At 56.8% G+C, this 100,340-nt stretch carries 108 protein-coding genes; 39 read left to right on the top strand and 69 right to left on the bottom strand.

The window, feature by feature from the left end:
• From ACR0L9_RS18960 to ACR0L9_RS18950, 3 genes are all read right to left on the bottom strand, one after another.
• Window positions 1–280: VOC family protein (locus ACR0L9_RS18960; RefSeq protein ID WP_480896406.1), on the bottom strand; the 280-nt coding region annotated here is incomplete at its 3' end.
• Complete coding sequence (locus ACR0L9_RS18955; RefSeq protein ID WP_480896405.1) at window positions 280–1,293, bottom strand: zinc-binding alcohol dehydrogenase family protein; 1,014 nt, start codon at window positions 1,291–1,293, stop codon at window positions 280–282. The genes ACR0L9_RS18960 and ACR0L9_RS18955, both read right to left, overlap by 1 nt.
• A gap of 26 nt (window positions 1,294–1,319) precedes the next feature.
• Complete coding sequence (locus ACR0L9_RS18950; protein WP_480615277.1) at window positions 1,320–1,610, bottom strand: putative quinol monooxygenase; 291 nt, start codon at window positions 1,608–1,610, stop codon at window positions 1,320–1,322.
• 104 nt (window positions 1,611–1,714) lie between these two features.
• Between ACR0L9_RS18950 and ACR0L9_RS18945 the strand changes: the two genes are divergently transcribed.
• Window positions 1,715–2,602 carry a LysR family transcriptional regulator gene (locus ACR0L9_RS18945; protein ID WP_480615275.1) on the top strand — a complete coding sequence of 296 codons (888 nt, stop codon included), beginning with the start codon at window positions 1,715–1,717 and terminating at the stop codon, window positions 2,600–2,602.
• A gap of 32 nt (window positions 2,603–2,634) precedes the next feature.
• On the opposite strand, the gene ACR0L9_RS18940 is transcribed toward ACR0L9_RS18945, so the two are convergent.
• From ACR0L9_RS18940 to ACR0L9_RS18925, 4 genes are all read right to left on the bottom strand, one after another.
• Window positions 2,635–3,540 (bottom strand): haloalkane dehalogenase, encoded by a 906-nt coding sequence (locus ACR0L9_RS18940; RefSeq protein WP_170626252.1) that lies wholly within the window; start codon window positions 3,538–3,540, stop codon window positions 2,635–2,637.
• Window positions 3,541–3,769: 229 nt separating this feature from the next.
• Window positions 3,770–5,659, bottom strand: coding sequence for an SLC13 family permease (locus ACR0L9_RS18935; RefSeq protein ID WP_480896404.1), 1,890 nt, complete (start codon window positions 5,657–5,659; stop codon window positions 3,770–3,772).
• Between the two features lie 606 nt (window positions 5,660–6,265).
• Window positions 6,266–8,683: a DNA topoisomerase (ATP-hydrolyzing) subunit B gene (gene gyrB / locus ACR0L9_RS18930; protein ID WP_170395385.1), complete on the bottom strand. Its 2,418-nt coding sequence runs from the start codon at window positions 8,681–8,683 to the stop codon at window positions 6,266–6,268.
• Window positions 8,684–8,785: 102 nt separating this feature from the next.
• Window positions 8,786–9,358 carry a TetR/AcrR family transcriptional regulator gene (locus ACR0L9_RS18925; RefSeq protein WP_170647231.1) on the bottom strand — a complete coding sequence of 191 codons (573 nt, stop codon included), beginning with the start codon at window positions 9,356–9,358 and terminating at the stop codon, window positions 8,786–8,788.
• Between the two features lie 99 nt (window positions 9,359–9,457).
• Here ACR0L9_RS18925 and ACR0L9_RS18920 point away from each other — a divergent pair, with 99 nt between their 5' ends.
• Window positions 9,458–10,024 (top strand): carboxymuconolactone decarboxylase family protein, encoded by a 567-nt coding sequence (locus ACR0L9_RS18920; protein ID WP_170423365.1) that lies wholly within the window; start codon window positions 9,458–9,460, stop codon window positions 10,022–10,024.
• Here ACR0L9_RS18920 and recF read toward each other — a convergent pair.
• The 6 genes from recF to mutM all read right to left on the bottom strand — a co-directional run bounded on the left by recF (window position 10,021) and on the right by mutM (window position 16,616).
• The gene (recF, locus tag ACR0L9_RS18915) at window positions 10,021–11,118 is read right to left on the bottom strand and encodes a DNA replication/repair protein RecF (protein WP_170515653.1); all 1,098 of its coding nucleotides are present in this window, start codon (window positions 11,116–11,118) and stop codon (window positions 10,021–10,023) included. The genes ACR0L9_RS18920 and recF overlap by 4 nt on opposite strands.
• A 39-nt stretch (window positions 11,119–11,157) precedes the next feature.
• On the bottom strand, window positions 11,158–12,279 hold the full coding sequence (gene dnaN / locus ACR0L9_RS18910; RefSeq protein ID WP_170818510.1) for a DNA polymerase III subunit beta: 1,122 nt from the start codon (window positions 12,277–12,279) through the stop codon (window positions 11,158–11,160).
• Between the two features lie 225 nt (window positions 12,280–12,504).
• Entirely contained in the window at window positions 12,505–13,887 is a 1,383-nt protein-coding gene (gene dnaA, locus ACR0L9_RS18905; RefSeq protein WP_170408656.1) for a chromosomal replication initiator protein DnaA, read from the bottom strand.
• 543 nt (window positions 13,888–14,430) lie between these two features.
• Window positions 14,431–14,694: a 30S ribosomal protein S20 gene (gene rpsT / locus ACR0L9_RS18900; protein WP_010442545.1), complete on the bottom strand. Its 264-nt coding sequence runs from the start codon at window positions 14,692–14,694 to the stop codon at window positions 14,431–14,433.
• Between the two features lie 227 nt (window positions 14,695–14,921).
• Window positions 14,922–15,698: an enoyl-CoA hydratase gene (locus tag ACR0L9_RS18895; protein ID WP_170395375.1), complete on the bottom strand. Its 777-nt coding sequence runs from the start codon at window positions 15,696–15,698 to the stop codon at window positions 14,922–14,924.
• Between the two features lie 66 nt (window positions 15,699–15,764).
• Window positions 15,765–16,616, bottom strand: a complete 852-nt coding sequence (mutM, locus tag ACR0L9_RS18890) for a bifunctional DNA-formamidopyrimidine glycosylase/DNA-(apurinic or apyrimidinic site) lyase (protein ID WP_170736802.1) — start codon at window positions 16,614–16,616, stop codon at window positions 15,765–15,767.
• Window positions 16,617–16,702: 86 nt separating this feature from the next.
• Here mutM and ubiE point away from each other — a divergent pair, with 86 nt between their 5' ends.
• A complete protein-coding gene (gene ubiE, locus ACR0L9_RS18885) occupies window positions 16,703–17,455 on the top strand; it encodes a bifunctional demethylmenaquinone methyltransferase/2-methoxy-6-polyprenyl-1,4-benzoquinol methylase UbiE (RefSeq protein ID WP_170408658.1) in 753 nt (250 codons plus the stop codon).
• A complete protein-coding gene (gene ubiB, locus ACR0L9_RS18880; RefSeq protein ID WP_480896403.1) occupies window positions 17,456–18,985 on the top strand; it encodes a 2-polyprenylphenol 6-hydroxylase in 1,530 nt (509 codons plus the stop codon).
• Window positions 18,986–19,081: 96 nt separating this feature from the next.
• On the opposite strand, the gene ACR0L9_RS18875 is transcribed toward ubiB, so the two are convergent.
• Entirely contained in the window at window positions 19,082–20,257 is a 1,176-nt protein-coding gene (locus tag ACR0L9_RS18875) for an acetyl-CoA C-acyltransferase family protein (protein WP_170567535.1), read from the bottom strand.
• Between the two features lie 112 nt (window positions 20,258–20,369).
• Here ACR0L9_RS18875 and ACR0L9_RS18870 point away from each other — a divergent pair, with 112 nt between their 5' ends.
• The 5 genes from ACR0L9_RS18870 (at window position 20,370) to ACR0L9_RS18850 (ending at window position 25,043) form a co-directional block, all read left to right on the top strand.
• On the top strand, window positions 20,370–20,933 hold the full coding sequence (locus tag ACR0L9_RS18870) for a helix-turn-helix domain-containing protein (RefSeq protein ID WP_170395365.1): 564 nt from the start codon (window positions 20,370–20,372) through the stop codon (window positions 20,931–20,933).
• Window positions 20,934–21,042: 109 nt separating this feature from the next.
• A complete protein-coding gene (locus ACR0L9_RS18865) occupies window positions 21,043–22,227 on the top strand; it encodes a glycine C-acetyltransferase (RefSeq protein ID WP_170818508.1) in 1,185 nt (394 codons plus the stop codon).
• 14 nt (window positions 22,228–22,241) lie between these two features.
• The gene (gene tdh, locus ACR0L9_RS18860) at window positions 22,242–23,270 is read left to right on the top strand and encodes an L-threonine 3-dehydrogenase (RefSeq protein WP_170818669.1); all 1,029 of its coding nucleotides are present in this window, start codon (window positions 22,242–22,244) and stop codon (window positions 23,268–23,270) included.
• A 63-nt stretch (window positions 23,271–23,333) separates the two neighbouring features.
• Window positions 23,334–24,209: a tryptophan 2,3-dioxygenase gene (locus ACR0L9_RS18855; protein ID WP_170396070.1), complete on the top strand. Its 876-nt coding sequence runs from the start codon at window positions 23,334–23,336 to the stop codon at window positions 24,207–24,209.
• Between the two features lie 3 nt (window positions 24,210–24,212).
• On the top strand, window positions 24,213–25,043 hold the full coding sequence (locus ACR0L9_RS18850) for an alpha/beta hydrolase (RefSeq protein ID WP_480896402.1): 831 nt from the start codon (window positions 24,213–24,215) through the stop codon (window positions 25,041–25,043).
• Window positions 25,044–25,102: 59 nt separating this feature from the next.
• Here ACR0L9_RS18850 and infB read toward each other — a convergent pair whose 3' ends face one another.
• The 6 genes from infB to pip form a co-directional block, all read right to left on the bottom strand.
• Window positions 25,103–27,577, bottom strand: a complete 2,475-nt coding sequence (gene infB, locus ACR0L9_RS18845; RefSeq protein WP_170395359.1) for a translation initiation factor IF-2 — start codon at window positions 27,575–27,577, stop codon at window positions 25,103–25,105.
• A gap of 8 nt (window positions 27,578–27,585) precedes the next feature.
• Entirely contained in the window at window positions 27,586–28,209 is a 624-nt protein-coding gene (locus ACR0L9_RS18840) for an RNA-binding protein (RefSeq protein ID WP_170395356.1), read from the bottom strand.
• Window positions 28,210–28,231: 22 nt separating this feature from the next.
• Window positions 28,232–29,845: a transcription termination factor NusA gene (nusA, locus tag ACR0L9_RS18835; protein WP_170423355.1), complete on the bottom strand. Its 1,614-nt coding sequence runs from the start codon at window positions 29,843–29,845 to the stop codon at window positions 28,232–28,234.
• Complete coding sequence (gene rimP / locus ACR0L9_RS18830) at window positions 29,845–30,435, bottom strand: ribosome maturation factor RimP (protein ID WP_480896401.1); 591 nt, start codon at window positions 30,433–30,435, stop codon at window positions 29,845–29,847. The genes nusA and rimP overlap by 1 nt, the downstream gene beginning before the upstream one ends.
• Window positions 30,436–30,595: 160 nt before the next feature.
• Window positions 30,596–31,408 (bottom strand): ABC transporter substrate-binding protein, encoded by an 813-nt coding sequence (locus tag ACR0L9_RS18825; protein ID WP_480896400.1) that lies wholly within the window; start codon window positions 31,406–31,408, stop codon window positions 30,596–30,598.
• A complete protein-coding gene (gene pip / locus ACR0L9_RS18820) occupies window positions 31,405–32,382 on the bottom strand; it encodes a prolyl aminopeptidase (RefSeq protein ID WP_480896399.1) in 978 nt (325 codons plus the stop codon). The genes ACR0L9_RS18825 and pip overlap by 4 nt, the downstream gene beginning before the upstream one ends.
• A 48-nt stretch (window positions 32,383–32,430) precedes the next feature.
• Between pip and ubiG the strand changes: the two genes are divergently transcribed.
• Window positions 32,431–33,177 carry a bifunctional 2-polyprenyl-6-hydroxyphenol methylase/3-demethylubiquinol 3-O-methyltransferase UbiG gene (gene ubiG, locus ACR0L9_RS18815; RefSeq protein ID WP_480896398.1) on the top strand — a complete coding sequence of 249 codons (747 nt, stop codon included), beginning with the start codon at window positions 32,431–32,433 and terminating at the stop codon, window positions 33,175–33,177.
• A 381-nt stretch (window positions 33,178–33,558) separates the two neighbouring features.
• Here the strand turns inward: ubiG and ACR0L9_RS18810 are convergent, their stop codons facing one another.
• The 5 genes from ACR0L9_RS18810 to ACR0L9_RS18790 are packed head-to-tail and all read right to left on the bottom strand — an operon-like array spanning window position 33,559 to window position 36,278.
• Complete coding sequence (locus tag ACR0L9_RS18810; protein ID WP_170636520.1) at window positions 33,559–33,897, bottom strand: hypothetical protein; 339 nt, start codon at window positions 33,895–33,897, stop codon at window positions 33,559–33,561.
• A gap of 36 nt (window positions 33,898–33,933) precedes the next feature.
• Window positions 33,934–34,374 carry a MarR family winged helix-turn-helix transcriptional regulator gene (locus tag ACR0L9_RS18805; protein WP_170395340.1) on the bottom strand — a complete coding sequence of 147 codons (441 nt, stop codon included), beginning with the start codon at window positions 34,372–34,374 and terminating at the stop codon, window positions 33,934–33,936.
• A gap of 14 nt (window positions 34,375–34,388) precedes the next feature.
• Complete coding sequence (locus tag ACR0L9_RS18800) at window positions 34,389–35,219, bottom strand: carbon-nitrogen hydrolase family protein (RefSeq protein ID WP_480896397.1); 831 nt, start codon at window positions 35,217–35,219, stop codon at window positions 34,389–34,391.
• Window positions 35,219–35,476: a glutaredoxin 3 gene (gene grxC, locus ACR0L9_RS18795; RefSeq protein ID WP_170395334.1), complete on the bottom strand. Its 258-nt coding sequence runs from the start codon at window positions 35,474–35,476 to the stop codon at window positions 35,219–35,221. The genes ACR0L9_RS18800 and grxC overlap by 1 nt, the downstream gene beginning before the upstream one ends.
• Window positions 35,477–35,513: 37 nt before the next feature.
• Window positions 35,514–36,278: a double zinc ribbon domain-containing protein gene (locus ACR0L9_RS18790; RefSeq protein WP_480896396.1), complete on the bottom strand. Its 765-nt coding sequence runs from the start codon at window positions 36,276–36,278 to the stop codon at window positions 35,514–35,516.
• Here ACR0L9_RS18790 and ACR0L9_RS18785 point away from each other — a divergent pair.
• Window positions 36,259–37,089 carry a methyltransferase domain-containing protein gene (locus ACR0L9_RS18785; RefSeq protein WP_480896395.1) on the top strand — a complete coding sequence of 277 codons (831 nt, stop codon included), beginning with the start codon at window positions 36,259–36,261 and terminating at the stop codon, window positions 37,087–37,089. The genes ACR0L9_RS18790 and ACR0L9_RS18785 overlap by 20 nt on opposite strands.
• Window positions 37,090–37,144: 55 nt before the next feature.
• A complete protein-coding gene (gene hemH / locus ACR0L9_RS18780) occupies window positions 37,145–38,194 on the top strand; it encodes a ferrochelatase (protein ID WP_170408671.1) in 1,050 nt (349 codons plus the stop codon).
• 76 nt (window positions 38,195–38,270) lie between these two features.
• Here hemH and ACR0L9_RS18775 read toward each other — a convergent pair whose 3' ends face one another.
• Both ACR0L9_RS18775 and ACR0L9_RS18770 read right to left on the bottom strand, forming a co-directional pair.
• Window positions 38,271–38,453: a hypothetical protein gene (locus ACR0L9_RS18775; RefSeq protein WP_010442520.1), complete on the bottom strand. Its 183-nt coding sequence runs from the start codon at window positions 38,451–38,453 to the stop codon at window positions 38,271–38,273.
• A gap of 139 nt (window positions 38,454–38,592) precedes the next feature.
• On the bottom strand, window positions 38,593–39,192 hold the full coding sequence (locus ACR0L9_RS18770; RefSeq protein ID WP_170395325.1) for a L,D-transpeptidase: 600 nt from the start codon (window positions 39,190–39,192) through the stop codon (window positions 38,593–38,595).
• A gap of 169 nt (window positions 39,193–39,361) precedes the next feature.
• Here ACR0L9_RS18770 and dalA point away from each other — a divergent pair, with 169 nt between their 5' ends.
• Window positions 39,362–39,877 (top strand): divisome-associated lipoprotein DalA, encoded by a 516-nt coding sequence (gene dalA / locus ACR0L9_RS18765; protein WP_255611997.1) that lies wholly within the window; start codon window positions 39,362–39,364, stop codon window positions 39,875–39,877.
• 71 nt (window positions 39,878–39,948) lie between these two features.
• Here the strand turns inward: dalA and ACR0L9_RS18760 are convergent, their stop codons facing one another.
• From ACR0L9_RS18760 to ACR0L9_RS18730, 7 genes are all read right to left on the bottom strand, one after another.
• Window positions 39,949–40,413, bottom strand: coding sequence for a PTS sugar transporter subunit IIA (locus ACR0L9_RS18760; protein ID WP_170395318.1), 465 nt, complete (start codon window positions 40,411–40,413; stop codon window positions 39,949–39,951).
• 59 nt (window positions 40,414–40,472) lie between these two features.
• Window positions 40,473–41,036: a ribosome hibernation-promoting factor, HPF/YfiA family gene (gene hpf / locus ACR0L9_RS18755; RefSeq protein WP_039541074.1), complete on the bottom strand. Its 564-nt coding sequence runs from the start codon at window positions 41,034–41,036 to the stop codon at window positions 40,473–40,475.
• A gap of 252 nt (window positions 41,037–41,288) precedes the next feature.
• Window positions 41,289–42,047, bottom strand: coding sequence for an LPS export ABC transporter ATP-binding protein (lptB, locus tag ACR0L9_RS18750; RefSeq protein WP_170395315.1), 759 nt, complete (start codon window positions 42,045–42,047; stop codon window positions 41,289–41,291).
• Window positions 42,047–42,538, bottom strand: a complete 492-nt coding sequence (locus ACR0L9_RS18745) for an LptA/OstA family protein (protein WP_480896394.1) — start codon at window positions 42,536–42,538, stop codon at window positions 42,047–42,049. Before ACR0L9_RS18745 ends, lptB begins: the two co-directional genes overlap by 1 nt.
• A 3-nt stretch (window positions 42,539–42,541) precedes the next feature.
• Window positions 42,542–43,150 (bottom strand): LPS export ABC transporter periplasmic protein LptC, encoded by a 609-nt coding sequence (locus ACR0L9_RS18740; protein ID WP_170408672.1) that lies wholly within the window; start codon window positions 43,148–43,150, stop codon window positions 42,542–42,544.
• A gap of 4 nt (window positions 43,151–43,154) precedes the next feature.
• Window positions 43,155–44,117: a KpsF/GutQ family sugar-phosphate isomerase gene (locus tag ACR0L9_RS18735; RefSeq protein WP_170395309.1), complete on the bottom strand. Its 963-nt coding sequence runs from the start codon at window positions 44,115–44,117 to the stop codon at window positions 43,155–43,157.
• Complete coding sequence (locus ACR0L9_RS18730) at window positions 44,114–44,728, bottom strand: ribonuclease D (RefSeq protein ID WP_480707575.1); 615 nt, start codon at window positions 44,726–44,728, stop codon at window positions 44,114–44,116. Before ACR0L9_RS18730 ends, ACR0L9_RS18735 begins: the two co-directional genes overlap by 4 nt.
• Before the next feature lie 143 nt (window positions 44,729–44,871).
• Here ACR0L9_RS18730 and ACR0L9_RS18725 point away from each other — a divergent pair, with 143 nt between their 5' ends.
• From ACR0L9_RS18725 to ACR0L9_RS18695, 7 genes are all read left to right on the top strand, one after another.
• A complete protein-coding gene (locus ACR0L9_RS18725) occupies window positions 44,872–46,191 on the top strand; it encodes an MFS transporter (protein ID WP_480896393.1) in 1,320 nt (439 codons plus the stop codon).
• Between the two features lie 56 nt (window positions 46,192–46,247).
• A complete protein-coding gene (locus ACR0L9_RS18720; RefSeq protein ID WP_480896392.1) occupies window positions 46,248–46,676 on the top strand; it encodes an Lrp/AsnC family transcriptional regulator in 429 nt (142 codons plus the stop codon).
• Window positions 46,677–46,748: 72 nt separating this feature from the next.
• Window positions 46,749–47,417, top strand: coding sequence for a transglycosylase SLT domain-containing protein (locus tag ACR0L9_RS18715; RefSeq protein WP_480868075.1), 669 nt, complete (start codon window positions 46,749–46,751; stop codon window positions 47,415–47,417).
• A gap of 9 nt (window positions 47,418–47,426) precedes the next feature.
• On the top strand, window positions 47,427–49,514 hold the full coding sequence (gene flhA, locus ACR0L9_RS18710; protein ID WP_170515397.1) for a flagellar biosynthesis protein FlhA: 2,088 nt from the start codon (window positions 47,427–47,429) through the stop codon (window positions 49,512–49,514).
• Complete coding sequence (locus tag ACR0L9_RS18705) at window positions 49,511–50,284, top strand: flagellar biosynthetic protein FliR (RefSeq protein ID WP_480896390.1); 774 nt, start codon at window positions 49,511–49,513, stop codon at window positions 50,282–50,284. Before flhA ends, ACR0L9_RS18705 begins: the two co-directional genes overlap by 4 nt.
• Window positions 50,281–51,366 (top strand): flagellar type III secretion system protein FlhB, encoded by a 1,086-nt coding sequence (gene flhB, locus ACR0L9_RS18700; RefSeq protein ID WP_480896389.1) that lies wholly within the window; start codon window positions 50,281–50,283, stop codon window positions 51,364–51,366. Before ACR0L9_RS18705 ends, flhB begins: the two co-directional genes overlap by 4 nt.
• Before the next feature lie 23 nt (window positions 51,367–51,389).
• A complete protein-coding gene (locus tag ACR0L9_RS18695) occupies window positions 51,390–51,749 on the top strand; it encodes a hypothetical protein (protein ID WP_480736710.1) in 360 nt (119 codons plus the stop codon).
• Between the two features lie 11 nt (window positions 51,750–51,760).
• On the opposite strand, the gene ACR0L9_RS18690 is transcribed toward ACR0L9_RS18695, so the two are convergent.
• Genes ACR0L9_RS18690 through ACR0L9_RS18650 form a run of 9 tightly spaced genes read right to left on the bottom strand, consistent with a single transcriptional unit; the run spans window position 51,761 to window position 56,291 of the window.
• Window positions 51,761–52,255, bottom strand: coding sequence for a flagellar basal body-associated FliL family protein (locus tag ACR0L9_RS18690; protein WP_170423323.1), 495 nt, complete (start codon window positions 52,253–52,255; stop codon window positions 51,761–51,763).
• Between the two features lie 11 nt (window positions 52,256–52,266).
• Window positions 52,267–52,998, bottom strand: a complete 732-nt coding sequence (gene flgH / locus ACR0L9_RS18685) for a flagellar basal body L-ring protein FlgH (protein ID WP_170567549.1) — start codon at window positions 52,996–52,998, stop codon at window positions 52,267–52,269.
• Window positions 52,998–53,411 carry a flagellar basal body P-ring formation chaperone FlgA gene (gene flgA, locus ACR0L9_RS18680; protein ID WP_480896388.1) on the bottom strand — a complete coding sequence of 138 codons (414 nt, stop codon included), beginning with the start codon at window positions 53,409–53,411 and terminating at the stop codon, window positions 52,998–53,000. The genes flgH and flgA overlap by 1 nt, the downstream gene beginning before the upstream one ends.
• Entirely contained in the window at window positions 53,411–54,196 is a 786-nt protein-coding gene (gene flgG, locus ACR0L9_RS18675) for a flagellar basal-body rod protein FlgG (RefSeq protein WP_480896387.1), read from the bottom strand. Before flgG ends, flgA begins: the two co-directional genes overlap by 1 nt.
• Window positions 54,197–54,217: 21 nt before the next feature.
• Window positions 54,218–54,928, bottom strand: coding sequence for a flagellar hook-basal body complex protein (locus ACR0L9_RS18670; RefSeq protein ID WP_480896386.1), 711 nt, complete (start codon window positions 54,926–54,928; stop codon window positions 54,218–54,220).
• A complete protein-coding gene (locus ACR0L9_RS18665; RefSeq protein WP_170395271.1) occupies window positions 54,928–55,200 on the bottom strand; it encodes a flagellar biosynthetic protein FliQ in 273 nt (90 codons plus the stop codon). The genes ACR0L9_RS18670 and ACR0L9_RS18665 overlap by 1 nt, the downstream gene beginning before the upstream one ends.
• A gap of 3 nt (window positions 55,201–55,203) precedes the next feature.
• Window positions 55,204–55,494, bottom strand: coding sequence for a flagellar hook-basal body complex protein FliE (gene fliE / locus ACR0L9_RS18660; protein ID WP_170734158.1), 291 nt, complete (start codon window positions 55,492–55,494; stop codon window positions 55,204–55,206).
• A 12-nt stretch (window positions 55,495–55,506) separates the two neighbouring features.
• Window positions 55,507–55,893 (bottom strand): flagellar basal body rod protein FlgC, encoded by a 387-nt coding sequence (gene flgC / locus ACR0L9_RS18655; RefSeq protein WP_170597151.1) that lies wholly within the window; start codon window positions 55,891–55,893, stop codon window positions 55,507–55,509.
• 11 nt (window positions 55,894–55,904) lie between these two features.
• Window positions 55,905–56,291, bottom strand: a complete 387-nt coding sequence (locus tag ACR0L9_RS18650) for a FlgB family protein (protein WP_170567490.1) — start codon at window positions 56,289–56,291, stop codon at window positions 55,905–55,907.
• Window positions 56,292–56,398: 107 nt separating this feature from the next.
• Here ACR0L9_RS18650 and ACR0L9_RS18645 point away from each other — a divergent pair, with 107 nt between their 5' ends.
• The 6 genes from ACR0L9_RS18645 to ACR0L9_RS18620 all read left to right on the top strand — a co-directional run bounded on the left by ACR0L9_RS18645 (window position 56,399) and on the right by ACR0L9_RS18620 (window position 63,627).
• Window positions 56,399–57,724, top strand: coding sequence for a FliI/YscN family ATPase (locus ACR0L9_RS18645; protein WP_480896407.1), 1,326 nt, complete (start codon window positions 56,399–56,401; stop codon window positions 57,722–57,724).
• Window positions 57,725–57,807: 83 nt separating this feature from the next.
• Window positions 57,808–58,647: a flagellar motor protein MotB gene (locus tag ACR0L9_RS18640; RefSeq protein WP_480736704.1), complete on the top strand. Its 840-nt coding sequence runs from the start codon at window positions 57,808–57,810 to the stop codon at window positions 58,645–58,647.
• 98 nt (window positions 58,648–58,745) lie between these two features.
• Entirely contained in the window at window positions 58,746–60,041 is a 1,296-nt protein-coding gene (locus tag ACR0L9_RS18635) for a flagellar hook protein FlgE (RefSeq protein WP_255611994.1), read from the top strand.
• 33 nt (window positions 60,042–60,074) lie between these two features.
• Entirely contained in the window at window positions 60,075–61,526 is a 1,452-nt protein-coding gene (gene flgK / locus ACR0L9_RS18630) for a flagellar hook-associated protein FlgK (RefSeq protein ID WP_480763268.1), read from the top strand.
• Window positions 61,527–61,528: 2 nt separating this feature from the next.
• The gene (locus tag ACR0L9_RS18625) at window positions 61,529–62,536 is read left to right on the top strand and encodes a flagellin (protein ID WP_480896385.1); all 1,008 of its coding nucleotides are present in this window, start codon (window positions 61,529–61,531) and stop codon (window positions 62,534–62,536) included.
• Window positions 62,533–63,627 (top strand): flagellar basal body P-ring protein FlgI, encoded by a 1,095-nt coding sequence (locus ACR0L9_RS18620; RefSeq protein ID WP_170515447.1) that lies wholly within the window; start codon window positions 62,533–62,535, stop codon window positions 63,625–63,627. The genes ACR0L9_RS18625 and ACR0L9_RS18620 overlap by 4 nt, the downstream gene beginning before the upstream one ends.
• 38 nt (window positions 63,628–63,665) lie before the next feature.
• Here ACR0L9_RS18620 and ACR0L9_RS18615 read toward each other — a convergent pair whose 3' ends face one another.
• From ACR0L9_RS18615 to ACR0L9_RS18545, 15 genes are all read right to left on the bottom strand, one after another.
• Window positions 63,666–64,310: a DUF1523 family protein gene (locus tag ACR0L9_RS18615; protein WP_170395244.1), complete on the bottom strand. Its 645-nt coding sequence runs from the start codon at window positions 64,308–64,310 to the stop codon at window positions 63,666–63,668.
• Between the two features lie 10 nt (window positions 64,311–64,320).
• Window positions 64,321–64,587, bottom strand: a complete 267-nt coding sequence (locus ACR0L9_RS18610) for a hypothetical protein (protein ID WP_170395242.1) — start codon at window positions 64,585–64,587, stop codon at window positions 64,321–64,323.
• Window position 64,588: 1 nt separating this feature from the next.
• Window positions 64,589–65,926 carry a DUF6638 family protein gene (locus ACR0L9_RS18605; RefSeq protein ID WP_480896384.1) on the bottom strand — a complete coding sequence of 446 codons (1,338 nt, stop codon included), beginning with the start codon at window positions 65,924–65,926 and terminating at the stop codon, window positions 64,589–64,591.
• Window positions 65,923–66,627, bottom strand: coding sequence for a hypothetical protein (locus tag ACR0L9_RS18600; protein ID WP_170818484.1), 705 nt, complete (start codon window positions 66,625–66,627; stop codon window positions 65,923–65,925). The genes ACR0L9_RS18605 and ACR0L9_RS18600 overlap by 4 nt, the downstream gene beginning before the upstream one ends.
• A 56-nt stretch (window positions 66,628–66,683) precedes the next feature.
• On the bottom strand, window positions 66,684–68,615 hold the full coding sequence (locus tag ACR0L9_RS18595) for an AAA family ATPase (protein WP_480896383.1): 1,932 nt from the start codon (window positions 68,613–68,615) through the stop codon (window positions 66,684–66,686).
• A 55-nt stretch (window positions 68,616–68,670) separates the two neighbouring features.
• Window positions 68,671–69,795, bottom strand: coding sequence for a hypothetical protein (locus tag ACR0L9_RS18590; RefSeq protein ID WP_480896382.1), 1,125 nt, complete (start codon window positions 69,793–69,795; stop codon window positions 68,671–68,673).
• Window positions 69,782–70,138: a hypothetical protein gene (locus tag ACR0L9_RS18585; RefSeq protein WP_170395215.1), complete on the bottom strand. Its 357-nt coding sequence runs from the start codon at window positions 70,136–70,138 to the stop codon at window positions 69,782–69,784. The genes ACR0L9_RS18590 and ACR0L9_RS18585 overlap by 14 nt, the downstream gene beginning before the upstream one ends.
• Window positions 70,139–71,218, bottom strand: coding sequence for a hypothetical protein (locus ACR0L9_RS18580; protein ID WP_480896381.1), 1,080 nt, complete (start codon window positions 71,216–71,218; stop codon window positions 70,139–70,141).
• Window positions 71,219–71,427: 209 nt separating this feature from the next.
• The gene (locus ACR0L9_RS18575) at window positions 71,428–71,859 is read right to left on the bottom strand and encodes a hypothetical protein (protein WP_480896380.1); all 432 of its coding nucleotides are present in this window, start codon (window positions 71,857–71,859) and stop codon (window positions 71,428–71,430) included.
• 223 nt (window positions 71,860–72,082) lie between these two features.
• On the bottom strand, window positions 72,083–72,550 hold the full coding sequence (locus tag ACR0L9_RS18570; protein WP_170395206.1) for an Hsp20 family protein: 468 nt from the start codon (window positions 72,548–72,550) through the stop codon (window positions 72,083–72,085).
• Window positions 72,551–72,672: 122 nt separating this feature from the next.
• On the bottom strand, window positions 72,673–73,491 hold the full coding sequence (locus ACR0L9_RS18565) for a trypsin-like serine peptidase (protein ID WP_480856235.1): 819 nt from the start codon (window positions 73,489–73,491) through the stop codon (window positions 72,673–72,675).
• A complete protein-coding gene (locus ACR0L9_RS18560) occupies window positions 73,488–74,273 on the bottom strand; it encodes a trypsin-like serine peptidase (protein ID WP_170423291.1) in 786 nt (261 codons plus the stop codon). The genes ACR0L9_RS18565 and ACR0L9_RS18560 overlap by 4 nt, the downstream gene beginning before the upstream one ends.
• Before the next feature lie 117 nt (window positions 74,274–74,390).
• Window positions 74,391–75,704 carry a glycolate oxidase subunit GlcF gene (gene glcF / locus ACR0L9_RS18555; RefSeq protein WP_170626342.1) on the bottom strand — a complete coding sequence of 438 codons (1,314 nt, stop codon included), beginning with the start codon at window positions 75,702–75,704 and terminating at the stop codon, window positions 74,391–74,393.
• Between the two features lie 3 nt (window positions 75,705–75,707).
• Entirely contained in the window at window positions 75,708–76,802 is a 1,095-nt protein-coding gene (locus tag ACR0L9_RS18550) for an FAD-binding protein (protein ID WP_170626343.1), read from the bottom strand.
• Window positions 76,803–76,852: 50 nt separating this feature from the next.
• Window positions 76,853–78,292 carry an FAD-linked oxidase C-terminal domain-containing protein gene (locus ACR0L9_RS18545; protein ID WP_170423285.1) on the bottom strand — a complete coding sequence of 480 codons (1,440 nt, stop codon included), beginning with the start codon at window positions 78,290–78,292 and terminating at the stop codon, window positions 76,853–76,855.
• A gap of 80 nt (window positions 78,293–78,372) precedes the next feature.
• On the opposite strand from ACR0L9_RS18545, the gene ACR0L9_RS18540 reads away from it, so the two are divergent.
• A complete protein-coding gene (locus ACR0L9_RS18540; RefSeq protein ID WP_170395190.1) occupies window positions 78,373–79,083 on the top strand; it encodes a DUF599 domain-containing protein in 711 nt (236 codons plus the stop codon).
• Between the two features lie 35 nt (window positions 79,084–79,118).
• Window positions 79,119–79,466: a hypothetical protein gene (locus ACR0L9_RS18535; protein ID WP_170395187.1), complete on the top strand. Its 348-nt coding sequence runs from the start codon at window positions 79,119–79,121 to the stop codon at window positions 79,464–79,466.
• A gap of 3 nt (window positions 79,467–79,469) precedes the next feature.
• On the opposite strand, the gene ACR0L9_RS18530 is transcribed toward ACR0L9_RS18535, so the two are convergent.
• The 4 genes from ACR0L9_RS18530 to ACR0L9_RS18515 form a co-directional block, all read right to left on the bottom strand.
• Window positions 79,470–79,955, bottom strand: a complete 486-nt coding sequence (locus ACR0L9_RS18530) for a flavodoxin family protein (protein WP_480896379.1) — start codon at window positions 79,953–79,955, stop codon at window positions 79,470–79,472.
• A 1-nt stretch (window position 79,956) separates the two neighbouring features.
• Complete coding sequence (gene rlmH / locus ACR0L9_RS18525; RefSeq protein ID WP_480896378.1) at window positions 79,957–80,427, bottom strand: 23S rRNA (pseudouridine(1915)-N(3))-methyltransferase RlmH; 471 nt, start codon at window positions 80,425–80,427, stop codon at window positions 79,957–79,959.
• 44 nt (window positions 80,428–80,471) lie between these two features.
• Window positions 80,472–80,831: a ribosome silencing factor gene (gene rsfS / locus ACR0L9_RS18520; protein ID WP_039541351.1), complete on the bottom strand. Its 360-nt coding sequence runs from the start codon at window positions 80,829–80,831 to the stop codon at window positions 80,472–80,474.
• 164 nt (window positions 80,832–80,995) lie between these two features.
• The gene (locus ACR0L9_RS18515) at window positions 80,996–82,357 is read right to left on the bottom strand and encodes a mechanosensitive ion channel domain-containing protein (protein WP_170408707.1); all 1,362 of its coding nucleotides are present in this window, start codon (window positions 82,355–82,357) and stop codon (window positions 80,996–80,998) included.
• Window positions 82,358–82,480: 123 nt separating this feature from the next.
• Here ACR0L9_RS18515 and ACR0L9_RS18510 point away from each other — a divergent pair, with 123 nt between their 5' ends.
• The 6 genes from ACR0L9_RS18510 to ACR0L9_RS18485 all read left to right on the top strand — a co-directional run bounded on the left by ACR0L9_RS18510 (window position 82,481) and on the right by ACR0L9_RS18485 (window position 87,445).
• Window positions 82,481–82,576 carry an isopropylmalate isomerase gene (locus ACR0L9_RS18510; RefSeq protein ID WP_260023663.1) on the top strand — a complete coding sequence of 32 codons (96 nt, stop codon included), beginning with the start codon at window positions 82,481–82,483 and terminating at the stop codon, window positions 82,574–82,576.
• Between the two features lie 43 nt (window positions 82,577–82,619).
• Window positions 82,620–84,023 carry a 3-isopropylmalate dehydratase large subunit gene (gene leuC, locus ACR0L9_RS18505; protein WP_170395174.1) on the top strand — a complete coding sequence of 468 codons (1,404 nt, stop codon included), beginning with the start codon at window positions 82,620–82,622 and terminating at the stop codon, window positions 84,021–84,023.
• Between the two features lie 38 nt (window positions 84,024–84,061).
• A complete protein-coding gene (locus ACR0L9_RS18500) occupies window positions 84,062–84,616 on the top strand; it encodes an HdeD family acid-resistance protein (RefSeq protein ID WP_170395171.1) in 555 nt (184 codons plus the stop codon).
• 42 nt (window positions 84,617–84,658) lie between these two features.
• Window positions 84,659–85,264, top strand: coding sequence for a 3-isopropylmalate dehydratase small subunit (gene leuD, locus ACR0L9_RS18495; protein WP_170395169.1), 606 nt, complete (start codon window positions 84,659–84,661; stop codon window positions 85,262–85,264).
• Between the two features lie 331 nt (window positions 85,265–85,595).
• Complete coding sequence (locus tag ACR0L9_RS18490; protein WP_170395166.1) at window positions 85,596–86,426, top strand: hypothetical protein; 831 nt, start codon at window positions 85,596–85,598, stop codon at window positions 86,424–86,426.
• Window positions 86,423–87,445 carry an endonuclease/exonuclease/phosphatase family protein gene (locus ACR0L9_RS18485; protein WP_480896376.1) on the top strand — a complete coding sequence of 341 codons (1,023 nt, stop codon included), beginning with the start codon at window positions 86,423–86,425 and terminating at the stop codon, window positions 87,443–87,445. The genes ACR0L9_RS18490 and ACR0L9_RS18485 overlap by 4 nt, the downstream gene beginning before the upstream one ends.
• A 7-nt stretch (window positions 87,446–87,452) precedes the next feature.
• Here ACR0L9_RS18485 and ACR0L9_RS18480 read toward each other — a convergent pair whose 3' ends face one another.
• Window positions 87,453–88,358, bottom strand: a complete 906-nt coding sequence (locus tag ACR0L9_RS18480; protein WP_480896375.1) for a sugar nucleotide-binding protein — start codon at window positions 88,356–88,358, stop codon at window positions 87,453–87,455.
• Window positions 88,359–88,441: 83 nt separating this feature from the next.
• On the opposite strand from ACR0L9_RS18480, the gene ACR0L9_RS18475 reads away from it, so the two are divergent.
• The gene (locus tag ACR0L9_RS18475; protein ID WP_480896374.1) at window positions 88,442–89,335 is read left to right on the top strand and encodes a LysR family transcriptional regulator; all 894 of its coding nucleotides are present in this window, start codon (window positions 88,442–88,444) and stop codon (window positions 89,333–89,335) included.
• A gap of 6 nt (window positions 89,336–89,341) precedes the next feature.
• Here the strand turns inward: ACR0L9_RS18475 and ACR0L9_RS18470 are convergent, their stop codons facing one another.
• Window positions 89,342–89,869 (bottom strand): redoxin domain-containing protein, encoded by a 528-nt coding sequence (locus tag ACR0L9_RS18470; protein ID WP_480896373.1) that lies wholly within the window; start codon window positions 89,867–89,869, stop codon window positions 89,342–89,344.
• 91 nt (window positions 89,870–89,960) lie between these two features.
• On the opposite strand from ACR0L9_RS18470, the gene leuB reads away from it, so the two are divergent.
• Complete coding sequence (gene leuB, locus ACR0L9_RS18465; protein ID WP_170515495.1) at window positions 89,961–91,064, top strand: 3-isopropylmalate dehydrogenase; 1,104 nt, start codon at window positions 89,961–89,963, stop codon at window positions 91,062–91,064.
• A 57-nt stretch (window positions 91,065–91,121) separates the two neighbouring features.
• Here leuB and ACR0L9_RS18460 read toward each other — a convergent pair whose 3' ends face one another.
• The gene (locus tag ACR0L9_RS18460; protein WP_170567467.1) at window positions 91,122–93,308 is read right to left on the bottom strand and encodes a PBP1A family penicillin-binding protein; all 2,187 of its coding nucleotides are present in this window, start codon (window positions 93,306–93,308) and stop codon (window positions 91,122–91,124) included.
• 257 nt (window positions 93,309–93,565) lie between these two features.
• Here ACR0L9_RS18460 and ACR0L9_RS18455 point away from each other — a divergent pair, with 257 nt between their 5' ends.
• Both ACR0L9_RS18455 and ACR0L9_RS18450 read left to right on the top strand, forming a co-directional pair.
• Window positions 93,566–93,904: a P-II family nitrogen regulator gene (locus ACR0L9_RS18455; protein WP_039541190.1), complete on the top strand. Its 339-nt coding sequence runs from the start codon at window positions 93,566–93,568 to the stop codon at window positions 93,902–93,904.
• A 33-nt stretch (window positions 93,905–93,937) separates the two neighbouring features.
• Entirely contained in the window at window positions 93,938–95,260 is a 1,323-nt protein-coding gene (locus tag ACR0L9_RS18450) for an ammonium transporter (protein ID WP_480896372.1), read from the top strand.
• 71 nt (window positions 95,261–95,331) lie between these two features.
• Here the strand turns inward: ACR0L9_RS18450 and ACR0L9_RS18445 are convergent, their stop codons facing one another.
• From ACR0L9_RS18445 to ACR0L9_RS18430, 4 genes are all read right to left on the bottom strand, one after another.
• Window positions 95,332–96,516 carry an amino acid aminotransferase gene (locus ACR0L9_RS18445; RefSeq protein WP_480896371.1) on the bottom strand — a complete coding sequence of 395 codons (1,185 nt, stop codon included), beginning with the start codon at window positions 96,514–96,516 and terminating at the stop codon, window positions 95,332–95,334.
• Complete coding sequence (gene sseA / locus ACR0L9_RS18440; protein WP_480896370.1) at window positions 96,516–97,370, bottom strand: 3-mercaptopyruvate sulfurtransferase; 855 nt, start codon at window positions 97,368–97,370, stop codon at window positions 96,516–96,518. The genes ACR0L9_RS18445 and sseA overlap by 1 nt, the downstream gene beginning before the upstream one ends.
• Window positions 97,371–97,463: 93 nt before the next feature.
• Complete coding sequence (locus tag ACR0L9_RS18435) at window positions 97,464–97,733, bottom strand: CBU_0592 family membrane protein (RefSeq protein WP_170395139.1); 270 nt, start codon at window positions 97,731–97,733, stop codon at window positions 97,464–97,466.
• A gap of 14 nt (window positions 97,734–97,747) precedes the next feature.
• Window positions 97,748–98,305 (bottom strand): XRE family transcriptional regulator, encoded by a 558-nt coding sequence (locus tag ACR0L9_RS18430; RefSeq protein WP_170395136.1) that lies wholly within the window; start codon window positions 98,303–98,305, stop codon window positions 97,748–97,750.
• 104 nt (window positions 98,306–98,409) lie between these two features.
• Between ACR0L9_RS18430 and ilvD the strand changes: the two genes are divergently transcribed.
• Window positions 98,410–100,242, top strand: coding sequence for a dihydroxy-acid dehydratase (gene ilvD / locus ACR0L9_RS18425; protein ID WP_170515512.1), 1,833 nt, complete (start codon window positions 98,410–98,412; stop codon window positions 100,240–100,242).
• The last annotated feature ends 98 nt before the right edge of the window (window positions 100,243–100,340 follow it).

Genomic DNA, 100,340 nt, shown 5'->3' with positions numbered 1-100,340 from the left:
GGATCTGACTCGAGATCAGTTTTTCTTCGAATGCGCTCAACCCCGTGGCTGAGAGCGCAAAATGCTCAAGCTTGAGCCTCACTTCGGAGCCAACGTTAGGTGTTCCTTCGTGACCCACAAGATGAACCACGGCGTCATCACCCGCATACAACCATGCTCCGGGAAACGGAAAATCGGGGCGGGCCCCGGGTTTCAAACCCAGGACATTATCATACCAAGTAACCATCTCAGGCAACCTAGTCGTCACAATATTCACATGATCCAGCCGCTCAATTCTCATTAAAAACCCTCAAGCACAAGCTTTCCTTTGGCCTTGCCGCTTTCGAGGATAGCATGCGCTTTCAATAAGTTTGTAGCATTGATCCTACCAAGTGTATCGGTCGCTGTGGATCTGATCTTTCCATCGTCTATCATCGCGGTGACCCGATTCAGGATTTCGCTTTGGCGATTCATATCTCCAGTCCCAAAAAGCGACCGAGTGTACATGAACTCCCAATGCAATGAGATCGATTTGGGTTTAAACGGCGCGATGTCGAAGGTTTCAGGATCATCGATCAACCCAAAGCGACCTTGGGGCGTCATCACCTCTCCAGCTTGGGAAGCATAAAGCTGGGACTGGTTTGTTGAATAGATGAAATCCACGCTGTCGATACCGAGAGCCTTGAGTTGTGAGCCAAAAGGTTCCGCGTGGTTGATGACTTGGTGTGCGCCTAGCTCTCGAACCCAGTCTTGTGTCTCGGGTCGGGACGCAGTTGCAACCACCGTCATGTCAGTGAGGGCCCGCGCCAATTGAATGGTGATAGACCCGACACCGCCTGCGCCACCAATAACCAGCAACGTCTTGGTTCCGCCGGAAACGGCATTTTGGACTCGCAAGCGGTCGAAAAGCATCTCAAAGGCAGTAAGCGTCGTTAGCGGCATCGCAGCAGCTGCTTTTGCAGGTATGGATTTTGGCGCTGACCCGACAATACGTTCATCCACCAGATGAAACTCGGCATTGGTTCCCGGCCGGTTTATTGCCCCGGCGTACCAAACTGTATCTCCCGGACTGAAAGTCTCAACCGCTTCGCCAACGGCTTCGACGATCCCTACTGCGTCCCACCCTAGAATATCTGGTGCTGGACCTGCAGGAGCACGGTTTTGACGAATTTTCGTATCGACTGGGTTCACTGACACGGCCTGCACCTTCACCAACAAGTCGTGCCCTTTTGGCGTCGGTTTGTCGGCCTCGAAGTCGATTAAGGCGTCCGCCCGATCAATCGATCCTGTCTTAAGGTATCCCACGGCTTTCATAACGTGCTCCTTTGTCCGGTTCTTTATCAACCGATGACTGTCATCTCATTTAGCGTGAATTCTGCAACGGCGCCTTCTGTTGCTTCCAGGTAAGCCGCAAGGTGCTGAGCACCCATGTGGGTTTGCCAAAGCTCCCGGCTTTCCCAACTTTCGTAGAACACGAAATGAGCCGGATTGTCGTTGTCCTGATGCAAGTCGTAGTTAATGCAACCCTCTTCGGCACGGGTTATGTCGATGAGCTTCATAAGCTCAGCCTTTACGAGGTCGATCTTGTCGGGGTTGGCTTTGATGTTGGCGACGATTGTCAGCTTGGCCATTGGAATAGGTCCCTTGTGTTCTTGAGCGATGCGCTAGATTTACGCCGCAGTCATTTCGGGATAAACAGGGAAAGATCGAACATATAATCCGGAAATTCCGTTTAATGCTTTTAGACAATCTTCGCTTGTTTCTGACCATAGCCGAGAAAGGCAGTCTTGTGGCCGCGGCGCGCGAGACAGGGATGTCGAGCACGACAGTGTCCGAGCGGCTCGCGGCTCTGGAGGCACATTACGGCGTGGTTTTGTTCAACCGCACCACCCGTTCCATTAGCCTGACCGAAGAAGGTCGGACACTCGCTGATGGAGCAAGAAACGTTCTCAGTGAGGTTGCGGACCTGGACACACTTGTTCGGCACGGCGCCGAAACTCTGTCTGGTCCAATTCGCATAAGCGCGCCCATTGACTTGGGACGGAGCATTGTCTCCAAGGTTATTGCCGAATTCACCGAAAAGAACCCTGCCGTCTCAATCGAACTGTCCCTATCGGACGGTTATGTCGACCTCGTAGGCCAGGGTTTTGACCTCGCCGTTCGCTTCGGCAACATCACAGACAGCTCGCTCAGGTTGCGAAATCTGGGAAGCTACCAACGTTTCGTTTGTGCGTCCCCAAGTTACCTGGCCTCATTTGGAACGCCTGAAAAACCAGAAGATCTATTAAACCACAACTGCTTGATCATGAGGTTTGGCGACATGATCGACAACGTTTGGGAGTTTGGATCAGGACCAAATGCCCAGCGCGTATCGGTAAAGGGAAATCGAATAGTCAATGATGGTTCACTCATCCGCGATTGGGCGATTGCAGGCCATGGGATCGTATTGAAGTCCGAGCTGGATGTCGGCGACGATGTTCGATCTGGCAGACTTGTTTCTGTCTTGCGCGACTTCCTCCCACCGCCGAAACCTTTGCAAATGATGTTTCCACCGAGCCGGGCCCAACCACGTCGCATAACAGCCATAGCTGAGCATTTGCGTCGCAAATTTGGTGTGAGTTGAGGCCGCAGGGGAAGACACTAATCTGATGGCTGCTATGTCTGCTCAATGAATTTCAAAGTCGCATGTGCTAGCTCTGTGCCGGCATCTTCTTGAATGAAATGCCCGGCTTTTGGCACAACTGTATGATTTTGACCAACTGCCCCAGGGATCGACTTTTGGAACAGTTTGTCTACTCCCGCCATAACCCTGTCATCATCTCCAAAAACAGTCAGAAACGGAGTGTTGAGGGTCTTGAAGGTTTTCCATGCGGCTCGGTTGGCTTCTGAAGCTGGATTGTCGGGCGAGTCGGGCACCAACACTGGAAACTCTCGAGCGCCTGCCAGATAGCGCGCATCTGGGAACGGTGCGTTGTATGCTGCGACTTCTTCATCGGAAATCTTGGATGATGTGCCGCCGAATACAATGCGTCCCGAATTAAATTCAGGCACGGACTGCGAGTATTCCCGCCATGAAAGAAATGCCTCACTCAAGGGTGCGTCACCGGTGGGCAAGGCCGTGTTTGCCACAACTACGCGCGAGAACCGCTCGGGCATACTCGCAACCAACCGCAAGCCTATTAGACCACCCCAGTCCTGGCAAACCAACGTGATGCCCGTCAGGTCAACTTTCCGCAACCACTCGGACATCCAGTCTACATGGCGTTGGTAGGTGTAATCGGATCGCTCTGTTGGTTTATCCGACCTTCCAAACCCAATCAAATCAGGAGCCAGAACTCGATGGCCAGCGTCCTTGAATAACGGAATCATGCGCCGGTAAAGGAAGCACCAGGTTGGCTCTCCATGCATCAACAATACTGGTGATGCATGAGCCGGTCCCTCGTCCAAATAATGCAGTCGGAGAAGACTTCCCTCGGTGTCATCCACATCAAGATAGTTCGGGCCAAAGTTGAAATCTGGCAGCCCGTCAAACCGATGGTCCGGTGTACGAAGGAACTTCATCGTGAACTCTCCAAAAATGCCGACGGTCTTGGTCCAATAACAGTGATCGATAAAACAAGAACGGTCCAGTTCCAGCGTATACCGACTTCAGGTTTGGTTGAGTTGTACACATTACTTCGGTCCCTCGCGGAGGAGGCCCTTTTTGCAGACGTTTTGAACCCGCGCCAAAAAATTTGGTCTCAAAAACCTTATATTGCGAGTTCTTCTGTACGGATCGCCGAGAGGCGGCTCAGAAGAAAATCGCAAGCCCGGTCATTGAGACAACCAAGAAAAGGAGAGACATAATTCCACCGGAGCGAACGAAATCCACCACCCGGTAGCCTGCTGGGCCCATGATCAACGCGTTCACCTGGTGTGTTGGGATCAAAAATGAGTTGGACGTTGATATTGCCACCGTGAGAGCAAACACAGCCGGATTGCCACCCGCGGATACGGCAATAGAAACTGCTAGTGGCACCAGCAGGACAGTTGCGCCTACATTGGACATGACCAGCGTGAACGCCGTTGCCAAAACGGCAATCCCTGCTTGCAAAGACCAGATCGGCCACCCCTTCAGAAGGGCCAACACATGCGCTGCAATCCAATCCGCAGTGCCGGTGTTCTGAACCGCCTGACCTAGCGGGATCAGTGAAGCGAGTAGAAAAACAGTACTCCAACTTATCGACTCGTAGGCTTCGTCAATCGAGAGCACCCGGCTCAACACCATCCCAATAGCGCCGATCAACAGGCATAATGACAAGCGCAGATCGGAAAACAGAATTAGGCTCAACGCTATTAGGAAGAAGGCAAGCGCCCAGCCGACCTTGTGCGGCCGCAACTCTTCCTGGGGAAAGTCCGAGGTGACAACGACGAAATCCCTGTCTGACTTCAGTCGTGTCAGACGATCCCACTGCACGTGCACCACACACGTATCACCGGCCTGCAAAGGGACTTGTCCGATATGCGTTGCTGAATGATCTTCGGTTTCTACATGGCTCAGTGTTTCTTCGCCGCGCTGAATGGCCAGCAGAGACAAACCATGTGTCTGACGGAGGCGCAGATCAATCGGAGTTTGGCCGATCACTGAAGAACCGGGCGGAATAACAACCTCGGCCACCCCAGACTGCGTCGCGGCGAAATCATCCGCAAAGACATCTAGTTGGGGCAGGATCTCCAAGCCGTAAGGCTCAGCGAACTGTTGCTCAACCACCCGACGCAGGCCAAGTACTGCAAGCCGCGCCGGGGCTTCGATCTTGGTATCAGCCATCGGCGCGATGACCTTGTGGCCGCGATAGGACGTGCCAAGAATGTACATGTTATGGGCGACCATTAGATCCGCGAGCGTTTGCCCAATGATGATCGAGCCTTCCGGGACACGTATCTCGAACATATCAGCCCTTAGCCCATAGGTGTTTTCGACATAGGTCTGCATGGACCGCGCTGAGCTTGCGTCTTCTCCACGATCCCGCTGCGCAGGGAGAACCCAACGACCAAAGAGCACAAAGTAAAGCACCCCAGTCAGCACCAGCATCACACCGATCGGCGTGACTGAAAACAGCCCAAATGTCTCCATTTGCTGGTTAGCAGGAAGGGATGAGTTTGCCGAAACAATCAGGTCATTCAACAGGATGAGGGGCGACGACCCGACTAATGTGATGGTACCACCCAGTATCGCGCAAAACCCCATGGGCATCAGCAACCTGCTCATCGGGATTTCCGTACGTGCTGAGATGCGGCTGACAACAGGCAGAAAAAGCGCAGCAGCTCCCACGTTCTGCATGAAGGAACTGATGACACCAACCGTTGTTGATATTATGGGGATTATCCGGGCCTCTGTCGTGCCACCATTCTTGAGGATCAAGGCCGCAACCTTTGACATAAGTCCAGTCTTATCAAGCCCCGCCCCAATTACCATAACTGCGATGATGGACATCACAGCGTTGGAGGAGAAACCTTCAAAGAGCTTAGATACATCGGCTAGATTACCCAGCCCAGGGAGATAGCTCAGTGCACCAAGCAGCACCATTACAAGAATTGCTGCGACATCAATCCGTATAATCTCGGTAACAAAAAGTAAGACGGTAAAAGACAATAAACTCAGTACGGCTATCATTTCGTACGTCAGTGCTGGTAATTCCATATCGTACTCCCAACCTAACGTTACCTGACTACCAGCAAATACGAAGGACCAACTCTGCGCGGCAGATAAGGCCAATAGACATCGGGCCTGCTTACGCCGCTGTTTTCTCGGACGAGATATCTGCTGAAACCTGGATTCTGCCAACCCAAAGAGAGGTAGATGACAAATTCATAAGCCTATCTAAGCATCACAATGCGAAATGAACTTTCACACTTTCTAAAATACACAAATATGGATTTTCCGTATCGTTATCATTCATATCCAGTCAATTTTACTTGCCAAGTAGGGAACGCTCTGCGCGATGCCCTCACGACGGCTCAGCTCTGCATTGCTGTCCTCGCCTTTTAGGCCGTCCAGTACGATCCTGATCTTCTCTACTGCGGAATACTGTTGCGGGTCGCACCGCGAAAGGCCGCATTGAGCTGGAAGCGGCAGACTTCAAGCTTCACGTGAGCCACGATCATGGCATGAATCCAACTAAAATTTGCACTGTGCAGAATTATCTTTGGATGCCAAATTCAATGGGTGGCTGGTGCACCCAAGGTTTTGGTCCAAAGATGCAAAACTTTAGACGAAATCCAAAGCTATGTGCCCCCTACAAACCGCTCAAAAATCCAAATTCTCCACGCTCAGAGCATTCTTTTGAATAAATTCACGGCGCGGCTCTACCACATCACCCATGAGTTTGGTGAACAGATCATCGGCCTCGACCATATCATCCACGCGTACCTGCAACAGGGTCCGCGCGTCCGGGTCCAGCGTTGTTTCCCAGAGTTGATCGGGGTTCATCTCTCCCAAACCTTTGTAGCGTTGCAGCGACAAGCCCTTTTCGCCTTCTTCCAGAATCGCGCGCAGCAGGTCGAGCGGGCCGTGTATGACTTGACCCCGATCACGACGCACCAACGTTGCGGGGGTGTTGTAGACCTCTTGCAGGCTCTGGGTGAAACTGCCGGTTTTACGGGCCTCACCCGAGCGCAACATGGGGCCGTCCAGTGTGCGCACTTCTTCCACACCGCGCAGGATGCGCGCGAGGCGGATGCCGTGATCCTGTGTGATGCGGCCTTGCCAGCCGCGTTCGTATTCCAGTGCAATCAAGTCAAGGCGCGCCGCGACCTTGTCGGCCACGCCCTGCAAATCGGCATCAACAGCGCCGGGCACGAAAGCACCGGCTACAGCAGCCTGCTCCAGAATATGGCGTGGATAATGCGTTGGGAAGGCGTCCAGCACACGCTTCAGCTGGCGCGCTTCATCCACTACGCGGGTCAGGTCCTGCCCGATGATTTCCTCGCCCGAGCCTAATTTAAGTACTGCTCCTTCGACGCCCTGATTGATCAAATAATCATCCAGCGCAGCCTGGTCCTTCAAGTAAACCTCTGATTTACCTCTAGAAACCTTGTATAGCGGTGGTTGAGCGATGTAGAGATACCCGCCCTCGATCAACTCTGGCATTTGCCGGTAGAAGAAGGTCAACAAGAGGGTGCGGATATGCGCGCCGTCAACATCTGCGTCCGTCATAATGACGATTTTGTGGTAACGCAGTTTTTCGATGTTGAATTCGTCGCGGCCAATGCCGGTGCCCAACGCCATCACGAGGTTACCGATCTCTTGGCTCGACAACATCCGGTCAAACCGCGCCCGTTCCACGTTCAAGATTTTGCCACGCAAAGGCAGAACAGCCTGAGTCAGCCGATCCCGACCGGTCTGAGCAGAACCACCAGCCGAGTCCCCCTCGACCAGGAAAACTTCAGTCTTGGACGGATCTTTTTCAGAGCAATCCTTCAGCTTACCAGCCAGATAGTTCACATCCATCGCAGTCTTGCGGCGGGTCAGTTCGCGGGCTTTACGGGCGGCCTCGCGCGCTAAAGCTGCCTCGATGATCTTACCGACAATCCCCTTAGCCTCATTCGGGTTCTCTTCGAACCATTCAGCCAGCTTCTCGTTCATCAGACCTTCGACCGCCGGGCGCACCTCAGAGCTGACCAACTTGTCCTTGGTCTGGGACGAGAATTTCGGATCGGGCACTTTCACAGACAACACGCAGGTCAGGCCTTCGCGTGCATCGTCACCGGTGAAGCTGACCTTTTCCTTCTTTGCGATGCCGCTGGACTGCGCATAGTTGTTGATCGTCCGGGTCAGCGCGCCGCGGAACCCAGCCACATGGGTGCCGCCATCGCGCTGCGGGATGTTATTGGTGAAGGGCAGTACGGTCTCATGATAACTGTCGTTCCACCACATGGCGATTTCCACGCCGATATCGTCACGCTCGCCCTTGATATAAATCGGTTCGGGCATCGCCGGGGTCTTGGACCGGTCGAGATATTTGACAAACTCTTTGACGCCGCCCTCGTAGAACAGCTCGGTTTCCAGCCGCTCAGCAGGGCGCTCGTCGATCAGGATGATCCGCACGCCCGAGTTCAGGAAAGCCAGCTCGCGCAAGCGCTTTTCCAGCGTCTCAAACGAGTATTCGAGGTTCGAAAACGTGTTGGTCGAGGCCAGAAATCGTACCTCGGTTCCCGTGCGATCGCCGCACTCGCCGACGACTTTCAGATGTTCCGCCGTCTCACCGCCCTCAAAACGCGCCACATGTTCCTTGCCGGCCCGCCAAATGCGCAGTTCCAGCCAATCGGATAGCGCATTCACCACCGAGACGCCCACTCCATGCAGACCGCCTGACACCTTGTACGAGTTGCTGTCGAATTTACCGCCAGCGTGCAGTTGGGTCATGATGACTTCAGCCGCTGAAACGCCTTCCTCGGGGTGGATATCCACCGGGATTCCACGTCCATTGTCACTGACCGAAACGCTGGAATCAGCGTGAATTTTTACAGTCACATGGTCGGCATGACCGGCCAGTGCCTCGTCAATTCCGTTATCGACAACCTCGTACACCATATGGTGCAGACCCGAACCATCATCCGTATCCCCGATATACATACCGGGACGTTTGCGAACTGCCTCTAAGCCTTTGAGAACTTTGATGGAATCAGCGCCGTATTCTTGGGGTGCCTGTGCGTCTTCGGACATGCCGTTAGTACCTATATTATTTTGGTAACTTATACGTTTTCTGGTGGGGATTGTCACGTGCTCCCCCCATATTTTGTGGTTCTGATCCGCTTAATTTGCGGATCAAAGCCGATCAAGGTCTGCTGCAATATCCTCGGCGATTTCTGCCGCGTTCACATCGTCCCGTTCGGCTGACAATCGCAACCCCAGAAGGTCGGATTGATAGCGCGCCGCCAAGCGATCCGGGTCATGACTTGGCGCGATTTCTCCGGCCTTCTGCGCGCGGCGAAAGAGGTTCGCAAAACAAGCTTTCATGTCAGCCATATGGCTCTGCGCCTGATCAGCCAAATCATGGTCTTTGGCTTGCAATTCCGCATAAGTCTTCGCCAACATACAGGCTTTTGTTGGCAGCTCCGACGCCTCGATCACACGACGAGGTTGCACCTTAAGAGCACCAAGCGGGCCCAATTCCTGCGCCAAAGCCTTCATATTGGCAACCCCTTCCTGAGTATACCGCTCTAACGCCAGGGCGTAGAGCGCATCTTTCGACCCGAACGCCGCGTAGAAGCTGCCCGGTTTAAGCTTCAGCTCTCGCTCGAGATCCTTAAGCGACGTCCCCGCCCAGCCGTGACGCCAGAAAATATCTCGCGCCTGCGCGATAAGCGCGTCTCGGTCATATGAGGGTTTGCGGGGCATCGTTTCACCAATTCTTGAACGTTCGCTCAAATATATACTTGAGTGATCGCTCAAGAAACCCTAAATACGACTCATCGCGCCAGAAACAGGAGTTTTGACATGGCCAATTTCCCGTCTCACGACCTAGAAACCGCCCCGGAAGGGTCCAAGCCGCTGCTTGAGAAATCTCAGGCTGCATTCGGCCGCCTGCCCGGTCTTCATAAAGTAATGGCCGAAAGCCCCCAGCATCTGGAAGGCTATCAGGTTCTGCACGGCCTGTTTCTGCAGACCGATTTCAACAACGACGAAAAAACCGTTGTCTGGCAAACCATCAATGTCGAAAACGAATGCCATTACTGCGTGCCTGCGCATACCGGCATCGCAAAGATGATGAAAGTCTCTGACGAGATCACCGAGGCGCTGCGCAACGAAACTCCGCTACCCACGGCCAAGCTGGAAGCGCTACGCACCTTTACCCTGCAAGTGATGGAAACCCGTGGAAACCCGACTGAAGAACAGCTGCAGGCCTTCTTTGACGCTGGCTATTCCCACCGCGCGGTCCTGGATGTCGTACTGGGTCTGGCACAAAAAACCATGTCGAACTACGTCAACCACATGGCCAAAACCCCGGTCGACGAAGTGATGCGCGGCTTCCTTTGGGAACGCAAAGTCGGCGAGCCTGCCTAAACGCTGACGACCGAGCCCTCGTCGCCTTCGGTAACGACCAGCGTTTGGGCTCGATCCCCCAATTCCGCAAATAGCTCAGGCCCGGTGCCCGTCATCCAGGCCTGTGCGCCCAGCGCACAAATCTCATCATACAACGCAGCGCGCCGACCCGCATCCAGATGCGCGGCCACCTCATCCAGCAATACAATAGGAGGTGCTCCAACCATCTCCGCCAACGCTCGCGCGTTTGATAGGATCAGCGATACCAGCAGTGCTTTCTGCTCACCGGTCGAGCAATCTTTGGCAGGAACGCCCTTGGCGGAATATACACCATACAGGTCTGATCGATGCGGGCCGACCAAAGTCCGCCCGGCGGCCAGATCGCGAAACCGGCTTTCATCCAAAGCTTCTCGCAAGTCTTCCGCCGTCTCAGGCATTGCACCTTCGGTTTGAACCAATTCAAGATCCGCTGACGGAAAGGCCGTCTCAGCTTTATCCTGTGCTGAGCGCAGATACTCCAACGCACTCAACCGCGCGGCGTGGATGCGATGCCCCATCTCGGCCATCTGCCCTTCCAGCGCCGCGTACCAATGGGCATCGCGAACTTGTTCTTTCAGCAACCGGTTCCGCTCGCGCATCGCTTTTTCATAGGTCAGAGATGCCTCGGCATGTGCCGGATCAAAACTCAGCGCGATCCGGTCGAGGAACCGCCGCCGCCCTTCAGCCCCTTCGATCCAGAGACGGTCCATCGATGGGATTAACCAAACTACCCGCGCCAGCTTTCCCAATTCAATCTGGCTTGAGGTTTTCTCATCAATCCGCACTTGCCGCGCCGCACCACCTTCGGACCAGGTTTCAATCTCGAAATTCTGTCCTTGCGCATTCAATAGCCCAATCAGCTTCCACCCCAGCGCCTCGGGGCGCCGTGTCATCTCAGCGGCGCTTGCCCGCCGCATCCCGCGCCCGGGTGAAAACAGAGAAACCGCTTCCAGGATGTTGGTCTTACCGGCACCGTTTGGCCCATGGATCGCGACTGGCCGCCCGTCCAACGACAGGCGCGCCAGCTTATGAGACCGAAAATGCGAGACCGTAAGCTCGGTCAGGGCCAATCCCATGACCCCTCTCTTTCGTTAGAGATCACCCAGTCGAGGCAATCAGACGCGCATCGGCATTACGACATATACCGCGCTTTGGTCGTTGCCTTCGCGCATCAGCGTCGGATCACCTGCCGAGTTGAACATAAACACCGCATTTTCACGATCCACCTGAGACGCGATTTCGAGCAGATACTTAGCGTTGAACCCGATCTCCAGGCGCTCATCCCCGTAAGCAACTACCAGCTCTTCCTCAGCCGCACCACTGTCGGGTGCATTCACTGACAGAACCAGCTTATCCGCATCCAATTGCAGTTTGACGGCCCGCGACCGCTCGGACGAAACTGTCGCCACACGATCCACAGCCTGCGCGAATTCAGCCGCGTCCACTTCTAACTTGCGCGTGTTACCTTGCGGGATGACACGTGTGTAATCCGGGAACGTTCCGTCGATCACTTTCGAGGTGAGCGTGATGTCAGGCGTTGCAAACCGCACCTTGGTTTCACTGACCGAGACGGCGATGTCCATCTCGTCATCATCCAGCAGCTTGCGCAGTTCGCCCACGGTTTTGCGGGGCACGATCACGCCCGGCATATCCGCTGCACCATCCGGCAGATCCGCATCGATCCGTGCCAAGCGGTGACCATCAGTCGCCACGCAACGCAGTACCTTGCCGCCCTCGGAACCATCCGCAACGTGCATGTAAACGCCGTTCAAATAATATCTCGTCTCTTCCGTGGAAATGGCAAACTTCGATTTATCGAACAGCCGGCGCAACAATGCCGCTGACGCCGTAAAGTTCGATTGGTATTCTGAAGACGCCATAACCGGGAAATCTTCTTTCGGCAGCGTGGCCAGAGAAAAATTCGAGCGCCCCGCTTCCACGGTCAACCGCCCAGCTGCACTATCTGCGGTCAGGGTCACCAGCGCCCCATCGGGCAGCTTGCGTACGATCTCATGTAGCGTTGTGGCCGCAACAGTCGTAGCGCCCGCTTTCTCGACTTGCGCGGGGGCCTTGTCGACCACTTCGATGTCCAGATCGGTGGCACGAAACAGCGCCTGATCGCCTTCGGCCTCGATCAGCACGTTGGCAAGTATGGGAATCGTGTTGCGACGTTCGACAACTGACTGGGCCTGCGAAACGGCCTTGAGAAGGGTGCCGCGTTCGATGCTGATCTTCATACCCTCTGTTCCTTTGACTTGCGTGCCGAAATAGGCGGGACTGGCACGTTAGCGTCTCAGCCCTGAGGCACAAGGATTTTTTACGGATTTCTGGGTCGGATTGCCTCGGTGGTCAAGAGCAGCGCGCGTGAAACACTCCAGATCATTCTCAACCGTGGACAATAGCGCACAAGAAAACACCCCGAACGCAATAGCCCGGGGTGTTTTTCAAAGATTCAGTGCGGTTTAGGCTTCCAAGGCCCGGCGCAGCATCTCAACATCTTCGGCAATCTGGCCATCGGTCAACTTCAGCTCTTCGATGCGCTTCACGCCATGCATGACCGTGGTGTGGTCGCGCCCGCCAAATCGACGGCCAATCTCAGGCAGCGACCGACTGGTCAGTTGCTTGCACAGATACATCGCCACCTGACGCGGACGCGCATAGGACCGCAGGCGTTTAGGGCCGATGATATCGCTGAGGCGGATATTGTAATAATCCGAGACCTTGCGCTGGATCTCTTCGACGGTGATCTTGCGCTCGGAGGCGCGCAGTACATCGGCCAGACAATCCTGCGTCAGCTCCATATCGATCTCGCGCCCGACCAGCGAGGCAAAGGCAAAAAGGCGGGTCAGCGCCCCTTCCAGCACGCGCACATTGGTCGAGATGCGGTGTGCAAGGAATTCCAATACACCATCAGCAATGGTCAGATCGGGATAGGTGCTGCTGTACTGCTGCACTTTGTTCTGCAGGATTCCCAGACGCAATTCGTAGTCTGTGGGATGAAGATCGACGACAAGGCCACATTGCAGGCGTGACTTTACGCGGTCTTCAAGGTCCTTGATCTCGCCCGGCGCGCGGTCGGCCGAGATGATGATCTGCTTGTTCTGATCCACCAGCGCGTTGAACGTGTGGAAAAACTCTTCCTGCGTCGAATCCTTGCCAGCGATGAACTGCACGTCATCGACCATCAGCACATCGACCGAACGGAACAAGTGCTTGAAATCCATCATGCGGCGTTCACGCAAAGCCTGCACAAAGCGATACATGAACTGTTCTGCTGACAGATAAAGCACATTCAACTCGGGGTGCTTGGTTTTCAACTCCCACGCAATCGCGTGCATCAGGTGGGTTTTACCCAGTCCAACACCACCGTAAAGAACAAGCGGATTGAAAGTTACCGGTCCGCCCTCGGATACGCGGCGAGCTGCGGCATGTGCAAGTTCGTTGGGTTTGCCAACAACAAAGCTATCAAAGGTAAACCGTGCATCCAGTGGCGCAGCCTGTAGTGCTTCAAGCGCATCGTTGGCTGTATCTGTAACAGCGGGCCGGGTTTCTGGCGCGGGAGATGGCTTGGGCTCTTCCACCAATGTGGGACGGGCTGACGAATTGGCCGCTGTGCGAAACGCCAAGCGCTGAACCTTTTCGCCCGATGTGTTCAGCTCATAGAGAATAAGGTCCGCAAAATTCTGACTGACATAGTTGCCCATGAAGTTGGTCGGCACCGAGAACACCGCTACACCATCCTGCAACTCCTGAAACTCCAAGGGTTCAATCCAGGTGGTAAAATTGTTCTTCCCAACCGCCTTCATCAATTTGCTACGCAGTTGTCCCCATTTCTCTTGTGTCATTCGGCGCCTCACGCATCCCATTCATTATTGGCCTTAAGGCCTTTTTTAATGTGTCCCGAATTACGGGCCTTTACGGCGCTCACACACAAGGGAACGTTTCGCCAAACCTGATGGTCTGGCGGGTACGCTCGAATATCATCGCAGTCCAATACAGCACGGCCCCAAAATGGGGGCACACCCGGAATCCGGGATGCGCATGATATTCCAATTTATCGACAGGGCCGGGATCTTCGGCTAACCCGAGACCCAGAGCAGATCGTCCAACTGACCGAAGCCAGCTTTCGAACATTCGTTCCTAAATCTTTCCGATGCCCGTCGGTCAGATCCTTGGAACAGCCTGTCCCCCCAAGCGAGTGAATCGCTGACTAAGTCGTAGCAAGAGCCCAAGGGTCCGGGCAACGAAACTCTGATATTGACTCGGGGTTCTGGGCGAAAGAATCTCTCGGCTTCGTGAAGACGCGGCTTTCCGGCAACAATGAAAAAGGCGTCGCAATCAGCGACGCCTTTTTCGCAAATCAACGCTTGACGCGTTTTCCCAAAGAATCAGCCCAGCGCTTTGACGCGCGCCGACAGGCGCGACATTTTGCGGGCTGCGGTGTTCTTGTGGAAGACGCCTTTGGTAACGCCACGCATCAACTCGGGCTGAGCGGCGCGCAGGGCTGCGGTAGCCGCGTCCTTGTCGCCGGATGCGATCGCTTCTTCAACTTTGCGCAGGTGGGTACGGATGCGCGAACGTCGCGCTTTGTTGACGGCGAAGCGCTTTTCGTTCTGACGGGCGCGTTTCTTTGCCTGGGGCGAATTTGCCATGTGTCTCTGACCTTTTGTTCGGTACGGTTATCTTGGGTTGCGCGCCACGGACATATCCGCACCGGATCAGAAATCACGAGTGTGAGTCGGGCCAAGCGGGCCGCACGCGCATGTATGACGGCGGTCTCTAACCAAGTTTAGCAGGTTTGCCAAGCTGATTCTTCCAGTATGTGATGAGGGAAAAAGGCGGGGTCTGCCCGCCTAATATCACTAAGCGACGATTATGATCACTTGTCGCGGAACTGAGCCGCACGTTTTTCCAGAAACGCGGCCATGCCTTCTTTCTGATCCTCTGTCGCAAACATCGAATGGAACACCCGACGCTCAAACAGCATGCCTTCGCTCAGCGGCAGCTCATAGCTGCGGTTCACAGCCTCTTTGGCCGCGATGGCCGTGATCTGCGATTTCTCTGCAATCTTCTGCGCCGCACCGGTTGCCTCTTCGATCAGCTTTTTGGCGGGCACGACACGACTGACCAGTCCCGCGCGCTCGGCCTCTTCAGCGTCCATGAAGCGGCCTGTCAGGTTCATGTCCATCGATTTGGACTTACCAACGAAGCGGGTCAGACGCTGACTGCCACCAAGCCCCGCGATGACGCCCAGATTGATCTCAGGCTGGCCGAACTTGGCGGTGTCGGCAGCGATGATGAAATCGCACAGCATCGCCAGTTCACACCCGCCGCCCAGCGCGTAACCGGCAACGGCAGCGATGATAGGTTTACGGATCGCGGAAACCCTATCATTGGCGTCCGCAAACAGATTAACGTCGAACACATCGACAAAGCTCATTTCGGACATTTCCTTGATGTCCGCACCGGCGGCAAAGGCCTTGTCCGAGCCGGTGATGACGATGCAGCGCACCTTGTCATTGCTATCCGCATCTTCCAGCGCCTCGCACAGCTCACCCAGCAACTGGGTGTTCAGCGCGTTCATCGCATCGGGGCGGTTGAGCTTGATAAGGGCGACGTGGTCTTCGATTTCGACGATGATCGTCTCAAAAGCCATGAGGTGTAAGCTTCCGGTTGTTCCGTTCAGGTACGATTCCTTATCACGCGATTTCGCTGGATCAAGTTATCTTTGGCATTGCGCGCAATAGAAGGATGAGCGACCGGACTGGGTGATTCTCTTGATTTCAGCGCCACAACCCTCGGTTCGACAAGGCTCTCCTTCGCGACCGTAGACGTCGAAGCTGTGTTGAAAATATCCAAGTTCTCCATCGGCTTGGCGGAAATCGCGCAGCGATGACCCACCCGCTTCAATCGCATCCTGCAACACTTTTCTGATGATCGGCACAAGGGCCGCAACGCGTGGCGCAGAAATCTGTCCCGCTTTGCGACGTGGCGACACCTTGCCGCGATAAAGCGCTTCGCAGACGTAAATATTACCCAAACCGGCAACGATTCCCTGATCCAACAACGCCGATTTGACCGGGCTGTTCTTGCCTTTGAAGGCGTCTATCAGGTGCTGTTCGTGAAAATCATTACCCAACGGTTCAGGTCCCAGAACCGATAGCAGCTTGTGCTGCTCCGCCGTTGCCGTCGGCAGCAGATCCATTGCCCCGAACCGGCGCGGATCGTTGAAGGTGATGCGTGCGCCATTAGCCATATGAAACACCACGTGATCATGTTTCTGCGCCATCGGATGCTCATGCGCATACTGTCCGAGCGGATCGCCAGAGACCGTCATCCGCCCCGACATGCCCAGATGGATCAACAACGTCTCGGCACTGCTGAGATCCGCCAGAATGTACTTCGACCGTCGCCGCAGCCGATCCACCCGTTGGCCCGTCAGCCGCTCAGCCATCCGAGCCGGGAAAGGCCAGCGCAAATCAGGCCGATTCACATCCGCCCTTTCGATCACTGTGCCCTCCATTGCGGGGCTCAGGCCGCGTCTTACTGTCTCGACCTCGGGCAATTCGGGCATTACAGGGCTCCTATTCCAAAGGGCCGCATTGTGCCCGCCTCTTATCGCCCTATAACAGAGGCGAAATTCGACAAACGGCAAGGCAAATGTCCGACACCAACGACAAGACCACTCATTTCGGGTTCGAAACCGTGCGCGAGGCTGAAAAAGCCGGCCGCGTACAGGGCGTGTTCAACTCGGTCGCCTCGAAATACGACGTGATGAACGACGTGATGTCGATGGGCATCCACCGGGTCTGGAAAGACGCGATGATGGACTGGCTTGCCCCGCGCGCCGGTCAGCGGCTTCTGGATGTGGCGGGCGGCACCGGCGATATCTCGTTCCGCTTTCTGAAGCGCGCAGGCCACGGCCATGCTACCGTGCTGGACCTGACCGAGCCGATGCTGGTCGAAGGCCGCCAGCGCGCGGAGGCCGACCAGATGTCCGACAGCCTGAATTGGGTGGTGGGCGATGCGATGGCGCTGCCCTTCGAGGATAACACCTTCGACGTCTACACCATCTCCTTCGGCATCCGGAACGTCACCCGCCCGCAAGAGGCGCTGAACGAGGCCTATCGCGTTCTGAAGCCCGGTGGTCGTCTGATGGTGCTTGAGTTCAGCCAGTTACCCAATGACGGGCTGCAGAAGCTTTACGACCTCTACAGTTTCAATGTCATCCCGCGTATGGGCAAGCTGATCGCCAACGACTACGACAGCTATCAATACCTTGTGGAATCGATCCGCAAGTTCCCAGATCAGGAGACATTCCTGAACATGGTCCGCACCGCCGGGTTTGAAAACGCCAAATACCGCAACCTGAGCATGGGCATTGCCGCACTGCATTCTGGCTGGAAGATCTAGATGCGCGGCCCCCACAACATCATTCGCCTGGTCCGGACGGGCGCCACGCTGGAACGCACCGGTGCCATGAATGTGGTGCTGGACGCGTTTGAAGCGCCGCGCGCCGTACGTATTCTGGCGCATACGCTGGGCAAACCGTTCCAATGGCTAGGCTACAAGGGCGACCCCGAGATGCCGCCCGCCACCCGTGCCCTGACCGCATTGGGTCCGGCTTACATCAAATTCGGGCAGGTGCTTTCGACCCGCCCCGACGTGGTGGGAAATGAACTGGCCGAGCAACTGCGTGTTCTGCAAGACAAGCTGCCGCCCTTTTCCAAAGCTGAAGCAATGGCAGAGGTCGAGAAAGAGTTAGGCCAACCGACGTCAGAGATATTCAGTGAGTTCAGTGAACCCATCGCCGCTGCCTCGATTGCTCAGGTTCACAAGGCCAAGTTGACCAGCACAGGCGAAGACGTTGCTGTCAAAGTCCTGAGACCGGGTATCGAGCGCGCCTTCCGCAAGGATGTTGACGCGTTCTATTTCGCCGCGCGTATGGTACAACTTTGCGCCCCCGGAGCGCGCCGACTACGCCCGATGGAAGTGATCGAGCATTTCGACGGCGTAGTACGCGGCGAGTTGGACCTGCGTCTGGAAAGCGCCGCCGCCTCGGAATACGATGCCAATACCAAGGATGATGCTGGATTCTGGCTGCCCCCGGTGGTCTGGTCGCTATCCGCCCGCCGCGTCATGACGCTCAGCTGGGCTGATGGCATTCCCTTGGGAGACAACAACGCGCTGGACGCTGCCGGACATAATCGCCGCGATCTGGCTGAGCGCGTGCTCCGCCTGTTCCTGTTGCACGCGCTTCGCGACGGCTATTTTCACGCCGACATGCACCAAGGCAACCTCAAGGTCGCAGCGAACGGGGACATTATCGCCTATGACTACGGCATAATGGGCCATATCGATGAATACACTCGCCGGGTCTATGCCGAGATTCTCTTTGGTTTCATCCGCCGCGACTATAAACGCGTGGCTGAAGTCCATTTCGAAGCAGGCTATGTGCCTGCCAATCAGGACGTCGACGAATTCGCTCGCGCCTTGCGCGCGGTAGGTGAGCCGATCTTCGGCATGGACGCCACCCATATCTCGATGGGTCGGCTGCTAAGCTACCTGTTTGAAGTCACTGAACGCTTTGGCATGGAAACCCGCACCGAGCTGATCCTGCTGCAACGCACCATGGTGGTGGTCGAAGGCGTCGCCCGCTCGCTTGATGATCACATGAACATCTGGGAGGTCGCCCGACCGGTGGTCGAGGATTACATCAAACAATCCATCGGCCCCCGCGCCGCCCTGCGCGATTTCGGCAAAACCGCCCTGGTGCTTGCCCGTTTCGGCCCCCGCTTGCCCGGTCTGGTGGAAAATGCCCTTATTGCCCAGACTCAAAAAGACGACCCAAAGACCCCGGGTTTCATCGCAAACCTTCTGCCAGCAGCGATCGGCGCGGCCGCAGGCATAGCCGCGACGCTGGTGATCTTCGCACTCAGCTAAACCAACCCGACCGCTTCATCTGGCTAAAAAAACCTTCGGGGGGAATCGCGCCCCGGCGCGATGGGGGGCAGACAGCCCCCCTTGCCCAGACCCAACTCAGAGCCGCTCGATAGCGAGGGCAATGCCTTGACCGCCCCCGATGCACATGGTGATCAGACCTTTCGATCCACCAATACGCTCCAACTCATACAACGCCTTAAGCGTGATAATTGCCCCTGTGGCGCCCACCGGATGGCCCAGTGCAATAGCCCCACCGTTTGGATTCACCTTTGCAGCGTCCAGACCCAATTCCTGATTGACAGCCAGAGCTTGCGCCGCAAACGCCTCGTTGCTTTCGATCACGTCGAAATCATCCGCAGACAAACCCGTTTTTGCGAACAGGTTCTGCACAGCTGGAACCGGGCCGATACCCATCACCTCGGGTCGCACGCCGGCATGGGCATAGCCAATCACGCGCGCTTTGGGTTTCAAGCCCGCCTTTTCTGCAGCATCCACTGTCGCCAATACCATCGCCGCCGCGCCGTCATTGATGCCCGAGGCGTTGCCTGCCGTCACCCGCCCATCTTTCTGGAATACCGGGCGCAATCCGGCCAGCGCCTCGGCAGTGGTGGCCTTGGGATGTTCATCGACCTTGAAGTCGACCTTGTCGCGCTTGACCTTGACCTGCACCGGCGCGATTTGGCTGTCGAAATACCCGGCCTCAATCGCCGCAGCCGCACGGGTCTGGCTGGTCAGCGCAAACGCGTCCATCTGTTCGCGGCTGATCTGGTGTTCATCCGCCACATTCTCGGCGGTCACCCCCATATGCCCGGTGCCGAATGGGCAGTTCAGCGCGCCCAGCATCATGTCGAGCGATTTGACATCGCCCATCTTCGCCCCCCAACGGGCCTGCGGTACGACATAAGGGCTGCGCGACATGCTTTCGGCACCGCCTGCCACGGCAAACTCGGCATCGCCTAGCATCAGCGCCTGCACCGCCGACACTACTGCCTGCGCCCCCGAACCGCACAGCCGGTTCACGTTCATCGCCGGAGTCCCGTTCGGAATACCCGCCTGCATTGCGGCGACTCGCGACAGATACATGTCGCGCGGTTCGGTGTTGATCACATGACCAAAGACAACATGATCAATCTGCGCGCCTTCAACGCCCGAACGCTCCATTGCCGCCTCGGTCGCCACGGTCGCCAGATCGATCGGAGCGGTCGAGGCCAACGCACCGCCAAAGGTCCCGATGGCTGTGCGCGCACCGTCCAGTATTACTATGTCCGTCATGTTTTCTCCTCCAAGTCTCGCGCCCATTATGCACCTGCAGCATGATCTTCATATTAGACTCACTGTCACGCCGGAATTGACATTACGTTGCGCAACACCCATGGATTCCGTCATGACGGAAAACACAGACGATATTCTGACGCGCCTGCCCGCCCGATTGAAAGAGGCGCGCCGCGCCAAAGGCCTGTCGCTTGAGGCGGTCGCCAACCTCAGCGGCGTCTCCCGTTCCATGGTCAGCCAAATCGAGCGTGGCGAAAGCAGCCCCACAATTTCGACTCTGTGGAACCTGACACGCGCTCTGCAGGTGGATTTCGCCGGACTGTTGGAAGACGCCAAAACGACCGACCAGATCGAAGTGCTGCGTCAAGCAGAAGTGCCCAGTATCGACAATATGGGCGAGAAATGCCGGATTCGCATCCTCTCTCCCCCCGAAGAGGCCGGAGGACACGAGGTCTATGATATTCAGTTTCAGGCCAATGGGAGCCTGAACAGCCAACCTCATGCGCGCGGCGCGCGGGAGCAACTGACTGTGCTGGAAGGCGCCGTCCGTGTCACTTCGGGAACGGCATCCAGCGATCTGAAACAAGGGGATACCGCCCGGTATGCCGCCGATATTACGCATTCGATAAGCGCTGAAAACCCGGCCCGCGTTTTCCTGATCGTAAAAAACGCCTGAACGGGCAAGATTCCGCCTTCACGGATATTTTTCCCAAATACTGTAATTCTCCTATTTGGGAATTTCTTCCGCTATGTTAGACGTGCGACTCAGATTAACGGAGGTCGCCATGGCTGATGCATTCCTGTCCCATATTTCGGATACACTCGCGCAGATTGAGGCAGAGGGTCTGTACAAGCGCGAACGAATGATCACCTCGCCTCAGGGCGGTGAGATTACGGTGGGCGACAAGCAGGTGATCAACTTGTGCGCCAACAACTATCTGGGTTTGGCCGATCACCCCGCGCTGATCAACGCCGCCAAAAGCGTCATGGAGCCCAAGGGGTTCGGCATGGCCTCGGTCCGGTTCATCTGCGGTACGCAGGACATTCATCGCGAACTTGAGCAGAAGCTGGCAAAGTTCCTGAACAAGGACGATTCAATTCTGTTCGCTGCCTGCTTCGACGCCAATGGCGGGTTGTTTGAGCCTTTGTTAGGGCCCGAAGACGCCATCATCTCTGACAGTCTAAATCATGCCTCGATCATCGACGGGGTACGGCTGTGCAAGGCAAAACGCTATCGCTACATGAACAACGACATGAACGACCTCGAAGCGTGGCTGAAACAAGCGCGCGAGGACGGGGCGCGGCATATCATGATCGCAACCGATGGCGTGTTCTCAATGGATGGCTATCTGGCCAATCTGCCGAAGATTCGCGAGCTGGCCGACGAATACGACGCCATCGTGATGGTCGATGACTGCCACGCCACCGGCTTTATGGGGCCAAACGGAGCGGGCACGCCGGACCACTTCGGCGTCGACGTGGATATTCTGACGGGAACTCTGGGCAAGGCACTTGGGGGGGCAATCGGCGGTTATATCGCCGGGCCGCAGCCAGTGATCGACCTGCTGCGGCAGCGGGCGCGGCCCTATCTGTTCTCAAACTCGCTGCCGCCGTCCATCGTTGCCGCAGGGCTTGAGGCGATCCGTCTGGTTGAAGAAGGTGACATGCTGCGCGCCCAATTGTTCGGCAATGCCAAATACTGGCGCGCCGGGTTAGAGAATCTGGGCTTCGACCTACTTCCGGGCGAACACCCGATCATCCCGGTCATGCTGGGTGAAGCGACCCTGGCGCAGGATATGGCATCGCGATTGTTTGACGAAGGCGTCTATGTTTCGGGCTTTTTCTTCCCTGTCGTGCCGCGTGGTCAGGCCCGAATCAGAACGCAGATGAATGCGGCTCTAACACGCGACGAATTAGACCGGGCGCTCGCGGCATTTGGCAAGGTCGGCAAAGAATTGGGGATAATCTGATGCGGCCCAACACGATGAAAGCCCTTGAGAAATCCAAGCCCGAGGAAGGTCTGTGGATGGTGCAGGCCCCGGTACCAGAGATCGGCCCCGACGAGGTTCTGATCCGCATCAACAAGACCGGGATTTGCGGCACGGATATTCATATCTGGAACTGGGATGAATGGGCTGCGGCCACCGTGCCGATCCCGATGATCACCGGCCACGAGTTCGCGGGTGAAATTGTTGAATTGGGTCGCAACGTGACAGGGATGACGGTCGGCCAGCGCTGTTCAGGCGAGGGGCATCTGATCACCCCTGACAGCCGCCAGAGCCGTGCGGGCAAGTTCCACCTTGATCCCGGCACGCGCGGTATCGGTGTGAATGAACAGGGTGCCTTTGCGCAATACCTGAAACTGCCTGCCTTTAACGTGGTGCCCCTGCCTGACGACGTACCGGATGAGATCGGGGCGATCCTCGACCCGCTGGGCAATGCCGTGCACACTGCACTCAGCTTCGATCTGCTGGGCGAGGATGTATTGATTACTGGCGCAGGCCCTATCGGCATCATGGCCGCCGCCGTTGCCCGTCACGCCGGTGCCCGGCATGTAGTGATCACCGATATCAACCCCGACCGCCTGAAACTGGCCGAACACGTGGTACCAACGGTACGCACCGTTGATGTGTCCAAAGAGGATCTGCAGGATGTCATCGCGGAACTGGGCATGACTCAGGGCTTTGATGTCGGGCTTGAAATGTCGGGCTCGCAAGCCGCGCTGGACCAGATGGTCGAAGCGCTGGTTATGGGGGGCAAGATCGCGCTGTTGGGGATTCCGCCCGGAAAATCTCCGGTGGACTGGTCGCGCATCGTGTTCAAAGCTATCACCATCAAGGGTGTCTATGGGCGCGAGATGTTCGAAACCTGGTACAAGATGATCGCCATGTTGCAGAACGGGCTGGATGTCAGCCGCGTAATCACCCACCAGTTCGCGGTCGATGACTTTGCCCAGGGATTCAAGGCCATGAAATCCGGTCAATCAGGCAAGGTGGTTCTGGACTGGACCTAACGCTCTGGAACCGTGCGGGTTTTGTCCCTAAACAGGGATAAACCCGCGCGTCTGGAGGAGCACATGGGCGACAAAGACAGGTATACAGAACGGGGAATCGAAGAGTCTCTGGTCACCGATTTCACAGAAACTCACCGCAAAAGCTATGGGGATTTTCTGCAACTTAAGACTCTGCTGAACCTGCAAAAGACCTTTCAGGACCCGGCCCAACCTGATGAGATGTTGTTCATCATCATTCATCAGGTCAGCGAACTGTGGCTGAAACTGATGCACCATCAACTTGTCGAAGTCCGCCGGTTCTTGCAGCAGGACGATTTCGGTCCCGCGATGAAGAACCTCGACCGGATCAAGGCGATCCAACGGCAGTTGATCGCCGCGTGGGAGACGCTACTGACTATGACTCCCGCGGACTACATGACGTTTCGGGACGCATTAGGCAGTTCGTCAGGCTTTCAAAGCTATGGCTATCGCCAAATCGAGTTCATTCTGGGCAACAAAGATCCCCAGACCCTGAAAGTGCATGCGCATGACCCAGAAGTGATGGAGATGCTGAACGCGGCTCTTACCAAACCCTCGCTCTATGACGAAGTGCTGCGGATGCTGGCCCGGCAAGGGTTTGACGTGCCGCATGATCTGATCGAGCGGGATTACGCAAAGCCCTACTCCGGCGATCCGCGTATCGTCAAAATCTGGGTCGAAGTGTTCCGCAACACGGAGCAATACTGGGATCTTTACGCGCTGGCCGAAAAACTGATGGATGTGGAATCTCTGTTCCAGAGGTGGCGATTCGATCATGCAACCGCGGTTGAGCGCGTGATCGGAATGCAGCCCGGAACGGGTGGATCTAGCGGCGTGGCCTTCCTGCGCAAGGCGCTGGAGTTGCGGTTTTTCCACGACCTCTACGACGTGCGAACCGAACTGATGTATACTGGGGAATAGGCCATGCTGTATCGCGGATTCACCCAAGAAGAGCTTGAGCAGGAGTATTCCCCTAGCTCAATGATTGGCGGTGATCTGACGCCATATCTAGCCAGCTATTCTGCCCTCAGCACACAGGCACGGTCTGAAATTAGGATGCAGGAAAACCGTTCCTATGGCGACAGCCCGACGCAAGTTCTGGATTTCTTCCCCGCACCTGGCGCCAACGCGCCTTTGCATGTCTTTATTCATGGTGGCTATTGGCAGGCGCTTAGCCAGCGTGAGTCGGCCCCTATGGCACCGGTATTGCATGAGAACGGGCAAGCCTTTGCCACGCTGAATTATACGCTCGCCCCCGATGCCAGATTGGGGCAGATGGTCGAAGAATGCCGTACCGCCTTGTTGTGGCTCGCGTCACAGGCCGAAACACTGGGTTTTGATCCATCAAACATCACACTTTCAGGCCATAGTGCAGGCGCCCATCTGGTCGCGATGGTCATGGCGACGTCTTCAAAGGCATTTGCGCAGGCTGGCCTGCGGGTGCGCAATGTGATCCTGATTAGCGGGATCTATGACCTTGTTCCGATCAGCCTGACCTCGGTGAATGATCCGCTGCAACTGACCAAGGTCGAGGTTCACGATCTCTCACCCTGCCTCAACCTGCCCGCACCGGGACCGCGTTACAGGGTAACCGTCGCCGAGCGGGATACGCCCGAGTTCATCCGCCAAAGCCGTGACTATGCTGAACTACTGCGCAAGGCCGGACATTCGGTCAGTTTCGATCTGCAGAAGGGCAAGCATCATTTTGACATCATCATGCCGTCGGGCACGTTTCTGTCGTCGCGCACGGACTAACCTAAATGAAAACAGCGGCCTAGTGGGGCCGCTGTTTCAAGTTTCTTTCTAGATCCGGATCAGTCCAGCGTACGCGTGACCTCTTCGCGTTCGAAAATCTCGATCACGTCGCCGGCGCGAATATCGTCGTAATTCTCGAACGCCATACCGCATTCCTGACCCGACTGAACCTCGGCCACTTCATCCTTGAAGCGCTTGAGGGTCTTCAGCGTGCCTTCGTGGATCACCACGTTGTCGCGCAGCAGGCGTACGCCAGCCGAGCGGCGGGCAACACCTTCGGTGACCAGACAGCCGGCAACTTTGCCAACACCGGTAACCTTGAAGACCTCTTTGATCTCGGCGTAACCGATGAACTTTTCGCGAATCTCGGCGCTCAGCAGGCCCGATGCGGCTGCTTTCACGTCATCAACCAGATCGTAGATCACCGAGTAATACCGGATCTCGACGCCCTTCTGGTTCGCGGTATTCCGCGCCGATGCGTTGGCACGGACATTGAAACCAAAGATCGGAGCGCCGGAGGCTTCGGCCAGGCCGACATCCGTCTCGGTGATCGCACCAACGCCCGAGTGTAGAACACGTACGCGCACTTCGTCATTGCCGATCTTCTCCATCGCCTGAACGATGGCTTCGGCAGAGCCCTGCACATCCGCTTTCATCAGAATAGGCAGCTCGGTGACGTTTTCGTCTTCCTTGGCCTTCTGCATCAGCTGCTCAAGGGTGGTCGCGGCACCGGCGGCGGCGCGTTTGTCCTTGGCGGCTTGCTCACGATAAGCAGCGATCTCACGGGCCTGCGCTTCGGTCTCGGTCACGTTCAGAACGTCACCTGCTTCGGGCGTGCCGTTGAGCCCCAGAACCTCGACCGGAACCGAGGGGCCAGCTTCTTTGACGCGGTCGCCCTTGTCGTTGATCAGCGCACGCACCTTACCGTACTGCTCACCCACGACAAAGATATCGCCCTGACGCAGCGTGCCGTTCTGAACCAGAACGGTAGCGACGGGGCCACGGCCCACATCCAGCTGCGCCTCGATCACGGCACCTTGGGCGGCGCGATCTGGGTTGGCTTTCAGTTCCAGAATCTCGGCCTGCAGTGCAATGGCTTCCAGCAATTCGTCCAGACCCTGACCAGTCATGGCCGAGACCTCAACGTCCTGAACCTCACCCGACATCTTCTCGACGATCACTTCGTGCTGCAACAAGTCAGTGCGGACTTTGTCGGGGTTCGCGTCGGGCTTGTCGATCTTGTTGATCGCCACGATCATCGGCACTTCGGCCGCTTTGGCGTGGTTGATCGCCTCAATCGTCTGCGGCATCACCGCGTCATCAGCGGCGACAACCAGAACCACGATATCCGTGACCTGAGCCCCGCGCGAGCGCATTGAGGTAAAGGCCGCGTGTCCCGGTGTATCCAGGAAGGTCAGCGTGGTGCCACCATCGGTTTTCACCTGATAGGCGCCGATATGCTGGGTGATGCCACCAGCTTCGCCGGCAACAACACGCGCGTCGCGGATCGCATCCAGCAACGAGGTTTTGCCGTGGTCAACGTGACCCATGATGGTGATGACCGGCGGACGCGGCTGCAGATCGTCATCGCTGTCTTCGACCTCTTTGATGACGTCTTCAACGTCCGAATCGGACACACGCGTGACCTTGTGGCCAAATTCTTCGATGATCAGTTCAGCGGTGTCAGCATCGATGGTCTGGTTCTGCGTGACCATCATACCCATCTGCATCAGCGATTTGACAACGTCAGCGACACGCTCGGCCATACGGTTGGCCAGTTCCGAGACCATGATCGCCTCGGGCAGCTGAACGTCGCGGATCACCTTTTCCCGCTCGACCGTGCCGCCCATGGCCTTCTGGCGCGCACGCTCCTGCTTGCGCTTCATCGCGGCCATCGAGCGTTGGCGATTGCCTTCGCCGCCAGTGGCCTGACCAAGTGTCAGCTTGCCCGAGCGGCGGTTGTCGTCACGGCCCTTGCCACGGCCACGCTGCTCACGCTCGCGATCCTGCTTGCGCGGTGCCGCAGCAGGTGCAGGCTTGCTGGATGGGCTGCGTGCGGCCTTGGGCTCGGCGGGAGCCGGGGCTGCGGCAGCACGCTGGGCTGCTTCCTCGGCCTCTTTACGCTTGCGTTCTTCCTCTTCGGCCTTGGCACGGGCACGCTCTTCAGCTTCACGCTGCTCGCGTTCCTTGGCCTCTTGTTCGGCCCGGCGGCGTGCGCGTTCTTCTTCGCGCGCCTTTTCCTGCGCCTCACGGGCAGCGGCCTCTTCAGCCTCGCGCGCTTTGGCGGCTTGCAACGCCTTCATACGACGCGCCATTTCCGCATCGGAAATACCCGCTGGGCGACGCGAAGGATCACCCGAAGGTGTCGCACCACCACTTGGTTTGGTCGCGCCCGGCTTGGGTACGACCACGCGTTTGCGTTTGGTCTCCACCACGACATTCTTGGTGCGTCCGTGGCTGAAACTCTGTTTCACATTTCCGGGGCGTGCCCCGCCACGAAGACCCAATGTCTTTTTGCCGTCACTATCGCTCATAAAGCTTCTTACCCTTCCGAGCGGCCCTTGCCGCCGTCATCCTTTTCGCGCAAGCCACGCAGGCGCTGCGCTTCCTCTACAACACGTTTGGCGAGTCCGCCAGAGGCCAAGGCCGCATGAATCACGGTTTGGCGCCCAAATGCCGCCCCAAGCTCGTCTGCGGTCAGCCAGCCGATATATTTCCCGAAGTGCGGCGTGCTGAGTTTCGACTTGCCGCGCCCCGATCCGTCTGAGGCCTGAATCAGCACCTGGGCCTCTTCCCGGTCCAGCCACGACTTGACCTTTTCATACCCGGCGACCGCATCTCCGGATTTGCGCGCCAGACTGATCAGTTCGATCACACGACGCGCCACCTGTTTCTCGACCTCATCGGTCAGGTCCTTGGCGGCACTCACCTGTGCCTTAAACCCGCGCGAGAACAGTTTCTTGTTCACCGCCTTGTCCAGCGCCGCGCGATCCGCCGCCACGTAAACCCCACGCCCCGGCAATTTCGCCGCGACATCGGGAAAGACCTGACCATCCGGCCCCGTCACAAAGCGGATCAAGCCATATTTGGGCTGAACCTCGCCCGTGGCGATGCACTTGCGTTCAGGGCCTTCCGACCGATCCTTATGGACGCCACCGCGACCCATGTCAGCCACCCGAGGCCTGAGATCAGGCCTCGACCTCCTCATCTGTTGCTTCACCGTCTTCTTCGGCCTGCTCCAGCTCGGCCGGATCGACCCAACCCAGCATGATGCGCGCGGTCATGACCAGATCCTGCGCCTCTTCCAGCGTCACGCCGAAGGGCTCCAGTACACCATCATCCTTGATGCGTTCGCCATCGACCGTAGTCCAGCCACCGGCCAGTTCCCAGTCGGCGCAGGTTGCGAAGTCTTCCAGAGTCTTCACATCATCCTTGGCCAGCGCCTCTACCATCTGGGGTGTCAGGCCCTCGAATTCAATAAGACTGTCCTCGGCACCCAGCGCACGGGCTGCATCCAGCGCCGCCTTGGCCTGAGCTTCCAGGAATTCGCGTGCACGTGTCTGAAGTTCTTGCGCGGTACCTTCATCCACACCGTCGATGACCAGCAGTTCGTCGATTTCAACGTATGCCACTTCTTCGAGGTTGGTGAAGCCTTCAGAAACCAGCAGCTGAGCGAAGAATTCGTCCAGATCCAGCGTTTCCATGAACAACTGGGTACGGGCCTCGAATTCTTTCTGACGGCGCGCCGATTCTTCGGCTTCGGTCATGATGTCGATGTCCAGATTGGTCAGCTGGCTGGCCAGACGCACGTTCTGACCACGACGGCCAATGGCGAGGCTCAGTTGCTCCTCGGGAACCACAACTTCGATCTTGCCGGCTTCTTCGTCCAGAACCACCTTTGAAACTTCGGCGGGCTGCAGAGCGTTGACAAGGAAAGTCGGCTGATCTTCGTTCCACGGAATGATGTCGATCTTTTCGCCCTGCAGCTCGTTCACAACGGCCTGCACGCGGCTGCCGCGCATACCAACACAAGCGCCGACGGGGTCAATTGAGCCGTCATAAGAAATCACGGCAATCTTGGCGCGCGAGCCGGGATCACGAGCAACGGCCTTGACCTCGATGATGCCGTCATAGATTTCCGGAACTTCCATCTTGAACAGCTCGGCCATGAATTCCGGCGCAGTGCGCGACAGGAAGATCTGGTGACCACGCACCTCGCGGCGAACCTCTTTGATATAGGCGCGCACACGGTCATTCGGGCGATAGCTTTCGCGACCGATCTTGTCATTGCGGCGCAGAACAGCCTCGGCACCGCCCAGATCGACGATCACATTGCCAAACTCTTCACGCTTGACCGCACCGTTGATGATGGTGCCGGCACGATCCTTGAATTCTTCGTACTGACGATCACGCTCGGCTTCGCGAACCTTTTGCAAGATGACCTGCTTGGCGGACTGAGCCGCGATACGGCCCATTTCCACGGGCGGGACTTCTTCGACGAAGACGTCACCAACCTCGGGCGCTTCCATGTACTGTTTCGCCTGCTCGACGGTCATCTCGGCCTGATAGTTCTCAAGCTCTTCATCCTCGACCACGGTGCGGACGCGGGTAAAGGTCGCCTTGCCAGTCTTGCGGTCGATCGAGACACGAATGTCCATCTCGGCACCGTAACGGCTCTTGGCGGCGCGGGCGAGCGATTCCTCCATCGCTTCGACGACCAGACCAGGGTCGATCATCTTTTCGCGGGCCACAGCCTCGGCGGTCTGCAGCAGCTCCAGCTGGTTGGCTGAGGTGATTGCCATCAGTTCGTCTCCTCTTCGGACCCTTCGGTCTCAATCTCGTCGAAAGCGTTTTCGTTCAGGGCGCCGGCGTCTTTGCGCTGGCGCAGCATTTCCTTGATCAGATCATCGGTCAGGACCAGCTTGGCGTCGCTCAACCAGTCGAATTGCAGACCGATGGTGATCGTCTCGTCCCCCTCGGGGATGTTGATCAGAACCTCGTCCCCTTCGACCCCGGCCAATTCGCCCTTGAAGCGGCGGCGACCGTCGATCAGTTCTGCGGTTTCGATCTTGGCCTCATACCCTTCGAACGTCTCAAAATCTTTGAGACGGGTCAGAGGACGGTCAATTCCAGGGCTGGAAACTTCAAGCGTGTAGGCGTCCAAAATGGGGTCTTCGACATCCAGCGTGGCGCTGACCGCATTGGAAATCTCGGCGCAGTCATCCACTTCGATGCCGCCATCGGGCTTGTCTGCCATTATCTGCATCGTGGTGGTCTTGCCGCTCATCAGCCGAATGCGGACAAGCTCATACCCCAGATCCTCGATCACAGGGGTGATGATCTCGGCCAGTCGCCGGTCGATGGCAGCTTTGGCTATCAGGTCGTTTGTCATTCAGGTTCTCTACCCTGCTATCGGGCACAAAAAAACGGGCGCGCGGCCCGTCGAATTTTCCGGTGGAGCCCCGGACCAGAAGTCCGACGCGCCGCTGTTGCAACTGCATATACGCAGGAGTTCCTGAGTCTGCAACCCCCGGCGCAAATCGTGATCAAATTTACGCCAGCCACCACCGTTCGGCGATGCGCCCATCATCCAGCGCAGCCCGGCTGATCTGGCGCGGCATACCGACATGAGAGGCCATTGCCAACGCCATCTCGGCCTCAGACGGATGATATCGCAGCCCGCGTTGCGCGGTCACCTCCTCACCAGCCGGGAGCGCTGCGATATCTACATATCCATCGCGCAATGCTTCGGCCCGCACCCCGGCGTCCGGGATCACGATAATCTCAAGCGTATCAACCCATCCTGCCGTTCCGCTTTTGTAGTGATTGGACACCCTGCGTGCGAGGAAATGACGTTCATCCTCGGCCCGCTCAACCCGGTAGCATCCTGTGCCGTTGGCCTGAGCCAGTGGCGTCACGTCCCCTCGCGCAATGACAAACCGTGACCCAGCCAGCAAGAATGGTAGTCCCGGGTTGCCCTCAGCCAATTGCAACTGCACACGATCAGGTGCAATGGCCTCGGCCTGACCAATATCTTCCAGAACAGCTAGAACATCGTTCACGTCCAGCTTGGTGCCATCGTGGAACACAGTATCATCGCGCAGATCAAAGTTCCAGACCCGCGCATCAGCATCGGTCTGCCAATTTGTAGCCAGCTCTCCGCGCAGGGTACCATCGGGCGCGATCTCGGTCAGGCTGTCAAAGACTGCGCCCCGAGCCACCTGTTCCAGACTGTTGTCGCGTGGCACCGCCAGCCGCAAGGTGCCACCCTGTTTCGGCGTATCGGCCAGAGACGCTCCTGTCGCCGCCAGCAAAGCGGCGGCGGCGCCCGAGGCAAATAATGCGCGACGGTCGATGCGAGTCATACCGTTTCCTCCGACACGCGATCCATGATCCGAACCAGTTCCGCGCTGATGCCCGGTTCTGACAGGGCGTGACCGGCCTGCCGCACCATCTTCAGTTCGACATTGGGCCAGCGCTCGGACAGGTTCCATGCAGCCTGCGGTGGGCAGATCATGTCATAGCGTCCCTGAACGATATGACCGGGAATATGGGCAATCCGATCCATCTGATCCAGAATTTGCCCGTCATACTCAAGAAACGCCTTGTTCGTGAAATAGTGATTCTCAAGCCGCGCAAAAGTTCGCGCGTATTCGCCGGGGCTTTCCCCGACCGACCCGTTGGTGTGGATCGAAGCCAAGGCGTTCTCCCAATGCGACCACGCGCGGGCATAGAGGATCTCGGTCGCGCGGTCGCCCGAAAACAGGCGCTTGTTGTAGGCCGCAATTGCGTCATTTACTTCATGTTCGGGCAAGAGAGAGGTGAACTTGGCCCATTGTTCAGGCCAGAATTTGCCCGCACCACCGCCATAAAACCAGTCCAGCTCGGCCTGTGTGGCCAGAAACACGCCGCGCAATACCAGCCGATTTATCCGATCCGGATGTGTTTGGGCATAGATCAACGCCAGTGTCGCGCCCCAGCTACCGCCAAAGACGATCCAATCTTCGATGTCGAACAATTTGCGCAGACGCTCGATATCCGCCACCAGATGCCATGTCGTGTTGTTTTCGACCGACGCGGTTGGCCGCGACCGACCACATCCGCGCTGATCAAAGAGAATCACCCGATAGGCATCCGGGTTGAAATACCGTCGCATCGCCGGGCTGCAGCCGCCGCCCGGCCCGCCGTGCAGGATCACCACTGGTATCCCATTGGGATTACCGCATTGTTCCACATAAATACGGTGCCCATCACCCATATCGACCACGCGCTGATCGAACGGATCGATCGGCGGGTAAAGATATTGAACTGCGCGCTTTTGGTCCGGGTACTTATCCATTACGGCCCTATATAGTCCTTAAGCGTAAAAGAGCACACGGAGACAGGAATGCAAGCGCATCCGAACACGGTTGACCCGTCCGAGATCGCAAAATTCGAGGCGATGGCTGCGGAATGGTGGGACCCGCATGGGAAATTCAAACCTCTGCACATGCTGAATCCGTGCCGTCTGGATTATATCACACAGCAGATTGCGGGAGAGTTTGACCGTGATCTGAAAGCTCCGCGTCCCTTCGAAGGCTTGCGCCTGCTGGATATCGGCTGCGGCGGCGGGTTATTGAGCGAACCGATGGCGCGTTTGGGCGCCACGGTCGTGGGCGCTGACGCCGCCGAAGGCAACCTGCCTGTCGCTCGCATCCATGCCGAGCAATCGGGGCTGCAGATCGACTACCGCTACACTACCGCCGAAGACATGGCCGCCGCATGCGAACAGTTCGATGTGGTGCTTAATATGGAAGTGGTCGAACACGTCGCTGATCCGTTGGGTTTCCTGACCGCATCGCAGCAATTGCTGAAACCGGGCGGGTTACTGATCTGTTCAACCATCAATCGCAACCCAAAATCCTACGCGATGGCCATCATCGGGGCCGAGGTCGTCATGCGTTGGCTGCCGCGCGGCACGCACGAGTGGAACAAGTTCATCACCCCGGATGAGCTGTTCGACCTGCTGCGCCAGGCCGGGCTGGAACCGGTGGACCGCAAGGGGTTCGTCTTCAACCCGATCCTGTGGAGCTGGTCGATCTCGGACCGGGATTTGAGTGTGAACTATGTGACGGCGAGTGTGAAGCCGAGGTAGGATGGGCGATTGCACCCATCTTACAATTACCTATTTGACGGCCAAACGGTGAAAACTGAATGCTGGAGCAAACCCAGCTTCGTCTAACGCTTGTTTAAGAAGCCCATTTAGAAAAACACGATGTGGTACGCCCTGGTCGCGCCAAATGTCGATCCCGGACGCCGCATCTGCATTGCAGACAACGTCCCCGGGCTTGGCATCCTTCCATTCAGGAAGTCGAAAAAGGTCATCCCGGTCGGGTCGGGCTCGTCGAAGAACTTTTGACTCAGCAATGTTCAGCGTGCCGGATTTGTTTGCGATCCACAGGATCGAGTAGTCCTGCTCAATCGGTGTGATCTTGTCTCTTTCGAACAGGTTGACGGGATAAAGCCCCCCTTGCCCTTATTCGAGATTTTTGAGGATATCAGCCACATCTGATCGGATCGCCAGAATTCCAAACAAAGTGATTACAGGAGAATACTTCCCGTAGTGAGGCTCAAAATCATGATCTTCAGGAGCAACCTCTTGAAAGAAATCCGGCAAGATATCCTGCTGCTCCAGCGGCTCCCCATGGCGCTGCCAACGATACAGATTCGCATGATAACCTGATCCGGGTTGCCACCTGAAGGCATTGAAGCGTTCACTTGGTTCTTCAGGAAAATCATCGGGGACAAGCGCCCGGAATGGCCTCTGCAGGTCCATCCCGACGGTAATGTCTGAAACCCAAATTTCATCCGTCATCTTTTACGATCCTTTGGCGCAGTTGGCGTAAAGCCCCTACTCCCCCTCCAACTGCAACCGCAAATCCCGTAGCACGGGCAGCGTGCTGCGCACCCGCTCCAGCCCCAGCTCTCCGACCACGCGGTTGATCAGCGGGGCAATCGAGGAAATCGCCTGATCGCGTGCGCGTCGGCCTGCGGGGCTGATGGCGACCATCTTGCGGCGGGCGTCGTCCCAGTCGGGGCGGATGTGGATATAACCGGCCCATTCTAGCTTGGCCAAAGTGTTGGTCATTGCGCCTCGGGTCACGTGGAAGGTGTTGGCCAATTGCGCGGGGGTGCGCTCGTCGCCGACAAACACCAGATGGTTCAGCACCGAGAAATGCGAGATTTCCATGCCTTTGGGCAGCACCCGGCTCAGCCGGTTGCGCAATAGCTGATCGGCGGTCAGGATCTCGCTGAACAGCGTGACCGCCAGGGCATTTTTTTCGTCAGTCATGGTCCGGTTCTGGATCAGGGTCCGTCAAAGGAGCGGACATGTGTTAGTGAAGGCACGCGTCTTCGCGCCTCTGTAACAGACCTATCATCCAAATCAAAAAAGTGAATGCCCGGATCGGTGCCTGCGTCGATCAGCACCTCTCCCCACGGGGCGACAATCATACTGTGGCCGTGTGTATATCGCGTCTTGCCGCGAGTTTTAGGGTGCTCACCCGTTTGTGCCGGAGCCAGCACCCAGCAGCCGGTCTCAATGGCCCGCGCGCGCAGCAGCGCTTCCCAGTGGGCCGCACCGGTGACCGGCGAAAACGCCGCCGGGACAGTGAGAATCCGCGCGCCTGCCTGCGCCAAAGCGGCATACAGGTAGGGAAATCGAATATCATAGCAGATGGTCAGGCCGACTTTACCGAAATCGGTGTCGGCAATCACCGCTTTTTGACCGGGGCGGTAGTTCTTCGATTCGCGGAAGGTCTCGGATTCCGTGACCTGCACGTCGAACATGTGAATCTTGTCATACCGCGCCACGATCTGCCCCTGCGGGTCGATCATGAAGCTACGGTTGGCAAAGCGGCCATCGGTATCATGCGTTTTGATCGCTAGTGACCCGATCAGCAGCCAAACACCCAAATTGGCGGCCTGTTCGCCAAGGCCCGCCAGAGTGATATCGTCCTCTTCATGCTGCAAAACCTCGCGCTGCCGAGTGGTGCTGGTTGAGACGCAATTCGTGACTTCAGGCGTCAGAATGAACTGCGCACCTTGCGCAGCCGCATCGGCCATCATGGTTCGCACCATGTCCAGATTCTCGGTCGGATCATCCGACGCGGTGATCTGCAGCAAAGCGGTTTTCATCAAGCCGCCAGCAGGCGATCCAGCTTGCCCTGACGTTCAAGCTCGTAAAGATCGTCGCACCCACCAACATGGGTGGTGCCCACAAAAATCTGCGGCACAGTGCGTTTTCCTGCCGCGCGCTGGATCATTTCAGGTTTGCGTTTCGGATGCATCAGCACGTCGATTTCCTTGAATTCGACGCCTTTCTGTTTCAGCAACCGCTTGGCCGCATGACAAAAGCCGCACAGCGGCGAGGTGTAGATTTCTACCGGCTTCATATTCCGTCCCTTTGGGTTTCGCACATTCTTGGGCGAATTAGGCATCCTTGGCAACGCGCGCCAGTACCAACACGAAAATATGATTTGCCCCTGACGCGCGACAGACACGCGCGCAGGCGTCCAAGGTCGCACCCGAGGTCATAACATCATCGACCAGAAGAATATCCTGGCCTCTGATCATGGGTGCACGTTTTCGGTGCAGGGATATGGCGTTGGACAGCGCAAGGGATCGCTCAACCGCAGTTTTTCCATCCAGAACAGGGGTGCGTACCGTGCGTACCAGAAGATCGGGGCATACACTCAACTCCGCTTCCCGGCCCAGATGCCCCGCCAGCAGCGCCGATTGATTGTAGCGACGCTTGATCAGCCGGGTCCAGTGCAGCGGAACCGGTGCGATCAGCATGTTCGGGTGCAACAGCTCTTGCCCGGCTTGGGCCATCCAGCGGGCGGCAGGGCGGGCCAGCTCAGGCCGATCCCCGTGCTTAAAGGCAAGTATAAGTGCCTTCGCGCCCCCCTGATACAGCAACGCTGCCCGACCATGCCGCCACGCGCGCGGTGCCCTGAGGCAGTCATCACATTCAATCCGGTGCCCGTCCTGCGCGCCGGGAAGTGGCATGCCGCAGCTTTCGCAGACGGTGCCACCGATGAACGGCGTGTCGCGCCAGCATGCGCCGCAGAGGCCGAAATCGGATTCGGTCAGTGCTCCGCAGGACAAGCAACGCGGTGGGTAGATCATTTCGACAGCGGTTTGAATCCCCTGACGAATGCGATACTTGCGGCTTATGAAACTTCCGTCCGACACTGCACCCTCTTTGTTTGACCGCGCAGTCCTTGCGCTTCACCGCAGCCGCGTGCGGGACGAGGCGCTTTTCCTGCACCGTGCCGCCGTTGACGAAGTGCAGGATCGTCTGTCCATGGTTAACAAAACCTTTAAGGCGCCCGCCGTCGTGACCCCCTTCCCCCATATCTGGGAGGGGTTGTGGCCCGAGGCTCGGGTGATTGGGGATGAAGATGTTCTCGACTTGACGCCAAGTGCGCATGATCTCGTGATACATGCGATGGCGCTGCATTGGGCAAACGACCCGGTCGGGCAACTGATCCAATGCCATCGCGCCCTAAAATCCGACGGATTGCTGTTAGCGGTATGTTTAGGGGGCGACACCCTTAAGGAATTACGCGCGGCCTTGGGTCAAGCCGAGATCGAGGTGACTGGCGGTCTCAGCCCCCGTATTGCTCCTATGGCCGAGCTTCGTGATCTGGGGGGGCTGCTGCAGCGGGCCGGGCTGGCTTTGCCCGTCGCCGACAAGGCGACACTGTCTGCGGAATACCGCGATCTGCTGCATCTGATGCGTGACCTGCGTGCAATGGGAGAAACCAACGCATTGGCCGATCGCCTGAAACACGCGACCCGACGTGCTGTTTTTGACAAAGCGCAAGACATCTATGCCGGACATTACAAATCGCCACAGGGCCGCCTGACGGCAACCTTTGAACTGATCTGTCTGACGGGCTGGACCCCCGATGACAGCCAACCCAAACCTTTGCGTCCGGGATCCGCCAAGATGCGGCTGGCTGATGCGCTAGGTACGGATGAGGGCAAACTGCCCGATTGACGACCGGCCTTTTCCCTATATCTCAGGCCAGACACCACAAATCAGGAAGCTTTCAATGTTTGATGCCACTCGTCCAACCCATGCCCCTGCAGACCATCCCAAGGTCAAGATGGGCCGCGTCGGCATCCTGCTGGCTAATCTGGGAACTCCAGATGACTACAGTTATTGGCCTATGCGGCGGTATCTGAACGAGTTCTTGTCGGACAAGCGCGTGATCGACTACCCGGCGTGGAAGTGGCAGCCGATTCTGCAAAGCATCATTCTGACCAAGCGGCCTTTCAGTTCGGGTGAGGCGTACAAGTCAATCTGGAATCACGATAAGGGCGAAAGCCCGTTGATGACGATCACCAAAGATCAGACTGCCAAGCTGCGCGCAGCGATGCAGCAGCGGTATGGCGATCGGGTGATGCTGGATTTTTGCATGCGCTACGGCAATCCTTCAACTCCGTCGAAGGTCCGAGAGATGGTAGAAGAAGGCTGTGATCGCATCCTGTTCTTCCCGCTCTACCCGCAATATGCCGGTGCCACGACTGCTACAGCAAATGATCAGTTCTTCCGCGCGTTGATGAAAGAGACATGGCAGCCTGCCAGCCGAACTGTTCCGGCCTATTTCGACGAACCTGCCTATATCGATGCGTTGGCGAGCTCTGTCGAGCGCGCCTATGCAGATATGGAGACAAAACCGGATGTCTTGGTCTGCTCGTATCACGGGATGCCCCAGCGTTATTTGCAGCAAGGGGACCCCTACCACTGCCAATGCGTGAAAACATCAAGGCTACTGAAAGAGCGTCTGGGATGGACGGATGATCAGCTGATCTCAACCTTTCAATCGCGCTTTGGACCGGAAGAATGGCTGAAGCCCTACACCGTCGATCACGTGGCTGATCTGGCGCGTCAGGGTAAGAAGAACATCGCCGTCATCGCACCTGCCTTCTCTGCCGATTGCATTGAGACGCTGGAAGAGATCAACGAAGAGATCAAAGAGAGCTTCGAAGAGGCGGGTGGTGAATCGTTCACCTATATCCCTTGCCTTAACGACGATGATTCGCATATCGCCGCGCTGAGCAAGGTGATCGAAGACAATCTGCGTGGTTGGTTAGACTAATCGCGCGCTTTCACCAGACACGAAAAAAGGCGGTGGTTTGCACCACCGCCTTTTAAGTGCATAAAGTCTCGTCGACTTAGCTTGCTGCAACAGCTGCGGCAACAACAACCAGCAGGATCAGCGGCAGGATGATGCCCTGCGACGAACCTTGGGTCTCTTCGACAACAACAGGTGCTTCAACAACCGGCTCTTCCAGGTTGCCAGCATATGCGGTCGAAGCAGCAGCGGTCAGAGCAGCAGCGAGAACGAGTTTCTTCATATTAACCTCCAGAATTTGCGCGATTCCCAATAGCGAAACCACGCATCTAAGACTTACCTCGTGAGTTTTTCTAATCAGCAATGCAGGCGGATTGCAATTGCAACTTGTCCCGCAAGCGGGTTCGTGCGCGAAAATGTCGTCAAATTAGCAACACTTGCGTGCCGACCTTAGCCATAGAAAACAGTTCGGCGATGTCATCGTTGAACAAGCCAATGCACCCGTTCGACGACCGGCGTCCAATTTTACGCGTATCGTGGGTGCCATGGATGCGATAATACTTCCAGCTCAGATATAAAGCGTGTGTTCCCAGCGGGTTATCAGGACCCGGCGGAATATAATCCGGCCATTCAGGGTTGCGCTTTTTCATCGATGGCGTCGGTGACCAGCTTGGGCCTTCCACCTTGCGAATGACACTGGTGCGTCCGCGACGGGTCAATTCCTCGGTCAGAGGCACCGAAGAGGGGTACAGTTTGTATACGGATTGATCATCTGACCAATAATGCAGCGCTCTGGATACGGTATCCACCAGAATGGCACCGTTTCTTGTGTTCGAAAAATAGGGCTGCCAGTCCAACGCACGGAATCCCGACACATTGCGGCGTACCGGCGCTTCGGGTTCCGGGGCGGGGCGTAGCGGGTCGCCCGGAATATACTGAGCCAACGCAGGCGAGGCCAAGCTGGCGGTTGCACCGGCCAGGAATCCCCGGCGCGTCGATGTAAGAATATGTTTCTTGACCATGGAGATCGGTCCTCTGCTAACAGCAAATGCAAAATCTAAGGCATTTTATGGCCAGAATGCTTCAGTCGCAAATCAAACCGGCAGAATCACGCAAGGTTGGGGCATTGTAGGTTTGCTCCGGGCGGTCAAGCAGGCTATTTCCCTTCTCGACACAATATTTAGGCCGATCATGACACGTATTCTTTCTCTACTAGCGATTTGTTTTGTCGCACTTGCGGCATGTACCGATTCGGGCACATCCGCTATTGGCGCCGATGGCAGGCCGCTGCCATCCGTGTACAAAATTCGTGGCAACCCTGAAAAGCTGCAGTTCAGAATGCTGGATTCGGTGAATGCCTTGCGGCAGGCATCTGGCTTGCAACAGGTCCAATTGAACTCGCAACTGAATGCAGCTGCCGCCACTCATGCGAAAGACATGGCGCGACAGAATCGGCCATGGCATTTCGGTTCGGACGGTTCGTCTCCTTTGGATCGCGCGGCGCGCGCCGGTTACTTCGGTACATTCCTGGGTGAAGCGATCTCGGAAACCTTTGAGACCGAGACCGAAACGCTGGCCGCATGGATGCAGGAACCCGGTCCTCGTGCTGTGATCATGGACCCGCGCGCCACCCAGATGGGATTCGCCTGGCACCAAGAAGGCGGTGGCAAGATCTGGTGGACGCTGGAAATGGGATCCGGCGGCTGATCACGCCAGCTAAAGAAACAAAAAAATGCCCCCGACAAATCGGGGGCTTTTTTTGTTGATAAGTGGGCCAATCAGGCAGCTTGCATCGATTGCGCTTCAGTCAGAATGGCATATAGCTTTACCGGGTCAGGGTTGGCCCGCAGCTTGGCGCAAACCGATTGCTCGCGCAGCGTGCGCGAGACCAACGCCAGCGCCTTAAGGTGTTCAACCCCCGCCTCTTCTGGCGCAAACAGGGAAAACGCCAAATCAACCGGCTGACGGTCGACCGACCCGAAGTCGATGGGCTTTTCCAGCATGACAAACACGCCCGAAACCGATTCCAGTTCGGAAAGCCGTGCGTGCGGAAGTGCAACACCATGTCCAACACCAGTTGGGCCAAGGCTCTCCCTCTCAAGCAGGCTGTCTACGATCGTCTGAGCATCCAGCCCAAGCGTCGCGGCGCCCACATCGCCAATTTCCTGAAACAAACGCTTCTTGCTGGAAGCAGCGGACAGTACACGCACCGCTTCTGGCTTTAGAATGCTCGAAAGCTCCATCATTTTGCTCCTAAGCCGTGCCCCCGGCTATTCGGGGGCAGGCCGATTTGTCTTGCCTGTTACGGATCGATCCAACCGATATTGCCGTCCTCGCGGCGATAAACGACATTCAATCCGTCCTTGTTCTCATTTCGGAACACCAGTACCGGAGCACCAGCGAGTTCCATCTGCATGACGGCTTCACCAACACTGAGCGATGGGATCTTGGTTTCCATCTCAGCCACGATCATAGGCTGCAGCGATTCGGGTTCGTCTGCCGTCTCCGATTCGTCAGAGGCGAGGATATAAGAGGACGCGCCAAAGAGTTCAACCGGCTCGGACCGATCCTTATGGTGGTCTTTCAGGCGGCGCTTATAGCGTCGCAGTTGTGTCTCCATCTTGTCGCAGCAGCCTTCGAATGCCGCGTAAATCTCGGTCGCGTGCGCCTTGGCCTGTGCGGTCAGGCCGGTCGACAGATGCACGGTGGTTTCGCATACATATTCATGCGCCGAACGGGAAAAGACGACGTTGGCGTCTGTAGGCCGCTGGGCATATTTGCCCACGACCTCGCCCAGTTCGGTCTGCACATGGGTCTGCAGGGCCGCACCGATGTCGATCTGTTTTCCGCTGATTTGGTAACGCATGTGATCTCCTTCACAATTCACACCCATTCTGACGTCGCGTAACGCGACTGACTTGTTTTTATCGGGTGGGGGGTATCGGCATGTTCTGCGGTTGCCGTTGGCCCGGCCCTTCAACGAAGGGAGATCGAGATCCAGTTTGGAACCGAAGAAATGCCATATGCCAATTGAGCCAAGAGGTGAGGGAAGAGTCAATCAAAACAGGTGTGTATATACGTGATTTCCGTCATGCGTCAGGCGCATCTCCGCACAACCTTATGAAATACGGAAGTTTTCACCCAGATAGACCCGGCGAACATTTTCGTTTTCGACAACTTCGTCGGGCGTGCCTGACATCAAAACCTGGCCGTCATGCAAGATATAGGCCCGATCCACAATCTCCAGCGTTTCCCGGACGTTATGATCCGTGATCAGTACTCCGATGCCACGCTTTTTCAGATCGGCCACCAGATGCCGGATATCACCGACACTGATCGGATCGACACCCGCAAATGGTTCGTCCAACAGCAGATATTTCGGATCGGCGGCCAGACAGCGCGCAATTTCGACCCTTCGGCGTTCCCCGCCGGACAATGCCAATGCAGGCGCTCGGCGCAGGTGTTCGATGGAAAAGTCCGATAGCAGCTCTTCCAGCCGCTCCTTGCGGCGATGGGCATGTTTAACCGTGATATCTAGAACCGAAGCGATGTTGTCTTCAACGCTCATCCCGCGGAAAATCGACATCTCCTGCGGCAGATATCCGATCCCCATCCGGGCACGACGATACATCGGCAGGGTCGTGACGCTCTGCCCATCAATCGTGACCGTGCCTGCTTCGGGGAAAACCAGACCCGCGACAGAATAAAAAGTGGTGGTCTTGCCCGATCCGTTCGGGCCTAGCAACGCCACGACCTCGGAGCGGTTCAATTCCATGGACACATCGCGAATGACGGTCTTCTTGCGATAAGACTTTCGTAGCTTTTCGATCTTCAGACCGGAAGAACCTTCAGCGATGGAGAGTTCGGGCCGGTTCATCAGTTGCCACCTTGTTGCAGAATGGTTTTGACACGCCCTGACATCGTCGCAGTTCCCGTCGTCAGATTTGCAATCATCTCGTCGCCGCTGATGATACTTGGGCCCTGCGTCAGCAACACGTTGCCCTTCATCTCAATCACGCCGGAGTCGATGGTGTATTCTGCCCAATCGCCCTCGGCTGCGTCGGGCGGATTGACCAGAACCACGTTTTCGGTGGCCTCCATCCGTTCGATGGCCGAGCGTTCTTCGTTATAGATGACAAGAACCCGGTCTGCCGTCAGGCGCATCTCACCCTGGATGACAATGACGTTGCCGATAAACTCGGCCGATCCATCTTCCTGATTCACGTTCAATGTCTCGGACGTCACCTCGACCGGCAGCGTCGGGTCGGCATTGACAGAGCCGAACGCCACCTGAGCCTCTTGTGCAGAAACAGGTGTGGCTCCGACAGCCACGGCTAGACACAAAAAGGCGACACGTAAATCGAACACAAGTTATCTTTCTGCTTTTTGCGGCTCATATATCAACTTCACGCCGCCTGTAAAAAGAATATGAACCGGACCGTCCTTTTTTTCGGTCCCAAACACCATTCTTCCGGCAGTAAAGTCGCCAATCGGACCGGTTCCGTCAATCTGGCCAGGGCTATCACCACGTATTTCATCCAGTGACGTATTCAACAGGTCGGTGGTGACCTGGATGCCGTCTCTGGTGGTGATGACCACATCCCCTGCAAACGTTGCAGTACCCTTGTCTGGCCTGATGATGCCTGTGTTGGATTCGAGTGTGATCTCGCCCCCATTGCTTAGTCCAAAGCGGCCCTGCACTTCGGCTGCCGTCGGTGTGTCGCCATCGCCACCCTGACTGGCCCTTCGGGCTTCGACGCGGATTTCCTCGCCCTTGCGGGTGACACCTTTATAGTCGGGCCGCGTAACAACCTGGTCTGTCAGCCGGTCGTCAATATCCTGATCACTGAACGGCACCGAGACATTGGTGTCGACGCTGCGAGAAAGAAGAAATACAGAAGACAGCAACAAAATCGCCACAAGCGGTAGCAGTACCTTCAGGAACTGCACCCATCGGGAATGGCGATCAACTTCAGCCATCTTCCTAACCCAATCCTACACGCAGACAGTCATGTATGTGCAGCAGACCCAAGGCTGGGCCATTTGTGTCAGGATCAACCACAAAGAGTGACGTGATCTTGCGATCGTTCATGATTGCAACCGCCTCCTCCGCCATAGCACTTGGCGCAATGGTCATTGGATTTTCGGTCATCACCTCTTCGGTGTTTTTGCTCAATAGCCCGTCCATGTTCCTGCGCAGGTCGCCATCGGTCACAATACCCAGCAAACGACCTGCCTGATCAGTGACTCCCACAACACCAAAGCTCTTCTGACTCATGACCAGCAGCGCCTCGCTCATCGGGGTGCCAGCGGTCACCAAGGGCAAATCTTCATGCATCAGATCGCGCACAGTAGACAGTTGCGCCCCCAACTTTCCACCGGGGTGGTAAGCGCGGAAATCTTCGGGCTTGAAATCCCGGTACTTCATCAGCGCAATCGCCAGCGCGTCGCCCATCGCCAGTGTCAGCGTCGTCGAGATTGAGGGCACCATCCCAAAACCACAGGCCTCTCCCAGTGACGGGATAAGCAGATGCACATCCGCCTGTTTCATCAAGGTGCTTTCCGGCTTGCTCGACAACCCGATCAGCGGAATTCCAAAGCGACGCGTAAAGGCCAGCAAGTTCGCCAGTTCAGGCGCTTCACCTGAGTTCGAGATCGCAAGGACCACATCGCCTTTCGAGACCATGCCCAAATCACCATGGCTGGCTTCGGCGGGATGGACAAAATAGGCGGGCGTGCCAGTGCTGGCCAGAGTCGCCGCGATCTTGTGGCCAATATGGCCGGATTTGCCTATACCACTGATAATGATGCGGCCAGTGGCCTGCAGGATCAGTTGCACGGCTTCGGCGAAATGCTCGTCCAAGCTTTCGGCAAGGACCTCCAATGCGCGGGCTTCGTCGGTAACGACCTGCCGGGCGGTTCTGAGGAATGCTTCGGTGTCAGTCATGAGTGCGCAAAAATATCGGTTTCGGGCCAGCCTGCGAGGTCAAGCTTCGCACGCATTGGCAGGAAGTCAAAACACGCCTGCGCCATTTCGGTGCGGCCTTCGCGGGCCAGACGTCCGTCCAGTGCATCCCGCAGTTGGTGCAGGTACAAAACATCCGATGCCGCATAGTCCAACTGGGCATCGGTCAGCGTTTCAGCACCCCAATCGCTCATCTGTTGTTGTTTCGAGATATCGACTCCAATCAGTTCCTGACACAGGTTCTTAAGACCATGACGATCAGTATAGGTGCGCACCAAGCGGCTGGCGATCTTGGTGCAATAGACCGGGGCGGCCAAAGCGCCGAAGGTGTGATACATCGCAGCAATATCGAAGCGGCCAAAGTGGAACAGCTTCAAAACATTCGGATTTTCCAGCATCGCACAGAGGTTCGGCGCCTGCGTCTGCCCAATCTCGACCTGAACGATATGGCTGTTGCCGTCCCCTCCTGACATCTGGATCACGCACAGGCGATCTCGATGCGGGTTCAACCCCATGGTTTCACAGTCAATGGCCACGATGGGGCCCAGATCCAGCCCGTCCGGCAGGTCATTTTTATACAGATGGTTCGCCACGGAAATGTCCTTTGTGCGCTTTCGGCCCCGAGATAGGCGGTTTGGTCCGCAAACTCAACGCCGTCCTTGGAAAAGCGGCACCCTTGACCTTATGGCCAACACGAGAACTATGGATGCGACACCGCGATTGAGAAATTCCGACAATGCTCAGCATCCTGAAAAACCGTACCTACAGACATCTGCTGGCCGCGCAGATCGTGGCGCTGACCGGAACCGGGCTGGCGACGGTTGCCTTGGGCCTGTTAGCCTTTGATCTGGCCGGAGAGGCCGCCGGGATGGTCCTTGGCACCGCCCTGACGATCAAAATGATCGCCTATGTCACCGTTGCCCCGCTTGCTGCTGCCTTTGCCGAGCGGCTGGATCGTCGTCGGATGCTGATCGCACTGGATTTGGTGCGCGCTGTGGTTGCGCTCTGCCTGCCTTTCGTGTCCGAAATCTGGCAGGTCTACGTGCTGATCTTTGTGCTGCAATCCGCCTCAGCCGGATTTACACCCGCGTTTCAGGCCACCATCCCGGATGTGCTGACCAACGAACAGGACTATACCAAAGCCCTGTCCCTGTCGCGGCTGGCTTACGATCTGGAAAGCCTGCTGAGCCCGATGCTGGCCGCCACCTTGCTGCTGTTCGTCAGTTTCGACAGCCTGTTTCTGGGCACCTGTGTCGGTTTTGTCGCCTCGGCCTTGCTTGTGGTGTCTGCAATTTTGCCCTCACCCAAACCATCCCAGCCGCGTGGCATCTATGACCGCACCACGCGCGGCATCCGAATTTACCTTAAAACCCCGCGCCTGCGGGGCCTGCTGGCGCTGAGTTGGAGCGCGGCCGCGCTCAGTTCGATGGTCATCGTCAACACGGTCGTGATCGTGCGCGGCGATCTTGGTCTTTCTGAAAGCGCCGTTGCCATCGCGCTGGCCGGGTTCGGTGGCGGTTCGATGCTCGCGGCATTTGCACTGCCACGCCTTCTGGATCACATTCCAGAGCGTCGCGTCATGCTGGGTGGCGCATCATTGGCGACGGGCACCATGGCGGTGGCAGCGCTGCTATCTGTCACTCTGCCGATGACATTAGGTTTGCTGACAACGACATGGCTATTGATTGGTTTTGGGTATTCCAGCATGCTGACGCCTTCGGGCCGCCTACTGACCCGATCAGCCCACCCCGAAGATCGACCCGCCGTGTTTGCCGCACAGTTCACTCTGTCTCATGCTTGCTGGCTGGTGCTTTATCCCCTGGCCGGGTGGCTGATGACCCGCTTTGGCGTAACTGTGGCCATGGCCGGAATGGCGACCGCAGCGATTCTGGGTCTGGTTCTTGTGCTCATTGCCTGGCCACGGCGCGAAGACAATGCGGTGGTTCACGGCCATCCTGACCTCCCACAGGATCACCCCCACCTGTCTGGGCCAAAACCTCATGCGCATCCGATCATCATTGATGAACTGCATCCCCGTTATCCGCACCAGCCTTGAGCCCGAACACCAAACTACCCTAAACCGAGGCGAAGTTGCCTGAACCCGGAGCCGCAATGGACCAGCTTGACCGACGCATCATCGCCGCTTTGCAACACAATGCACGCGATTCGACGACCCTCATCGCCTCTAAGCTTGGCGTCGCCCGAACAACGGTGCATGAACGCATCAATCGAATGGAAGAGCGGGGCGTTATAGCAGGGTACTCGGTTGTCTTGCGCGAAACCGAAGATACGCCACGCGTTCAGATCATCGTTCTGCTTGAAGTGCAGCAGAAAGAAACCACACGGATCATCAAGCGGCTTGAAGCTTATCCCGAGGTCAAACTGTGTTTGTCAATCAATGGCGAATTTGACCTGCTGCTTTCCGCCGAAGCGCCACGGATCGATGATCTTGATATTCTGGTCGACGAACTTGCGCGCATCCCTGGCGTGTCGCGCACCAACACCAGCGTGGTCTTCGGTAGAAAGATTGATCGAAACTAAGGCACGCTAACTCTCTGTAAACAGGTAACTGGATAGCTTGGCCCGGACTGATCAGAATCCCGGACCGGCAGAATGCCAATTCAAAACCTCCTGATTGCGGCGCTTATGTTTTTGGCGCAGGCCGCAGACGCGGCAACAACGGCAGCTCTTTGTGATCGCGCAGCGCAACGGGCTGCGCTGGCCGAGGGCGTTCCGCTCGATGTCCTAAAGGCAATTGCCCGCATTGAAACAGGCCGCACGCTGGACGGGGTACTGGAACCCTGGCCCTGGACCATCAATCGTGAAGGACAGGGATATTGGTTTGCCTCCGAGGTTGAGGCAAAGTCTTACGTGTTCGACATCTTCAAATCCGGTGTACGCAGCTTTGATGTCGGTTGCTTTCAGATCAATTATCGTTGGCATGGTAAGGCTTTTCGCTCGATCGACGCGATGTTCGATCCGGATGAAAACGCAACCTATGCAGCACGGTTTCTGGCCCAGCTTTATGCGGAACTTGGATCATGGCCCGCCGCTGCCGGGGCTTACCACTCGCGCACGCAGCACCTCGCGGCCTCATATTCTGACCGTTTTCAGACGGTCCTGGCGCAGCTGGATGGCTCGGGCACAGCCCACGAACGCGATCCATTCACCGCATCTGCCAGCCCACTCATCCCGCTGAACGCTCATCCGGTCGGCCAGAACGCGCTGGGTTCACTGGTTCCCGAAACCTCTACAGCCACCGCCTTTATCGCCTTCAATTAGGAGCAGATAGTGCCCCGTATCGATCCCCGCACCTTGTTCTCCCCGACCATATTGCTGGCGCTGGCGCTGATGGCGGTCATCGTGATGATGATCCTGCCCATGCCAGCCTGGGTACTGGACGTGGGGCTGGCGGCATCCTTTGCGCTGGCGATACTGATCTTCACATTGACGCTGTTCATCGAACGGCCACTGGATTTCTCATCCTTCCCGACGATCCTGCTGGCCTCACTGATGTTGCGCTTGTCGCTGAACGTGTCCTCAACCAAGCTGATCATCGGTCAGGGGCACACCGGCACCAACGCCGCTGGTGACGTGATCGAAGGTTTCGCCCAGTTTGTCATGGGCGGCAGCATCTTTCTGGGCCTTGTGGTGTTTGGCGTTCTGCTGATCGTGAACTTCATGGTCATCACAAAGGGTGCGGCCCGCATGGCCGAAGTGGGTGCCCGGTTCGCGCTGGACGGGATGCCAGGCAAACAGTTGGCCATCGACAGTGACATGTCGGCTGGAGCCATCGATCACCAGCAAGCCAAAGAACGGCGCGAGCGCGAGCAGCAGGAAACCACCTTTTTTGGTTCGCTCGACGGCGCGTCGAAATTCGTCAAAGGCGATGCGATTGCCGGGTTGCTGATCACACTTCTCAACCTCGTGATGGGATTGGTCATGGGGGTCATCGTGCATGGGATGCCGGTATCGTCCGCCTTCGAAACCTATGCAATCCTGACCGTTGGGGACGGGTTGGTATCGCAGATACCAGCAGTGATCATCTCGATTGCGTCTGCCTTGCTGTTGGCGCGTGGCGGTACGCAGGGTGCAACTGACAATGCGATCTTCTCGCAGCTTGGACGCCACCCGGCGGCGTTGGGCACCGTAGCGGTTCTAATGGTGCTGTTCGCCCTGGTGCCCGGTTTGCCGTTCTTACCGTTCATTCTTGGGGCCGGGGTGCTGGGCTATGCGGCTTATTCAGGCCTCAGAAAACGCAACGCCAGCGAGGCAGAGGCTCAGACCCCCGAGGCCGAGTCTGACACTCCGGTTTCACAGGCCATCGGTGATATCCTTGACCTCGACGACGTTCACTTGGAATTCGCCCCCGATCTGGTCAGCATGGTGCTGAATCCCGGTACCGGCCTTGACGCGCGGATCGCCAACATGCGGACCTATGTCGCCTCAAGCTTTGGGCTTATCCTGCCCGAAATTCGATTGACTGACCGCGCCGATCTTCCGACCGGAACTTATGTGATCAAAGTACAAGGGGTCGAACAGGCGCGTGGTGTTCTGAATTCTGAACTTGTGCTCGCGCTGGTACAGGACGGGCACGACTTTTTACCTGATGGCACCGATGTGACCGAACCCGTCTACGGTGCCCCGGCGCGCTGGATATTGCCCAAGGACCAGGAGGTCGCCGCACTGAATGGGGCCACCATCGTCACCCCTCCTGAAATTCTGGCGACCCATCTGCTTGAGATCATCAAACAGAATTTCTCGCGCCTTTTGACCCTGAAATCCCTTCGCCGCCTGCTGTCCGAGATGACGCGGCTCAGCGATCCGACCCGAGCTGAAGCCAACCGCAAAATGCTGGACGAATTGATCCCAGACAAGGTGCCGATCGACACACTGCATGCTGTTCTGCGGCTGTTGCTAGACGAACGGGTCTCGATCCGAAACATGGCGCTGATCCTTGAAAGCGTGGCCGAAGCACGATTGACCACCACCCAGCCCGAAGGGATCTGCGAACTGGTCCGCCAGCGGCTGGGCTTTCAACTGGTTGCCGACATGAAGCGCGAGGACGGCTCGATCCCTCTGATCCAACTCGCGCCGGAATGGGAGGACACATTTGCCACCTACCAGATCGACGCCGCGAACGCAGGTATCGACGTGGCACTACCACCCAACCTGTTCAATAAGCTGGCCGATGGAGTTGTCGATAGCGTCGCAAAATCAGCAGATCACGGGTTGTTCCCGGCGGTCGTAACCACGACCCGCCGACGCAGATTGCTCAGGACCATTATGCACGCGCGCGGCGTCGCCAACCCCGTCCTGTCTTTTGAAGAGATCGGGCTTGAGGCGCGCCCCGCCTTGGTCGGAACGGTGCCCGCGTGATCTCAGTCCCGTCAGAGCTTTTGCCACATCTGGGGCAAAACCTGTGGCATCTGTTCGCCGTATTTCTTCGTGTGTCCGCATTGGTTTCGCTGCTACCGGCCTTTGGTGAACGCAGCGTCCCTGTGCGGGTCAAACTGGGCGTGGCAGTTGCTTTCACAATGATTGTCATTCCCGCCATACCCGCATCGGGTGTTATGCCGGGCTTTCACAAAATGATTGGATTAATCACCATCGAAGTCTTGATCGGTCTTATGCTCGGCATCGGGTTGCGCCTTCTTGTCCTTGCATTACAAACTGCAGGTTCAATCGCGGCGCAAGCGACATCCTTGTCTCAGATCCTGGGCGGAGCGGCCGCAGAACCTGTCCCGGCGATGGGGTATCTGCTGACGCTGGCCGGCTTGGCGCTGGCGGTATTGCTTGGCCTTCATATCCGTGCAGCGCAGTTCATGATCCACAGCTATATGATGTTTCCGATGGGCGCGCTTCCAACTGCGCCTGATCTGTCGCAATGGGGCGTTGCGCAAGTCGCCCGCAGCTTTGGACTGGCCTTTGCGCTGGCGACGCCCTTTGTCATCGCATCGCTGATCTACAACCTCGCACTGGGCGTAATTAACCGCGCCATGCCGCAGCTCATGGTCGCTTTTGTCGGTGCCCCAGCAATCACTTTCGCAGGCCTTTTCCTGCTTTTCGCCGGGGCACCATTGATCCTGGCAACCTGGTCTGACGCTTTGTTCACTTTTCTCCAAAACCCGCTTGGAGGGCTGAGATGAGCGCATCAGACGACAGTGATAAGTCATTTGAGGCGACCCCACAAAAGCTGGAAAAAGCCCGCAAAAAAGGCGAGGTGGCGAAGTCCAATGATCTGTCGGTGGTGGCTGCATACATGGGACTGCTCGTCGCATTTTTGCTCACGGGGCAATTCACGGCAGAGCATCTGGGGACTCTGTTCGTGGTCTTGATCGACCAATCAGATCAATTCGCAAGCTTGCTGACCGTCGGACCCGCGACATCCACCATCGCTGGGATTCTGAGATCAACTCTGGCACCAATCGCCGCGTTGTTTATCGTTCCGGCGGTCGCGGTGTTGCTCAGCCTGATCGCCCAGCGCGCACTGATCTTCGCGCCGGAAAAGCTGAAACTACGCGGTTCACGCATCTCGATCGTCTCAAACGCAAAGAACAAGTTTGGCCGGGGCGGGTTGTTCGAATTCGCCAAGAGCTTTGTTAAATTGTTGATCTATGGAACATGCCTGACCCTATTTTTACACGCCCACCTGCCCGAGATTCTGACAGCCAGTGCAGCCGCCCCGAGATCCTCAATTCTGTTGATGATGAACTTACTCAGCCAATTTCTGTTTATCGTCATAATGATCGCGCTGGCGATCGGCGTGATCGACTATCTGTGGCAACATGCCGAACACCTTCGCAAAAACAGAATGTCACGCAAAGAAATTCAGGATGAAACCAAGGATTCCGAGGGTGATCCGCACGTCAAACAGCAGCGTCGCCAACGCGCGCAGGACATAGCAACCAATCAGATGATGGCGGATGTGCCCAAGGCCGATGTGGTGATCGTCAACCCGACGCACTATGCGGTGGCGCTGAAATGGTCGCGAGCAAGTGGCAGCGCTCCGGTTTGCGTCGCCAAAGGGGTAGATGAAATCGCGGCAACAATCAGGGCCACGGCCGGAGACGCAGGCATTCCTATTCATTCCGATCCACCAACAGCACGCGCATTGCACGCGACCGTCGGGATCGGACAGGAAATTACCGAAGAATACTACCGACCCGTTGCAGCTGCTATTCGGTTTGCCGAAGCCATGCGCAAACGAGCGAAGGGTCAGGTCGGATGACGCAAGATCGCATGGGCAACCTTTTGACCGTCGCCGAAGCTGTTTATCAACGGGAACACCAAAAATTGCACCCTTTGTTGCAGCGCGAAGCCCAGTTGCTTCAGCAATTGACGCGTCTGGATTCTCAATTAGCCGAAGTAAAATCGACGAGTTCACAGTCGGATGGCTATGAGGTCACCGGCGCAGACCTGTTGTGGCACGGCTGGGAATCTTTGACACGGCGCAACCTGAACACCGAGTTGGCGCGCCTGCGATCACAAAAGCTTGCGGCAATGGAAGAATTGCGTGGGGCATTTGGGCGCAAACTGGCCGTTGCCGATTTGTCGCGCCGCCTGCAGGAACACAAGCGACGCGTGCGACAATCTAAGGCTCAGGATTCGTAACCCCAACCCGTTCAGGTATCCTGTCGGCTGACACTCATGATCAGAACTTGCGAGACATCTTCGCCCAGATCCTTTCTCGCAACCTCCAGCAACGCATTGCGCAATGCCGTCAGGTTGTCTGACCGCGTGAATGCGCCGTCAAACCCGCCGATATTGGCGTGATCAAACAGAACTTGCAGAAACCGGTCCCTTAATTTTGGCTCGATCTCATAAAACGCTTCGGCAATCCCCGGCCTCACCTCAAGGCTGAGGGACATGGTGACGAGCGCCGATATCTCGTCCTCAGAAACCACGGGGACCACGAACTGTTTGGTGAGTTTCAGATACTCATGTGTTTCTGATTGATCATCTTTGCCGGGTTTAGTTTTGTTTTTCTTGTCTTCATTGGGTTTTTGCCCAACCTCCGCAAGATCTTCAGCTTCCCCGGAAGGGGACAATAGGATCCGGGCGCCCGCACCGGCAGCCAGGCCGAAAACCAGAAAAACGATCGGTAGTAGTTTTCCCATCAGAACGGCCCTCAGAACGGTAGCAAGGTATCAAGTATCTGTTGTCCATAGCGTGGTTGCTGCACATCCGTGATCTGCCCGCGGCCACCATAAGACACCCGCGCTGACGCGATCTTGTCATAGGTGATTTCATTCTGGCGCGAGATATCTTCGGGGCGGACATAGCCCGAGACCAGCAGTTCCCGAAGTTCGAAATTCACCCGCAGTTCTTGCGATCCAGAAATCGAAAGCACACCGTTTGGCAACACGTCGACGACCGTTGCCGCCACGCGCAAGGTCAATTTTTCTTTGCGTTTGACCGATCCCTTCCCTTTGCTGACCGAAGCCGAGTCAATTGAAACGGCATCATCAAGTGAGGCCCCTTCAGGTAGTCGTTTACCTGCACGCTGCGGCAGGCCGAAGAGTTCCGGCACTGCAAGGCTTTCCGACCCCGCGCGCGATCGATTGGTATCGTTGGAAATTTCGGCCTTTTCATCCAGCTCGATCACGACCGTTAGAATGTCGCCTTTTTTCATCGCGCGCTGATCCCCAAGCAAGGAATGCTGCCCACCGCTCCACAAAGAGGACTGGTCGACCGTTCGCTGCGGCTGGCTGTGCAGCGGAAGCCCGGGCCACAGCATGGCAACATGTTCGGGCGATTCCGTGTTTGGTGTCAGGCTGGGCGGCTTGCCAAGGTGGTCCAATCGTCCACACGCCGCAACACTCAGAACGACAAATAGCAGGGGTTTCGAAAGGCTCGGCATCATTTAACCTCAATTTGTCCATCGGGACGGATTACGCCCGTTACTGTTGTGCGAGACGCCAGATTCATGACACGGATACGCTCGCCTGCTGCGCCCCGGCCCAACGCGCGGCCTTCGGCAGTGATCGATAGCGCGACGTGATCGAACACCAGCGTCACCAGATCGTTTCGGTCCACGATCGCAGGCGGACCGACATCGGCAGGGCGGATTGGTCGACCTGGATAAAGCGCGACGCGTGCCTCCTGACCGATAAGATCCTCTGGCCTACGAACCGCCCCATTGACCTCAGAGGTTTTGACTTCGATGTCGGATGAGACAATGACCTCTTTGGCGCGGATCGTGCGGGTCGGCACAACGATCTCGGCCAAGCTTGGCATCGGCGTCAGGCATAGTATGAGGGTTAACAGACGCATCACCGCACCTGCGTGGTCGCGCCCATCATCTGGTCGACGGCGGATATAACTTTGGCGTTCATTTCATAGCCACGCTGCGCTTCGATCAGTTCCGTGACCTCGCGCACCGCATCGACTGAGCTGTCCTCAAGATAGCCCTGCCGCAATGTGCCCAGCCCATCTTCGCCCGGGGTGCCGACAACCGGAGCGCCCGAGGCTTCGGTTTCCTTGAAGAGGTTGCTACCAATGGCCTCAAGACCCTTGGCGTTCGAGAAGCTAGCCAGCGTAAACTCGCCCAGCAACTGCCCCTCGGCCGTATCATCGAAATAGGAATAGACCTCACCCGCCGCATTAATCGAGATCGATCTGGCATCGTCTGGAATGGTAATTTCAGGGGCAACGGCAAAGCCATCAGAAGTTACGATCAGACCTTCGGCCGAACGTTTCAGGCTTCCGTCTCGGGTAAAGGCGGATTGGCCATTCGGCATGGTGACTTCAAGGTAACCTCGCCCTTCGATGGCGATATCCAGATCACTGCCTGTTGCCGAAAGCCCACCCTGTTGCAGCTGTACGGTGACGGCGGCAGGGCGCACGCCCAACCCCAACTGAATACCTGTCGGAAGGACCGTTCCATCCGAGGCATTGACCGCCCCGGCGCGCGCCATCTGTTGATAGTGCAGATCGGCAAACTCGGCCCGGCGGGTGTTGTAGCCGGTTGTATTCATATTCGCGAGGTTGTTTGAAATTGTCTCAACCCGCATCTGCTGTGCGGTCATGCCCGTAGCCGCGATCTTCAAGGCTCGCATGTCGTATTCTCCTTCCGGTAATCAGCGCATCAATGCCTTAAGCGCCCCGCGAACCCGTTCGTCTTCGGCCTCAAGAAAGCTCTGCCCAAGCTCGTACGCCCGCTGAATTTCAATCATCCGGGTCACCTGACCAATGGCATTGACATTCGATCCTTCGAGGAACCGATGCAGCACGACCGGCTCGTCCACCGGGTCCACCTGCCCGCCTGCACGAAAATGTGTGCTTCCTTCGCGCACCAGGTATTCGGGATCGGCGACGTTGTAGACACCGATCTGGCTCAGAAGTTGTCCATCGACGCTCATCGTGCCGTCGCTGCCAACATCGATCGTTGCGGCGTCGGGCGGGACAAAGACCGGCGCGCCATTGCTGTCCAGAACCCGGTGCCCGTCCATCGTCACCAGATCGCCCTCAGCATTGGGTGAAAAACTACCGGAACGCGTCAGGCGGTTCCCTGCGGGCGTTTCGATCATAAAGAACCCGTCCCCTTCGATGGCAAAATCGAAGGACCCGCCTGTCTCGGTCAGCACACCTTGTTGCAGAGAAGTGTTTCGAACCTGCGCACGGCTGAGCGATAGTGAAGGATTGCCCGGCATATCCCGGACGAATTCGGAGAACACCAGCCCCTGCTGACGATACCCGGTCGTGTTGGCATTGGCGATATTGTTGGCCACCATTCGCATCTCATCCATGAGACCGGATTGGCGGGACAAGGTGACATAAGCGGTGTCCATTAGCGACCTCCGGCAATAAGCGGGACCAATGTCCCGGTAAAAAACGTAACAAGGGTCTGGGTCATGAAGCCCATCGACATCCAGAACACGACCACGATTGCAATCAGCTTAGGCACGAAGGTCAGGGTCATCTCCTGAACCGAGGTCAGCGCCTGAAACAAACCAACTGTAAGGCCCGAGATCAGCGCCACCGCCAGGATCGGAACCGACGTGATGACTGCAACCCAAAGCGCCTGGCGCACGATGTCGTAGAACAGACCTTCGCTCAGCATCGTTCAGACCGGCATCCGCAAGATTTCCTGATAGGCTTCAACGACTTTGTTCCGAACGATCACAGCCGTTTCCACTGCCAACTCTGTCTGCGCCAGCGCCTGAACCAAAGCGTGCGGGTCGGCCTGCCCAACCATCGAAGATTGCGTGACTTGCTCGCTTTGTTTCAGCGTCGCCACGAAATCCTGAAACGAGGATCGCAGCCCTTGCGCTGTCCCCTGATGTTCGGGGTCGGCCTGCGTTGCAGGGCGCGCACCCGTATAGTTCTGTGCGGCGGTAAGTGAGCGAACATCCATTCTGGTATTCCTTTATTTTCGGAGTAGATCCATCAGACTCGATGACATCTGCCGGGTCTGGTCGAACATCTTGAGGTTGGCTTCATAGCTGCGCTGCGCCTCTCGGGCGTCTGCTATTTCGATCATCAGATCGACGTTTGATCCTCTGTAATGGCCAGTCTCATCAGCCATAGGGTGGCCAGGATCATAAATTCGGCTCAGGTCGCGACGATCGAGTTTGACGCGCCCCACCTGAACCATTTCATTTCCGTCCCGTTCGACTGTCTCAAACGGGACTGTCTTACGCCGGTATCCGGGCGTATCGGCGTTCGAGATGTTCTCGGACACATGACGCAACCGCGCTGCTTGCGCACGCAGTGCGCTAGCCGACGCGTCCAACGAGTAGGAAAAATCGCTCATCGTGAAACCCCCTATGCCCGGCCCAGACTCGTGCGCAGCACACCGATTGAAGACTTGTAGATCGCCAATGCCCGGTCATGTTGTCGCTTGACCTCGACAGCTTTCAGCATCTCTTCTTCCAATGAAACACCATTGCCATTCGGATCGCTCGAAGCCGCGACCGTGAATTCAGCCCAAGGCTGAGCGCGCACATCACCATTCAGATGACCCGTCCGAGTCGCGGTCATCGCGACCTCTCGGCTCGTGTTTTCAAACGCTGTCTGGAAGGCTTCAATATCGCGGGGCTTGTATCCCGGCGTATCCGCGTTGGCCATGTTGCGCGCGACAACCGCTTGCCGTTGTCCGGCATGGGTTGCCATTGCGTACGCAGTCTTAAAAACGTTCAGGTCATTGAACATCGGGGCTTCTCCCTCGATCAATTTCAATCAAGGCTTAACCCCGATTCCTTTAGAAACCGTTTTCAACAAATCTATTTGGAGGACCTGCGATGGCCGATCTCGATCCGATGCGTCTGAAATGCGAATTCGATAGGATGTCGGCGGTACACCATATCGGGCGTGTGACCGGTGTTGCGCGCGGCGTGGTTGAAATCGATGGTCTGACCGCCCAAGCCCGGATCGGGGATCATCTGACGCTGCGCCGACAAAAAGGCCCGGACCTGCCGGGCGAGGTCCTGCATGTCGAATCAGGCGCGATCCATATGCTGCCAGCCTCCGCACCCGATGGCGTAAGCCTGGGGGATCAGGTCTCTCTCGACCAGATGCCTGCCTTTGCGCCCGGAATGCATTGGCTTGGGCGGGTGATCGATCCGTTTGGCAAACCTCTGGACGGCAAGCCCCTACTGCCTGGCACGCTTGAACGTGACCTTATACAAGCCCCGCCAACCGCGGTATCGCGCAAGCCGCTGGGTGGTCGTATGGAAACCGGGTTGGCCATCCTCAACACGATGCTGCCCATTGTCCAGGGTCAGCGAATCGGCCTGTTCGCTGGTTCAGGCGTTGGCAAATCGACACTTCTGGCGACGCTTGCCCGCTCAGTCCAGGCGGATGCGGTGGTCGTTACATTAGTGGGCGAACGCGGGCGCGAAGTGAATGAGTTTGTCGAGAACGCCCTGGGTGCCGAAGGTCTGAAACGATCCGTCGTCGTGGCCGCAACCTCGGATCAATCGGCCCTGATACGCAGACGGTGCGCATGGTCGGCCATGTCGGTGGCGGAATACCTGCGGGATCAAGGGTTAAACGTTCTGTTTCTGGCCGATTCAGTTACCCGCTTTGCCGAAGCGCACCGCGAGATTGCCGCCGCAATGGGTGAGGCCCCATCGCTACGTGGCTACCCGCCATCGGTCACGCCGCTGATTGCAAACCTGTGCGAACGGGCGGGTCCCGGAACTGCCGATCAAGGTGACATCACCGCAGTCTTCAGTGTTCTTGTCGCGGGTTCTGACATGGACGAGCCCATTGCGGACATTCTGCGCGGCGTCTTGGACGGACATGTCGTGCTGAGCCGAGACATCGCCGAACGCGGGCGCTTCCCGGCCATTGACCTCAGCCGATCCGTATCACGCAGCCTACCAGGTGCGGCGACCGCAGATGAGAACCATTTGATTACAGAAACCCGCAAGCTGGTCGGCAGTTATGAGCAATCTGAGGTGATGATCAAAGCCGGTCTCTATGCCGAAGGAACAGATCCTTTGTTGGATCGCGCCGTCCGAGTCCACGAAGAGCTAGATAGCTTTTTTGCGAAGGCCGATCCCGATGGTATCGAAAACAGCTTTAATCGATTATCTCTGATTTTAAGGCGCGCTGGTGTAAACCCGGTGTCGCAGTCTTAGAATTCAGAACAGTTTTAAGTGTTAAGCCCACCTTAACACCTGCCCTGCTAGGCCAGTAAGCGGGTGAATAGAAGGTGGTGGAGATGGGTGCGCAATCCAATGCGGCGCCAATCATCATCAAGAAGAAACGTGTATCGGGTGGCGATGCTCACCACGGTGGTGCGTGGAAGGTCGCGTATGCGGACTTTGTCACTGCCATGATGGCGTTCTTCATGTTGATGTGGCTGCTGAATGCAACGACCGAGACGCAACGCAAGGGTCTGGCGGATTATTTTTCGCCCACGATACCGGTCAATCCGGTCTCGGGCGGTGGCGATGGTGCCTTCGGCGGTGACAACATGTTTTCGGAAAAAACCATGGTTATGGATGGATCAGGTGCCAGCAATCGGAACCCCACCGAGGCGAAACAGGCGCGCGGATCAACCGGCGTGGATGCGAAAGGCGGCGGTAAGGGTGCGTTCGAAGATTTCTCGTCGCTTGAGGCGCAGTTGCTGGGGCGCGCTGGGGAAAGCCTGGTGTCCGATAAGATGCGCAAGCACATCGTGACCCGCGTCACCGACGAAGGGCTGGTGGTCGAGCTGTTCGCCACTGAGGATCAACCGTTGTTCGAATCGGGGACAGACACGCCAACCCAAATGATGCGCGCGCTGACACTTTTGGTAGCGCGGTCTTCTGATCTGGTGACAAACGCAATCGCGGTCGAAGGGCATGTGCGGTCTGTGCCTGTCGTGTTGGCGAATAACCCGGTCTGGGATCTGTCGACCGCGCGGGCGCAAAGCACCCGCCAACTGCTGCAGAACAAAGGCATCCAGCCACAGCGGTTGGACCGCGTGACTGGGCACGCGGACCGAGAGCTTTCGGATAAAAACCCCATGGCGATACGCAATAATCGGATTGAGATCATCTTTTTACGCAACCCTTAAGGGGTAAAGGATAGACAGCATTTTAGCTGTTAGCCGGCTGTTAAGGGCCAGTGCGGTACGTGTTGCATCAACGAATGACGCAACAAAAGGGCGTACCGATGACCATATCCTCTTCGCTGAATGCCGGTGTGGCAGCGTTGAAGGCCAACGCCAACAGGCTGGCCACGATCTCTGACAACATCGCCAACTCATCGACATTTGGCTATAAAAGGGTCGAGACCGACTTTCACTCCATGGTCACGTCTGGTCAGGGCGGCAGCTATTCGGCAGGCGGGGTCAGAACCACCAGCCAACGCCTGATAGATCAGCGCGGATCGCTGGTAACCACCAACAATTCAACCGATCTGGCCGTGCGCGGTAGAGGCATGCTGCCTGTCCGTCCCAGTTCGCAGATCGCGTCAGGTTCAAATGAGATGCTGCTGACCACGACAGGCTCATTCCGCACCAATGAGGAGGGATATCTGGTCACACAATCCGGCCTTGTACTTCTTGGCTGGCGTGCCAATCCAGATGGCTCGATCCCCAGCGTCCCGAGGGATACGCCCGCCGCTCTGGAACCCATTCAGCTAAGCGTTAATCAACTTTCGGGCGCCCCCACAACATCCATGAACCTGCGGATGAACCTGCCTGCAACAGCGACCGACGCCGGTGCTCCGGGTGACACGCAGCCCTTGTCGGTCGAGTATTTTGACAATTTGGGCAAGTCTGAAAGCGTCGATATCGAATTGGTCCCCACCGTTCCTGCAACCGGCAGCAGCAATGAATGGACCATGACATTGCGCGATTCAGCCTCGGGCGGCGCTGTCATCGGAGAATATACCCTGACCTTCACCGATAGCCGTACAGCCGGTGGTACACTAGCCAGCGTCACCGCCGTGACCGGCGGTGCCTATGACCCGGCAAACGGCAGCGTTGTCGTCAACGTCGCCGGCGGACCGATGGAGATCAACATCGGCCAGATCGGCGATGCGGACGGCATTACACAGCTTTCCGATACCTTTGCTCCGGTTTCGATCACACGCGATGGTTCGGCCGTTGGCACGATGACAAGCGTACAGGTTGATGAGAACGGCTATGTCTATGCTTTCTATGATACTGGGGTCAGCCGCCGGATGTTCCAGATTCCACTGGCCGATGTGCCGAATCCAAACGGTCTGACGGCGTTGGACAGTCAGACCTATGCCCCCTCGCGCGACAGCGGCACCTTTTTCTTATGGAACGCGGGTGAAGGTCCGACAGGCGATCTCGTGTCTTTCGCACGCGAGGAATCGACCACCGATGTCGCCACCGAGTTGACCTCAATGATCCAGACCCAGCGGGCCTATTCCTCAAGCGCCAAGGTCATTCAGACTGTGGATGAGATGCTGCAGGAAACCACCAATATCAAACGCTGATCTGATGATTGATCAACGAAAGGGATGCGTCCGATGAATATGTCGACAGCACTGAACAACGCTCTGGGCGGGCTGAGCGCAGCCAGCCGTGGTGCGGCGGTGGTTTCAGGAAACATCGCCAACGCCTTGACCCCGGGATATGCTCGCAGATCGCTTGAACTGGCGACCAGCGCAGTTTCTGGTAATGGCGTTCGTGTCGTTGGTATCACTCGGCACCAGGATCCGGTACTGATCGCAAACCGCCGTGCGACCGATGCAGACCTGATGGCAGCCAAAACCGTGGCGCAATTTCATTCAAGTTACGAGAAACTGTTGGGGGCAGCCGACGATGCCACTTCGATCTCGGCCAGACTGGCCCAATTCGAAAGCAGCCTGATTACAGCTGCAAGCCTGCCCGGCTCAGCCCAACGGCTGGATCAGGCCGCCCGTGCAGGCGGTACATTGAGCACAGCGCTCAATACAGCGTCCGAAGGGGTGCGGCAAATGCGATCCGATGCGGATCGCACGATAGGCAAACAGGTCGATACGCTGAATCAGACTCTGAAAGACATCGAGAAACTGAATGCTCGTATCCCCGCTGTCCGCAATTCGGGCGGTGATATTGGCGCGCTGTTGGATCATCGTCAGATTCTGGTCGATCAAGTCAACGAGTTGGTGCCTGTCAACGCGATCGCGCGCGATAATGATCAGATTTCCCTTTATTCCGATGGCGGGTTGATCCTGCTGGAAGGAACCGCGGCCGAATTTTCGTTCTCGACCACAGGCGATACCATGCCGCATATGACCGTTGGCAACGGGTTGTTGTCCGGGCTCGAGATCAACGGCCGACCCGTTCGCGTGAGCGGAGAGTTCGCCCAAATCCGAGGCGGCGCATTGATGGCCCAGTTCTCGGTCCGCGACGAACTGACCGTCGAAGCGCAAGCCGATCTGGACGCCGTCGCCCGCGACCTGATCGAGCGCTTTGAAACCACCGGGTTGGACCCGACCGCTGCCGCGACCGATCCGGGCGTCTTCACGGATGACGGCAGCCGCTTTGATTCGGTTTCTGAAACCGGTCTTGCGTCGCGCATCTCACTAAATGTTGTGGTCGACCCGGATGCAGGGGGTGACAGCTGGAGATTACGCGCGGGTCTGGGGGCATTGATCCCCGGTGCGCCGGGTGATGCCAGCCAGTTGCAAGCTTTTGGGGCCGTTCTGACCGACTCGCGCCCGGCCCCCAGCGTGGGGTTTGGGACAGGCACGATGCGCGCGGCCGAGATCGCCGAGGCGTTGCTTTCCAAAGCCGGGGCAAACGCACACACAGCTGACCAGCGCAGCAGTTTTGCAGCAAACGCGCAGCTGGAAATGCAAAAAGTCGTCGCGGAGCAAGGTGTTGACAGTGACGTGGAACTGCAGCGCTTGATGCAGATCGAGCAGGCCTATGCCGCAAACGCACGCATCGTCGCCGTCGTGGATGAACTGATGGATACCCTGTTGAGGTTATGAACATGACACTGAATTCGATCGGGGATCTGGCCCGCGGCCTTACCCTCAGAACTCGCAGCGCCGAGATCAAATCACAAATCGAAACACTGTCGTATGAGATGTCCACCGGCAAGGTGCAGGATATCTCGGGTCGTCTGGGTGGTGATTACTCGCACCTACTGGATCTAGATCGCAGCCTGGAACGGTTGGACGCGCTTTCCATCGCCACCGCCGAGGCGCGGCTATTCACGGACGCAATGCAATTGAGCCTGACAACGCTAAGCGGCTCGGTCGCCGAGATGTCAGCGTCGCTGCTATCATTCGGCACGGCGAACCAGACCGTGACACATGAACAAGCATCGGTTCAGGCACGAAATGAGCTCGACACAATGATCTCAGCCCTGAATACGCGGGCGGGAGGGCGCAGCCTGTATTCCGGAACATCGACTGACGTCTCACCTCTGCCCTCCGCTGAAACATTATTGACAGCGCTGCAGGCCGAATTGATAGGGCTGACCTCCCTAACAGATATCCAACAGGCCGCTGAGGATTGGTTCAACGACCCCGCCGGATTTGATGCGGTGATGTATCAAGGTGGCACAGACACCTTGGCTCCGATGCAGATTTCCGAGAACGAGCGGATCACTCTTCCGATCACTGCGACAGACCCCGCGCTCAAGGACGCTTTGCGCGATGTTGCGGTTGCGGCTCTGGCCACAGATGATGCGCTTGGATGGACACCTGATCTACGAACCGCATTGTTCACGCAACTTGGTGTTGAGTTGGCCAATACACAGGATGCGACGGTCAATTTGCGCGCCCAGGTCGGCGCGGCTGAGGCGCGTGTGGAGCAAGCCGCAACGCGCAACGCCGCCGCAAAGACCAGCGCTGAGCATGCGCGCAATGCGTTGATCGCTGCAGATCCCTATGAGACTGCGGCACAGTTGCAAACCGTGCAGTTCCAACTGGAGAGTCTGTATTCCGTGACCGTTCGCAATGCCAACCTGTCACTGGTGAATTTCTTAAGATGAAGATACTCGTATTCCTTTTGATAGCCTTACCCTGCATTGCCAATGCGGGGGCCATACGCCTGAAAGATCTGGTGGATTTCGATGGTGTCCGCGGCAATGATCTGGTTGGCTACGGCCTTGTGGTTGGCCTGAATGGCACCGGCGACGGCTTGCGCAATTCTCCGTTCACCGAAGAGATTATGTCCAACATTCTCGAACGGCTGGGCGTAAACGTGAATGGCGAAGATTTTCGCCCCAAAAACGTCGCCGCCGTTTTGGTCACCGCCACCCTACCACCCTTCGCGCGCGTCGGCGGTCAGATTGACGTCACCGTCTCTGCCATTGGAGATTCCAAAGGACTTCTTGGGGGGACATTGATCATGACACCCCTGAATGCAGCAGATGGTCAGATTTATGCCGTGGCGCAAGGGACAGTGCTAGCCGGAGGCGCTGCGGTTGAAGGCGAAGCAGCGTCGGTTGTAAGCGGGGTGCCGACATCGGGCGTCATACCCTCGGGCGCGCGTGTAGAGCGCGAGATCGATTTTCAGCTTGCTGATTTGACTCAATTCAGACTGGCGCTGAGAGAACCGGATTTCACGACCGCAAGCCGCATTGAGGCCGCCATCAACAGAGAATTCAACCGCGCCGTCGCACTCATGCGCGATTCCGGCACTGTGGAGTTGAGCATTGAGGCGACGCGGGCCGTATCAACCGCGCATGCGATTGGACGTATTGAAAACATACTGGTCGAACCCGAAAGCAAGGCCCGCGTCGTGGTGGATCAGAGATCCGGCACAATTGTTATGGGTCGGGACGTCAGGATTTCACGCGTCGCGGTATCGCAGGGCAACTTGACCCTCACGGTCGAGGAAGCCCCGATTGCTGTTCAGCCAAATCCGTTTGCGCGAGGCGAAACAGTCGTTGTTCCGCGCACCTACGCTGGGATCGAAGAGGAAGAAGGAACGGGGCTTGCAGAAATCCCCGAGGCAACCACCTTGTCCGAAGTGGTCGCCGGGTTGAACGCCTTGGGCGTGTCGCCACGCGATATGATCGACATCCTGAAAACCATCAAAGCTGCCGGGGCACTTCATGCAGAGTTCATCGTGAGATGAGCAGTCAGACCACAGCGCACGCCTTTTGGTGTACCACTTTACTTGGATTTCCAACTGTCCAGCCAGCGGCGAAAGCCCTTGCGCTTTTCATCTATTGCATCACCAGCGGCGTAAAGACCATCTTCCATGTTCTCCAAAACAGGATCGATCTTCTTTTGCCGAAACCGCCGCCATCGAACCCAGATGGCCCAAACCAGCGCAGCAAACACAGTCAGGAAGACGATATTGAACCACGGGATGATGCGGACATCCGGCCCCTCAACATGCCGGATGAAAATTGCGTTGGGAAAAATCGACATGAACTCATTGCGCCAGCCGTAATGCGTTACGACCACCCAATCGGGGTTATCTTTGGTCGACTTGGCATCGTTGGCCTCGGTGTAAAGATTCGCAGTGTCGAACTTGAAATAAGGCGGCCAGCCCCAACCGGTGTCTTCGTTGCGATAGACAATGGGCTTCCCGTTGGCGCGTACGGCCTGAATGAACTGTACATCGCGGTTTGACAGGCTGGTGGATTGATCTTCAGGCTCGGACCAGAAAATTCGCGTCCAGTCCGTCAGGTCCTGACGTTCCTCATAGGTGTTGACGATCCGCACCACATCGTGCTGCGGTAAGGAATACTGCAAGATCACGGCGATCGTGCCCCAGAAGATGATAATGAACGCCCATTTCACATAGGCCATGCCTTAACCCTCACATGTAATTCACGATGTAGATCAGCGCGCCAATCGCCACCCAAGGTACAATATAGACACCCAAAATCAGTTTGCGCCGGAATGAGTTGTCGTAGACGTGCAAACCACGCGCAACAAACGCTTCTTTGTTACCGGTTTTGCCCTTTTCGTCCCACCACGTCTCCAACTTTCGCCGCCTAACTCCTCGCGAATAAAAGGACAGCGCGAAATAGGCAATCGTCTGGATCACCAGCAGGATCAGAAACAGGCGCATCGCTCCGAACATCTTAATCTCTCCTGACCGCGCCCCAAGGGCCGACCCGTGCGATCACTGTTTCGCTGACCCGGTCATTGCCGGTCATATCCGGTTCATGACCAAATAGAGCCGCCCGCGCACCAGCCTTGTCCACCTGATACTCGCGGGCAAGGAAGTCGGCAACATAGGCTTTCTTGGTCTCGGGCCAGGTCCTGTAAGTACTATAAAACAATTCCTTGTGGCAGATGAACATCTGCCGCGGATCCAGCGGAGCCAATTCGGTCAACAGCATATTCACCAGATCGCGGTTCGGCGTATCGGCTGCGCGCAATGTGTAGAAATAAGCGGGATGATCCGAGGTGATGCGTGGCCAGCGCCCGCCATCCGTCGCCCAGCGCAACAGTTGTGCGAGGCCGTGATACGCCTCGGGTAGGCGATCGGCGTGATTGCGGGCCAGTCGTCGCATATCGCTGCGATCCAGCCCGCTCAGATCAACATCTGCGTCAGCAGCCGCAGCAATGGTCAGAAAGTCCATCTTCTGTTGTAAGATCGCTGCGGCATCCACGCCGCGCGCCTTAACGATAGGTTCAACCAGATCGTTGTAGTCGAGAAACTTGGCAATCTGGTTCCGCTGCGACGGGTCAAAAATATATTTGATCGGCATATCGTCAGGCTTTTCGCCCATGCAAATCGCCGCCGGGTGATCCATATCCGGGAACAGGTAGAGCCCGCCAAAGTGTGCCGTCCAGAAGTTGCGCTGCTCGAAAGCGGTATGGCGCAGGCGCACCGGATTGCGCGTTACGTCGCCAGTTTCTTTGGCGGTTTCGATCATCTTGGCGATCAGCACATCGTCGAACCAAGCGTCCTCTTCGGTTTTGAAGCGTTCGACCATGCCCGCCAGTTGTTGCGCTTTGCGCAGAGTGCCGCCTGCGGTGTCTGCCTCGATCTCGATCTTGCTCAGGTTCAACAGGTCGCGCGGCGTGCTGAGTTTGATGACTGAGTTCACCAGCTCTCCGGCCACCGCATCGGTGGCGGTCAAGGCAAACAACTGTGCCTCGTTCATCTCGATGAATTCGCGCAGAATATCGCGCGAGGTCGAGAATTTGACGTTCAACAGAGGCGCGCGTTTCTGCTCGGTCGTCAGCAAGATGAACTGCCGGTTGACCCCGTTGGGGTTGAGGTAAAGCTCGTCCTCCAGCTCAATCCCCACCTCCGGCGAATAGCCCGAGATATCGACATGAAAATCCGTCAGAGCCGTGGTCTTGCCCGCCAGATGCTGCAGCGCGCGGTTATACCGCTCGACCAGAGCCGGGCTGGAGATGTGTACGAGATTGCCGAACATCAGGCCTTTTTCGATGAGGCGGATCATTCGTCGCTCCGAAAAAATACAGGCATCACCGCGTCGCTATCAACTACAATGAATTTAGGTTCTACGAAGTAACTTGTCTCTCTCGCCACCTTTTCCACTTTGTTCAGTACGAAACCAATCAATTCCGATTGTAGTTTCATGATCAGAAAAACGACTTGTGAAGACCACTCTAACCAACTCTTCCCAAGCTTTTCTGGATCTTCGAATTTCTTGTCCCCATCAGAAAATCGCTTCAAGCGCTCCACGAACATCAGTTGTTCTCCCAAAACGCTATACGAATTACAGTCTAGAGGGTTTAGGTATACTGACGCATCCGCGTCTTCCGGTAGCTTATCGGCATTCTTTTTGGCTGTTTTTAATTTGTAGTGAAAGCTTATTTCGTTTCTTATGTTTTGATTCTTAGAGTGACCGTCAGACAGCTTTAATTCTTTGATTTCTTTCTCTTTATTTTGAAATAAACCAAAAATCTCAGAATCTGTCGATTTAGCTTTCTTACTTACTTGTTCGAGGAAATCATGAGCCTCAAATGCCTTTGAAGTTAAGGTTCTAAGAACCACATGGTATTGCAAATCAGCCGCAAACTTTACCGGGCCAATGTCGTCAACCTGCTGCTCAGTGAGTCTCAGGAATCGCGAAAAAACATTTAGTTCGTTACAGATAAAAGAAAGAGTACCAAGAACGGCCACCTCTTCTCTGGTCATCCAACTAAGGTCGGATTTTGTTAGTCGAAATTCATTGAAATGTAATGGACCTTCGCTCACCCTTTCCCCTCCAAATACCGCCGCTTGGCCTCTTCCATCCGGCCCATCTCTCGGACGGCGTCTTCGATGGCGACCTCGTCGCTCTTGTCGGCATAGCGGAACTCGCTGTCGGCATATCGGTTGATCTCTTGGATCACCATCTCAACCGTGATCGGCTGGCGCAGGTCCTCGATCATGGCCTTCTTGGTGTCGTAGTCACGGAACAGGAACAGGTTGGGGTTTTCCATCCATTCGTCGGGCAGTTCGAAATCCATCGCGCGGACCTTGACCGCGTCGGTGATGTTCTTGATGGCGCGGCCGGTGAACCGCTCATCCGCCTGCTGGATCGCCTTGAGGTAGGTGCCTAGCTTAGCAATCGTGTCCATCTGGCCGATATCGCCTGAAACGCGGCTATAGACCTGCAGCAGAGCGTCTTCATGCGGGCGGGAGTGGCTTTCGAAACTGGCGGCGACGGCCTTTTTGATTTCCTGCGCGGCATAAGCCTCATGCTCGCCCAGCGGAATGTCGTGGTTGCGGCCCATCAGCAGGTGCAGGATGTCGATGTAATCCTCGCGCGTTTGCGGCCCGTCCACCAGAAACCGCGCGCCCGCCCGCTGGCGTAGGGCGTCATCCACATTCTCGGGGTAGTTCGAGAACATGCCAAAGGTGCAGTTGCCGCGCACGACAGTGTTGGCGCCTGCAAAGCTCTCCATCAGCACGGCGGTGATTTCCAGCTGCCCGGCTGACGACTGCCGATCGCCGCGCTTGCCAGCCAGCTGGTCGATATCGTCGATGGTGCCGAAACCGATGACCGAAGGGTCGATGATCGTATTGATAAATGCCTTGGCGTTCTGGCCGGATTTACCCTGATAGCTGTCAATATTGTCGGTGCTCAGGTTCTGATAGCGAAACGGATAGCCCGCGTTCTGGCAATAATCGTTGATCAGCCCCGCCATCATCTGGATCAGGGTGGTCTTGCCCGTGCCGGGTTTGCCATCCCCCATGAAAGTGAAGATGAACCCGCCAAGCTCAGCAAACGGGTTCAGGCGGCGTTCAAAATCATAGGCCATGACCATCTTGGCCAGCTTCATCGCCTGATACTTGGCGATGTGGTTGCCGACCACCTCGTTTGGTTTCTTGAACGTCATGGTCAGGGTGGTGGATTTGGCCTTTGATGCCGGTTCGAAACCCCGGATGGTCAGATCATCTGCCTCGATACGCCAAGCGGCACTCTGGAACGGTGCCAGATGGCCTGCGGACTGGGCGCGTAGAGCGACCTTTTCCAACAGTTGCTCGGCATAGGCGCTGGTGGCCGCGATCAGGTGGGCATCATCGGGGGCGTGTTTGGCAAGGGTCTGGTCCAACTCCCACAGCGCGCCGTGCAAGGCGAGTTGGCCGTTGTCGGTCAGGACCTCTTCGATCTCACCGATATCGACAGTGGTCTCTCCCAGATGCGAGGACATCAAGTACGCCAGCGCATTGCCGAAGGTGTGCGAGGTGATCAGAGCCTCGGCAGTCAGCAGTTCCGAGAATTCGGTCTTTCGCGCGGCGGGCAAATCGCCCGCAAGGTTCGCGCGTTTCAAATCTGCCAACGGTGTCTGTTCGGCGTAGGCCTCGCTCACCGCCAGAGCGATGGCAACCGCACGGCGGATTGCCTGCTGCGTTGTGGCCTGCGGTGGCGAGACCAGCGCATCGCCATCATCCGAGGCTTCGATCCGTTCGACCAAATGCACCCCGTCTGCGCGCACTGTGCGCCGTGTCACCAAACCCGGCGTGGTGGATCGAAACCTCCGTCCGGTCGACACCCCCGGCGACCGTTCCGTCGACGTCTCCACCGCCTTGGCAATCCGCGGCGCGTGTTCGAACCCATTCAGCAAGGCGGTCGCTGCCGGGTAATGCTTGCGAATATCCGCCTCGCGCAATTCCATCTGATCTGACGTCAAACTCATCTCAAAAACCGCCCTTGATTCATCTTTTTCAAAAATACTCTCGCCGAAGGCGAAACTAATACCTCAACACCTGCCCTGACTTGCTGACCACGAACTTGCGCACATCGGCAAACCCTGGAGGGTTACGCTCGGCCAGCACCTGAAACGGACGCTGGGGCAAGATGATCGACCGTTGGGTGCGTGTGGCCCCGGTTTCGGCCCCTTGCGCGCCGAATGGGTCGAGCGCAAAAACCTCGCGTTCGACGGTCGAGAACCATCCGGCCCGCTCTTCGATCACCTCTTCGCTTTCCAACTCTTCTGTGGTCCAGGCCAGCGCCCAGTCTTGACCTTGCGGAGATTGCGCATCCTCCAGCACCTGCCGCAGGGGGCCGGATTGTTCGGTATAGGCCGAGGAATACATTGGCCCCACATGAATGCGGCGCAGGTGTTTGGGGTGCAGGTCGTCGAAATCCTGATCGAACCCTTTGGCTATGGTCACCAGTTTCAACCCGCCCAGAGACTGCGCCATCAGATGCGCCTGCACTTCGGGCCAGCGGCGCTGGTCTTTCGGCAAAGCTGTCTTGCCGCTGTCCTCAAGCTGCATCAGATAGATGACGGGCAGGTTGATCTGGCTGTCATAGACCGCCCAGTGGATCATGAACTTGCGCCGTTCGCCCTCATTCCCGATCCAGTGACATTCGGGATCATTGCGGGCCCAGAACAGCTGACCCTTCAGCAATTCCTCATAATAGAGCCTTTGGGACAGCGCGAATTGCAGCTTGGTCGGGATCTCCTGATCACCGATGATCGTGCGGACCATGTCGGTTTTCAGATCATCCTCGGAGGGCATATTCGCCAGATGCACCTGCGCCTGCTGCGCGTCGTTGGCCATAGTCAGCAGCTCGGCCGCCACCGGAAACCCGCTGTCACGCTTGTCTATGGCGAGGCTGCCAAAGAACCGCCCCGTGTCGCGTCCGACCAGCAGGTATTTCATGGATAGCGCGCGGAAGGTGTAGAGCAGCCCCGAGAGGTAGCGCGACACGATCCGCACCTCTTGCTTGCTGATCTCACCCTCAGCCTCCATCGTCGCGGCCACGCGTAGGAGGTGGACGGTGATGACCTCGAATTTGCGGAAATAGCGGCGCGAGGCGAAGGTGTCGGTCAGGCCGACATGGTCTTGGGTGGGATTAACTTCGACCACGAATGAACTCTCTATATCTGGTCCAATCTTGCGCAAAACATCCGAAACGATCTCGTACCAAGCGTGTCGCTTGGATCATCGACATACCGTTTTTTCGAAGGATGGCTTCGTTCAAGTTGACCAAAGCCATCCAAATAGCTGGCAGCCAAATGCGAACAATAAAATAAATGTAGGCCGGTAACATCAGAGCACCGAACAATACGGCTAAACCTTCAACGAAACCGTCATTGGGCAAACCTAGAAAAGCCAGGACCCAAACAGTCAACGTGAAGACGGCCAGCACTACCCCCAATGCCACAACGAACACGAGCATTGGACCGAATATCAGAATGATAGAGGCCATTTACGCCCCATACAAATTCTTATCATGCTTCTCGACAATCGAGGCAAAGCGCCGCGCGAACCGCTCATCCGCCTTGGCCTTTTTCTCCAGCACGTCGCGGGCAAAGACCATGTGGTCCTCATGCGCCTCAAGCATGTCGGCCATTTTCTGGTTGGTCGCGGTGCCGATGGCGGCCATGGCGGTCTGAGCCTCTTGGTCGGTTTGTACGCCGATCTCGTTGATGCGGTGGGCCACGTCCTGTTGCTGCGCGGTTTTCAAAGACTTGGTCAGGGCGTCATACAGCACCACGCGCTGTTGCGTGTCTGTCTGCAGCTTGTTGATCAGCACCATCTGCGTCGCCGCCTGGTTTTGCAGTGAGTCGACCCAGGTTTTGCCCTTTTCGATATAGCGTTCCAGCGTCTGAGACTTGGCCAGCTTGACCTGCTCTTCCTGAACCTTGGCGTTGTATTGCTTGTTCAGCTCGGCCAGTTCAGTTTCCAGCTGGGTCCGCGCGGCGGCGTCCTGTTCGACGCTGATTTTGTTTTCCAGCGTGATGATTGTCGGGTCCATACCCTGAATCTCGGCGCGCAGTGCTTCCAACTCGGCCACCGTCGCCTCACGGTCATCCAGCGTGACAGTCAGGTTGTCTTCGACCTTGACGCGCTGTTCCTCCAGTACCGACAACTGCCCTTCCAGCAATTTTACGATCACATCGGACTTGGCGATCAGGTCCTGCAGCTTGTCATCAATATTGGCGGTGCGCATGCGTTCCTGCCGCATGGACTCGGATTTGGCCTTGGCGAAGATGCCGACGAACGACTCCCACCCGGTTTTCGAACGCATTTCGTCGAAATCCTTGGAAAACGCGTTGGTCACGTCGTCGAGCCCCATGATCAGCTCAGCGATGTTGGCGTTCATCACCTCGGTATGGGCGTGCACATCTTCCAAAGTGGCATTTTCAATGTCGATATCTGCCTCTGCGGTTCCGATCTTGGCACGCGCCGCTTCGATCCGTGAGGTCAAGCCTTCAATCTGCGACTGGCTTTCGCGGACTTTCTGTTGCGTCTCTTGAATCAATGCTTCGAATTGCTGGTTCGACATCTGCTATCCCTATTCTTCTTATCATCCAATGACATAGGGAATGTTATGGCAATTTACATCCCCTTGGGCCTCCAAATCACCAAGACTGTGACAAACTCGACGCTAAAAAGATAGACGCAGAGACAAGGCCGAGACACATTGCCTACTGGTTTTCAGAAGGGAAAATAGAAGCTCTTGGATTTCTTAAGTTGAAGCTGCCGATGGCAAGCTCAGTAGTTCGAATACCGGAAATTGACCACAGCATCATCTTGAATAGCGCAATGGGCTTTTATGTGGCTCCGCGCATCATTGCTGTCCTTCGAGCGCGCGACCTCCAAATCAATCAGATCGATGCCATCAGAATTCGTCGTATAGGAAAGCGTCCGCTCAAAATCGACGGCATAGTAGCCTTGATTGCTCATGGCGGTGTGGGTCCGATGCATACAAAGCCCGATCGCATTCTCCTCGGGCGAAACATGCGGGTGCTTCTGATATTTTGATCCGTGCTTGTGATGGTGTTTGGCGATCGACGCTCCCAGCACACCCAACGCGACCCCAGCAATAAGCGCTCCGGTATCGTTGGCACGGGTTGGTGTCGCGGTCAGTGTGGTCGATGCAACTACGGCACAGACTATAGCGGCAATATCGGATTTCATTCGCATCTATTTCGTCTCCCTCTGAAGGCAGTGAACAAAATTCAGTTCATTGAAGTGTTCCAGAAGAGACTAGCCTGACGACCTAAACTATTGCCAGATTTTCGTGAAAACGTGTTGCCCACCATGTCCGTGTTGCGATGGATACAACTTCGCCCCGCGCCTGGAGGAACGCGGGGCGTGTGGTGCGACAATCCAGAGAGGCGGGACTGTCGCTAAGTGATCAACAGCCTCAGTTCACGGCTTTGGCGTCAACCACGTCCTTTTCAATGGCCTTGCCAGACGAAATTTCGATCCGGCGCGGTTTCAGCGCTTCTGGCACTTCGCGCTTCAGATCGATGTTCAGCATGCCGTTTTCATGGCTCGCGCCGGTGACACGAACGTGGTCGGCCAGAGCAAAGCGGCGCTCGAACGCGCGGGTGGCGATGCCACGGTGCAGGTAGCTGCGCTCTTTTTCGTCCGAAGCTTTCTTGCCGGAAACCACCAGAGAATTTTCCTTTACCTCAACCGACAGATCGGCCTCGGAAAACCCTGCAACAGCGACCGAAATGCGGTAGGTATCAGCATCGGTCTTTTCGATGTTGTAAGGGGGATAGCTGGGCTGAGCCACGTCATTGGTCAAAACCCGGTCCATCATGTCTGCAATCTGGTCGAAACCGATGGTTGCGCGGTGAAGTGGTGCGAAGTCAAATGTACGCATGTCGTATCCTCATCTTTGAGCGATTCACGAAATTGCCCTCCGAAATGGACGGGCGGTGATTTATGCCGGACCCCAGCTTTGGCGATCCAGTAAAACTCAGATGGGAAGTAAAAGGACTGGGTTCAAGACCCGCCCGCGCTGAGGAATTTAGCACCCGAATTGGACTTGGCTGAACCCGGCTGCAATCTGCGGATTGTTGCCGTGGGTCGGGGCGCGTCACGACGCAATATCGCCTTGAGTTCCGAGACAATCCCCGACAGCTCCATCCCGTAGCCGATCTTGCGTTGACCATCCGATGCGCCCGCCGAAACAACCGACAGGATCTGCCAACGCGGGCCTTTTTTTGCTAAAATAGCGGAGCCCGACGAACCGAATGTAATATCGCAATCAAAGCTGATCAGCCCCTGCCCGCGTTGCAGGATGCGGCAAGAGCGTTGGCGCGTGATCGCCTCGGCCCGACCGCGACCATACGAGGCGACGCTGATTTCGCTGTCGCTGACGCGGCCGCTGTGCAGTGCGAACGGATCAGCAATCGAATAGGGAATCGGCTCTTCCAGCCGCATTAGAGCCACATCAATTCGAACACGTGACGCCGATACCGGCGCATTGGCAACAAAATCGGGATGGGTCGCAATCTGGATGACCTTGCGATCCGCAAGCGCCTGACCGTCGCTCAAACCGGCGCGAAAGGTCAATTCACCGGGGGCATAGGGTTTTCCGGTGGCCTTGCTCACAGCGCAATGCGCCGCTGTCAGCACGATGTCCTTTGCGATCAAAGTACCGGTGCAAAAGCCCTGTTCGCCGATATCCAGACGTCCGACCGCCTCCCACCCATACAGATCATCGCGATCCGTCAGTCGGCGCTTGCTGCTGGTCTGGGCCTGCGCGGCAGTTACGAGAATAGAAACAAGCAAGGTGATACTTAGAAAAACACGCATCATGGCTTAAGGAACTTTGCTCCGAGGTTTTTGGTGTTGTTGTCCAATGTGGCGTTCATACCCCGCCCCTGCGAAAGCTCGGCCCGCAACAATTCCAGCGATTCATCCAAGGCGGTGCCCAGCGCAACGCGTTGACCCTGCAATTCGGCCTTCGCTGCAACGACCGACACAATGCGTGGCCGCTCGCCGTCAAACGAAAAGATCGGCGCGCCGGATGCCCCGAAATCCACGTTGCAGGACATAACCAGAATTCCAGCCTGTCGCCCAATGACGGAACAGACTTCCTGCAATGCTGGCGCTTCGGCGCGGTCATGCGCGTACGAGACAACCCCCACCTCTTGACCGCGGGCAGGACGGCGTCCGGTTTCGAAAGGAATGACCGAGGTGTTGCGGATCGGCTGCCACAGCTCGATCAGCGCAATATCATGACGCACCCGCGTTGCAGAAACATTGCCTTCATAAACATAGTCGGGGTGAACCACTGTTCGACGCGCCGGACGATAAGCCGAGGCGGAACCAAGGCGCCAACCGGCCAGAAACTCGATCCGGGCCGGATTAATTCGCTGTTTCGTGGTTTTATCGTACAGACAATGCGCAGCCGTCAGTACCAGAGTCGGAGATATCAGCGATCCGGTACAAAACCCGGTGCCGTCGATATCCAGCCGACCAACTGCCATCCACTCGCGCCCAGCATCGGTGGTTTCCAGGCTCCTAAGCCCAGTATCCTGCGCCTGTCCTGCCAAGGGCAGCAAGCTGAAGACAATAGCCGTGATCCAGTTGCGCACGCGGGTCTCCGGTCATGGGGTCCGACCAAGATTCGTATGCCGTTGGTGCGGCGAAAATAGGGCAATTGCCCCTTGGATGAAATTCAACCGGACCTGATGCGCGGGTGCAGCAATCGATCAACGCAGTTGGGGTACCCCAGCCATGCCGCCGCGCAATGCGCGCGGTTCCGGCCCTCCGGTGGCCCAGTCCAGCAGCTCGACTGTGTGGACAACGGGCGTGTTAGTCCCAGAGCCGATCTGCATCATGCATCCGATGTTACCTGCCGCGATAACATCAGGGTTCCTAGCCTCAAGCGTGCGCACTTTTCGTTGTTTCAACTTACCCGAAATCTCAGGCTGCATCAGGTTGTAGGTTCCTGCACTGCCACAGCACAAATGACTATCTTTAGGCTCTAACACTGTAAATCCAGCAGATTTCAGCAGGTTCTTGGGATAAGAGGTAACCTTTTGCCCATGCTGCAATGAACACGCCGCGTGGTAGGCAACAACCAGTTCTTTCTTGTCGCTGTCCGGCATCTCCAGCTGCACCAAAAGCTCACTGATATCCATCGCCAGGGCGGATACACGCCCCGCATCCGCCGCCAGCGGATCACTGCGGAACATGTGCCCATAATCTTTAACCGTGGTCCCACACCCCGAGGTGTTGATCACGATCGCATCCAGACCATCACCATCCATTTCGCGTGTCCAGGCCCGGATATTGGCTGCAGCAGACGCATGGCTTTCACCGGTTTTACCCATGTGATGGGTCAATGCGCCACAACAGCTGGCACCTTCGGCGACAACGACCTCGCAGCCCAATCGGGTCAGCAGGCGAATCGTGGCGTCGTTGATGTCGGTGTAGAGCGCTTTTTGCGCACAGCCCGTCATCAGGGCGACGCGTTTCTTCTTAGCGCCTTTTGCTGCAAAGCTCTGAGGGTCATCATTGCGACTAACCGGTGGAATATATCTCGGCGCCATGTCCAGCATCGCCTTCAGCCGGGCATCCGGCATCAGAAACCGGAACGGACGACCCAGCTTTGCCCCGATTAGAGCCCAGCGAAAGCGTGACGGATAAGGCAGGATTCTGGCCAATATCCAGCGCAGAGCCCGATCCGAGAACGGGCGCTTGTAGTTGTCTTCGATATATTCCCGTGCGTGGTCCACGAGGTGCATGTAATGCACGCCCGAGGGGCACGTGGTCATGCAGGCGAGGCAGGATAGGCAGCGATCGATATGCTTGACAGTCTTTTCGTCCGGAACACGCTCATTCTCCAACATGTCCTTGATCAGATAGATGCGCCCGCGAGGGCTGTCCAACTCATCGCCTAGCACCTGATAAGTCGGGCAGGTTGCCGTACAGAAACCACAGTGAACACAATTTCGGAGTATCTCGTTGGATCGCTGAATCGCTGGGTCTTGCAACTGCTTTTCGGTAAATTTCGTCTGCATCGCCTACCCCATCAGACCCGGATTGAACACGTTCCGAGGGTCAAATCTCTTCCGAATTGCCTTTGTTAGAGCCTGAATCTGCGTGCTCTCTGGTTGGAATCGCCCAAATTCAACGATGGTGTCAGCCTCTGCACGTACCAGCGTTGCATGTCCTTCAAAGTGACCCAGTCGTGCACGCAGATTGGTGCCCTTTGGCACCAATACCCAGATCAAGCCCCCACCCCAGTCAAATAAGGTTCGATCCGCGTCGATCCGTTCTGCAAGGCTGGCTGCATCGCCGGGTTTCACCGATAAGCGCCAGACATCACCTTCCAGATCCTGAAACGCACGCAGATCGCGCAGATCGACCCAGTGGTTGCTCGAATTCTCTAACTCGGTGCATTCGCCTCCAAGGATTTCGCGCAATCGACCTACCCGATAGGCAACCGAGTCGGCAAATCCTTCGATCCGCAACAAGGCCTGACCATCCAGTGGATCATAGGCTGCGCTGCTCACCTCGAAGGGGGATTTCAGGGCAGTGGATATGAGATCAACTGCGGTTCCTACATCAGCGGCCCCGACTGCCAGAGTGGTCTCGACCTCAGGTCTAGGCAGCACTTTCAGTGAGACCTCGGACAGCACCCCTAGCGTGCCCCAGGAACCCGCCATGAGCTTGACCAGATCGTAACCGGTGACATTCTTCATCACCCGCCCGCCATTCTTGATCACCTGCCCCAACCCGTCGACATAACGTACGCCCAACAGGAAATCCCGGCACGCGCCAGCCTGAATTCGACGCGGCCCCGAGATGTTGGCCGCGACAACACCGCCGATTGTCGGTTCCCCCGTGGTGCCCAGCAAACCGCGATGATCCATCGGCTCGAACGCCAGTTGCTGGCCCTCGGCCTCCAAAGCCGCTTCGATCTCAGTCACTGGAGTCCCGGCATGCGCGACCAGAGTCAATGCGCCCGGCTCATACTGTGTAATTCCGTGCAGTCCCGTTAGGTTCAGCACAGGCTCGGGCCCATCAAGGCCGCGCGTATTGCCTCCGGCAATACGCACTGGGCCATCCAGGCCGGCAACGATGTCCGCAAGTTCAGCCTCGGTTTCAGGTGTCATGGCACTTTATCTTTTCGCAAATACTCTGGGTATTGAAGGGGAAGGCTCATCTATTCCGCGGCCATCCTGCGCGTGGCAGACGCCTTTAGCGGAAACACCTTGGCTGGGTTCAACAGCCAATTCGGGTCAAACACATCTTTCACCGCCATCTGCGCCTCAAGATCCTGTGGTTCATATTGGTGTGTCATCAAATCACGCTTTTCGATGCCGACCCCATGCTCACCAGTCAGGCAGCCCCCCGCATCAACGCAAAGCTTCAGGATGTCCGCCCCGAACGCTTCACATTTCTCAAGATCGCCGGGTTTGTTGGCGTCAAACAGGATCAAGGGGTGCATGTTGCCGTCACCGGCATGGAACACATTGCCGACTGGCAGGCCATAATCTTTGCTCAGCTCCCCGATCCGGCGCAGGACGAAGGGCAGCGATGAGACCGGGATCGTCCCATCCAAACACATATAATCGTTGATTTGCCCCATCGCGCCAAAGGCCGATTTCCGCCCCAGCCAAATACGGGCGCTTTCATCAGCCGATTGGCTTTCTCGCAGCTCAACCGGATTATGCCGCTTGGCGATCTCGATAATCTTCGACAACTGGCTATCGATCTCTGCCTCTGATCCTTCAACTTCGACAATCAGCAACGCCTCGCAATCAGGATAACCCGCTTGGGCGAAATTCTCGCAGGCTCGAATACATAGGCGGTCCATGAACTCGATCGCGACAGGCAATATGCCCGATTTGATTATGTCAGAGACGCATTGACCGGCTACTTCATTATCGTCAAAGCCCATCAGAACGGGACGCGCGCCCTCAGGTTTGCGCAGGATGCGCAACGTTGCTTCAGTTACGACACCCAATTGCCCTTCGGATCCGCAGATAACACCCAACAGGTCCAACCCGCCAGCGTCCAGATAGGCACCTCCAATTTCGACCACGCTGCCATCCATCATGACCATAGTCACACCCATCAGATTGTTGGTCGTCACCCCGTATTTCAGGCAATGCGCGCCGCCGGAATTCATCGCGATATTTCCGGCAATGGCGCAGGCAAGCTGGGATGAGGGATCGGGGGCGTAAAAGAAATCCTCTTCTTCAACGGCACCGGTTACACTCAGGTTGGTTCGGCCGGATTGCACTTTGATAAATCTGTTGTCGTAATCGATTTCCAGAACTTCGTTCATCCGTGCAACGCCTAGAATCACACAATCTGCCGTCGGCAGGGCACCACCCGCCAATGACGTGCCCGCGCCGCGCGGTACAACCGGCACACCCAGTTCATGGCAAATGCGCAAGACATCGGAAACCTGCTGCGTGGTCGAAGGCAGTACAGCCAGCATTGGCGGGCATTTATAGGCGGTCAGCGCATCACATTCATAAGCCCTGGTCTCGGCCTCTTCATGGATCACAGCATCCTTCGGCAGCACTTGCTGTAGTCGTGCAACCAATGCCTGCTTGCGTGCTAAGACATCCGGATTTGGCTTGGGCATTTCCATCGCTGATCCTCCATTTGGTAAAATTATATTACCAATTTTATCGACTGGCAAGTTGCCGAATCCAACAATAGTGTCGCGGCATGACCTGGATCGACCGCACATTACTGTTTTCCTCGCTGGACTATGCAGCCGTTTTGCTATTGTTCGCGACATGGCTGGGGATTGGGTGGCGGATCGAAAATCCGTCCTCTCAGAAACCATCGGTTTCATTGATGATGGATGATTTTCGCAAGGTCTGGATGCGTGAAATGGTGACGCGCCAGCCGCGTGTGTTCGATGCACAAGTGATCTCGGCCATGCGTCAGGGCAGCACGTTCTTCGCTTCGACAATCATGATTGCAATAGGCGGCGGCTTGGCATTGCTTGGCAATACCGAACGCCTTGCTGGGGTTGCTGAAGATCTTGCCATCGGCCGTGCGCCTGCCATGGTTTGGGAAATCAAGATACTGATTATTCTTCTTTTTCTGTCGAACGCTTTTCTGAAATTTGTCTGGTCGCATCGCCTGTTTGGGTATTGCGCAATCCTGATGGCCGCTGTTCCAAATGATCCCGATGATCCACAGGCCTATCCACGCGCCACACAATCCGCTGATATCTGCATCACGGCGGCTCGTAGTTTCAATCGCGCGTTGCGGGCGACATATTTTGCGTTGGCTTCAATTGCATGGATACTTGGACCGGTAGCCTTGATCCTAAGCTCAATCGTCACATTCGGTGTGCTCTATCGTCGCGAATTCGCCTCGCATTCACGCACCGTAATCATGACTGCGCCACCAAACACAGAGTCGTGATCGCAATGCCATGCGCGAGAGCATAGTTTGACCCCATGCGATATCTGATTCTCAGCGCCTTACTGGCCAGCCCCGCATTCGCCGACCCTCCGACGGTCGAACAGGTTTCAGCCCAATCAAATGGGGATACCTGGCGGTTCGACGTCACGATCCGCCACTCCGACACCGGATGGGATGACTATGCCGACGGCTGGCGTGTTCTGGATATGCAGGGGAACGAGCTGGGGATGCGTGTGCTGCATCACCCTCATGTCGATGAGCAGCCCTTTACACGGTCACTTGGCGGGGTGGTGATTCCGGACGGGACCACGCAGGTGCAAATTCAAGCGCGCGACAATGTCGGTGGTTGGAGCGAAGACACGACCGTGGTCGATCTGAACTGACCCTCAGAACACCCCGAGGCTGAGACCTGCGGCCAAGGCCGCTCCAACCTCACGACAGTTTTCAAGTTGTTCTTCAGGAATGATCTTTTCGGCCAAGATCGCTTTGGGTGTTTGCGCATGAGTGCAGATGATCAGGGGCGGTTGCACCTCTTTCAACCGCCACCCCGTTGCGATCCGAGCCATCTGGCGCGCGGCATTTTCGCCATCTGATCCGGCGCAGACCATCTGCGCATAGGGTCGACCTTCGATCCTCCCCAGCACAGGATAATAACAGCGGTCGAAAAACTCTTTCATCAGACCCGAAATCGCGGCCAGGTTCTCGGGCGCGCAGAAGATATAGCCATCGGAGGCCAGCAAGTCGTTCGGCCCGGCCTGATCGGCGGTTTTCAGGATGGTGTTCGCTTCATCCCGCGCCGCTTCGGCTGCGGCTTCAGCCATTTTCCGGGTGCCGCCGGTGCGCGAGTGGTAGACGATCAATAGCTGCGCCATGTCAGACCCGGTGATAAGGGCCGCCTGAAAGGATGGTCGCGGCCCGGTAAAGTTGCTCGGCCAGCATCACACGGACCAACATATGGGGCCAGACCATTGACCCAAAGGATAGGGAAAAATCAGCCTCCGCCCGCAGATTTGGGTCTATTCCGTCCGCTCCGCCGATGATCAGCGCCAGATCCTGTCGGCCCGCGTCGCGCCATCCACCCAGCTTTTTTGCAAATTCAGGCGAGGACAAAACCCGTCCGCGCTCATCTAGCGTACAGATCACCACACCCTTGGGCAGCGCCTTGCGCAGCAGGGCCGCCTCGGCCCCCATGCCTGCGTTTTTCTTGTCTTCAACCTCGATCACGCGCGCAGGCCCAAGCCCCAGCGCGCGGCCGGTCCGGTCAAATCGGGTCAGGTAGTCGTCAAGCAGGGATTTCTCCGGTCCGGCGCGCAATCGCCCGACCGCAACGATGCTGATACGCATGTCTCTCTCGCCTCCGACCCCTCAATACAGGCCGGGATAGCGCCTCAATTCGCCGAGGCGCTGCCGCCCTGAGGCAGCCACATCTTTTCCAGCTGATAGAATTCACGCACTTCGGGGCGGAAGATATGAACGACCACGTCGCCCGTATCGATCAGCACCCAGTCGCCGGCATCCTTGCCTTCGACCTTCGAGGTGAAACCGAATTCCTGCTTGATGCGATCCGTCAGCTTTTCCGCCATGGCCGAGACCTGACGGGTCGACCGACCCGAGGCAATCACCATGTGATCCGCAACAGAAGACTTACCTTGCAGGTTGATCTGCACGACGTCTTCGGCCTTGTCATCGGAAAGTGAGGAAAGGATACGTTCAAGCAGCTTGTCGCTGATTGACTGAGAGTGGGCCATTACACCGGCCCCATCATCGGCGGGCAAACCCGCCTGTGTATGTAGAGACAGGACATAGTCCTCCTTTGCTGCGCGCCGCCAAACCCCGGCGCCGGGGTACTAATAAGGTAACAAGGGGATTGCAACATTTCAATGAAAGGGCCGACGCTGCGCCCCACATCCGGTCACTCTTTGGCGAGATGTTGCACCTCGGCGTCGGCCTCCGGGCCGCCCAATACACGGATTTCACGCTGCGGGAACGGAAGCGAGATGTCTTCGACCTTGAACGCATCCCACAGCGCCAGGAAGACATTGCCCCGAATGTTTGTCAGACCCTTGTTCGGATCACTGATCCAGAAGCGCAACACATAGTCCACGCTGCTGTCACCGAAACCAGTGATATGGCAGACAGGTTCATGTTTACCTCCACTCAGCACTCGACCGACCGTCTTGACGGCACGGATCGCTGTCGCGCGGACTTTGTGCGGGTCGTCGTCGTAGCTGGTGCCGAAATCAAGATCCAACCGCACGAAACGGTCGGAATGCGACCAGTTTACAACCTGATTGGTAATCAGATCTTCGTTCGGAATCAGATATTCCCGACCATCCCGCGTAACCACCGAGACATAGCGCGCGCCCAGCGCGTTAATCCAACCGAATGTGTCCCCGAGTGAAATCACGTCGCCCGGTTTGATCGACCGGTCCATCAGGATGATAATGCCCGAGATCAGGTTCGAAACCACTTTTTGCAGGCCAAACCCGATCCCGACGCCAATAGCCCCGGACAGCAACGCTATGCCAGTCAGATCAAACCCGAGGGTGCGGATCGCCGCCATGAACACCGCCCCGTAGAGCAGCACCTGAATACCCTTGGCCAGAAGAACCTGCATCGATGGGGTTATGTCTTGATTGTTCGTAAGGCCGCGCTCAGCCGCGCGTGTGCCGACACGCGCCAAAGTCAGCAGGACGCCAATCAGCAGTACAGCCTTGATGATGCCCAGCGCCGAGATATGAAGATCACCGATAGAAATGGCGACGCCGTCTAGGAAACCGGCTACATCATCCGTCAGGTTCAACGCAATCAGCGTAGCATAGACCCACATAGACCATTTAAATATTTGTCGCAGCGTTCGGTTTCTCACCAATCGCGAAACCAACGCGATGGCCAGCCATGCAACAGCCAGTGTTGCGAAGACACCAAGTATATAGCTCCGCGACGGCCATGTGACCTGTTGCATCACCAGATAAAGCCCACCAGACAGCAACACAAAATACACCAGCGTCAGACGGCGCATCAGTTGTATCAATATCCGCAAGCGCCATTTCGGCCATCCCACCCGGGCCCTCGCCCAGGTTTCCCATCGGCCCTGCGTCAGCAGTTTCAGTAAAAATGAAATTGCCCAGAGGAATAGGATGATGATGAGTTGATACTGCCGCCATCCTGGGGTGACGATCAACTCGACCAGACCTTCAATTTGCGAGGAAAACGCCGCCGTCATGTTGGCGTAAAGCTCCGAGAGCGTCTCCGGTAGTAAATCCTGGTTCATTCACCTCTCCTACAGGTCAGCTTGGACAGCGATGCTGGATGATGCAAGCCCGCAGTGAGACGGTTGGGATTGAACCTTGATTGACACGAATGCCCGTTATATCTGGTGCGTATGAGACTCAATGTGGCCCAAGAACAGAATCTGGAAGATCGCGCGCGTCTGCGTGAACGGTTCTTTGGGGCTGCCCGCACGGTCTTGGCCCGCCTATCGGCGGCCTAAGCCAACTCGCCAGCTATTTCTCATTACATACGGGAGAGGACCGATGTCCCCCAAAACACTCTATGACAAGATCTGGGATGCCCATGTCGCCCACGAGGCCGATGATGGCACCTGCCTGCTGTATATCGACCGCCATCTGGTGCACGAAGTGACCAGCCCACAGGCATTCGAAGGCCTGCGCATGGCGGGCCGCAAGGTGCGCGCGCCAGAAAAAACCATCGCCGTGCCGGATCACAACGTTCCGACCACGCCGGACCGTGTGAATGGTATCGAAAACCCGGAATCACGCATTCAGGTCGAGGCACTGGACAAGAACGCCAAAGATTTCGGCATTCACTATTACCCTGTGCACGACGTCCGTCAGGGCATTGTGCATATCGTCGGCCCCGAACAGGGCTGGACCCTGCCCGGCATGACCGTTGTTTGCGGCGACAGCCACACGGCGACTCATGGTGCATTCGGCGCTCTGGCGCACGGCATCGGCACATCCGAGGTTGAACACGTTCTGGCCACCCAGACTCTGATCCAGAAAAAGTCCAAGAATATGAAGGTCGAAATCACCGGCAAACTGCAGCCGGGTGTGACCGCCAAAGATATCACTCTGGCTGTGATCGGCGAGACCGGTACTGCTGGCGGCACAGGTTATGTCATCGAGTATTGCGGCGAAGCGATCCGCGATCTTTCGATGGAAGGGCGCATGACCGTCTGTAACATGGCCATCGAAGGCGGTGCCCGCGCTGGCCTGATCGCGCCGGATGAGACCACCTTTGAATATGTCAAAGGCCGCCCGCATGCCCCCAAAGGCGCGCAGTGGGAAGCCGCGATGGACTGGTGGAAGACGCTTTACACCGACGAAGATGCGCATTTCGATAAAGTCATCACGCTGCGTGGTGAAGATATCGCGCCGGTCGTCACTTGGGGCACCAGTCCCGAAGATGTGCTGCCGATCACCGCATCCGTACCGCATCCCGAAGATTTCGAAGGCGGTAAAGTCGACGCGGCCCGCCGTTCGATCGAGTATATGGGCTTGGAAGCCGGTCAAAAGCTGAGCGATGTTGAAATCGACACTGTTTTCATCGGCTCTTGCACCAACGGTCGGATCGAAGACCTGCGCGCTGCGGCGGAAATCCTGAAAGGCAAGAAGATCAAGGACGGCATGCGCGCCATGGTCGTACCAGGCTCGGGCTTGGTGCGTGCACAGGCCGAAGAAGAAGGTTTGGCCGAGATCTTCAAAGATGCCGGTTTCGAGTGGCGTCTCGCGGGCTGTTCAATGTGTCTGGCGATGAACCCCGACCAGCTGCAACCGGGCGAGCGCTGTGCCGCGACTTCGAACCGCAACTTCGAAGGCCGTCAGGGTCGCGGTGGGCGTACCCATCTGCTGAGCCCTGCAATGGCTGCCGCTGCGGCAATCACAGGACGGCTGACAGACGTCCGTGAATTGATGTAAGAGTCTCTCATATCTAGATATTTGATGGAGAGACTAACATGAGTGATTGGGTCAAATGGCTACTGCTTGGACTTTTGTCCATAGCATTCGGGGTGTTCGTATTGGGCGCACCGGTCGTGGCGTCCGTTGCCGTAACAGTAGTAACTGGTGTGTTGCTATTGATTGCGGGCGGAATGCAGATCGTTGGTGGCTTCACGGTTGAAGGCACTGGCAACAAGATCCTGTCACTCATCATGGGTGCGGTCATGCTGTTTCTGGGCTGGTCCTTTCTGGATCACCCGCTGCAGGGCACGCTGACGCTGGCAACTGTGATGCTGATCCTGTTTATGGCAGGCGGCATCGCGCGGGTCATTCTGTCGTTCCAGATGAAAGGAACGCAGTTTTTCTGGCCCACGATGATCTCGGGCATCTTGTCGATCATCCTCGCCGGCATCATCTGGACCTATGTGGGCAAGGAACCGGCTGCTCTGCTGAGTATACTGGGGATCTTCCTGGGCATTGAGATGCTGTTCAACGGGTTCGGATTGGTCTTCATGGCGTTCTTCGTCAAGAACGCACCCAAGGACGAAACAACAGAAGCGAAAGAAGCTTAAACGCGGAGCACGGGCGCGGCCCTACCCCGCAGGAGTGTAGAAATGGAAAAGTTCGAAAAAGTCCACGGGGTGGCCGCCCCAATGCCACTGATCAATATCGACACCGATATGATCATTCCCAAAGTGCACCTGAAAACCATCAAACGCTCTGGCCTGGGTGTCGTGCTGTTTGATGAGATGCGCTATCACGATCATGGCGGCGAGAACGAAGATTTCGTTCTGAACAAACCCGCTTATCGCAACACCGAGATTCTGGTGGCCGGCGACAATTTCGGTTGCGGCTCGTCGCGGGAACATGCGCCATGGGCGATCAAGGATTTCGGCATCAAGGTGGTGATCTCGACCAGCTTCGCCGACATCTTTTTCAACAACTGCTTCAAGAACGGCATCCTGCCCATCGTAGTCGAAGAAGAGCATCACGCGATTCTTATGGATGACGCGCACAAGGGTGAAAACGCCCGCATGACCGTGCATCTGGAAGATCAGCAGATTACCACTTCGGATGGCATGGTCATCGAGTTCGACATTGACCCACACCGCAAGCACTGCCTGCTGAACGGTCTGGACGATATTGGCCTGACGATGGAAAAAGACCATCACATCGACAAGTTCGAAGATCATGCGAGTCAGGCCCGCCCCTGGGTATGATTCTGGGGACGAATCTGTTGATACTCAACCTAACAGGGTCGCAAGCGCGGCCCTGTTCGCATTCTTGGGGCAAAAACCCAGTGCACCACAACATATAGGTATCAATTTGAGATACACGTCGGATTTGCGTCGAAATTGATGCAATCCCGCACCAGTTGCGCCATCATTTTGCCCGAAATTGCGTGTTACTTGCTCATTGGCTTGAGCGAAATACCGCTTATCGGCAAAGTTGGCACCCATGAGGTAGCCGCCAACGAACGAGCGGTGAGCACAAGTTGGACGATAAGTCGGCACAGAATCGACTACGCCGGTTTGAAAAAGGGTTCGGATTGTGATTGCACGCACAACGGGGGCGGCGATACGTGGATTATTGGTAGCACTTATGGTGCTTACCCCTGCGTTGTACCTGCCTACATCGACGTCGAATGGGACTGAGATTGTCGTCTTTCTGGCGATCCTTGCGTTTATCCTAACTTTCTCGGAATACAACTCGGCCTTTCCAAGCTTTATCGAATTTCGTGACGCACCACCTGTGAACAGGCTGCGCTTTGTCGGTTTGATGTCGATGGTTACCTTCCTGACGCTGATCTGCAAGAACGCCTATGCCCCCTCGGAACTTACTGGCCTGTTTTATTCAGTTGGCCTGATGGTCGCGAATGTGGTGGATTTCCCCTACTCCCCCGTTCGTCTTGTGGTTCTGATGCTGCCCGCCGATGCCAGCCAGCCCCTCGTAGATTTGGTGCGTATCTCCGCCAGCGTCGCTTATGTCGCGGCCTTGGTTACCATCGCCAGCTTTGCCTATGCAGTGAAGCTTCGGGGATGGCCAACAGGCAACGGCGCGTTCAACGTCTGGACCAATCTACCGCTGTTTGACCCAACCAAGGGTGGTGATGTGGTCACCCGTCTGCAGCGTGACGGGCGGCTCAACATCGCAATTGGGGCTTTGCTGCCTTTCCTGATTCCCGCACTGATCAAACTGATGGCTGCTTTCATCACGCCGATCGCGCTCAGCAATCCGCAGACATTGATCTGGACCCTTTGCGCATGGGCATTCCTGCCTGCCAGCATGATCATGCGAGGCATGGCGACACTGCGCATTGCCGGCCTGATCGTTGAGAAGCGCCGCGCATACTCAACTTCCGAGTCAACTCAGATCGCATGATCCGACTGCTGGTTCTGTTGCTGTTGCCGTTTACGGCACAGGCAGAGACATTGCGCATCGCAAGTTTCAATACAGAACTCAGTCGCGAAGGTCCCGGCCTGTTGCTGCGTGATATTCGGCGGAACGACCCTCAGGTCGCTGCGGTTATCGAGGTGCTGATGACAACCCGTCCCGATATCGTCGCGCTGCAAGGCATCGATTGGGATTTAGACGGGCTTGCCCTTGCTGCGCTGGTCGAGGCGCTGAAAAGCAACGGCTTGGATTATCAATACAGTTACGCCGGGCAACCCAATTCCGGGATCGAAACCGCGTTGGATCTGGATGGGGACGGCGAGACGGGCGGTCCGGGCGATGCACAAGGCTGGGGGCGGTTCACCGGCCAGAATGGGCTGGCAGTGCTGTCCCGCTATCCTATCGCTACCGATCAATTGCGGTCATTCACCCAGATGCGGTGGCGCGACTTGCCGAATGCCCAGCTGCCAGCCAAGGATGGAGAGCCCTTCCCATCACCACAAGCGCAGGCTGTTCAGCGGCTGTCTTCTACATCGCATTGGGTCGTTCCGGTCGACACCCCGGGTGGTCGCCTAAACCTGATGACGTTTCACGCCAGCCCGCCTGTCTTTGATGGACCTGAAGATCGGAACGGACTGCGCAACAGGGATGAAATTCGGCTCTGGTCGCTTTTGCTGAACGGTGATCTGGGTGAGAAACCTACGGGGCGTTTTGTCATCGCAGGTGATGCGAACCAGGATCCTTACAAAGGCGAGGGTCGCAAATCGGCAATCCGTGATCTTCTGGCCAATCCGCAACTGCAGGATCCGATGCCTGTTGACCCTGCGGGGTCAACTTCAACAGTTTTGTGGAAGGGCGTTGGCGAGATGAGAGTGGATTATGTCCTACCTTCGGCGGATTGGCGTGTGCACGATGCGGGCATTTACTGGCCGGAACCCACATCCCGTGACGCGGCCGTCGCCGCAAGCCGTCACCGGCTTGTCTGGGTCGATCTGTTCGACGAATAGGCTTCGATCATGACCGTATGACTGTGCCGAGTCGCTGGCGGGATTCATATTGCACAGGTTCAGACACGGCGTTCCTTAACGCATCATTTAGGTCGGTCTGCGCAAATTCCGGTAGCAGAGCATCAAAGAGGCGTCCGTCCAGCCGGTGAGAAGTATTCCATAGATACCTCATCTCAAGCAAATGCGGTGCCATCCGCCAGAACGGGCGGGCCAGTTGCAGGGGCCACCACGCCATCTGTTTAAGGGTAAGCTCACGCCCCACAACCTGCGAAAGCGCCAATGCCATTTCATTGCCGGTCAAGGTGTATCCAGCATAGGGGACATCGCTGAAACGCGGTAGCAGGCTGCGCATTTCTGCCAATTCCACTGCAGCGCGAGTTAAATCGGGCAGATAGGCCCAAGCATGCGCGATATCCGGATTGCCGGGATACACAAAGCGCCCGCGCCGCAAGTGTTTGATGAGAATCTGATCGAACCAATTGCCAGAGGCCGTGGTATCTATGAAATCACCTGCCCGCAACATGATGGTCCGAACCGACGAGGCACGATAAGCCTCTTCCATCTCGATCCGAATGCGTCCCAACGGATTTCGCGCAAGATGCGGTGTCCTGGTCGACCAGGGGCCGGGCGTATCCGCACCGAAAACATAAACGTTCCCCGGGACAATGACCGTCAGGTCACGCTCTGATGCAGCGGCGATTACCTGACGATGCAACTCTGGCACCTGCTCCGCCCAGTCGGGGTAAAGCGGGTTCCAGGCGTTCACTATGACGTCTACTCCATGTACCGCCGCGCGCAATTCCTCCCTGCGTCGATCAAACTTTTGCACAATCCATCCCGCATCCGAAAAGGCTCTTGCAGCGTTGCGGCCAAATCGACCGGTGGCCCCGAGAATAAGTACCGTTTGTGGCATTGATCCCTCCGTTCCGGATCAATCTATTCATTCACGATGTTTTGGAAATTGCGAAAAATCGCAGATTATGTATGCGTTTTTGAATGGCTAAAACACTCCAACTATCCGACTGGTCCTTAGTTCAAAGCTTTCTGGCGGTTGCCGAAACCGGCTCACTATCCGCAGCCGCAAAGCAATTGGGTCGCAGCCAGCCGACGCTTGGACGTCAGGTGCATGCGCTGGAAGAAGAATTGGGGGTCTCGCTGTTTGATCGTCACGCGCGTGGACTGACGCTCAGCGAGGTGGGGCAGCAAGTGCTGCCAATGGCGCAGCAGATGTACAGCGCAGTCAATGCCCTGGGGCTGACGGCAGCGGGTCAGGCGCAACAGCTGGAAGGGTCGGTCAGGATCACCGCTTCGGTATTTGTATCGCATCACCTGTTGCCGCCGATACTTGCCGCAATCCGTAAGGCAGAACCGGCGATTCAGCTTGATCTGGTCGCCTCGGATGCCAGCGAAAACTTGCTGTTCCGCGAAGCCGATATTGCCGTGCGCATGTATCGCCCCGAACAGGTCGACATCGTGGCAAAGCATATCGGTGAGGTTCCGCTGTGTTTCTGCGCCGCCCAAAGCTATCTGGATCGTGCGGGGCGACCAACAACGCCGACAGAGCTGATGCAGCACGACCTTGTGGGATTTGACACCAATGAAGACATTATCACCGCTATGCGGAACAAGGGCTGGCCTGCCAGCCGGGACAGCTTTGCCACGCGATGCGACAACCAGACTGCCTATTGGGAATTGATCCGCGCAGGGTGTGGGGTGGGCTTCAGCCAACTCAGCATCGCGCAGTCCGATCCTCTGGTCGAAGTGCTAGATATTGATGTCGAGATACCGGTGCTGCCGGTCTGGCTGGCTGCCCCTCAGGCGATGCGACAGACCCCGCGCATTCGCAGAGTCTGGGATCTGCTGGCCGACAGGTTGAAGGCCCGGCTTTAAAATCGCCTACAGCGCGCCGGTATAAGTGCCGCGCGCAGGATAGTTATTGGCCAAGGTGAATTTCAAACCGCCGACGATGTCCGACATCGGCGGTCGCGCAAAAGGCGTTGTCTGCTGCCAGACGTAATAGAGGGTCTGATCAGGTTTGATATAGAAATGTCCCGGCTCAGCGAACATCGCTGGCTCGGCGCTACCTTCACGAGCCACCGAGATGTTCAGACCCCAGACATCCCGCGCGTCGGCCATGGACAGGCCGTATCCTACGCGCAGCTTCGACACTCCGGCCTTCTCAACCGTCTCGGCCGCACGTTCGTCGGTATCCGTGGTGATCATGATCACCTCAATCCCCAGCTCGGCGAATTCATCCAGCGCAGCCTCGACCTCACCCAATTGGCGAACGCAGATCGGGCAATGCAGACCACGATACTGAATCACCAGCGTTCCGTTTTCACCAGTGTCGCGCTCAAGATCAAAGGTGCCATGGCTTACTGTTTCGATTTTTAGCGATGGGGCCGGATTTCCGGGTGTCAGCATGTGGTTTCCTCGTGATTTGATGGGTTCGTCTCATTGACCCGATGCGCCGCAAACGCTAGGGCCTGTGCGACAAAACGCAAGGAGACTGTCGATGTCCAACCCCTCGCTCCTCATCCTGCCCGGAGACGGAATTGGCCCGGAAGTTATGGCCGAAGTGCGCAAAATCATCGATTGGTTCGGCGCCAATCGCGGTCTTCAATTTGACGTGAGCGAGGATCTGGTCGGCGGCGCTGCCTATGACGCGCACGGGAAGCCCCTGTCGGACGAAACCATGGCCAAAGCACAAGAGGTTGATGCGGTTCTTCTGGGTGCGGTTGGCGGCCCTAAGTATGACGATCTGGACTTCAGCCTGAAGCCCGAACGTGGCCTGTTGCGTTTGCGCAAGGAAATGGACCTGTACTCCAACCTGCGCCCAGCTCAGTGCTTCGACGCGCTGGCGGATTTCTCGTCGCTGAAGAAGGATGTGGTCGCTGGCCTCGACATCATGATCGTGCGCGAGCTGACTTCGGGCGTCTATTTCGGTGAGCCGCGCGGTATTTTCGAGGAAGGCAATGAACGCGTTGGCATCAACACCCAGCGCTACACTGAATCCGAGATCGAACGCGCCGCACGTTCGGCATTCGAGCTGGCGATGCGCCGGAACAAGAAACTGTGCTCGATGGAAAAAGCCAATGTGATGGAATCGGGTATTCTTTGGCGCGAGGTCGTGACACGTGTCGGACAGGAATACCCCGAGGTCGAGCTGTCACACATGTATGCAGACAACGGCGCGATGCAGCTTGTGCGCGCGCCCAAACAGTTTGACGTGATCGTCACCGACAACCTGTTTGGAGATGTACTATCCGATTGCGCAGCGATGCTGACCGGGTCTTTGGGCATGCTACCGTCTGCCTCGCTGGGCGCACCGATGGCGAATGGCCGCCCTAAGGCCATGTATGAACCCGTTCATGGCTCGGCCCCGGACATTACAGGTCAAGGCAAGGCCAACCCAATTGCGTGTATCCTCAGCTTCGCCATGGCACTGCGCTACAGCTTTGACCAGGGCGACGAAGCGGATCGTCTGGAAACCGCGATCGAGAAGGTTCTGGCCGACGGCGTTCGCACGGCTGACCTGCTGGCTGAAGAAGGGGTTGAGCCGGTTTCGACCAGCGAAATGGGTGATGCAATTCTGGCAGCGCTAGACGAAAGCGTCTGATCTTACGATCATTCAGACATCAAAGGCGGTGCCCAGCGCACCGCCTTTTTTTGTTGGTCAGTTTCCGAAGATGTTGTTCAGTAGGTTGTTGATCGCACGGTCCAAACCGGTTTGATTCTTACGGCGCTGTTGCTGCGGCTGCGCGGTTCTGACCGGTGGGTCCGGCGCCAGCATGGGCAACGGCGTGGGCGTCATCCCTTCTGTCACGCGCAGCATGGTCTCTTTCCATATCTCCGCCGGCAAGCCTCCACCCGTGACACCTGACAACGGCGTATTATCATCATACCCCATCCAAACGCCTGTAACGTAGTCCGCAGTAAATCCGATAAACCAGGCATCCCGCGCGGCCTGGGTCGTGCCGGTCTTGCCCGCCACCTGCCAGCCCGGCAGCTTCGCGCGCCCACCCGTACCTTCAGAGACCACACGCTCCATCATCCAGGTCAGTTGTTTGGCGGCCTTGTCGTTGATGACGCGTTCACCAATACCGGTTGTCGTGATCATAACTGGATCGGTCTCACCAAGCAGCTTCAACTCGGTCAGACCATAGGGTTCCACCGCTGAACCGCCGTTCAGGATACCAGCGTAAGCGCCCGTCATCTCTATCAGCGTGCTTTCCGATGCGCCGAGCGCCAGCGCGAGGCCCTCGGCCAGATCGCTTGAAAGGCCAAAACCACTGGCAACCGTGCGCACGTTATCCAGCCCCGAGATATCCGCCACTTTGACTGCGGGAATATTCAACGAGTTCTTCAACGCATCTGCTAATGTCACCCGGCCATAGAACTTATTGGTGTAGTTCTTCGGGCACCACTGACCTGAACCTGCGATGTTCCAGCACGTTGGTTCATCCATCACCGTGTCCAGCGGTGAATATCCCAACTCCAAGGCCGTCGCATAGACAAACGGTTTGAACGACGAACCCGTTTGACGCAGAGCCTGCGTAGCCCGGTTGAACGCCCCCGAAACACGAGTCTTGCGCCCACCGACCATACCTCGAACCGCGCCATCCGCTGACATCACCACAATAGCGGCCTGCGCTTTGGACCCTTCGCGCACTTTCTCCTGGAAGATGAATTTAAGCGCCTCTTCCGCCGACGTTTGAATGCGCTGATCCAGTGTGGTTCGGATCACCACGTCCTCGGTTGTGTTACGTGTGAAAAACTCAGGCCCACTGGCCATGACCCAATCGGCAAAGTAACCACCAGCACGCGCGGCAGCGGCCTCGGACAACTGCGCCGGACGGCTGCGGGCCTCGCTGGCCTGCGCGCTGCTCAGATAGCCCTGAGTCTCCATTAGCCCAACCACCAAACGTGCCCGATCTTGTGAACGTTGCAGGTTGTTCGTTGGCGCATAGCGTGTCGGGGCCACCAATAGACCTGCCAGCATTGCCGCCTCGGCCGGAGACACTTCGGCTGCCGAAATACCGAAATACCGCTGGCTGGCGGCCTCGAAGCCGCGGGCTCCCGCACCGAGGAAGGCGCGGTTCAGATAGATCGTCAGAATTTCATCCTTGGAGTATTTGACCTCCATCGCAATGGCATAAACTGCCTCTTTCGCCTTGCGCCATAGCGAACCCTGACGGCAATCGGCTTCATATGCAGCCTCAGACTCCCATTCGCTGGGCTCATAAGGCACACCCAGGCATAGAAGTTTCGCGGTTTGCTGGGTGATCGTTGAACCACCGTGACCAGACAGCGGTCCACGTCCTTCGCTCAGGTTGATGCGTACCGCGCTGGCGACACCGCGCGGGCTGACGCCGAAATGGCGGTAGAACCGTTTATCCTCGGTTGCAATCACGGCGTTCTTGAGATGCGGCGAAACTGTATCCGCCGTAATCACGCCGCCAAACTGATCGCCGCGCCAGGCAAAGACCTTGCCGTCGCGATCCAGCAAGGTCACCGAACCACGTGCCCGCCCATCAAGCAGGGCATCGACATCCGGCAATGAGGTGTAAACAACACCCACCGCCAGCGCCAACAGCAACCCCGCCACTGCGCCGACCCTCCAAGTGATCCCCCAAATTATGCGCCAGAGCCAGCGGAACAGCCGGCGGAAAATGCCACCGCCCTTCCCACCAGAACTGCGCCGCGTTTTCTTCCGCGCCGTTTTGCGCGGAGCGGCTTTTCGGGCCGTCGACTTCTTACCAGCAGGTTTTGCAACCCGCTTGGTCGCCGTAGGTTTTCGACCTTTGGACGGGTACCTTTTATCCGCGACAAGGCGCGATTTGCGACGGTTGGACTCAGTCATGCTCAAACTCTGCCCGGTTATGCTTTTGGGGCACCATACCCCGCCGGAACGGCCATGTAGAGGTGTGAAATACCCGTATTTCCCCTCACAAGTTTGCCTATATTTTCACCAAATAGTGTGTTTTGTGCAAAAATTGTGCATAATTGCTGATTTTTTACCCTCATTTACCCCCCGAAAACGTTCCATCTGAACCTCTGTCGCGCATTTTTCTGCAGGTGCAAAATGCCGGGCCGCCCGGAGTAGTAGAGGGGAAAGACGTGAAACTGATCATTGCGACAATCAAACCGTTCAAGCTTGAGGAGGTGCGCGAAGCACTGACCAATGCAGGCGTGCGCGGCATGATGGTGACTGAGATCAAAGGGTTTGGCTCGCAATCGGGTCACACCGAGATTTATCGCGGTGCTGAATACGCCGTGAATTTCGTTCCCAAGATCAAGCTTGAGATCGTGGTGCCCGCCACCATGGCCGACCAGATCGTCGAAACCATCACCACAACCGCCAAGACCGGCAAGATCGGTGACGGCAAGATTTTCGTCCTCGATGTCGAGCAAGCCCTGCGCGTGCGGACCGGGGAAACCAACGAAGAGGCGCTTTAAGCGCGCTTACTCACAATCACTCGAGGACTAACAATGAACCTGATGAAATATCTCATCCCTGCCGCTGCGATCGTCGCACTGCCGCAGATGGGTCTTGCGCAAGAGGCCGCTACCGGAGAGCCCGCGCAACACACCCAATATATCTTCACCACGCTGCTGTTCCTGATGGGCGGTTTCCTGGTGTTCTTCATGGCTGCAGGCTTTGCCATGCTCGAAGGCGGGCTGGTGCGGTCAAAGAACGTCGCGATGCAGATGACCAAAAACATCGCGCTGTTTTCAATCGCCGCGATCATGTACTGGCTGATCGGCTTCAACCTGATGTACCCCGGTGATGGTTGGACCATTTCTGGCTGGCTGGGCCCGTTCTTCTCGACCACCGTGCTTGACCCAGTGGGTGTCGGTGCAGATGCTGCGGCGCTTGACTACGCCTCAATCGGTTCGGATTTCTTCTTCCAACTGGTCTTTGTCGCAGCGACCGCCTCGATCGTGTCCGGTGCGGTGGCTGAACGGATCAAATTGTGGCCCTTCCTTGCCTTCGTTGTTGTCCTAACCGGCATCATGTACCCGATCTCGGGCTCGTGGCAGTGGGGTGGTGGTTGGCTGTCCGAAGCAGGCTTCTCGGACTTCGCTGGTTCGACCATCGTGCACTCGGTCGGTGGCTGGGCGGCTCTAGCAGGTGCTCTCATCCTTGGGCCGCGTATCGGTAAGTACAAGGACGGTAAAGTGCACCCGATGCCTGGTTCGAACCTGGCTCTAGCCACTCTGGGTACCTTTATCCTGTGGCTGGGTTGGTTCGGCTTTAACGGTGGTTCGCAGCTGGCGATGGGCACTGTAGGAGATGTCTCGGACGTATCGCGCATCTTTGCCAACACCAACATGGCTGCTGCATCCGGTGCCGTTGCCGCCCTTATCATGACACAGCTGCTGTACAAAAAGCCCGACCTGACCATGGTGCTGAACGGCGCGCTGGCGGGATTGGTGTCGATCACTGCTGAGCCGCTGGCCCCAACCCTGTTCGGCGCTCTGTGGATCGGTGCTGTGGGCGGTATCATCGTGGTCTTCGCGGTTCCGATGCTGGACAAGTTCAAGATCGACGACGTAGTCGGCGCCATCCCGGTCCACCTGTTCGCTGGCATCTGGGGCACCATCGCCGTGATCTTCTATGGCGAAGCCAGCCTGATCACTCAGCTGACCGGGATCATTGCTTATGGTGTCTTCACCTTTGGTGCTGCTCTTATCCTATGGTCGATCCTGAAGGCCACCGTAGGTATCCGTGTTAGCGAAGAGGACGAGATCAACGGCCTCGACATGGCTGAACTGGGTATGGAAGCGTATCCGGAATTCTCCAAGGGCTAATAGCCAACCAAGTAAAAACAAAAAAAACCCGGGCGTTCGCGCCCGGGTTTTCCTTCATTCAAAGATATCGCTCAGACGCCGACATCTACAATCGCCTGCGCCAGAATGGGCACAGTATTGGCGTTCAAACCAGCGATGTTCAGGCGGCTGTCACCGACCATGTAAATGCCGTGATCGGCACGCAGCTTTTCAACCAGTTCTGGCGCGGCACCCAGTCGCGAAAACATGCCGCGATGCTGGGCGATAAATCCAAATCGATCCGATCCACTAAGGCTCTGCAGCTCATCAGCCAGTTGCTGACGCAGGCCCAGCATGGAAAGGCGGACATCTTCCAATTCGGTCGCCCAATCTGCCCGCAGAGCATCGTCATTCAGGATCGTCGTCACCACCCGCGCGCCGTGATCAGGCGGGAATGAGTAGTTCTGGCGGTTCAGAAATGCCAGCGTAGACTGGTTCAGTGCAGTCTGTGCCGGATCGTCACTGATCGCCATCAGCAGGCCGGTGCGTTCGCGGTAGACGCCGAAGTTCTTCGAACAAGACGCCGCGATCAGGCAGCGCTTCACTGACGATGCTACCAGACGGGTTGCCTGCGCATCTTCTTCCAGACCGTCGCCAAAGCCCTGATAGGCGATGTCGATCATTGCGACGAGGCCACGTGCGTTGATCAGGTTCACGACCTCTTGCCATTGCACCATATTTAAGTTGGCACCCGTTGGGTTGTGGCAACAGCCGTGCAGAAGAACCACGTCGCCTGCATTGGCAGTTTTCAGGTCCTCGATCATACCGTCGAAATCGACGCCACGCGATTCTCCGTCGAAATAACGGTATTGGACTATCTCGATCCCTAGATAGTTCAGGATCGACAAATGGTTTGGCCATGTGGGGTTCGACACGAAAACACGCGCGGTGGGGTTGGCCATACGGATCATCTCAAACGCCTGACGACAGGCTCCGGTACCACCGGGGGTGGCTACGGCTGCAATGTTGCCACGCGGGACAGAATTTCCGAGGATCAAGTCGATCATCGCGTCCGCAAAGGCTGGATCACCAGCCAGACCGGTATAAGCCTTGCTCTCCTGCTCTTCGAGAATACGCTTTTCAGCTGCTTTCACCGCGCGCATCACCGGAGTGACCCCTTCGGCGTTCTTGTAGACGCCAACGCCCAGATCGATCTTGTGATCACGTGGGTCGTCGCGGTACATCTGCATCAATGCCAGAATCTTGTCTGCTGGCTGCGGTTTAAGGTTCTCGAACATCAGTTCTCTCCGGTTGCGACGGGCAGGGTTGGGAAGGCACCCCATTCAGCCCAGGAGCCGTCATAAAGCGCGTGGTCTTTCTTGCCCATGCGTTCCAATGCAAGGCTGAGAATTGCGGCAGTCACACCAGAGCCACAGGATGTGATCGCGGGTTTCGATAAGTCGACGCCGGCATCTTCGAAAACCGCGCGGCAGTCTTCGGGCGACTTCATCGTGCCATTCTTGTTCAACAGCATTCCAAAAGGCACGTTGCGCGAGCCTGGGATATGACCCGAGCGCAACCCCTCGCGCGGTTCAGCTTCGGTCCCGACGAAACGGGCCGCCGAGCGGGCATCGATGATCTCGTGATCCGCAAGCTTCGCGGCTGATGAAACTTGCGTCACATCGCGGACAAGGTGGTTCTGAACCCGCACCGTCATATGACGGTCGCGAATAATGGGGGGCAGGTCTTCGATCTCGCGCCCTTCAGACTGCCATTTGGGCAATCCACCATCCAGAACGGCAATATTGTCCTGTCCCATCAGACGGAACAACCACCAGACCCGCGCCGCCGACATCAGCCCCGCACCGTCATAGACCACGACCTGATGGCCATCTCCAACGCCCATCGCGCGCAGGCGCGACATGAACTTCTCGACCGGAGGTGCCATATGCGGCAGGTCAGAACGATGGTCGGATATCTCATCAATATCAAAGAACCGCGCACCAGGGATGTGGGCAGCGTCATACTCTGCCTTGGCGTCTCGCGCTTGCTGCGGCAGGTACCACGACCCATCCAGAATCCTTAGATCCGGATCCTTGAGATGTGCGGCAAGCCATTCGGTAGAAACGAGGGTTTTTGGATCGTCCTGCATCTATGCCTCCCCTAAGCGAGCTTGGGTTTTCCCTATACTTGGCAGGATGCAGGTTCAAGGCTGGATAGCGCTAGCGTCCCGACCACACTGGATTTATCGCAATCGACGCAGGCGATAATACTGGATGATCCCAATAACGCTGATGATGATCCAGAAGCCTTCGATCAGCATCGACGCCAGATTGAAGTTCTGCAGCAGTGAGAACACGATCAGCACCGAACCGATAAGATTCACCAGCGGAAAGGCCAGATCCTCCGAGTTCATCACTCGCATCTGGGTCGCAAAATATGCCGCAACAACGATCAAAGCCCCGAATGAGCCGATGGCATCGACGACGGTCAAACTGTCCAGTAGTGCGGTCATTGTATGGGGCTTTCCTATTCTGAAACTTCCGCTGGTTGCGAATAGTGGTGCATATTTAGAAAAGCAGCTCCCTGATCACCAGCGCGGTATCCATGCGGCACATCCGCAGAAAATCGCAACCCTTGACCGGATTGTAGCGGAACCCAGTTTCCATTTCGCAGCACGTCCAAAGCTCCGCTCAGAACAAAAACCTCTTCGGTTACGCCTGCTGCATGGGCCGGAGATTCGTGGCTTTGATTGGGTGACAACTCGACATGAAATGTTTCGGCCCCCAATGCGGGATCAAAAGGAAAGACAATCTTGACTTCGATGCTTCCTGGAAATCTCACGGTACTGAACACATCGGCATCTGTCGTGTCACGCATTGCAGCAGTACCAATCAAAGCACTCAGCGGGAGCTGGAAACCCTTCGCGATCTTCCACAGGGTCGCGATGGTCGGGCTTGATTCGCCACGCTCGATCTGGCCCAGCATAGCTTTGCTGACCCCGGTGAGTTCCGCGACTTTTGACAGGCTCAGCCCGGATGCCGCCCGCACATCCCTTAGTTTTAGCGTTAGTTCGTCCGATTCCATACCCGCGCCCTGCGATTTGCCTTGTGCGTTATAACGTACATATGATACGTGCGCTATAACGTACACACCCAATATCGCAGTTTGGGCAATAGGGATACAGCATCATGCCAATGTACCGATCCAGAACCTCCACCCATGGCCGCAACATGGCCGGTGCTCGCGGCCTGTGGCGCGCCACCGGTATGGGAGACGACGATTTCGGCAAACCGATCATCGCCATCGTCAACTCGTTCACCCAGTTTGTACCCGGTCACGTCCACCTGAAGGACCTGGGACAGATGGTTGCGCGTGAGGTTGAGGCCGCTGGCGGTGTCGCCAAAGAGTTCAACACCATTGCGGTCGATGACGGCATCGCCATGGGCCATGACGGGATGCTGTATTCGCTGCCCTCGCGTGAGGTGATTGCGGATTCTGTTGAATACATGGTTAACGCCCACTGCGCGGACGCTATGGTCTGTATCTCGAACTGCGACAAGATCACGCCCGGCATGTTGATGGCGGCCATGCGTCTGAACATCCCTGCGATCTTTGTCTCGGGTGGACCTATGGAGGCGGGCAAGATCGACATCGCCGATCTGGACGCCAAGAAGATCGACCTTGTCGACGCGATGGTTGCCGCAGCGGATGATCGATTTACCGATGAACAGGTTCAACACATCGAGGAAAACGCCTGCCCTACCTGCGGGTCGTGTTCGGGCATGTTTACCGCGAATTCGATGAACTGTTTGGCCGAAGCACTGGGACTGGCGCTGCCAGGAAATGGCTCAACTCTAGCCACCCATGCCGACCGGAAAGAGCTGTTCCTAGAGGCCGGTCGCCGCATCGTCGAGATCACCAAGCGCCACTATGATCTGGACGAGAAAGGCTTCCTGCCGCGTGAAATCGCCACGTTCGACGCGTTCGAAAATGCCATGAGCTTGGATATCGCAATGGGTGGATCGACCAACACGGTACTGCACTTGTTGGCGATCGCGCACGAGGGCGAAGTGCACTTCACCATGACTGATATGGATCGCCTGAGCCGCCAAGTGCCCTGTTTGTGCAAAGTCGCGCCCAACATCGAAAACGTGCACATGGAAGACGTCCATCGCGCTGGTGGCATCTTCTCGATCCTCGGTGAACTCAGCCGCGCAGGCTTGCTGCATGAGGATTGCCATACAGTGCATTCGGGCACCATGGGCGAAGCAATTGCCAACTGGGACATCAAAGTCGCCAACAACCCGAAGGCTCAGGACCTATTCAAAGCGGCGCCCGGCGGCGTGCGTACTACACAAGCCTTCAGCCAGTCGAACCGCTACAAGGAGCTAGACACTGACCGCGAAGGCGGCGTGATCCGTTCGAAAGAACATGCATTCAGCCAGGATGGCGGTCTGGCGGTATTGTTCGGCAACATTGCGCGCGACGGCTGTATCGTGAAAACTGCGGGTGTGGATGAGAACATCCTGAAATTCACAGGCTCAGCTTATGTCTGCGAAAGCCAGGACCAGGCTGTCAATGACATCCTGACCGGCAAGGTCAAGGAAGGTGACGTGGTGGTGATCCGCTACGAAGGCCCGCGTGGTGGGCCGGGAATGCAGGAAATGCTGTATCCGACTTCGTATCTGAAATCCAAGGGACTGGGCAAAGCCTGCGCGCTGCTGACTGACGGTCGTTTCTCGGGTGGCACCTCGGGCTTATCAATCGGCCACGTCTCGCCCGAAGCAGCGGAAGGTGGTGAGATCGGTTTGGTGAAAACCGGCGACACGATCGAAATCGACATTCCCAACCGCAGCATCCATCTGGCGGTCTCCGACGAAGACCTGGCCGCGCGGCGCGAAGAGCAGGACGAGAAGGGCTGGCAGCCCGTTGCACCACGTAAGCGTAAAGTGTCCACCGCGCTAAAAGCCTATGCCAAATTGACGACCAGTGCCGCAAAAGGTGCCGTCCGTCAGGTCTAAGCACTGCGGGTGAGCGAACACTCCCGCACCCGATACATGGAATCGGCTGCGCCGATTCCACTTTCGGAATTTGGGTCCGGCGCAGCGCATTGCGCGGC

The sequence above is a fragment of the Ruegeria sp. I3 genome, from assembly GCF_056532525.1.
The sequence above is the reverse complement of the archived record's forward strand: the minus strand, read 5'-3'. Positions and strand labels throughout refer to the sequence as shown.

Bases quoted from the DNA above. Each gene is read 5' to 3' on its own strand.
- ACR0L9_RS18485 (WP_480896376.1), top strand. From the start codon at position 86,423: ATGATCCGACTGCTGGTTCTGTTGCTGTTGCCGTTTACGGCACAGGCA.
- leuB (WP_170515495.1), top strand. From the start codon at position 89,961: ATGTCCAACCCCTCGCTCCTCATCCTGCCCGGAGACGGAATTGGCCCG.
- rpsT (WP_010442545.1), bottom strand. From the start codon at position 14,694: ATGGCAAATTCGCCCCAGGCAAAGAAACGCGCCCGTCAGAACGAAAAG.
- ACR0L9_RS18430 (WP_170395136.1), bottom strand. From the start codon at position 98,305: ATGGAATCGGACGAACTAACGCTAAAACTAAGGGATGTGCGGGCGGCA.
- ACR0L9_RS18615 (WP_170395244.1), bottom strand. From the start codon at position 64,310: ATGGCCTATGTGAAATGGGCGTTCATTATCATCTTCTGGGGCACGATC.
- ACR0L9_RS18825 (WP_480896400.1), bottom strand. From the start codon at position 31,408: ATGACTCGCATCGACCGTCGCGCATTATTTGCCTCGGGCGCCGCCGCC.
- rlmH (WP_480896378.1), bottom strand. From the start codon at position 80,427: ATGCGTATCAGCATCGTTGCGGTCGGGCGATTGCGCGCCGGACCGGAG.
- ACR0L9_RS18530 (WP_480896379.1), bottom strand. From the start codon at position 79,955: ATGGCGCAGCTATTGATCGTCTACCACTCGCGCACCGGCGGCACCCGG.
- ACR0L9_RS18875 (WP_170567535.1), bottom strand. From the start codon at position 20,257: ATGACGGACATAGTAATACTGGACGGTGCGCGCACAGCCATCGGGACC.
- dnaN (WP_170818510.1), bottom strand. From the start codon at position 12,279: ATGAAGATCAGCATCGAACGCGGCACCCTTCTCAAGGCCGTTTCGCAG.
- hpf (WP_039541074.1), bottom strand. From the start codon at position 41,036: ATGCGTTACCAAATCAGCGGAAAACAGATCGACATCGGTGCGGCCCTG.
- ACR0L9_RS18595 (WP_480896383.1), bottom strand. From the start codon at position 68,615: ATGAGTTTGACGTCAGATCAGATGGAATTGCGCGAGGCGGATATTCGC.
- leuC (WP_170395174.1), top strand. From the start codon at position 82,620: ATGTCCCCCAAAACACTCTATGACAAGATCTGGGATGCCCATGTCGCC.
- ACR0L9_RS18460 (WP_170567467.1), bottom strand. From the start codon at position 93,308: ATGACTGAGTCCAACCGTCGCAAATCGCGCCTTGTCGCGGATAAAAGG.
- mutM (WP_170736802.1), bottom strand. From the start codon at position 16,616: ATGCCCGAATTGCCCGAGGTCGAGACAGTAAGACGCGGCCTGAGCCCC.
- ubiE (WP_170408658.1), top strand. From the start codon at position 16,703: ATGTCCGACACCAACGACAAGACCACTCATTTCGGGTTCGAAACCGTG.
- ubiB (WP_480896403.1), top strand. From the start codon at position 17,456: ATGCGCGGCCCCCACAACATCATTCGCCTGGTCCGGACGGGCGCCACG.
- ACR0L9_RS18955 (WP_480896405.1), bottom strand. From the start codon at position 1,293: ATGAAAGCCGTGGGATACCTTAAGACAGGATCGATTGATCGGGCGGAC.
- pip (WP_480896399.1), bottom strand. From the start codon at position 32,382: ATGGATAAGTACCCGGACCAAAAGCGCGCAGTTCAATATCTTTACCCG.
- ACR0L9_RS18920 (WP_170423365.1), top strand. From the start codon at position 9,458: ATGGCCAATTTCCCGTCTCACGACCTAGAAACCGCCCCGGAAGGGTCC.
- flgH (WP_170567549.1), bottom strand. From the start codon at position 52,998: ATGCCGAGCCTTTCGAAACCCCTGCTATTTGTCGTTCTGAGTGTTGCG.
- ACR0L9_RS18480 (WP_480896375.1), bottom strand. From the start codon at position 88,358: ATGCCACAAACGGTACTTATTCTCGGGGCCACCGGTCGATTTGGCCGC.
- ACR0L9_RS18580 (WP_480896381.1), bottom strand. From the start codon at position 71,218: ATGTCGAACCAGCAATTCGAAGCATTGATTCAAGAGACGCAACAGAAA.
- ACR0L9_RS18715 (WP_480868075.1), top strand. From the start codon at position 46,749: ATGCCAATTCAAAACCTCCTGATTGCGGCGCTTATGTTTTTGGCGCAG.
- ACR0L9_RS18925 (WP_170647231.1), bottom strand. From the start codon at position 9,358: ATGCCCCGCAAACCCTCATATGACCGAGACGCGCTTATCGCGCAGGCG.
- ACR0L9_RS18935 (WP_480896404.1), bottom strand. From the start codon at position 5,659: ATGGAATTACCAGCACTGACGTACGAAATGATAGCCGTACTGAGTTTA.
- ACR0L9_RS18855 (WP_170396070.1), top strand. From the start codon at position 23,334: ATGGGCGACAAAGACAGGTATACAGAACGGGGAATCGAAGAGTCTCTG.
- ACR0L9_RS18940 (WP_170626252.1), bottom strand. From the start codon at position 3,540: ATGAAGTTCCTTCGTACACCGGACCATCGGTTTGACGGGCTGCCAGAT.
- ACR0L9_RS18475 (WP_480896374.1), top strand. From the start codon at position 88,442: ATGGCTAAAACACTCCAACTATCCGACTGGTCCTTAGTTCAAAGCTTT.
- flgA (WP_480896388.1), bottom strand. From the start codon at position 53,411: ATGCGTCTGTTAACCCTCATACTATGCCTGACGCCGATGCCAAGCTTG.
- sseA (WP_480896370.1), bottom strand. From the start codon at position 97,370: ATGCAGGACGATCCAAAAACCCTCGTTTCTACCGAATGGCTTGCCGCA.
- ACR0L9_RS18450 (WP_480896372.1), top strand. From the start codon at position 93,938: ATGAACCTGATGAAATATCTCATCCCTGCCGCTGCGATCGTCGCACTG.
- ACR0L9_RS18645 (WP_480896407.1), top strand. From the start codon at position 56,399: ATGCGTCTGAAATGCGAATTCGATAGGATGTCGGCGGTACACCATATC.
- ACR0L9_RS18565 (WP_480856235.1), bottom strand. From the start codon at position 73,491: ATGATGCGTGTTTTTCTAAGTATCACCTTGCTTGTTTCTATTCTCGTA.
- ACR0L9_RS18500 (WP_170395171.1), top strand. From the start codon at position 84,062: ATGAGTGATTGGGTCAAATGGCTACTGCTTGGACTTTTGTCCATAGCA.
- ACR0L9_RS18690 (WP_170423323.1), bottom strand. From the start codon at position 52,255: ATGGGAAAACTACTACCGATCGTTTTTCTGGTTTTCGGCCTGGCTGCC.
- ACR0L9_RS18740 (WP_170408672.1), bottom strand. From the start codon at position 43,150: ATGGCTGAAGTTGATCGCCATTCCCGATGGGTGCAGTTCCTGAAGGTA.
- ACR0L9_RS18760 (WP_170395318.1), bottom strand. From the start codon at position 40,413: ATGGAGCTTTCGAGCATTCTAAAGCCAGAAGCGGTGCGTGTACTGTCC.
- ACR0L9_RS18950 (WP_480615277.1), bottom strand. From the start codon at position 1,610: ATGGCCAAGCTGACAATCGTCGCCAACATCAAAGCCAACCCCGACAAG.
- ACR0L9_RS18585 (WP_170395215.1), bottom strand. From the start codon at position 70,138: ATGGCCTCTATCATTCTGATATTCGGTCCAATGCTCGTGTTCGTTGTG.
- ilvD (WP_170515512.1), top strand. From the start codon at position 98,410: ATGCCAATGTACCGATCCAGAACCTCCACCCATGGCCGCAACATGGCC.
- ACR0L9_RS18600 (WP_170818484.1), bottom strand. From the start codon at position 66,627: ATGACCAGAGAAGAGGTGGCCGTTCTTGGTACTCTTTCTTTTATCTGT.
- ACR0L9_RS18850 (WP_480896402.1), top strand. From the start codon at position 24,213: ATGCTGTATCGCGGATTCACCCAAGAAGAGCTTGAGCAGGAGTATTCC.
- ACR0L9_RS18470 (WP_480896373.1), bottom strand. From the start codon at position 89,869: ATGCTGACACCCGGAAATCCGGCCCCATCGCTAAAAATCGAAACAGTA.
- gyrB (WP_170395385.1), bottom strand. From the start codon at position 8,683: ATGTCCGAAGACGCACAGGCACCCCAAGAATACGGCGCTGATTCCATC.
- ACR0L9_RS18800 (WP_480896397.1), bottom strand. From the start codon at position 35,219: ATGAAAACCGCTTTGCTGCAGATCACCGCGTCGGATGATCCGACCGAG.
- ACR0L9_RS18805 (WP_170395340.1), bottom strand. From the start codon at position 34,374: ATGACTGACGAAAAAAATGCCCTGGCGGTCACGCTGTTCAGCGAGATC.
- flhB (WP_480896389.1), top strand. From the start codon at position 50,281: ATGAGCGCATCAGACGACAGTGATAAGTCATTTGAGGCGACCCCACAA.
- nusA (WP_170423355.1), bottom strand. From the start codon at position 29,845: ATGGCAATCACCTCAGCCAACCAGCTGGAGCTGCTGCAGACCGCCGAG.
- ACR0L9_RS18785 (WP_480896395.1), top strand. From the start codon at position 36,259: ATGAAACTTCCGTCCGACACTGCACCCTCTTTGTTTGACCGCGCAGTC.
- flgC (WP_170597151.1), bottom strand. From the start codon at position 55,893: ATGAGCGATTTTTCCTACTCGTTGGACGCGTCGGCTAGCGCACTGCGT.
- ACR0L9_RS18550 (WP_170626343.1), bottom strand. From the start codon at position 76,802: ATGACACCTGAAACCGAGGCTGAACTTGCGGACATCGTTGCCGGCCTG.
- flgK (WP_480763268.1), top strand. From the start codon at position 60,075: ATGAATATGTCGACAGCACTGAACAACGCTCTGGGCGGGCTGAGCGCA.
- ubiG (WP_480896398.1), top strand. From the start codon at position 32,431: ATGCAAGCGCATCCGAACACGGTTGACCCGTCCGAGATCGCAAAATTC.
- ACR0L9_RS18515 (WP_170408707.1), bottom strand. From the start codon at position 82,357: ATGAACCAGGATTTACTACCGGAGACGCTCTCGGAGCTTTACGCCAAC.
- ACR0L9_RS18605 (WP_480896384.1), bottom strand. From the start codon at position 65,926: ATGATCCGCCTCATCGAAAAAGGCCTGATGTTCGGCAATCTCGTACAC.
- glcF (WP_170626342.1), bottom strand. From the start codon at position 75,704: ATGCAGACGAAATTTACCGAAAAGCAGTTGCAAGACCCAGCGATTCAG.
- tdh (WP_170818669.1), top strand. From the start codon at position 22,242: ATGAAAGCCCTTGAGAAATCCAAGCCCGAGGAAGGTCTGTGGATGGTG.
- grxC (WP_170395334.1), bottom strand. From the start codon at position 35,476: ATGAAGCCGGTAGAAATCTACACCTCGCCGCTGTGCGGCTTTTGTCAT.
- ACR0L9_RS18610 (WP_170395242.1), bottom strand. From the start codon at position 64,587: ATGTTCGGAGCGATGCGCCTGTTTCTGATCCTGCTGGTGATCCAGACG.
- ACR0L9_RS18570 (WP_170395206.1), bottom strand. From the start codon at position 72,550: ATGCGTACATTTGACTTCGCACCACTTCACCGCGCAACCATCGGTTTC.
- ACR0L9_RS18895 (WP_170395375.1), bottom strand. From the start codon at position 15,698: ATGGCTTTTGAGACGATCATCGTCGAAATCGAAGACCACGTCGCCCTT.
- ACR0L9_RS18870 (WP_170395365.1), top strand. From the start codon at position 20,370: ATGACGGAAAACACAGACGATATTCTGACGCGCCTGCCCGCCCGATTG.
- ACR0L9_RS18775 (WP_010442520.1), bottom strand. From the start codon at position 38,453: ATGAAGAAACTCGTTCTCGCTGCTGCTCTGACCGCTGCTGCTTCGACC.
- ACR0L9_RS18865 (WP_170818508.1), top strand. From the start codon at position 21,043: ATGGCTGATGCATTCCTGTCCCATATTTCGGATACACTCGCGCAGATT.
- ACR0L9_RS18635 (WP_255611994.1), top strand. From the start codon at position 58,746: ATGACCATATCCTCTTCGCTGAATGCCGGTGTGGCAGCGTTGAAGGCC.
- hemH (WP_170408671.1), top strand. From the start codon at position 37,145: ATGTTTGATGCCACTCGTCCAACCCATGCCCCTGCAGACCATCCCAAG.
- ACR0L9_RS18435 (WP_170395139.1), bottom strand. From the start codon at position 97,733: ATGACCGCACTACTGGACAGTTTGACCGTCGTCGATGCCATCGGCTCA.
- flgG (WP_480896387.1), bottom strand. From the start codon at position 54,196: ATGCGAGCCTTGAAGATCGCGGCTACGGGCATGACCGCACAGCAGATG.
- ACR0L9_RS18545 (WP_170423285.1), bottom strand. From the start codon at position 78,292: ATGGAAATGCCCAAGCCAAATCCGGATGTCTTAGCACGCAAGCAGGCA.
- ACR0L9_RS18620 (WP_170515447.1), top strand. From the start codon at position 62,533: ATGAAGATACTCGTATTCCTTTTGATAGCCTTACCCTGCATTGCCAAT.
- ACR0L9_RS18540 (WP_170395190.1), top strand. From the start codon at position 78,373: ATGACCTGGATCGACCGCACATTACTGTTTTCCTCGCTGGACTATGCA.
- dnaA (WP_170408656.1), bottom strand. From the start codon at position 13,887: ATGACACAAGAGAAATGGGGACAACTGCGTAGCAAATTGATGAAGGCG.
- ACR0L9_RS18840 (WP_170395356.1), bottom strand. From the start codon at position 28,209: ATGGGTCGCGGTGGCGTCCATAAGGATCGGTCGGAAGGCCCTGAACGC.
- infB (WP_170395359.1), bottom strand. From the start codon at position 27,577: ATGAGCGATAGTGACGGCAAAAAGACATTGGGTCTTCGTGGCGGGGCA.
- dalA (WP_255611997.1), top strand. From the start codon at position 39,362: ATGACACGTATTCTTTCTCTACTAGCGATTTGTTTTGTCGCACTTGCG.
- recF (WP_170515653.1), bottom strand. From the start codon at position 11,118: ATGGGATTGGCCCTGACCGAGCTTACGGTCTCGCATTTTCGGTCTCAT.
- ACR0L9_RS18445 (WP_480896371.1), bottom strand. From the start codon at position 96,516: ATGTTCGAGAACCTTAAACCGCAGCCAGCAGACAAGATTCTGGCATTG.
- ACR0L9_RS18650 (WP_170567490.1), bottom strand. From the start codon at position 56,291: ATGTTCAATGACCTGAACGTTTTTAAGACTGCGTACGCAATGGCAACC.
- ACR0L9_RS18665 (WP_170395271.1), bottom strand. From the start codon at position 55,200: ATGCTGAGCGAAGGTCTGTTCTACGACATCGTGCGCCAGGCGCTTTGG.
- ACR0L9_RS18625 (WP_480896385.1), top strand. From the start codon at position 61,529: ATGACACTGAATTCGATCGGGGATCTGGCCCGCGGCCTTACCCTCAGA.
- ACR0L9_RS18535 (WP_170395187.1), top strand. From the start codon at position 79,119: ATGCGATATCTGATTCTCAGCGCCTTACTGGCCAGCCCCGCATTCGCC.
- lptB (WP_170395315.1), bottom strand. From the start codon at position 42,047: ATGAACCGGCCCGAACTCTCCATCGCTGAAGGTTCTTCCGGTCTGAAG.
- ACR0L9_RS18945 (WP_480615275.1), top strand. From the start codon at position 1,715: ATGCTTTTAGACAATCTTCGCTTGTTTCTGACCATAGCCGAGAAAGGC.
- rimP (WP_480896401.1), bottom strand. From the start codon at position 30,435: ATGACAAACGACCTGATAGCCAAAGCTGCCATCGACCGGCGACTGGCC.
- ACR0L9_RS18720 (WP_480896392.1), top strand. From the start codon at position 46,248: ATGGACCAGCTTGACCGACGCATCATCGCCGCTTTGCAACACAATGCA.
- ACR0L9_RS18770 (WP_170395325.1), bottom strand. From the start codon at position 39,192: ATGGTCAAGAAACATATTCTTACATCGACGCGCCGGGGATTCCTGGCC.
- ACR0L9_RS18670 (WP_480896386.1), bottom strand. From the start codon at position 54,928: ATGGACACCGCTTATGTCACCTTGTCCCGCCAATCCGGTCTCATGGAT.
- ACR0L9_RS18810 (WP_170636520.1), bottom strand. From the start codon at position 33,897: ATGACGGATGAAATTTGGGTTTCAGACATTACCGTCGGGATGGACCTG.
- ACR0L9_RS18640 (WP_480736704.1), top strand. From the start codon at position 57,808: ATGGGTGCGCAATCCAATGCGGCGCCAATCATCATCAAGAAGAAACGT.
- fliE (WP_170734158.1), bottom strand. From the start codon at position 55,494: ATGGATGTTCGCTCACTTACCGCCGCACAGAACTATACGGGTGCGCGC.
- ACR0L9_RS18575 (WP_480896380.1), bottom strand. From the start codon at position 71,859: ATGCGAATGAAATCCGATATTGCCGCTATAGTCTGTGCCGTAGTTGCA.
- leuD (WP_170395169.1), top strand. From the start codon at position 84,659: ATGGAAAAGTTCGAAAAAGTCCACGGGGTGGCCGCCCCAATGCCACTG.
- rsfS (WP_039541351.1), bottom strand. From the start codon at position 80,831: ATGGCCCACTCTCAGTCAATCAGCGACAAGCTGCTTGAACGTATCCTT.
- ACR0L9_RS18735 (WP_170395309.1), bottom strand. From the start codon at position 44,117: ATGACTGACACCGAAGCATTCCTCAGAACCGCCCGGCAGGTCGTTACC.
- ACR0L9_RS18725 (WP_480896393.1), top strand. From the start codon at position 44,872: ATGCTCAGCATCCTGAAAAACCGTACCTACAGACATCTGCTGGCCGCG.